This window comes from Micromonospora sp. NPDC050276 (assembly GCF_044459545.1).
Taxonomy (GTDB): Bacteria; Actinomycetota; Actinomycetes; order Mycobacteriales; family Micromonosporaceae; genus Micromonospora.
On sequence record NZ_JBITJA010000019.1, the window covers coordinates 1 to 99,075 of the forward strand.

Annotated in this window: 75 protein-coding genes and 3 pseudogenes; 40 read left to right on the top strand and 38 right to left on the bottom strand. The window is 70.3% G+C overall.

All coding sequences use genetic code 11. The features are described 5' to 3' along the window. The 3 genes from ACIBF8_RS28795 to ACIBF8_RS28805 form a co-directional block, all read left to right on the top strand. Nucleotides 1-1,461 (top strand): thioesterase domain-containing protein (locus ACIBF8_RS28795; RefSeq protein ID WP_396787062.1); only part of this gene is annotated, 1,461 nt, incomplete at its 5' end. Beyond that, on the top strand, nucleotides 1,458-2,720 hold the full coding sequence (locus ACIBF8_RS28800; RefSeq protein WP_396787063.1) for an MFS transporter: 1,263 nt from the start codon (nucleotides 1,458-1,460) through the stop codon (nucleotides 2,718-2,720). The genes ACIBF8_RS28795 and ACIBF8_RS28800, both read left to right, overlap by 4 nt. Then, the gene (locus tag ACIBF8_RS28805; protein WP_396787134.1) at nucleotides 2,720-3,463 is read left to right on the top strand and encodes a thioesterase II family protein; all 744 of its coding nucleotides are present in this window, start codon (nucleotides 2,720-2,722) and stop codon (nucleotides 3,461-3,463) included. The genes ACIBF8_RS28800 and ACIBF8_RS28805 overlap by 1 nt, the downstream gene beginning before the upstream one ends. Before the next feature lie 347 nt (nucleotides 3,464-3,810). Here ACIBF8_RS28805 and ACIBF8_RS28810 read toward each other — a convergent pair whose 3' ends face one another. The 3 genes and pseudogenes from ACIBF8_RS28810 to ACIBF8_RS28820 form a co-directional block, all read right to left on the bottom strand. Then, nucleotides 3,811-5,088, bottom strand: coding sequence for an ABC transporter permease (locus tag ACIBF8_RS28810; protein WP_396787064.1), 1,278 nt, complete (start codon nucleotides 5,086-5,088; stop codon nucleotides 3,811-3,813). Nucleotides 5,089-5,321: 233 nt separating this feature from the next. Next, nucleotides 5,322-5,843, bottom strand: a complete 522-nt coding sequence (locus ACIBF8_RS28815) for a monooxygenase family protein (RefSeq protein WP_396787065.1) — start codon at nucleotides 5,841-5,843, stop codon at nucleotides 5,322-5,324. 192 nt (nucleotides 5,844-6,035) lie between these two features. Further along, nucleotides 6,036-6,491 (bottom strand): annotated as a pseudogene (locus ACIBF8_RS28820) (MFS transporter); the annotation flags it as partial. 41 nt (nucleotides 6,492-6,532) lie between these two features. Between ACIBF8_RS28820 and ACIBF8_RS28825 the strand changes: the two are divergent. The 9 genes and pseudogenes from ACIBF8_RS28825 (at nucleotide 6,533) to ACIBF8_RS28865 (ending at nucleotide 12,303) form a co-directional block, all read left to right on the top strand. Then, nucleotides 6,533-6,910 carry a hypothetical protein gene (locus tag ACIBF8_RS28825; RefSeq protein WP_396787066.1) on the top strand — a complete coding sequence of 126 codons (378 nt, stop codon included), beginning with the start codon at nucleotides 6,533-6,535 and terminating at the stop codon, nucleotides 6,908-6,910. Nucleotides 6,911-7,143: 233 nt separating this feature from the next. Next, nucleotides 7,144-7,436, top strand: a pseudogene (locus ACIBF8_RS28830) (transposase); the annotation flags it as partial. A 275-nt stretch (nucleotides 7,437-7,711) separates the two neighbouring features. Next, nucleotides 7,712-8,281 carry a hypothetical protein gene (locus ACIBF8_RS28835; protein ID WP_396787067.1) on the top strand — a complete coding sequence of 190 codons (570 nt, stop codon included), beginning with the start codon at nucleotides 7,712-7,714 and terminating at the stop codon, nucleotides 8,279-8,281. Between the two features lie 39 nt (nucleotides 8,282-8,320). Then, complete coding sequence (locus ACIBF8_RS28840) at nucleotides 8,321-8,785, top strand: hypothetical protein (protein ID WP_396787068.1); 465 nt, start codon at nucleotides 8,321-8,323, stop codon at nucleotides 8,783-8,785. Between the two features lie 185 nt (nucleotides 8,786-8,970). Further along, nucleotides 8,971-9,582: an ankyrin repeat domain-containing protein gene (locus ACIBF8_RS28845; protein ID WP_396787069.1), complete on the top strand. Its 612-nt coding sequence runs from the start codon at nucleotides 8,971-8,973 to the stop codon at nucleotides 9,580-9,582. Between the two features lie 179 nt (nucleotides 9,583-9,761). Further along, nucleotides 9,762-10,016, top strand: a pseudogene (locus tag ACIBF8_RS28850) (IS1380 family transposase); the annotation flags it as partial. Nucleotides 10,017-10,194: 178 nt separating this feature from the next. Next, complete coding sequence (locus tag ACIBF8_RS28855) at nucleotides 10,195-10,971, top strand: hypothetical protein (RefSeq protein WP_396787070.1); 777 nt, start codon at nucleotides 10,195-10,197, stop codon at nucleotides 10,969-10,971. A 67-nt stretch (nucleotides 10,972-11,038) separates the two neighbouring features. Then, nucleotides 11,039-12,034: a DnaB-like helicase N-terminal domain-containing protein gene (locus tag ACIBF8_RS28860; RefSeq protein WP_396787071.1), complete on the top strand. Its 996-nt coding sequence runs from the start codon at nucleotides 11,039-11,041 to the stop codon at nucleotides 12,032-12,034. Between the two features lie 17 nt (nucleotides 12,035-12,051). After that, the gene (locus tag ACIBF8_RS28865; RefSeq protein ID WP_396787072.1) at nucleotides 12,052-12,303 is read left to right on the top strand and encodes a hypothetical protein; all 252 of its coding nucleotides are present in this window, start codon (nucleotides 12,052-12,054) and stop codon (nucleotides 12,301-12,303) included. A 221-nt stretch (nucleotides 12,304-12,524) separates the two neighbouring features. On the opposite strand, the gene ACIBF8_RS28870 is transcribed toward ACIBF8_RS28865, so the two are convergent. From ACIBF8_RS28870 to ACIBF8_RS28915, 10 genes are all read right to left on the bottom strand, one after another. Next, on the bottom strand, nucleotides 12,525-12,896 hold the full coding sequence (locus ACIBF8_RS28870; protein WP_396787073.1) for a hypothetical protein: 372 nt from the start codon (nucleotides 12,894-12,896) through the stop codon (nucleotides 12,525-12,527). Between the two features lie 191 nt (nucleotides 12,897-13,087). Then, the gene (locus ACIBF8_RS28875) at nucleotides 13,088-13,384 is read right to left on the bottom strand and encodes a hypothetical protein (protein ID WP_396787074.1); all 297 of its coding nucleotides are present in this window, start codon (nucleotides 13,382-13,384) and stop codon (nucleotides 13,088-13,090) included. A gap of 96 nt (nucleotides 13,385-13,480) precedes the next feature. Then, complete coding sequence (locus tag ACIBF8_RS28880; protein WP_396787075.1) at nucleotides 13,481-14,365, bottom strand: pirin family protein; 885 nt, start codon at nucleotides 14,363-14,365, stop codon at nucleotides 13,481-13,483. A gap of 246 nt (nucleotides 14,366-14,611) precedes the next feature. Next, nucleotides 14,612-16,033, bottom strand: coding sequence for an MFS transporter (locus ACIBF8_RS28885; protein ID WP_396787076.1), 1,422 nt, complete (start codon nucleotides 16,031-16,033; stop codon nucleotides 14,612-14,614). Between the two features lie 275 nt (nucleotides 16,034-16,308). Continuing rightward, nucleotides 16,309-17,373: an MBL fold metallo-hydrolase gene (locus ACIBF8_RS28890; RefSeq protein ID WP_396787077.1), complete on the bottom strand. Its 1,065-nt coding sequence runs from the start codon at nucleotides 17,371-17,373 to the stop codon at nucleotides 16,309-16,311. 810 nt (nucleotides 17,374-18,183) lie between these two features. Further along, nucleotides 18,184-19,599 (bottom strand): aldehyde dehydrogenase family protein, encoded by a 1,416-nt coding sequence (locus tag ACIBF8_RS28895; protein WP_396787078.1) that lies wholly within the window; start codon nucleotides 19,597-19,599, stop codon nucleotides 18,184-18,186. Between the two features lie 164 nt (nucleotides 19,600-19,763). Further along, on the bottom strand, nucleotides 19,764-20,597 hold the full coding sequence (locus tag ACIBF8_RS28900) for an MBL fold metallo-hydrolase (protein ID WP_396787079.1): 834 nt from the start codon (nucleotides 20,595-20,597) through the stop codon (nucleotides 19,764-19,766). 10 nt (nucleotides 20,598-20,607) lie between these two features. After that, nucleotides 20,608-20,826, bottom strand: coding sequence for a hypothetical protein (locus ACIBF8_RS28905; protein WP_396787080.1), 219 nt, complete (start codon nucleotides 20,824-20,826; stop codon nucleotides 20,608-20,610). A gap of 14 nt (nucleotides 20,827-20,840) precedes the next feature. After that, on the bottom strand, nucleotides 20,841-21,962 hold the full coding sequence (locus tag ACIBF8_RS28910) for an NAD(P)-dependent alcohol dehydrogenase (protein WP_396787081.1): 1,122 nt from the start codon (nucleotides 21,960-21,962) through the stop codon (nucleotides 20,841-20,843). Nucleotides 21,963-22,535: 573 nt separating this feature from the next. Beyond that, complete coding sequence (locus ACIBF8_RS28915; RefSeq protein ID WP_396787082.1) at nucleotides 22,536-23,066, bottom strand: MarR family winged helix-turn-helix transcriptional regulator; 531 nt, start codon at nucleotides 23,064-23,066, stop codon at nucleotides 22,536-22,538. Between the two features lie 379 nt (nucleotides 23,067-23,445). Here ACIBF8_RS28915 and ACIBF8_RS28920 point away from each other — a divergent pair, with 379 nt between their 5' ends. The 3 genes from ACIBF8_RS28920 (at nucleotide 23,446) to ACIBF8_RS28930 (ending at nucleotide 25,049) form a co-directional block, all read left to right on the top strand. Beyond that, nucleotides 23,446-23,571: a hypothetical protein gene (locus ACIBF8_RS28920; protein ID WP_396787083.1), complete on the top strand. Its 126-nt coding sequence runs from the start codon at nucleotides 23,446-23,448 to the stop codon at nucleotides 23,569-23,571. Nucleotides 23,572-24,204: 633 nt separating this feature from the next. Next, on the top strand, nucleotides 24,205-24,726 hold the full coding sequence (locus ACIBF8_RS28925) for a hypothetical protein (RefSeq protein WP_396787084.1): 522 nt from the start codon (nucleotides 24,205-24,207) through the stop codon (nucleotides 24,724-24,726). A 134-nt stretch (nucleotides 24,727-24,860) separates the two neighbouring features. Next, entirely contained in the window at nucleotides 24,861-25,049 is a 189-nt protein-coding gene (locus ACIBF8_RS28930; protein WP_396787085.1) for a thiazolylpeptide-type bacteriocin, read from the top strand. A 199-nt stretch (nucleotides 25,050-25,248) separates the two neighbouring features. On the opposite strand, the gene ACIBF8_RS28935 is transcribed toward ACIBF8_RS28930, so the two are convergent. The 11 genes from ACIBF8_RS28935 to ACIBF8_RS28985 all read right to left on the bottom strand — a co-directional run bounded on the left by ACIBF8_RS28935 (nucleotide 25,249) and on the right by ACIBF8_RS28985 (nucleotide 43,144). Beyond that, nucleotides 25,249-27,222 (bottom strand): TOMM precursor leader peptide-binding protein, encoded by a 1,974-nt coding sequence (locus ACIBF8_RS28935; RefSeq protein ID WP_396787086.1) that lies wholly within the window; start codon nucleotides 27,220-27,222, stop codon nucleotides 25,249-25,251. Continuing rightward, nucleotides 27,219-27,974: an ABC transporter permease gene (locus ACIBF8_RS28940; RefSeq protein ID WP_396787087.1), complete on the bottom strand. Its 756-nt coding sequence runs from the start codon at nucleotides 27,972-27,974 to the stop codon at nucleotides 27,219-27,221. The genes ACIBF8_RS28935 and ACIBF8_RS28940 overlap by 4 nt, the downstream gene beginning before the upstream one ends. Further along, nucleotides 27,971-28,939, bottom strand: coding sequence for an ABC transporter ATP-binding protein (locus ACIBF8_RS28945; protein WP_396787088.1), 969 nt, complete (start codon nucleotides 28,937-28,939; stop codon nucleotides 27,971-27,973). The genes ACIBF8_RS28940 and ACIBF8_RS28945 overlap by 4 nt, the downstream gene beginning before the upstream one ends. Beyond that, on the bottom strand, nucleotides 28,936-30,171 hold the full coding sequence (locus ACIBF8_RS28950) for a hypothetical protein (protein ID WP_396787089.1): 1,236 nt from the start codon (nucleotides 30,169-30,171) through the stop codon (nucleotides 28,936-28,938). The genes ACIBF8_RS28945 and ACIBF8_RS28950 overlap by 4 nt, the downstream gene beginning before the upstream one ends. After that, nucleotides 30,168-31,226: a thiopeptide-type bacteriocin biosynthesis protein gene (locus ACIBF8_RS28955; RefSeq protein ID WP_396787090.1), complete on the bottom strand. Its 1,059-nt coding sequence runs from the start codon at nucleotides 31,224-31,226 to the stop codon at nucleotides 30,168-30,170. Before ACIBF8_RS28955 ends, ACIBF8_RS28950 begins: the two co-directional genes overlap by 4 nt. After that, the gene (locus ACIBF8_RS28960; RefSeq protein WP_396787091.1) at nucleotides 31,223-34,003 is read right to left on the bottom strand and encodes a lantibiotic dehydratase; all 2,781 of its coding nucleotides are present in this window, start codon (nucleotides 34,001-34,003) and stop codon (nucleotides 31,223-31,225) included. Before ACIBF8_RS28960 ends, ACIBF8_RS28955 begins: the two co-directional genes overlap by 4 nt. A gap of 25 nt (nucleotides 34,004-34,028) precedes the next feature. Then, the gene (locus tag ACIBF8_RS28965; RefSeq protein WP_396787092.1) at nucleotides 34,029-35,609 is read right to left on the bottom strand and encodes a SagB family peptide dehydrogenase; all 1,581 of its coding nucleotides are present in this window, start codon (nucleotides 35,607-35,609) and stop codon (nucleotides 34,029-34,031) included. A gap of 35 nt (nucleotides 35,610-35,644) precedes the next feature. After that, nucleotides 35,645-37,558 carry a TOMM precursor leader peptide-binding protein gene (locus ACIBF8_RS28970; protein WP_396787093.1) on the bottom strand — a complete coding sequence of 638 codons (1,914 nt, stop codon included), beginning with the start codon at nucleotides 37,556-37,558 and terminating at the stop codon, nucleotides 35,645-35,647. Next, a complete protein-coding gene (locus ACIBF8_RS28975) occupies nucleotides 37,548-39,728 on the bottom strand; it encodes a TOMM precursor leader peptide-binding protein (protein ID WP_396787094.1) in 2,181 nt (726 codons plus the stop codon). The genes ACIBF8_RS28970 and ACIBF8_RS28975 overlap by 11 nt, the downstream gene beginning before the upstream one ends. A gap of 64 nt (nucleotides 39,729-39,792) precedes the next feature. Further along, nucleotides 39,793-41,544, bottom strand: a complete 1,752-nt coding sequence (locus ACIBF8_RS28980; RefSeq protein WP_396787095.1) for a BTAD domain-containing putative transcriptional regulator — start codon at nucleotides 41,542-41,544, stop codon at nucleotides 39,793-39,795. 337 nt (nucleotides 41,545-41,881) lie between these two features. Beyond that, on the bottom strand, nucleotides 41,882-43,144 hold the full coding sequence (locus ACIBF8_RS28985) for an amidohydrolase (protein WP_396787096.1): 1,263 nt from the start codon (nucleotides 43,142-43,144) through the stop codon (nucleotides 41,882-41,884). A 326-nt stretch (nucleotides 43,145-43,470) separates the two neighbouring features. Here ACIBF8_RS28985 and ACIBF8_RS28990 point away from each other — a divergent pair, with 326 nt between their 5' ends. Further along, nucleotides 43,471-44,400, top strand: a complete 930-nt coding sequence (locus ACIBF8_RS28990) for a LuxR C-terminal-related transcriptional regulator (RefSeq protein ID WP_396787097.1) — start codon at nucleotides 43,471-43,473, stop codon at nucleotides 44,398-44,400. Nucleotides 44,401-45,078: 678 nt separating this feature from the next. Here ACIBF8_RS28990 and ACIBF8_RS28995 read toward each other — a convergent pair. Then, the gene (locus ACIBF8_RS28995; protein ID WP_396787098.1) at nucleotides 45,079-45,327 is read right to left on the bottom strand and encodes a hypothetical protein; all 249 of its coding nucleotides are present in this window, start codon (nucleotides 45,325-45,327) and stop codon (nucleotides 45,079-45,081) included. Between the two features lie 105 nt (nucleotides 45,328-45,432). Between ACIBF8_RS28995 and ACIBF8_RS29000 the strand changes: the two genes are divergently transcribed. From ACIBF8_RS29000 to ACIBF8_RS29030, 7 genes are all read left to right on the top strand, one after another. Continuing rightward, the gene (locus ACIBF8_RS29000) at nucleotides 45,433-46,596 is read left to right on the top strand and encodes a S8 family peptidase (RefSeq protein ID WP_396787099.1); all 1,164 of its coding nucleotides are present in this window, start codon (nucleotides 45,433-45,435) and stop codon (nucleotides 46,594-46,596) included. A gap of 4 nt (nucleotides 46,597-46,600) precedes the next feature. Continuing rightward, nucleotides 46,601-47,212 (top strand): RNA polymerase sigma factor, encoded by a 612-nt coding sequence (locus tag ACIBF8_RS29005; RefSeq protein ID WP_396787100.1) that lies wholly within the window; start codon nucleotides 46,601-46,603, stop codon nucleotides 47,210-47,212. Beyond that, nucleotides 47,209-47,697 carry a hypothetical protein gene (locus ACIBF8_RS29010; RefSeq protein WP_396787101.1) on the top strand — a complete coding sequence of 163 codons (489 nt, stop codon included), beginning with the start codon at nucleotides 47,209-47,211 and terminating at the stop codon, nucleotides 47,695-47,697. Before ACIBF8_RS29005 ends, ACIBF8_RS29010 begins: the two co-directional genes overlap by 4 nt. Before the next feature lies 1 nt (nucleotide 47,698). Further along, nucleotides 47,699-50,230 (top strand): CHAT domain-containing protein, encoded by a 2,532-nt coding sequence (locus tag ACIBF8_RS29015; RefSeq protein ID WP_396787102.1) that lies wholly within the window; start codon nucleotides 47,699-47,701, stop codon nucleotides 50,228-50,230. A gap of 65 nt (nucleotides 50,231-50,295) precedes the next feature. After that, the gene (locus ACIBF8_RS29020) at nucleotides 50,296-51,249 is read left to right on the top strand and encodes an SH3 domain-containing protein (protein ID WP_396787103.1); all 954 of its coding nucleotides are present in this window, start codon (nucleotides 50,296-50,298) and stop codon (nucleotides 51,247-51,249) included. A 947-nt stretch (nucleotides 51,250-52,196) separates the two neighbouring features. Beyond that, nucleotides 52,197-52,427, top strand: a complete 231-nt coding sequence (locus ACIBF8_RS29025; RefSeq protein WP_396787104.1) for a hypothetical protein — start codon at nucleotides 52,197-52,199, stop codon at nucleotides 52,425-52,427. 95 nt (nucleotides 52,428-52,522) lie between these two features. Continuing rightward, complete coding sequence (locus tag ACIBF8_RS29030; protein WP_396787105.1) at nucleotides 52,523-53,707, top strand: radical SAM protein; 1,185 nt, start codon at nucleotides 52,523-52,525, stop codon at nucleotides 53,705-53,707. A 23-nt stretch (nucleotides 53,708-53,730) separates the two neighbouring features. Here the strand turns inward: ACIBF8_RS29030 and ACIBF8_RS29035 are convergent, their stop codons facing one another. Beyond that, a complete protein-coding gene (locus tag ACIBF8_RS29035) occupies nucleotides 53,731-53,997 on the bottom strand; it encodes a hypothetical protein (protein WP_396787106.1) in 267 nt (88 codons plus the stop codon). 153 nt (nucleotides 53,998-54,150) lie between these two features. On the opposite strand from ACIBF8_RS29035, the gene ACIBF8_RS29040 reads away from it, so the two are divergent. The 5 genes from ACIBF8_RS29040 (at nucleotide 54,151) to ACIBF8_RS29060 (ending at nucleotide 58,570) form a co-directional block, all read left to right on the top strand. After that, entirely contained in the window at nucleotides 54,151-54,714 is a 564-nt protein-coding gene (locus ACIBF8_RS29040; RefSeq protein ID WP_396787107.1) for an RICIN domain-containing protein, read from the top strand. A 200-nt stretch (nucleotides 54,715-54,914) separates the two neighbouring features. Next, complete coding sequence (locus ACIBF8_RS29045; protein ID WP_396787108.1) at nucleotides 54,915-55,184, top strand: hypothetical protein; 270 nt, start codon at nucleotides 54,915-54,917, stop codon at nucleotides 55,182-55,184. Between the two features lie 153 nt (nucleotides 55,185-55,337). Further along, complete coding sequence (locus ACIBF8_RS29050; RefSeq protein ID WP_396787109.1) at nucleotides 55,338-55,511, top strand: hypothetical protein; 174 nt, start codon at nucleotides 55,338-55,340, stop codon at nucleotides 55,509-55,511. 64 nt (nucleotides 55,512-55,575) lie between these two features. Then, nucleotides 55,576-55,962, top strand: a complete 387-nt coding sequence (locus tag ACIBF8_RS29055; protein ID WP_396787135.1) for a transposase family protein — start codon at nucleotides 55,576-55,578, stop codon at nucleotides 55,960-55,962. Nucleotides 55,963-56,392: 430 nt separating this feature from the next. After that, nucleotides 56,393-58,570, top strand: a complete 2,178-nt coding sequence (locus tag ACIBF8_RS29060; RefSeq protein ID WP_396787110.1) for a BTAD domain-containing putative transcriptional regulator — start codon at nucleotides 56,393-56,395, stop codon at nucleotides 58,568-58,570. Here ACIBF8_RS29060 and ACIBF8_RS29065 read toward each other — a convergent pair. The 8 genes from ACIBF8_RS29065 to ACIBF8_RS29100 form a co-directional block, all read right to left on the bottom strand. Beyond that, nucleotides 58,537-59,574 (bottom strand): glycosyltransferase, encoded by a 1,038-nt coding sequence (locus ACIBF8_RS29065; protein ID WP_396787111.1) that lies wholly within the window; start codon nucleotides 59,572-59,574, stop codon nucleotides 58,537-58,539. The two genes, ACIBF8_RS29060 and ACIBF8_RS29065, sit on opposite strands and share 34 nt — an antisense overlap. Continuing rightward, a complete protein-coding gene (locus ACIBF8_RS29070; protein WP_396787112.1) occupies nucleotides 59,571-60,833 on the bottom strand; it encodes an FAD-dependent oxidoreductase in 1,263 nt (420 codons plus the stop codon). Before ACIBF8_RS29070 ends, ACIBF8_RS29065 begins: the two co-directional genes overlap by 4 nt. Further along, nucleotides 60,830-61,669, bottom strand: coding sequence for a hypothetical protein (locus tag ACIBF8_RS29075; RefSeq protein WP_396787113.1), 840 nt, complete (start codon nucleotides 61,667-61,669; stop codon nucleotides 60,830-60,832). The genes ACIBF8_RS29070 and ACIBF8_RS29075 overlap by 4 nt, the downstream gene beginning before the upstream one ends. After that, the gene (locus ACIBF8_RS29080) at nucleotides 61,662-63,749 is read right to left on the bottom strand and encodes an ATP-binding cassette domain-containing protein (RefSeq protein WP_396787114.1); all 2,088 of its coding nucleotides are present in this window, start codon (nucleotides 63,747-63,749) and stop codon (nucleotides 61,662-61,664) included. The genes ACIBF8_RS29075 and ACIBF8_RS29080 overlap by 8 nt, the downstream gene beginning before the upstream one ends. Beyond that, nucleotides 63,746-64,813 carry a hypothetical protein gene (locus ACIBF8_RS29085; protein WP_396787115.1) on the bottom strand — a complete coding sequence of 356 codons (1,068 nt, stop codon included), beginning with the start codon at nucleotides 64,811-64,813 and terminating at the stop codon, nucleotides 63,746-63,748. The genes ACIBF8_RS29080 and ACIBF8_RS29085 overlap by 4 nt, the downstream gene beginning before the upstream one ends. Then, nucleotides 64,806-67,538 (bottom strand): thiopeptide-type bacteriocin biosynthesis protein, encoded by a 2,733-nt coding sequence (locus tag ACIBF8_RS29090; protein ID WP_396787116.1) that lies wholly within the window; start codon nucleotides 67,536-67,538, stop codon nucleotides 64,806-64,808. The genes ACIBF8_RS29085 and ACIBF8_RS29090 overlap by 8 nt, the downstream gene beginning before the upstream one ends. Beyond that, nucleotides 67,535-68,503, bottom strand: a complete 969-nt coding sequence (locus ACIBF8_RS29095; RefSeq protein ID WP_396787117.1) for a hypothetical protein — start codon at nucleotides 68,501-68,503, stop codon at nucleotides 67,535-67,537. Before ACIBF8_RS29095 ends, ACIBF8_RS29090 begins: the two co-directional genes overlap by 4 nt. 70 nt (nucleotides 68,504-68,573) lie before the next feature. Then, on the bottom strand, nucleotides 68,574-68,792 hold the full coding sequence (locus tag ACIBF8_RS29100) for a hypothetical protein (protein WP_396787118.1): 219 nt from the start codon (nucleotides 68,790-68,792) through the stop codon (nucleotides 68,574-68,576). A 242-nt stretch (nucleotides 68,793-69,034) separates the two neighbouring features. Between ACIBF8_RS29100 and ACIBF8_RS29105 the strand changes: the two genes are divergently transcribed. Further along, entirely contained in the window at nucleotides 69,035-69,538 is a 504-nt protein-coding gene (locus tag ACIBF8_RS29105; protein WP_396787119.1) for a hypothetical protein, read from the top strand. A gap of 286 nt (nucleotides 69,539-69,824) precedes the next feature. Here ACIBF8_RS29105 and ACIBF8_RS29110 read toward each other — a convergent pair whose 3' ends face one another. Continuing rightward, nucleotides 69,825-73,157, bottom strand: a complete 3,333-nt coding sequence (locus ACIBF8_RS29110) for a S8 family serine peptidase (protein WP_396787120.1) — start codon at nucleotides 73,155-73,157, stop codon at nucleotides 69,825-69,827. A gap of 1,032 nt (nucleotides 73,158-74,189) precedes the next feature. On the opposite strand from ACIBF8_RS29110, the gene ACIBF8_RS29115 reads away from it, so the two are divergent. The 9 genes from ACIBF8_RS29115 to ACIBF8_RS29155 are packed head-to-tail and all read left to right on the top strand — an operon-like array spanning nucleotide 74,190 to nucleotide 94,377. Beyond that, complete coding sequence (locus ACIBF8_RS29115) at nucleotides 74,190-78,131, top strand: amino acid adenylation domain-containing protein (RefSeq protein ID WP_396787121.1); 3,942 nt, start codon at nucleotides 74,190-74,192, stop codon at nucleotides 78,129-78,131. Continuing rightward, nucleotides 78,128-84,775 (top strand): SDR family NAD(P)-dependent oxidoreductase, encoded by a 6,648-nt coding sequence (locus tag ACIBF8_RS29120; protein ID WP_396787122.1) that lies wholly within the window; start codon nucleotides 78,128-78,130, stop codon nucleotides 84,773-84,775. The genes ACIBF8_RS29115 and ACIBF8_RS29120 overlap by 4 nt, the downstream gene beginning before the upstream one ends. A gap of 33 nt (nucleotides 84,776-84,808) precedes the next feature. After that, nucleotides 84,809-86,356: an ABC transporter substrate-binding protein gene (locus tag ACIBF8_RS29125; RefSeq protein ID WP_396787123.1), complete on the top strand. Its 1,548-nt coding sequence runs from the start codon at nucleotides 84,809-84,811 to the stop codon at nucleotides 86,354-86,356. After that, nucleotides 86,353-87,300 carry an ABC transporter permease gene (locus ACIBF8_RS29130; RefSeq protein ID WP_396787124.1) on the top strand — a complete coding sequence of 316 codons (948 nt, stop codon included), beginning with the start codon at nucleotides 86,353-86,355 and terminating at the stop codon, nucleotides 87,298-87,300. The genes ACIBF8_RS29125 and ACIBF8_RS29130 overlap by 4 nt, the downstream gene beginning before the upstream one ends. Next, nucleotides 87,297-88,094, top strand: coding sequence for an ABC transporter permease (locus ACIBF8_RS29135; RefSeq protein ID WP_396787125.1), 798 nt, complete (start codon nucleotides 87,297-87,299; stop codon nucleotides 88,092-88,094). Before ACIBF8_RS29130 ends, ACIBF8_RS29135 begins: the two co-directional genes overlap by 4 nt. Continuing rightward, nucleotides 88,091-89,554 (top strand): ABC transporter ATP-binding protein, encoded by a 1,464-nt coding sequence (locus tag ACIBF8_RS29140; RefSeq protein ID WP_396787126.1) that lies wholly within the window; start codon nucleotides 88,091-88,093, stop codon nucleotides 89,552-89,554. Before ACIBF8_RS29135 ends, ACIBF8_RS29140 begins: the two co-directional genes overlap by 4 nt. A 16-nt stretch (nucleotides 89,555-89,570) precedes the next feature. Continuing rightward, nucleotides 89,571-90,941 (top strand): class I SAM-dependent methyltransferase, encoded by a 1,371-nt coding sequence (locus ACIBF8_RS29145; RefSeq protein WP_396787136.1) that lies wholly within the window; start codon nucleotides 89,571-89,573, stop codon nucleotides 90,939-90,941. Beyond that, nucleotides 90,938-92,362, top strand: a complete 1,425-nt coding sequence (locus ACIBF8_RS29150; protein WP_396787127.1) for a methyltransferase — start codon at nucleotides 90,938-90,940, stop codon at nucleotides 92,360-92,362. The genes ACIBF8_RS29145 and ACIBF8_RS29150 overlap by 4 nt, the downstream gene beginning before the upstream one ends. Further along, the gene (locus ACIBF8_RS29155) at nucleotides 92,359-94,377 is read left to right on the top strand and encodes a condensation domain-containing protein (RefSeq protein WP_396787128.1); all 2,019 of its coding nucleotides are present in this window, start codon (nucleotides 92,359-92,361) and stop codon (nucleotides 94,375-94,377) included. The genes ACIBF8_RS29150 and ACIBF8_RS29155 overlap by 4 nt, the downstream gene beginning before the upstream one ends. 82 nt (nucleotides 94,378-94,459) lie before the next feature. On the opposite strand, the gene ACIBF8_RS29160 is transcribed toward ACIBF8_RS29155, so the two are convergent. Beyond that, nucleotides 94,460-95,380, bottom strand: coding sequence for an NAD(P)/FAD-dependent oxidoreductase (locus tag ACIBF8_RS29160; protein WP_396787129.1), 921 nt, complete (start codon nucleotides 95,378-95,380; stop codon nucleotides 94,460-94,462). Nucleotides 95,381-95,481: 101 nt separating this feature from the next. On the opposite strand from ACIBF8_RS29160, the gene ACIBF8_RS29165 reads away from it, so the two are divergent. Beyond that, nucleotides 95,482-96,597: a saccharopine dehydrogenase NADP-binding domain-containing protein gene (locus ACIBF8_RS29165; RefSeq protein ID WP_396787130.1), complete on the top strand. Its 1,116-nt coding sequence runs from the start codon at nucleotides 95,482-95,484 to the stop codon at nucleotides 96,595-96,597. Between the two features lie 263 nt (nucleotides 96,598-96,860). On the opposite strand, the gene ACIBF8_RS29170 is transcribed toward ACIBF8_RS29165, so the two are convergent. Both ACIBF8_RS29170 and ACIBF8_RS29175 read right to left on the bottom strand, forming a co-directional pair. Beyond that, nucleotides 96,861-97,073, bottom strand: a complete 213-nt coding sequence (locus tag ACIBF8_RS29170; RefSeq protein WP_396787131.1) for a hypothetical protein — start codon at nucleotides 97,071-97,073, stop codon at nucleotides 96,861-96,863. A gap of 216 nt (nucleotides 97,074-97,289) precedes the next feature. Beyond that, nucleotides 97,290-98,012, bottom strand: a complete 723-nt coding sequence (locus tag ACIBF8_RS29175) for a class I SAM-dependent methyltransferase (RefSeq protein ID WP_396787132.1) — start codon at nucleotides 98,010-98,012, stop codon at nucleotides 97,290-97,292. A 117-nt stretch (nucleotides 98,013-98,129) separates the two neighbouring features. Here ACIBF8_RS29175 and ACIBF8_RS29180 point away from each other — a divergent pair, with 117 nt between their 5' ends. Beyond that, entirely contained in the window at nucleotides 98,130-98,984 is an 855-nt protein-coding gene (locus tag ACIBF8_RS29180) for a class I SAM-dependent methyltransferase (protein ID WP_396787133.1), read from the top strand. Nucleotides 98,985-99,075: the final 91 nt, after the last annotated feature.

Consider the following 99,075-nt stretch of genomic DNA (forward strand, 5'->3'; position numbering starts at 1 on the left):
GAGTTGTATCTCGCCGGAATCCAGTTGGCACGGGGCTACTGGGGTCGGCCGGGGCTGACCGCCGAGCGGTTCGTCGCCGACCCGTACAGCCGGGGCGGCCGCCTCTATCGCACCGGCGACCTCGCGACGTGGCGGCCGAACGGTGTACTGGACTTCCTGGGCCGCACCGACGACCAGGTGAAGTTCCGCGGCTTCCGGATCGAACTGGGGGAGATCGAGACCACGCTGCGCGACTTCGGCGAGGTGCGGCAGGCCGTCGTCGTGGTCCGTGACTCACGGCTCGTCGCCTACGTGGTCGGAGCGGCGGACCCGGCGGCGTTGCGGGCGCACGTGGGATCGACGCTGCCGGAATACATGGTGCCTGCGGCCGTGGTCGTGCTGGACGCGTTGCCGCTGACGGCGAACGGCAAACTCGACCGCCGGGCGCTGCCGGCCCCCGACTTCTCGGTGGCCATGGACCGCCGCGCGGCCTCCACCCGAGAGGAGGAAGTGCTCTGCGAAACGTTCGCCGCGGTGCTCGGGCTCGACGAGGTCGGCGTCGACGACAACTTCTTCGACCTCGGCGGCCACTCCCTGCTCGCCACCCGGGTCGTCCAGCGAGTCCGGGCCAACCTCGGGGTCGAGCCGTCCCTGGCTGACCTGTTCCGCTACCCGACGGCCGCGCTGCTCGCCCCCAGGCTGGGCGCGCACCGCCGGCCCGACCCGTTCCGGCCGGTCCTCCCGCTGCGAAGCGAGGGCACCCTCGCGCCGTTGTTCTGCCTGCCACCGGCGAGTGGTCTGAGCTGGAGCTACGCCGGCCTGGCCGAGCACCTTGACGACCGGCCGATCTATGGGTTGCAGGCCCCGATACTCAACGGCGAGCATCCCGGCGGCAGCATGGATAAGGCGGTCGTCTGGTATCTCGAGCACCTGCGATCGGTGCAGCCCACCGGCCCCTATCATCTGCTCGGCTGGTCGGCCGGGGGCAACATCGCCCACGCGCTCGCGGTCGAGCTGCAACGCCAGGGCGAAAGGGTCGCCCTGCTCGTGCTTCTCGACTCCTACCCCGGTGAGGAGGGCCGCGAGACAGCCGACCCGTCGGAGCAGGATCTGCTGGCGGCGCTGCTGCGAGCGGCGGGGACGAGCCCGAGCGAGGGCACACTGACGGTGCCGGGGGCGGTGCGCGCGCTGCGCGACGCCGAGCTGCCCTGGCCGGTCGGCGAGCAGCACGTTCGTGCCTTCCTGCGCAACACCCGCAGCAATCTGCGGGTGCAGCACAGCATCGTGCCGGGGCTCTTCGACGGTGACATCGTCCACTTCACCGCCCTGCAGGGACGCTTCACCCCTGATCAGGCGGAGAAGAGGTGGCAGGCGCACGCGACCGGCGGCGTTCAGGCGTACCCGGTCGCCTCCGACCATGCGGGCATGTGCACGCGCGGTCCGCTCGGCGAGATCGGTGCCGTCCTTGCCGGTCTACTGTGAAAACCTTCCAGGTCATCTGGCTGGGACGGGTGATCGGCGTCGTCGGAGCCAAGGCGAGCGCGTTCGCCCTCAGCCTGTGGGTCTATCAGCAGACCGGCTCGATCACCCAGTTCTCGCTGAGCCTCTTCGTGAGCTTCGTGCCGGGCCTGCTGCTGTCCCCGGTCGCTGGCGTCCTCATCGACCGCCACAGCCGGCGGACAATCCTGGCCGGCGCCGACACGGCCGCCCTCGCCGCCGGGGTGGCCCTGCTGGCCGCACAGGCCACCGGCCACCTCGCAGTGTGGCAGATCTACGCCGTCGTCTCCGTCCAGTCGGCCTGTGCCACCTTCCAATGGCCGGCGCTCTCCGCCGCCGTCACCGACCTCGTAGCGCCCGACCAGCGCAGCCGAGCGGCCGCCATGACCCAAACCGGGCTGTCGGTCGCCCAGCTACTCAGCCCGACACTGTCCACAGCACTGATGCACATCGGCGGCCTGGCCGCGGTCCTTGTCGCCGACACCACCACGGCGCTGGTCGGACTGCTGACCCTCGCCGTCACCCGCATCCCGAGCACCGTCACCAGAGGTCCCAGGGCACGGCCGGGCTGGCGGGCCGAACTCCGGGTGGGCCGCCGACTGATCGGCGGCGACCGCCGCCTCACCTACTTGCTGCGACTGACAGCGGTCCTCTTCGCGTGCCAATCGGCCGCGCCGGTGATCCTGCTGCCGCTGATCGTGGCGGGAATCCCGATCGAGCGGCAGAGCCTGGCCGTCGCAGCGGTCAGCACGGCGGCCGGGCTCGGGCTGGCCGCGGCCAGCCTGGCGATGGCCATCCTGCCCCAGCCTCGGGTGCCCCTGGTCTGGGTCCGCACGGCTACGGTGGTCAGCGCCGTCGCCGCTTTGGTGGCCGGGTTGGTGCCCGGTACCGCGGTGCTCGCCGCCGCCGCGTTCGTCTTCTCGGCCGGGGTACCCGTGGTCGTCTCCAGCAGTCAGAGCGTCTGGCAGGAGGCCACGGAACCCGGCGCGCAGGGCCGCGTGTTCGCGTTGCGGCGAATGGTCGTTCAGGCCGCGACGATGGCCGGTCTGCCACTGGCGGGGTTGCTGATGGCGTACGTCGGCACACCGCTTGTCACCCACCTGGCCGGTCCCCTCCGGTCGGTCTTTCCCACCGGCTCGGGCCTGCTCTTGTGTGGCGTCGGCGTCACTCTGCTCACGGTTTCCCTGCCCAAGCCCCACCCCTGGCCGGTTCCGGCCGACGAACCGAATGGAATCGCCGCGTGATGGCCCTCGGCCCCTGGTTTCGCCGCTTCCAACCGACAGTGGCCCCGGCCCACCGCCTGGTCTGCTTCCCGCACGCGGGCGGCGCGGCGAGCTTCTTCGTCCCCACCGCCCAGGCCCTCGCCTGCGTCGCCGACGTGCTGGCCGTGCAATACCCCGGTCGGCACGAACGCCTGGCCGAGCCCTGCCTGACCGACGTCGGTGCGCTGGCTGACGCGGTGCACGCCGCGATGATCGGCTGGCCGGAAACTCCGCTTACCCTGTTCGGCCACAGTATGGGAGCGGTCGTCGCCTATGAGGTGGCCCGCCGCCTGCACCGCGCTCAACCCGGCGCCGCACTGCACCTCGTCGTCTCGGGCCGCCGAGCGCCGCACCTGCTCCGTGACGACCCCCGCCTGGATGACGACGAGGGCTTGCTGTCTCATGTGCGAGCGTTGGGAGGCACGGCGGATGACCTGCTCGACGATGCCGACATGCGCGAGTTGATCCTGCCCGCGCTGCGCGCCGACTACCAGGCTGTCAGCGCCTACGAGTGGGTGGCCGACGGGCACCCGCAGCCGTGCTCGATCACCGCGCTGACCGGCGACCAGGACCCGTACGCCAGGTCCTTCGACGTCGCGGCATGGCGGCAGCACTCCAGAGACCCATTCACCCTTGAAGTCCTTCCGGGCGGACACTTCTACCTAGTCGATCAGACCGCTGCGGTGTACCGGATCCTACGAGACCGGCTGACCCGCACTCTGTGAGCCTTCTCATCCGACATAGCGGGCTGCTTCGACGCCGTACAGGGCCACATCGCCTGCACGGTCGCGGTGGCTCGGCGTCGGGATGCTGTGGAACGAGGGAAAGGTCGTTCACAACGACTTCGCCCCGCTAACCGGCCCTGCTGAAGCCTGGCGAACTTCTACAACCGGTACGAGCCCGTTTGGGGAGCAGGTTGGGAGCAGCCGGGTGCCCTGAACGGCCTTGAACTGCACCCAACGGCGTCGAACGTCGCTCAACGGCGCCCACCCCTAGCGGCGGTTCCACGTTTGCACGGGTCCCCAGACTTGGGCATTTCTCGACGCGCCACTCATTGGGACGGGTCTTTGAGTCAGGCTCGGGCCGGGGTTGGCTCGGCTACGACCGGCCGCTCGGCGTCGGGGTGGCGGGAGAAGCCGGGGTTGCGGTCGTAGAGCCAGGTCGTCACCAGTCCCAGGGCCAGGCCCACCGCCGCACCGACGCCGATCCGGGTCCAGGCATGGGTGAGACCGGCCTCGCTCCGGCCGTCGAAGAACAACACGGCCCGTACGCCGTCAAGGATCGGTTGCATCGCGGTGACCGAAGTCAGCGTGCGGAGCCAACCGGGCAGCGCCTCGGCCGGGACCGCCGGACCGGAGGCGAGGGAGAGCGCGACGAAGAAGAACGTGTTGATCAGCGCGCCTGGGCCACCGAAGATCGCGAACACTGACAGCGCTCCGACGCCCACAGCCGCGATGGCCGCGGTGAGAAGTAGCCACATGACGAGCGGCTGGCCCATCGACACGCCGATCACCGAGGTGGCAATCAGTTGCAGCAGCGCGGCGGCGATCGGGGCCACGGCCAGCAGCACCGTGAGCTTCGCGAGCAGCGTGGTTGTTCGCGTGGCCCGGCGGTACGGGCGGCGGCTCGTCATTGGCCCGACCTCGCTGGGCGTGAAGCCGATCGCGGCATCGATCGACGGGTGGATGGCGGACGCACCGATGAAGCCGATGAGGATGGTGACGAGCGCCAGATAGAACGGTGTGAGGCCGGCGCCCGATTTCGGCGGCAGAACGCGATCCGAGGCGGTCCGGACCAGGAAAGGCTCCTGCATCGCAAGCCCGCGGTAGGGATCGGCGGACGGAGGCAGCCGTTCCCCCATGGTCCGTTGGATGGCTGCCAACACCGGGGTGACGTTGCTGTTCACCAGGCCCGCGGCCAGGTTGCCGTCGCCGGCGTTGTTCACGATCGTCACGACTGGCCGCGATGGCGTGGTGCCGGGCGGCGGGGAGACGAGGTTTCTCAGCCCTCGATCGAAGTCCGAGGGGACCACCACGGCACCGTAGATGTCGTCGTCCCGGAATGCGTCGGTCATCTCCGCAGTCGACATGGCGACGATCTGGATCTTCTCCGGGTCCGTACCGGTCCGCACCGCGGCGGCCACCGACTCAGCGGCACCGTCGAGATCGGCGCTGGAGCTAGCCGCGGGTTGCTGTGGCTCGAGTACCAGCGCGACGGGCAGTTGGTGCAGATTTGCCTGGGGATCGGTGATGCCACTGAGGTAACAGGCGGGTAGCGCCAGGCTCAACAGGGCGATCATGATGACCGGTAGGGCCCAGATGCGCGGGCTCCGGAACGCGCGAATTGACATGGCTTGTGCTTCCTAAGGGGCGATCAGCAGGTCTTCGGTGGCAGGTCTGGAGGTCAGCCGCCATCGCTCAGCTCACTCCTCGGCGGGCAGCAATCCCCAAGTGTTCGTTTCGTAGCTGTCCGTCAGGACCTGTGCCCCGGTAGGTGCCGCAGGCGCCCTCGCCGGGTGATTCTGGAAACGGGATGCGGGCAGCTGTCGCTGCGTCGCCGCTGACGTCACCCGCACGGTGAGAGTTAGGGGGCGGACTCGTGGGTGTAAAGCTCGTCTTCGCTGACGACAGGTGCCATGTTGTCCTCGGGACGTCCGACCCGCGCGGCCGAACCGAACAGGGGCCCGCGTGCCGGATGCACGGGGGCGAAGGCGGCGAATCCCTGCTGTTTCGGAATGTCGTCGTAGACCGCCTCCATCCCGCCCCGGAGCAGGTAGGTCTCGTGCCAGAAACCGGTTCCGCCGCTGTCGCGCAGGAAGTTGCGCCACCAAATCCGGTGCGGTTCGGAGCGTGCCCACGACAGAAGTGAGGGCAGATCTTGCCAGTACTGGCGGATGCCGACGTGCATGGGGAAGAGTGACCACAGCAGAGGTTCGTGCTGGAGCAGGCCGTCGGGCTTGTCGGCTGCGGATCGGCCGATCTGCGGGCCGTAACCCATCAGCGTCCGCATGCCGTAGAGCCGATTGACGCGCATGCCCAGATATACGACCACCAGGTCCGGATACGACGATAGGTCGACAGTCTGCCGATTGACGCTGGTATGCACCGCAGGTTCTCCTCGGCTTGGAAGTCGGATCACACCAAGGCTAGGAGGAGGTATTGAACAGCCACTTGACGACGACTGGACGCCGCATGCCCCGGTCGGATGCGCGATCGCACGGGCAGCCGCGCGAGTCCACCATGCCCGATCCGATGACGACGACATCAGCTTCCTCGTCGCACCCGACCATCCACGGCCTCAGCTGTTCGTCCTGCGGGGTTCAGGCTGCCCGAGCCGACTTGAAGCGACTGAAACTCTGCGGGTCGTCGTCTGGTCGACCCGCACGACCCCGCCATCGGTTTCTCGCGCATGGTCCTCGACGACGGTACGGGGGATCTCGGATTGGGCACTCCGGTCCAGGACGTACAGCCTTTGCAGCGCAAAGGCGGCCGTCATGAGCACGGCAGGCACCAGGGCGAAGCCGTAGCGGACCGCGGCCAGCGCCTCGGGTGACTGGGTCACCTGGTCGCCTGCGGCGCTGGCCACGAACCCGCTCATGGCGAGGCAGGCCGAGTAGATATATGGCCCCACCGCCCCGCCGGTGGCCTCGGCGGCGGTCCACACGCCGATGTAACTGCCTGCCCGTGCGCTGCCGCCGGGGCCGGACGCGGCGATGACGTCGGGCACCATCGACAGCGGCATGAGTTGCATCGCGGCGAAAGCGACTGGACGCCCAGCGGAACGAGACCGTCACGGTGACCGCTGGCGTTGAGGTCCGCGATCCCGAGGAATGGCGCAACTGGCTGGTCGGTGACGCCGCGCTGGAAGGCTCCGATGCCCGGCTCTTCTACGGCGCGGCGCTGGAGACCATGGAGGCCCCGGGCGGCCAGGCGATGGCGGCCTACGTGCGGGCACTGGTCGCCGACCGGCAACGCGAACTGCTAGAGGTCTACAACAAGCAGGCGCTCGACCTTCTGGAGCGCACCCGGCGCCAGACCCTCGCACTCGTCGACGACGTGAGTGCTGAGGTCACGAGCGGTGCGCCCACGGAACAGATCCTCGAACGCCTTGCCCGAATCCGCGCCAACATCGTGCGTGATCAATCGGAACCATCCCGAAACGACGTGCGGTAGCCGCGCCACGGTGGGGCTGGGTCGAGTCCTGGGGGCGCCCGGCCTGCTCACAGCAGCAATCCGGAGCCTCCTCCCACGATCTTGAACCGACCTGAACTTATACCCGGGCCGAGTGCCGTCCGCTGAGCCCTGCCTTGTCACCCGTCGGGCGAAAGCGAGGGGTGGTCCTTGTTCCCCGCCCGGCTGGTGACCCTGGTCTCGACAACCACCGTGGCCCTGGTGATCGAGCCGAGATCCGCTCGGAGGCCGCGTTCGCCGCCCTTGCCGGTGCATCACCGCTACCGGCGTCGTCCGGCAACACCACGCGACACCGACTCAACCGTGGCGGCGACCGACGCCTCAACCGAGCCCTTTACACCGTCGCACTGTCCGTATGGGTCACGACTCCCGCACCCGCGACTACGTCGCCCGCCGCACCGCCGAAGGCCGCACCAAACGCGAGGTCATGCGCAACCTCAAGCGCTACATCAGCAGGCAACTCTTCCGAACCCTCAACAGCGCCCAACCAGCTACCAGCACCACTTGACAGTTATAGAAGCATCTCAATGACGGCGCAGCCATGCGTTATTTCGTCGCCTCCCATCCCGAGAAGACCGGCCACGAGGTTCGTTAGGCATGCGTGGCCTGCGGCAATTACCGCTACGTCCAACAAGAGGGACTAGTTCATGTGCACCTAATCGCACTACGGAGAGTCACAGATCCTTGACTCATCGAAATGGGCCTGTCTACGATCTTGAGCTGTCGGTGGAATCCTCCGCAGACCAGAAAATGGGACAGGCCACAAAGGGGAAGTGAGAAGTCGTGACGCGTATCGGCAGATTAGGCGTGGCCGTAGTAACGGCTGCAATGATGCTGTTGGGGCTCAGCAATTCGGCCCATGCGGTTCCGCGATCGCCCGTTGGGGAGATCGCGTCCACAACGGGCGGCCTAGGTGTCATTGGCAAGGCGCCCGACGAGATCGGATCAGGGGCAGCTTCGGGGAGCACCGAGACGGGATTGGCAGCTGCGGTCGCGGCGCCGTTCACCTGTCAAGTCAATAGCCCGAGCTCCAGCGGCTCGTTCCAATGGGACACCGGATCGCCCGCCATGCTGACGGGCATCGTGTGGACCGGCGGTGGGAGCGCATCCTGCACTGTCCCGATGTTGAGCATTACGTACAACGTGTTCGCGGTAGACCCTCAGGGCATCTCCCACCCGATCGCGACCGGCTCCTGCGCGGGATGCCCACTGGTCACAGCGATCCCCACCGGCTACACCTGCTTCCAGGGCACCACGATCGCCACGAACTGCGCCGGCGTGTGGCAGGTTGGCTACCAAGCCGTCCTCACGGCCACGCCTGGCAATACGTTCAGCTCCGGCAGCGGCTCCTGAGTTGCCGCCGGTACGGTGCTGAGGTGTGCAGCCACAGCGGTGGCCGGCGTCGCCCCGCTCTTCGCCCCGACCTCGCAGCCCTGCGCGGCAGCTCCAGCAGCCGCCACGGACACCGCTGCCCACACGCCTGGCGCAGCCCTCGCGGCATGCTACAACTACCCCCCATCCGGCAACGTTCAGCTGGACCTAAAGGCCATCAATGATATTCGCGACTACCACTTCCCGGGTGGGTCCCACGTCGACAATAGCAAGGGCCTCTTCCTGCCGACGGTAACGAACAGAGACCTCGCCAAAATCCTTGACACGGGTCTTCAGGACTCGCGCCCCTGGGCCTTGAACGCTAACAACTACTATGAAAAGACGTTCGCCTACTCGGGCGTTGGCACCAAGTCGGCTCAAGCCGGAGGGGGGCCCTCGAATACGATAACCCTGGTGGTCGCAAAGTTCGGCGATGAAGACACCGGACTGGCCGACGTCATTACCATGTACCCCGCCAACGCTTAAAGGTCGTCGCGCCAATGTTGGGCGTGTCGGTGGGGCCGGCAATAAGCCGGTCCGCACCGACACGCCCGATGCGATTCTGGGGCGCAGTCTCCTCGACAGAACGATGCAGATATACGCACCACTCTTCGACAGGAAAGGCACTTCGGGCGTGACGTTGCGCAGGGGATCTGGCATAATATTGGTTTATGGAGGCGATACAACAGTTGGGGCTAGCTGCGGAAGCCGGAGATGTGGAGCAAGTGGCGCGTCTCCTGCGGGAGGGTGTCCCTGTTGATGCCAGAAACACGATCGATCGGCCCCGCACGGCTCTCGACCGAGCCATCTGGGCAGAACAGGCGGATGTGGTCCGGCTTCTGCTAGCCTCGGGCGCGGACCCTGATCAACCGATCGGTGAATACGGCGAAGACACGCCCGTTCGTTTCGCCGCTCCCCGGGGCATGAAGGATATTCTTCGCCTGCTGCTTGAAGCCGGTGCCGACCCTGATGGTCGTGTATCGCACGAGCGGACCACGCCGTTAGTGCTGGCGGCTAGTCAAGGTCTTGTGGCCATCGCGGCGATGCTGCTGGAGCACGGAGCCAGTAGCGAAGGCATCGAAGGCTCACGAAGCACTCCGTTGCGGTCCGCTGTAGCAGGCGGTTGGCCGGCCGTCGTTCGTCTGCTATTGGACCGGGGGGCAACGCCGACAGCGGAAATTCTGGAACTTGCCGAAAGCAGATCAGCTCGCTACCGGTCCGATGCCGAGCGGCTGGCGGATTTTGCGCAGGTTATCGCCATGCTCAACGCTGCGAGGGCTTGATCTTCGCAGACCAGCGTCCGCCATCACCAGCCTCGGCCCTTCGTTAATGGCTGTCCAAGGAGTGGGCCGGAAACGCAGAAGTGCCTTCTGACCAGGGAAAATAGGGCTTGTCGAGAGTCCTGTTACCCGTCACGGAAGGCACTTGCTGGGTGAAGACTACCCGAACACGTCCGAAGATCATGGTGACCGGGGACGGGCGGGGCGTGGTCGGTCACGCCGGTGCCCGGCTACTCGCCGACCTCGCCGACGCGACCGGTTTGACCAGCGCATTCAGTCAGGCGTTGGCAGGGCAGCGTCAGGGCGGGTACGACCCGGGCCGGCTCGCGGTCGATCTCGCCGTGATGCTCGCCGACGGCGGCCAGGCCATCGCTGACCTGGCAGTACTGCGAAACCAGCAGGCGGCATCACGTCCTCGCCCAGCCTCCAAGACCGCGACACCATCACCCCTGACCAGATCCGCACCCTGTCCAAACGCCACCGCGAGGCACTGATCATCGAAGCCAGCACCCCGGCGATCAAAACCCGGATGACCCGCCACTACCAAGGCCCGCACCGCAAACAGTTCGCCGCAGCCCGCGCCGCCGCACGCGCGCTGCGCACCGGAGGCACCCCATGAACCCCGACCTGCCCATCTCCCGGCTACGCCCCGGCGGACGCGCCGATGCCGTAGCCGCCCGCAGCCAGATGGTTCCCGTCGACGGCCACCCGGTCGGCGCAGGCACCCTGTTGCGTGAATGGCATACCCAGACCCCCACCCAGCGCAAAGCTGCCTGGGTCGAACTCGTCGAATGGGTCGTCTGGCTGCACGACCGCTACGAACTGGCCACCGAGACCCGCGTCCCCTCGTGCTGGCACCTGCACCCCGGCCTGATCGAGGAACTGTTCGCGCTGAAGGTCTGGCGTGAGCAGATCTACGCCGCCGACGCACCCTCCGGGCAGGCCGCCCGTTACTGGCACAACGAGATGCGCCAGGTCGTGCAGGCCGCCGCCACCTTCTACGCCAAGGGATGCCGCGCCGGACACAAAAGCCCCGGCCACCTCGCCGCCGCAGACGAGACCCTGCGCACCAAGTGGTTATCCGGTGACCCGCTTCTCGGCGTACCACCCGGCCTGATGACAGCCACCGACCCCATCGCCGGCAACCCGCGCACCCTGTCCAACCCCGAGATGTACGCCGCGAATGACGCCGGCAAGGCCCGACCAGTCGGAGCGAAGATCAGCGACTTCCAACACTACGAGGGCGTCTGGTGGATGCCCCGCCCCGACGGAGACGGCTGGCAACAGTTCACCGACCCGCTGTTCAGCACCGAACTCGACGCCAGCGCCGAACGCATGGCCATCGCTGACGCCCTGGTCGACGACAGCCATCGCTACCACGACGCGCCGTAGGACGAAGGGAAGAGGACACGATCATGAGCTACCTGACGGTGCGGGCCGAACAAGCCTGGTCGGCGCGATGCTCGCCGACCAACCGCTACCCGCCGAGTTCGATTACCTGCGCCCGGAGTCGTTCGGCCACCGCGTGCTGCGCCAGATCTACACCGCGGTCCTGGACCTGCGCGACTACCATCACGGCGACGAACTCACCTGGCACGTTGCCAACCGCGTTGACCAGCCCGGCGTCGACGCCGACTGGCTGCAAGAACTACGCGGCGCATGCCCCTCCACCACGCATATCGCCTCGTACGCGCGCATGGTCCAGGTCTCCGGGTTCCGACGCACAATCGCCGAGCACGGCGAACGCATCGCCGTCTCCGCCATCACCGGACAACCCACCGAACAAACCCGCACCGAGATGACCGGCATGGCCCAAGCACTCACCCACCAAGCCCAGGCATACCAGGCGTTCACCACCATCGACGAACAACAGGCCCTGCGAGTCTGGCGCACACCGGACGAACTCGATGCTGCGGTCACCACCAGCGAACGCGCCGCCCGCGAAGACCAACTCCTGGCAGACCCCCTCGCTCACCCCGAGCAGGCCCGCACGGTTTCCCAGATCGTTCCACCGGAGACCTTCACCAGCGACCAGCGTCGCGAGGTGTTCATGACCCTCGTCACCCTCGTCACCCTCGCCGCCGAAGGCGAACCCATCGACGAAATCATCCTGCTCTGGGAATTCGAGCGGCTCCGCGCCTCCGCCGACCTCTACGGAACCGACAACTGGGGCAACACCTACCGCGCCGACGCGCACAGCCCCGAACCCAACGCCGCCGACGTCGCCCGACTCGCCACCATGACCGTCATCAACGGCACCGCCATCACCATCGGCCACGAACTCGTCGTCGAAGACGTCCGTAATCAGCTCCAGCTCAGCGCCGCCGCTGCGCTCGGACGCGAGGCCCCCGACGTCAGCCCCACCCCTCAGTCCCAGCCCGCGCCACAGCACGACCCGACCCTCAACCCGCCAAGTGCGGTCCAGCGCGGCCAGCAGCCAACATTCGAGCTGTGAGAAGGGGACCCGCTGCGATGAACACCCCTGACAGCACCATCAACGACACCACCGACGGCTTCATCAGCCACGCGAACATGCGCGAACTGCACGGCCAAGGCCTGGCAACGCCACTGTCGCGACTGATCACCGATCACGTCCGATACGACAACCGATGGTGGATCGCCGACCGCGACGGCTGGCATCTCATCGTCGACGGCGTCCTCAACGGTATGCTCGATACCCAGAGGAAGTGGGTTGATGGCAACGTCTATCTGGGCGGCAGCTAGATCAGCAGGCCGCTGAATTCGCGGACACACGGCGGGGTCGATGGTGCCGGGCGCGCGCCTCCGGCAACGAGGGGGAACCCTCGATTGGCATCGGCGGCAGGGTAAACCGGGCGCCGCCGCAGACCAACTCCAGGTGCGAGCAGACGGCCGCCGCCCACCTGCTTGGCTCCGTCTCGCTGCCTCAGCGCCATCCTGGCGCGTGCCGGAACCAGAAGCGAACCCTAGGAAACGTTGCGTACCCTCGTGCCGTCGAACACTCCAAACTCCGCCTCCAGCTGATCACGAAGCTCATCCGGCAGAGAGACATCGGTCTGCGTCGCGTAGAAGAACACGTGGCGGCGACCTCGGTCCGGATGGTGAAGCACGCCGATCACCAAGGTGACCGACGACGGGCCCGCCCCTGCCCTGATCGCATGCTGATTTCGCAGGATGCCGTACGCGGCTACCCGGGCCATGAACCAGTCGCCAGATGGATCACCGGACGCGTCGTATTCATAGAGGAAAGCGATGCGCGTTCTCGGGTTTCCCGGGTCCTGCGCCAGGAAGCTCCGCCGTGAACGGGCGGATTTCATCTCCAGGAAGGTCTCCCGCATCTTCGCGCCGAGCCGGACCCGGGCGATCGGGGAAACGCGGTCGAGTTCTTCGACGATCCACAGATACTGCTGGGCGTCCCAGCCCGTCGCTCCCTCGGGGTCGGCAACCTGTTCGATCAGCTCCTCGAACAGGGCCGCGTCCCATGCTTCGGCTCCATCGATGCGGTAAGGCGGGAGGGTCGGGAACGAGGTCAGGGAGCCGGGGCACGTAGGTCCGCATCCGCGAGAACGCGGTAGCGGTCCTGCTCGCGCCCGAGGGCGACTTCAACACCGCTTTCAACGGCGCGGCGCACGTAGCTGATCACGCCCCAGGTTGACCTCAGCCAGCGGTGGAGGTTGCGCCAGTCGTTGACGGAGATGTACAGGGTATTCGGCGTGGGCGGAAGCGCGACCTGCGGATCCCTTGGGTGATCAACGATTATCACCGATGCCCAGTTCGATGCGTCCGGCAGAATCCGCTCGAACCCCCGGAGCGACCGCACCGACACTTCGCTACAGTAGCTGCAGCCGCCGGCGACGCCACCGCACCACACGGCCCACCTGGACCTGCTGACCCGCCGCGATGGCGAACCGGCACGTAGCCCTCAGCCGGGTACCTGGGTGCCTCGCGGGACGCCACCTAACCTTCCCGCCCGTAGGTCGCGGTATGCCCGCTCGATTTCGGCGTAGCTGTTTCCGACGAAGGGCCCTCGAGCGACCACCGGCTCGCCGATCGGGCGGCCGGCAAACACCATAACCTTGGCCTGCCCGTCTCCGTCTGGCGTCGCGAACGGCAATGTGCTGGGTACGCTCCTCCCGGGGATTGGATCGAACCAGGCAATCTGCCCGGTACGCACGACTCGCCCCCCAATCGCGACCGGCCCAGCGACCACGTAGGCGAAAATCCGCTCGTCGCTCGGCAGCACCTGGCGGTATCCGGTCCTGGGGTCGAACGTGAGCATTGCGCCGAAGATTGGCCACTGGTTGACCGCCGGACCGGTCACCTCGTTCGTCTGGCCCGAGATCACCTGGACCGTGACGCCTGGCTCGGTGTGCACGGCATGCGTGCCAGCCCGCAGGTCCTGGTACCGCGTGGCGACCAGCTTGCGTTCGGCGGGCAGGTTCACCCACAACTGGATGATGTGTGCGTACTCGCGCCGGACCGCGAGTTCACGGTGGATGATGCCCCGCCCTGCCGTCATCCATTGCACGTCGCCGGGTTCGAGCACGCCTGCGTTACCCAGGTTGTCGCCGTGCTCGAGCAGCCCGTCCAGCACGATGGTGACGGTCTCCACGCCGCGGTGGGGATGCCAGTCGAACCCGGGCGAGCTGAACTTCTCCTCGCCCATGACCAGGAACGGGTCGGTGGAGGACGGATCCCCGAGGGGAATGATCAGCGCTCGCTCGTCGGACTGAGCGTTGGGTCCCATCTCGATGCGGTCGTGGACGCGGTCGGCCCGCCGGACGATCGGTCGGCTGCTGTTGGTCATCGGTGGCTCCGCACTGTTCGGTGAAGACGCGCGGCTCGAGGAATTCCTCCAGCCCGTACGCGCCGCGCTCGCGATCGTTCGTACGGTGGTGTTCTGTTTCGGGTGGTCGCCGGAGCAGCGTGCGGCCTTCCCGCGACGCGGCCGAGCGCACCGTCGAGGCGATCGTCAGCATGGCCCCGGGCACCGACCCATGCCTCGGCGTGACGAGCGTGCTCGACGTACATACGCCGGCGGCCTCACCGTTCTTCACCTGTACTGCCGGCTGCGCGCTGTCGGGCCTGCGCCGCCTGGCCCGGGTAGCAGCGTGGCGACTGCGAGCGCGGCCAGACCCGCGATGCCCAGGACCGCGAAGCCGTACGTGTAGCCCGTTTCGGCAGGCGGTCCGGCGGCGGGGGTGTGCGCACCGATGATCGCCGTCATCAGCGCCACGCCGAGCGATCCGCCGATGGTGCGCACGTTGGCAGTGACGCCGTTGGCCACGCCGGTCTGTTCGGGGCGGACCGCGGCCACGATGACGTTCGTCATCGTGGAGAACCCGATCCCGAGCGAACCCCCCAGCAGCGTGAGAGCGACCGGCACCAGCCAGCGGCTGTCGTGCCCGAAAGCGAGCAGGGCGATCGCGGCGGCGTTCAGCGCCGACGCGGCGACGAGCACCTGCCGGGCGCCGAAGTGGCGGGCGAGCGGCGCCGAGGCGAGCCCGGCGAAGAACATCGTCACCGTCATCGGCAGCAGCATGAGGCCGGCTTGGGTGACGCTGGCCCCGAACCCGTACCCGGCTTCGGGCGGCGTCTGCACGAAGACCGGTAGGAAGGTCATGACAGCGAACAGGGCGATGCCGAACAGCAGCGAGACGAGGTTGGTGGTCCACACCGCGGGCAGGCGCATCATCCGCATGTCGATCAGTGGCCGATCCGAGCGGTTCTCGACAGTGAACCAGGCGATCGCAAGCAGCACCGCCGCCGCGAGCGGCGTCATCACCGCGGGGGAGGCCCAGCCCCAGCGGGTGGCCTGGCTGAGCGGGACCAACAGCGCGACCAGCCAGCCGGCCAGTAGCCCGGTGGCTAGCCAGCTGATGGGGCTGGGGTTGCGCGACGGTGAGGGTGGCACGACGGCGTGCGCCGCCACGGCGGCGGCCACGGTCAGTGCCGCCGGGATCCAGAACAGCGCCCGCAGGCCGAAAGCGTCGGTCAGCGGTCCGGCCAAGACGATGCCTACGCCGCCGCCGACCGCCGCGAGAGCGGCCGCGATGCCGACGGCGTTCGGTGCTTTCTCCTTCGGGATCTCGTCGCGGATGACGCCGAAGGCCAGCGGCAGCACGCCGCCGCCGACGCCCTGCACCACTCGCCCGGCGAGCATGAGTTCGATGCCGGGCGCCAGTGCTGAGAGCACCGAGCCCACGGCCAGGGCGGCGAGGGAGACGACGAGCAGACGGTCCTTGCCGTAGCGGTCGCCGAGCCGACCGACCACCGGCGTGCAGACCGACGCCGAGAGCAGGAACGCGGTCATGACCCACGTGATCAACGTGGGTGTCGTGCCCAGCTCTTCCTGCAGTGCCGGCAGCACCGGGCTGATCAGCGATTGGAGCAGCGCGAACGAGAAGACGGCGAGCAGGACCACCGCCAGGATGACGCGCGGGTTCGGGATCCGGGATGGGAGGTGTGATGGCATGGTGCGGCCAATCGGGGTGAGGGGTGAAACCCGGCGGGGGGGGGGCCCCCCCCCCCCCCCCCCCCCCGGGGGCCCCCCCGGCCCCCCCCCCCCCCGGCCCCCCCCCGGGGGGGGGGGGGGGGGGGCGGGGGGGGGGGGGGGGGGTGGGGGGGGGGGGGCCCGGGGGGGGGGGGGGGCCCCCGGGGGGGGCCCGCCCCCCCCCCCCCCCCCCCCGCCGGGGAGGACCGCGTCGTGCCCTGCACGACGGGCCACGGTCCTTGCGAGGACTGGTCGGATCAGGCGATGTACGCGGGGCCGCCGTTGCCCTCGGCCTGGTAGCCGTGGTGAGTCCGCTCGGTGCGGGTGGTCTCCGCGACCGTCCAGGCGTGGTACTTGGTCCACACCGTGGCGCCGGCCAGGCGCTCAGGCCAGGTCTGGCCGTTGGAGGTGGTTTTGGTGAGGGTCTTCTCGGTGGCGTAGTTAGCGATCGAGTTGATCCAGTTTTCGGCGCCGACCATCTGGTTCTCCCGGCCGAGGCCCACGACGAACCCCTGCAGCGCCTCCGCGTTGCTCATCTCCCACAGTGCCTCCTTGGAGAAGTTCAGCAGGTCGTGCCAGTACTCACGCACGACCTCCACGTCCTCGCGGGTGCCCCAACGGGAGATGTGTCCACCGATCAGCGCCTTGAAGTCGTACGACAGGATGTCGTCGTGGGCCTGGTAGAACCCGCTGATGTTCTCCGACACGTCCGCGTGCGCGAACGTCACCGATCCGGGGCTCACAATGTCGATCTTCGTGAGCACCTTCTGCGCGGGCCCGTAGATGTAGATGTTGCCCGGGCAGTGGTCGGCGCCCTTGTAGGACAGCTCCAGCTTGGTGCCGCCCACCTCGAGGGTCGCGTCCTTGCTGAACGTCTCGGTCGGCAGTGGACGGTACTTGTCGGGGAAACGGGCCAGCAACTCGCGGGTGATGTCATGCGCGATGATCTTCACCTTGGGGCCGAACTGGGACGCCGAGCCGATGTGGTCGGAGTGCCAGTGGCTGTAGATGAGGTGTGTGATGGGCTCCTTGGTCACTGACCGGACCGCCGCCTGCAGGTTCTCGCCGAGTCCCGGCGGGGCGTCGATCACAATCACCCCGTCGCCGGTCACCACGAAGCCGGCATCGTAGCCGGCAGGGCTGGTCACCCAGTAGAAGTTCCCGCCGTCGCCCACGTTCTCGGCGTGCCAGCCCTTCTCGTAGAAGGCCGGGTCGTTGAGGTATTCGGGCATGAACTGGTTCGGCGATGGAGCGTTCCCCTCGACCACGGCCTTCGGGAAGCCCCACTTGCTCGGGTAGAAGTCGCCGTACTTGCTCGCCATGTCTTGCCTTCCTTCTGTCTTCCTGTGCGTGCGGCGTGGCCGCCGCAGAGGGCGCCGCGCGTCGGACGCCGGGTCCGATCACTGCAGCTCGGCTTGCCTGGGACTCGCGGCTTCGACATCCGCGACATCTGCCGGCGTCACCCGTTGACGCAGCGAGAATGTTGCCCAGAACATTGTTTGCCCAACAATACATCTGTCCAGCAACGTGTTCACGGTGAGCTGCGTCTCTGGCGGGGCGGCGGAACCCTGCTGAGCCCGGTCGCGTCCCGTACGCGGCAGCCGCGCGTCGCCGGACGTGCTGAACCTGCCACTGCGCCTACCGGCCGTGCGGCCTGGGCCGCAGCGGGCCGGGACTGTTGCCCGAGGCCCGGTTCGAGCTCGACCTTCGCCCAGGGGGACGTGGAACGGCATCGGAAGGCCGGGGTAGCCGTGGGTGACGTGGGGCAGGGTGGCCAGGCGCCGCGCGCCACTGCCGCACAGGAGCGGGTGAGTGCACGGATCGGAGCGCTGACGGCAACCGGCCGAACGGGGGCAGCTGTCCGCCGCTGGCGGCAGACAGCTGCCCGATGTCGCGGATGCGGAGGAGCTCCGCCGCTCACCGTGGTGGCCAGCAACGCCTCCACGCCGAACGGTACGGCCAGCATGACGGGCCACTGCGAACCGGCAGGAAGGCTGCCCGCCTGTCCTGCCAGCGTCGCCTCCGGTCACACCGAGGCGTACGAGGTGCTGGTCCGGCTGGTAAGGGATTCAGGTCGGCCAGTGGTGAGTCTTCGGCGGTGGATCTGCTGTCCTTCGTGGCGCGGATCCGAGCTAGCTGGTGATTGCACGCGGTTCGAGGTTCGCCTCAAGTCCGTAGACGCCGTGCTCGCGGCCGATGCCGGACTGCTTCATTCCGCCGAACGGCGCCTCCGGGTCACCGAAGACCCGGTTGATGAGGACCGTGCCCGCCTCCACCTGCCGGGCGACGCGCTGCGCCCGCTCCGGGTCGCCGGAGAAGACGTGGGCCTGCAGCCCGTAGGGGGTGTCGTTGGCAATTTTGATCGCCTCCTCGTCGTCCTCGAAGGGAATGACGACGAGAACGGGGCCGAAGATCTCCTCACGGGCGATGCGCATCTGGTTGGTGACGCCGGTGAAGATGGTGGGCTTGACGAACCAGCCCTTATCAAGGCCCTCGGGCCGGCCTTCACCGCCGCTCAGCAGTCGTGCGCCTTCCTCCTGGCCGAGGCGGATGTAACTCTGGACGCGGTCGAACTGCTGTTGGCTGACCACTGGTCCGACGCCCGTCGACGGGTCCTGCGGGTCGCCGACCTTGAACGCGGACATGGCGGACTCGATGGCCTCGTGGACCTCGTCGAGCCTGCTCCGCGGGGCGAGGATCCGGGTGCCGGCGAAGCAGGTCTGGCCGTTGTTCAGGAACCCGGAGGCGAGCGCCGCGGGGACGGCGGAGGAGAGGTCCGCGTCGTCGAGCAGGATCGTCGGACCCTTCCCGCCGAGTTCGAGCGTGAGGCGCTTGAAGGTGTCGGCGGCGTTGCGCATGATCTGCTGGCCGACCGTGGTCGACCCGATGAAGCTGACCTTGGCTACATCGGGGTGTGACGTCAGGACGTTGCCGACCACGTCGCCGCGCCCGGTGACGATGTTGACCACGCCGGCGGGTACGTCCGCCGCGTCGAAGGCCTCGGTCATGATCTGCGTCTGGATCGCGCTGAGTTCGCTGGGCTTGACGACGACGGTGGCCCCGGCGGCGATGGCCTTCGCGACCTTCTGCGCCACGAAAACGACGTTGAGGTTCCACGGGGTGATCACCGCGGCGACGCCGATCGGTTCCATGACGACCGTGGTCGTACCACGGGTCTTGACGAACTCGTACGACTCGACGAGCTGTGCGGCTGCGTCGAACATCCCGGGTGCCAGGGGGAGGAGACTGTCGACAATGCCGCGTACCGCGCCGTACTCCTCGACCATGGCCGCCTTGAGGTCGTCGAGGCGCGCGGTGAACGAGGCGCTCAGGCGGTTCAGGATGGCGACGCGCTCCTCTTTGCTGGTCGTGGAGAAGCTGACGAAGGCGCGCTTGGCGGCCGCGACGGCGGCTCGGGCGTCCGTCTCGTCCGCGAGCCGCACTTCCCCGATCAGCTGTTCGGTCGACGGGTTGTAGAGCGCGGACAGTTCGGTCCCGTGGGGTGTCACGAACTGTCCGTCGAGGTAGATCTGGTCGATCTTTCGCATGGCTGGTACTCCTTCGGCTTTTGCTGGGACGGCATGAAGGGCCTTCTTCAGCACGAGCAGCGCGCGACCGGCACCGCGACGGTCGGCTGGCCGTCGCGGCCTGGGCTGGCCGGGTCCGGCGGGTGCCCGAGTGACCGCCCTCGGGCGCCCGTCGAGGCGAGGTGTCAGACGACGTACCAGGGGCCGCCGGTCCCGCGCCGTTGGTAGCCGTGGTGGGTCCGCTCCGTGCGGGAGGACTCCATGACGGTGTACGCGTGGTACTTGGTGAAGGGGGTGGCTCCGGCGAGCCGCTCCGGCCATGTCTGGCCGTTGGAAGTGACCTTGGAGAGGGTCTTGTCCACGATGTAGTTCACCATCGAGTTGATGAAGTTTTCAGCACCGACGAGCCGGTGCTCACGGCCCATGCCGTGATGGAAGCCTTCCAGCACGTCCCTGGTGCTCATCTCCTTGAGCGCCTCGTCGGCGAACCTACGCACGTCGTGCCAGTATTCGTGCGCCGCCTCCACGTCCTCACGGGTGCCCCATCGGGTGATGTGACCACCGACGAGCGCCTTGAAGTCGTACGAGAGGATGTCGTCGTGGGCCTGGTAGAACCCACTGATGTTCTCCGACGCGTCGGCGTGCATGAACGCCACCGAGCCCGGGCTGACGATGTCAATCTTGGTAAGGACCTTCTGGGCGGGCGCCCAGGCGTAGATGTTGCCCGGGCAGTGGTCCGCGCCCTTGTAGGACAGTTCGAGCCTGGTGCCGTTGACCTCGAGCGTCGCGTCGGTGGCGAACGTCTCGGTGGGCAGCGGCCGGTACGGGTCGGGGAACCGGGCTAGCAGTTCACGAGTGATGTCGTGAGCGATGATTTTGACTTTCGGCCCGAACATGGAGGCGGCGCCGATGTGGTCGGAGTGCCAGTGGCTGTAGATCAGGTGGGTCACCGGCTCGTCGCTGACGGACTCGATCGCCGCGAAGATGTTCTCGCCGAGCGGCGGCGGTGCGTCGATCACGATGGCGCCACTACCGGGTCAGCATGAACGCGGCCTCGTATCCGGAGGGGCTGGTGACCCAGTAGAAGCCGTCGCCCAACTCCTCCTTGTGCCAGCCCTTCTCGTAGAAGGACGGATCGTTGATGTGCTCGGGCATGAACTGCTGGGGGGAGGGTGCGTGCTCGCTGGGCACGGCCTTCGGGAAACCCCACTTCTGGGCGGCGTAGAACTCGCCGTATTTACCTACCATTTCGATGCACCTTCCTACTTGCCGGAGTCCGTGAACCGCAGGACCGGCTTGATGACATCGCCTTGGGCCGCGGAAGCGAACGCCTCGTCGATGTCGTCGAATCCGTAGAACCGAACCAGTCGATCGATGGGGAACCGGCCGGACTGGTACATCTTGATCAACTTCGGAATGAACAGCTGCGGGATGGAATCGCCCTGAACGATCCCGCGGACCGACTTGCCGAGTGCGAGCTTGGCCGCGGGGACCGTCGCGTCCCGGTTGCCGCCCGCGACGAGCCCGACCTGACCCATCGGCGCCAGCGAGGCGACCGCGTGGTCGAGCATGTCGGCGCGACCGGTGGTGTCCAGCACGAAGTCGACGCCGCGCCCGGTGAGACGCATGATCTCCCCGGCCACGTCGACCTGCCGCGCGTCGAGGGTGTGGGTAGCGCCCAACTCCTCGGCAAGGGTGAGTCGCTGTTGGTTCACGTCCACAGCGATCACCGTTCCGGCGCCGGTGGCGACCGCTGCCATCAGCGCGCCGAAGCCGACCGCCCCGGCGCCGAAGACGGCGACGGACGCGCCAGCCGGTACCTGGAACGAGTTCAGCACCGCCCCGGCTCCGGTCTGCAGGCCGCAGCCGAGTGGTCCCAGCAGTTCCAGGGGCGCATCGTCGGGGACCTTCACCGTGTTGCGCGCCGTCGCGAGGGCGTACGTGGCGAATGACGACTGGCCGAAGAAATGCCCGTTCACCTCGGCACTCGTGGTGTCCTCCGCGCCGACCCGGCGCAGTCCGCGGGTGCCGTCCAGGCGCGTCCCGGAGAAGTTCGCGGCCACCGCCCGGTCGCAGTAGGCGGGCTGCCCCCTCAGGCACTGCGCGCAGCGCCCGCACGACTGGTACGAGAGGACCACGTGATCGCCTGGCCGTAGATCGGTGACGCCCGGGCCGACCCGTTCGACGATGCCCGCCCCCTCGTGCCCGAGCACGATTGGCAGCGAAGCCGGGCTGTGTCCGTGCCACGCGTGCGCGTCGGTCTGGCAGATGCCTGTCGCGACGAGCTTCACGAGCACCTCATCAGTCCTCGGCTCGTCGAGCTCGAGTTCCTTCATGACGAACGGCTTCGACGCCTCTTCGGCTACCGCCGCGCGAATCCGCATGATGCCTCCTTTCGAAGACGCGGTCCGGGTCTGGCACCCGTTGGTGATCTTTGGCGCCGGACCGCGAGGCCAGCGACCGTCAGGACGGCGATCGGTTGGCTGACATGAAGTCTAGGAGACAGATGATTTGCCCAACAACATATGTGCGGGCAAACACACCTTGCGGGGGGAGGCTCGGGGCGCGGGCCACGACCAGCGCCGGTCTGAGCGGTCGCTGGCAGCGGATTCGCCGGACGGCTGCTCACCGTGCGGAAGAGCCCCGGTGCGCGGTGAACGCCGAGGTGTGCCCGCCGTGGGGGCGTGAGACGAGGCTGTCGTAATGCCCCCGTTGGGCGCGTATCGCCCTCGGACCGGCTACCCGCTGCCGAGTGCGACGCCGGGCGATCCGAGGGTCATCGAACTGATCGCGGCGGCCCGCAACAGGAGCCGAGCCACGGAGAGTGGACTACGTCGACGAGGGCGTCGGCATCGTGGTCCCGGCGATCCGACCGCACAGGTTTCCGGCGTTCGATCCGACCGCGTCGCAGAGTCGAGGGCGGTCTGGCGGCCGCTGCGGGCCGTTTTGGGTGCCAGTCAGGGGGCGGACTGCTCCATCGGGGGTAGGACGCTGGTCACTGCGGCGCAGGGGTCCGTCCCCGGTGCGGCAGCGTGGATCGCCTCGGCGGCGCGCTCGGCGAACTCGCGGAAGACGCCGCGCTGCTCCTCGGGTAGCCCGCCCAGCACGTGGTCCTCGGCATGGGCGACCCGGTGTTCGGCCTCGGCGAGTGCCTGGCGCCCGCGCTCGGTGGCCACGATCCGCCGGGCCCGCCGGTCGCGTGGATCCAACTGCCGCTCGATGAGGCCGGCGCTCTCCAGGTCGTCGATAACGTACGTCAGGACGCTGCGGTCGATCACCAGGCGGGCCGCCAGAGCGCCCTGCGTCGGCACCTCTTCGTGAACGACCACGGCCAGAATGTGGTAGCCCCGGCTCCCGTGCGGCAGGTCCGTCAACGCCTCCTCTACGTACTCGTGCCAGCGGCGCAGCACCATGCCCAGGGACCAGCCGAAGTTCGAACCGCGCTTGCGGTCGGCCGGCAGCTCGCACGCGTCGCTGGTAGCGGACATGCCTCCGATACTAGCAACCAGTGTGTTGATCAAACACAGTTTGTTCAGGCAGACCATTTGGTGATCGCTCATCCGTTCACTGGCTACCCGCTCCACCGTCCGCGCCGCCGGGAACGCCGTCCCGCCGGCGGTGACCGACGGGCACACCGGAAAGGAGGGCGTGGCTTGAGATCGTCGTCCCGGCCGTCACCCACCCCGGCACCGCGACCGCAGGGGAGGGGTGACGGCCTCATAGATATCCGGGAACTACGTGCCAGGCAGCTTCTTCCGTCTATTCGCCTGCGGTAGCCCGACCGCACAGTTAAGGAGTTCCGGACGGAACGGCCGGACGGACGAAGCAAGGAATCTGGGGGCCACAATGAAAAAGAATGCTCTGTTCGTGAGCATGCTCGCCGCCGTTATCGTGATCCTTTTCCCGGCCGCCGCGAATGCCGACTCCCCGACGAACCCAGACGCTCCCGCTATCCCTGTCGTCGAGAGCAGCAACTCGACGGCCTGGGACTGAGCACAGCGATCAATACTCGCCCTGCCGGCCTTGGCGGTCCGCAGTCGTGGGATCGACCCGCCATGAACGCCAGCGGAAGGCAGATGACCGATGACTGAAGCTGTACCGGTCACCCCCATCGCGGGATTGATCGTCGTCGGGCCGCGTTCAGAACACGTCCAACTGCACGAGCTGTTGACCGAGCGCACCGCGTTATGGCAGCGGACGCGGATCCTGACCGGTTCGGTGAGCGGTAAGCCGTGGACCGCCGGATCGGTCGAGGCCGCAGTGCGTGACGCCGTCCGATGCGTGGACGGGGCGGACGACAGCACGGCGGCGATCGTCGACCCGGAGCATCGGGTCACGACACTCCTCGTACTGCTCGGAGAGGGCCGGACCCGCTGGACCGGAATTCGGAGCTTGACGGATCTCGAATCGATGCCGGCGGCTACCCACGTACCGGGTCACGCCTTGGCGATTCTGGCACCGTGGGCCGGGTTGCTTGCGCCGGAACCGCTCACGACACACGATTCGACCCGATTCTCGGCAGCTGCGGTGCGGACGTCCGACCCCGCCCAGCCCCACTGCGGGCTGGGCTGGGCGACTGGGGCGGACCTGGCACTGCGGCACGCGATACTGGACAGCCTGCGGTCGATGTCGTCGAACGCGGTTCCGACATCTGGCCGCGCGGTAGCCGGCGCCTCGGGGGCGACGGAGTGGACGTGGCTCTTGGACGGCTCGCTCACCCTGCTGACCGCGTACAGCCGGGACCGCCGGCGGCACTCCCTGCCGGACACCGGCTTCGACGTCGTCACCCGCCATATCCCGCAGTTCAGCGGGGCGCTGCGGCTCGCCGCCGTCGTCCGTCGGTCGTCCAGTGCCGTCGTGGCGGCAGCCTGGGGGCGGCAGACCGAGGAGGCGATCGACTACGCCCTCACCGCGGCCCGGACCCGAGATCTCCTGCTCCCCGGTACTCGCCGAGCAGCCGTCCCGAGCCCGCCGGAAACCGCTTCGCTCATTAGCGCCCTGTCCCCGGGCGACGTCCGGCGGCTGCTACACGACATCCACGCCACCGTTTTCGGCACCTCTGGCCGGCGGGTGCTGGGGATCCGGGTCGCAGCCGACGCGCTGCTCGGTCCGCAGGACCTGGCCTGGGGGCCAGTATGGCTCGGCTGAGCCGGTCACCTGTGATGTCAGTGGAGTGACAGCGAGACGTAGGTCGATCGGCTACCGGCACGCGATGGAATGGTCTCAGTCACCAAGGCGGGCCGAACCGGAACGGACGGCCCAGACATCGCTGAGGAGTAGCAATGAACATCGACGACAAGACCAACCTGGCCGACCTGGCGAACGAGATCCTCGAGCTCGAGTCGGAGACCTTCGAGATCTCGGACTACTCGGACGCGAGCGGTGTCCTGCTGGCCGTGGCCGCCTCGTGCAGCACGAGCTCCACCAGTACCTGCTCCAGCACCACCAGCACCACCTCCTGCTCCGCCTGATCGTCCCTCGACCAGCCTGAGGGCCTTGCCCTCTCCCGAAGAGCCCTCTCGGACGAAGACCGTCCGAGAGGGCTCTTCGGCGTGTCAGCACGGTGGCAACAGGCGTGGCAGCAGCAGGACCGGTCGAAACAGGACCGGCACGAACAGTGCGGCGCCCCGCCGGAGATGGACCGGCGGGGTGCACGCGCCCTACGAGTGCTCAGGGGAACGGGTGCGGGACCGTCCGAAGGTCGCGATCGGTCAGGTCGCTGGTGCGCAGGCCGGCCAACCGGGGCGCGGAGCGCAGCCGAGGCATCTGCAGCGCCCGTTGCCTGGTCCAGCCGAAGTCGATCGGCAGCAGGCCGGGAACGATCGTCGACACCGTGTGCAGGCCCATGCGGCGCTGTTCCGGGGTGGTCTGGTCGACCACGATCACGTCGAAGCCGGTGCGTTCCAGTTCGCGCTGGCAGGTACGGAGGTCGAGCAGGAGGTCTCGGGAGCCCGGGTCGCCTGGGGGCCGGATGTCCTGGATCGAGCAGTGGCTGACCGGTTCGAGGTAGCTACGCGCGTGCTCGGTCATCCGTGGCAGGCCGAACAGTTGGGGGTGGTCGCCCAGGTTGGCGCAGAGGTTGTAGTCGTCCGCCATGGCGTCGAGTTCGTGCGAGCGCTCGTCGACCTGCCGGGACAGGTGGGGAATGTAGGTGAGCACCTCCGACAGCGCACCCTCGACGGCTGTCTCCGGGTTGAGGCTGGCGCCAGCGGCGAAGGCGAGGGCGCCGGCACCGCCGTCGCGGCGGACCGCGAGGCCGGTGACGACGGGTACGGCCAGGTCGACCCGGCTGTCGAAGGCGTGGACGTCGTAGCCGCGGAAGGCCGCCCGGTCCACCATGGCGCGGACGGCGGGGCTGCGGCACGAGTCGAGATCGATCTCGGTGACCGCCAGGTTGCCGTACCAGTTGAGCAGGAACGCGTCGCGCTCGATGAGTTCGAGCAGGCCGAAGAGGATCGCCTCCTCCAGGCAACCGCCGATCGCGCAGCCGTTGGAGGATTCGTAGACGAAATTGTCGGCGGCCTGCCCGGAGGCGTAGTACGTGAGGCGGGCCGGCACGAGCACGGGCCGGTCATCACGAAGGGAGTAACCCCACACCCACGGTATCGGTCGGTCCGGGGCGAACGGCGCGACCATGGGATCGGTCCGGTACGTCTGCGCCGAGTACTCCCCGCAGCTGCGCGGGTCGAGCGCGGTGTCCCCCAGGTCGGTGTACGCGGCGACGACCGGATCGGCGCGGCGTCGCTGGTGGGTGCCGGCGTACCGTTCGAGCCCCTCCAGATACGCGAGGTCCTTGCTGGTGCGGAAGGAGTTGGCCTGCCCGCTCCAGCTAAAGTTGACGAGCCCGGCGTACCCGCGGATGAAGACGCTGCCGGTGACCGGCGAGGTGGTGGGCGAGGTGACGTCGAGCCAGCTGCCGGCGCCCAGGCTGCCGCAGACCGGGTTGGCCATCGCCCCGGTGGCCAGCGGGTACGACGTTGTCGAGGTGAGCCGGTAGCTGCCCGGGTCCGGCTTGGGGCGGGACACCAGGTCGAGAGTGGCCGATTGCGGGGTGGTCTCTTCGAGCGGCGCGCAGTTGGGGCAGAGCGGATCGGTTAGCAGCGGGAACGTGAGCACGTGCAGTGTCTGGAGGTCGATCCGGGTGACCTGCGGCAGGCTGAGGTCCGCGGTCGCGTGCCAGCCTCCGGCGGCCCGCCGACCGACGACCCCGGACCGGCCGAGGACGGCCGCCTGGTACACCGACCAGACGGCGTCCACGACGTAGTCCGGGACGACCGGCCAGGTGCCGGCCGGGATGACGGTCTGACCGTGTTCGAGGGCCTCCCGTTCGGATCTGGTCCGCAACCGCTGCCACCGCATTGCGAGGCACTGACCGCAGGCCTGGGCGTCCGAGACGCCGCCCCACGGGCCGACGAGCACGGCCTGGGCGGTGAGATGCACGTCCGCGGCGCCGCGTACGGGCGCGAGCCGGGTGGCGGGCGCACCGAACACGTCGACCGCGCCGATGGTCTGCACCGCCGGTCCGGGGCCGTGCGGGGCGTCCCCGACGTCGCGTCGGAACCGGTCGGAGAGTGCTTGCTGCAGGGTCAGCCGGGCGAACTCCATCGGGACGGGGCGAGTGTCGGCTCGCGTCGTCGTGCTCACGAGTTGTTGCTCCAGCGAAAGGTCCTCACTGCGAGGAAGCCGAAGACGAGGGTGAACCCGGCCAGGGCCGCACTGCTAAGGCCGATGGTCGCGAGGTCGCCGCTGCCGGTGAGGGCGGCCGAGATGCCGTCGTTCATGTAGCGCAGTGGCAGGACTCGGGAGACGTTCTGCAGCCACGCGGGCATGAGATCGATCGGCAGGAACGAGCCCGACAGGAATGCCATCGGCACCATGATCGAGTTGGCGATGGCGGCGACGGCCTCGGGGGTGTTGGCGCGGGATCCGACGACGACGCCCATGGAGAGGAACGCCGTGACGCCGAGCAGCAGCACAGGCAGGGCGAGCGGCCAACTGCCGGCGAGGGTGAGGCCGAACACCGGCAGCAGAGCCACGCCGACGAAGAGCACCGCCTGCACCAGGCCGATCACCAGCGCGCCCGTGTAACGCGAGGCGAGCACCGTGGTCAGTGGTGTGGGCGTCATCCGGATCAGGCGCAGGATGTCGTCGTTGCGCCACTGCATGAGCGTGAACGCGATGCCGAAGAGGGCGGCGTTGCCAACGCCCCAGGAGAGCACGCCGGGTGCGATGTAGTCGATGTAGCTTCGCCCGGAGCCCTCCACCTCCTGCCCCGCGAAGATCAGGCCGAAGACCACCAGGAACAGCAGCGGGAAGGCGAACGTGAAGAACACGGTGGTCTTGTCGCGTACGGATGCCTTGTAGTTGGCCGTGCTCAGCGCGGCGAATGCGGTCATGAGCGCGTCTCCGATCCAGTGAGCTCCAGGTAGACGTCCTCGAGGGTGGCGGTGCGGGTCTGCACCTCGTCGAGGCCGATGAGATCGCCGACGGCCGCCAGGGTGGCACCGGCCGCGGTGGTCTCCAGCACCACGGAGCCCCCCTCGACGCTGACCCGGATGACGCCGGGAAGAGTCCCGGCCTGGTCGGTGGAGAGCTGGCCGACCGGCACCATGACGCGGGTGGGTACGTGCGCCGCGCCGACGAGCCGGTGTGGGGTGTCGAGCGCGATGACGGAGCCGGAGACGACGATGGCGACGCGGTCGCAGAGCGCCTCGGCCTCGTCGAGATGGTGCGTGGTGTAGACGATTGTGCGGCCCTGCGCCTTCAGGTCGCGCAGCACCTGCCACAGGTCACGGCGAGCCTGCGTGTCGAGCGCCGCGGTGGGCTCGTCGAGAAAGACGAGTTCCGGCCCGTGGATGAGGGCGCCGGCGATGGCGAGCCGCTGCCGCTGACCGCCGGAGAGATCCCCGACCCGCTTGTCCGCCTCCCCGGTCAGCCCGACCAGCTTCAGTGCGGGGCCGGCCGCCGTGGCTGGCAGTCCGTACAGGGCGGCCACCGTCGCAAGGTGCTCGCGGGCGGTCAGCCGGGCGAAGAACGCGCTCTTCTGCGTCTGCAACCCGAGGCGGGGCAGCAGTGCCACGTTGCGGGGCCACGGGGGCATCCCGAGCACCTGGATCGTGCCGGCGTCCGCCTGGCGCAGGCCCTCCATGATCTCGATCAAGGTCGTCTTGCCGGCGCCGTTGGGGCCGAGGATGCCGAAAAACTCTCCACGTCGGATGGTCAGCGAGATGCCGTCCACGGCCTGCACGTCGCCGTACCGCTTCCGGACGCCGTCCAACACGACGGCCGACTCGGCGACTGCCTCCACGATGGGTTCCTCACTGCTCAGTGTCGAAAGGTCGATGGCGTGCGTCGTGGTCATTTCCGGACCTCTCCTCTCCGGCCGTCGGCCGGCTTGCGGGTCCCCGTGAACGACGTGCGGGGCACCACGAAGAACATCCCGATCAGTACGGCGAGCCCGGCCGAGATGGCCCCGGCGACGGGCCCGAAGTGGGCGGTGGCAACACGTTCCGCGACCAGCGCGACGATCGTCACGATGCTCGTGACCAGGGCGGCCGCGCCCAGGGCGTACCCGGAGTAGGCGATCCGGGCGGACCGGGGGTATCCCGCCAGGCCCGGTCCGCGGCCGACCAGACCGGCCAGCGCCCGGCCGGCGAAGCGCCGGCTGCCACTGGCGTAGCGCAGCATGCCCAGTGAGTGAGCGAGCATCTTGTAGCCGTCCATCGGTGGCAGCGGCAGCAGAAACAGCGCGGCCTGGGCGAGCCCCAGCAGCAGGAACGCGCCGAGCAGCGCCCGGGCCGGCTCCCGTTCCGGCACCAGCAGCCAGGCCGGCAGCACCGGCAGCAGCAACAGCAGGTTCACCAAAATGCCGGCCGATGCGGTCGTCACCTGCTGGCGGCGGGTCCGCAGGAACAGGTAGTCGTCGATCCGGCAGTACATCACCACCATGGGCAGCTGCCAGCGGATCCCGATCTCACCGACCGTACCGCCGAAGTGGTGCGCCACCACGCCGTGCCCGAGTTCGTGCAGGCCCATGGTGACCCACAGCGCGGTGGCGACGGCCATCAGCGCGAACGGGTTGTCGAGCACCCTGGCGGTGTCGGCGACCAGGGCGGGCCCGTGCCACACCACACCGGCCAGCATCAGCAGGGTCGCCGCGAACGCGGGGACGAGGAACCAGCCGCGGAACGTGAACCCGAAGAGGCGGTGCAGGCTGGCCGTGGTGGCGGTGGCGTCGCTGACCAGCCGTAGCGAGCCGCCGAGGAGCTTGCGCCGGGCCGCCGCCGGCGGGTCGACCGTCGGCACCGGGCCCCCTTCGATGAGGCCCCGGGCGGCCAGCAACCCGAGGAGCTGCTGCCAGGCCGCCGGGCCGAGCGAACGACCGAAGGTCCGGCCGTACGCCTCGGCGATCTCCTCGCGCGACGTCACACCGTCGAGCCGAACGAGGACGAAGTGCTCCCTCAACCCGATCTCGAACGTCTTCCCCGCGACGGGATCCCGGACCAGGTGGACCGACGTACCGTCCCGCAGGTAGCGCCGGCTGATCTGGATGTCGGTGCGCACCGCCGGCCCGGCGGCGACGGCGGTGGTCATGCCCCCTCGCCATGCTCGCGCAGCGCCCGACCCAGCAGGTACGACAGGTACGCCTCGTCGGTGATCGTGACGTGCAGCCGGTTGTTGGTCATGTGCATGTACGGCGACAGCAGCAGCGGCAGCGCGATCTGCGGGTCCGTGGGGATCTCGTCGCGGGTGTCGTCCCAGGACCGGAACACTAGCTGCCCGCGCTCGGCCAGCTCGGCCGCCCGGCGGCGCAGCTCAAGGCAGTGTTCCGCCCAGCCGCGCAGCAGCCCGGGGAGGTCTCGACCCCCGCTGGTCCGCAGTGAGTGCCGGATCTCGGCGAAACGCCGGCCGATCTGAGCACCCATCGCGGCGTACTGCTGCTGGTACTCCTCATCGCCCGCGTAGTTGGTGTCCGAGAACGCGGTGCGCCAGAACTTGTGGTACCGGTTCAGATAGTCGACGAGGTCGTCGGTGTCCGGCAGGAAGCACGCCGACATCACCATCATCAGCTGCGCCGACGTGCCGAGCAGCACGGTGCGCAGGTGCAGGTTCTTCGTGCGGATGGCGTCGACGACCATCTCGCTCGAGTGCGCGAAGTGCCACTCCGCGAGCTCGATCCCGGCCTCGCCGCCGTACTTGCCGTACTCCGGCTCGTACGGCTCGTAGCTGTAGGTGTTGTTTTCGCGCAGGTTCATCCGGCCGTCGCGACGCAGGTAGCTGGATTTCTCGTCGGCGGAGAACTCCATGTCGAACAGGGAGTTGTAGAAGTCCTCCAAGAATCCGGCGTCCACCTGGTACAGCGCCGGCCGGACCCGCAGGTACTCGGTGATGGCCGCCTCGGCTCGCCGCTTCACCTCGGCGGTGGCCGCCACGGTCGCCGGCTTGAGCCGCAGCCGTACGTGCGGTCCCTCAAGCCAGTAGTTGATGAAAAAGTGACCGGCGATCAGCCCGTCGGCCTGGAGTCCGTCGATCAGTGGACGCACGCACTGCACGAGCAGCGGCTGCGGGTTGGCCGCGTAGTAGATGTGGATGGCCTGCCACTCGCCGGTGGTCACGTCCGTCACGGGGTCGATGAGGGTCTGCGTCATGGCTGCCCGTCCTGTCGCATCGCGGGGGGAAGGATCGAAGGGGAACGGAGGGTCTCGACGGCCAGCTCGGCGACGTGCTCGCCGCGGCTCGACCGCACGTGCAGCGCGTCCTCGTCGGGGAGCATCTCGCGGAACACCACCCGCGCTCCCGGGCTCTGCAGCAGTCCGTCGAGGGCGTACAGGGAGAGGTAACTGGCGAAGTCCACGTACTGCGGCTTGCCGCTGCGCGACCGGCCGTCCCCGGAGGTCTCGGTGACCGTGGCGAAGGTGCGCTCCGGCAGGCCGTGCGCTCGCCGCCAGCGCTGCCACGCCAGGAACCAGTCCTCGTCGGCGACCTGCGGCGAGAGCCGGGGCAGGTCCTGGCCGCCGACGGTCCAGGCCCGGCGGCTCAACACCAGGTTGCGATGGCGCACCCGTGGCCGGTACCGCACCCCGTCGCGCGGTTCCCCTTCGGGCACTCCGCCCCACAGGTTGACCGGGGCCAGCGACGACGGCGACAGCAGCAGCAGGGTCCGGGGGATCTCCGGAAGCGCCAGCGGCACCAGGTAGCCGAGGTAGACCGGGATGACCTCGCGGCCCAGCCGGTGTGACCGCAGCACCAGGCGTCCCTCGGCCACGTCGTGCTCCAGGTGGAGATCGTCGAGGTGTAGTTGGTCCTCGGCCGGCACGGAGCTGGTCTCGCCCGGACACACGATCTGGTAGCGGGTCAGCCGCCCGTGCAGGTTGAGGTTGGTGACCACCGCACCACCGGTGATCTCCGCGAGGACCGCCCCGTCCGGTTCGATCTCTCCCGCCTGCCGCAGCAGTTGTTGCGCCAGCCCGTCCGGCTCCAGCTCGTCCCGGGGCGCGTCGAAGCAGTGGGTGAAGCGGCTGAACGGGAAGAACAAGCCGCCGTACGACTGGTTCAGGACCGCGACCGGATCACCGGGCCGGTCCGCCAGCTGGACGAAGTGGCTCTGCGGGGCGAAACGTGTGGTTACCGGGGTCAGGTGTGCGGCGACGGCGTCGACCGTCTCCTCGTCGAGCCGGACCTCCGCCGCGTCCGCGGCCCCGGCCCAGACCGCGCGCATCCGGACGACCAGCTCGCGGCGGGCGTCGTCGAGGGCCGTGATGCCGGGCAATCGCAGCCAGTTCACCTCCGGGACGTACTCGCCGTCCTCGAACGCCTTCGGACGTCCGTTGAACGTCAGGTACTGGTCGAAGAAGTCCTCGTGGAAGTCGTGCACCAACTTCAACAGGTCATCGCAGTGCCCGCCGCGGCCGTACCGGGCCAGGAAGTACCCGGTGAACGTGATCCGCTGGGGCAGGGTCACGTCGAACGCCGGCAGGATCCGTTCCACCGACCGCAGCGAGTCCGCGAGCAGCCCGGACCACGCCTGCCGGTCGAGCACGAGGTCGTCGACGCCGGCCCGGACGTCCTCGTACAGCAGGGTCCGGGGCAGCGTCGCGTCCTCGTCACCGAGGCTCGTTTGCAGCTCGTGCAGACTGGCGCGCAGCCGCCCGAGCAGCTCCCGGCGTTCGGCGTGGCCCGCGAGCGCGTACCGGTCGACATACGAGATCGGCTCGGTCAGCCCGTCGGCCAGCTGATTCGCCCAGGGGCGCTCGATCGCCCGCAGGGCCTCCTGGAAACCGCGCAGCGGGTCACGGCTGTGCACGTCCGTCTGCAGGCACGGGAACTGCAGCATGCCGAGTTGCAGGAGCGCGGCAAGGTACCGGTCGCACTCGTCGGCGGTCGCCCGCTCCGTGGCCGCGAGCCATCCGGTGAGCTGACCGAACGAAACGCCCGGGGTGCGCTTCATCATCCGCAGCATGCGTTCGAGAACGCCCGTACGCTGCAGGAAGTAGAGCCGGTCGGAGGCTGCGTCGAACGTCACCGCGGCGTTGTCGTCACCCGTGGTGACCCAGCGGCGGACGAAACGTACGCGGTCTTCGTCGTTGCGCCATCCGGTGGCTGCCTGGACCGGCAGGTCCGCGCGACGCTGCGGGTCGGCCAGGACGAGTTCGGCGAGCCGACCCAGTACGACCACGTTCAGCCGGGGATGACCGGACCAGTCGTCGGCCACCGCCACGCGGTGCCCGGCGTCGGCGGTCTCCGCGAGCCGTCCCACCCCGACCGCCGTGAACGTGCTGAACGGGCTCGGCTTGCACGCCGTCCGGTACAGATAGGACAGCACCGAGCGAGTGATCCGCCGCTCCTTCTTGCCGGGTCGGTCAGCGCGACCATCGATGAACGCGTCGAGCTGCGAGTCCAGCGACGGCGAGGCGAGCAGCACACCTCGGCGTAGCCGGTCCTCGGCGGCCAGCTGACGCAGCCGCGCCGTCGTGCCGGACGCCTCCGTGCCGACGATCCGCTCACCGTCGGCGCGCAGGTCGTTCAGCCTGCGCCGGGCCGCCAGCCAACTGGTGAGCCGCTCGGCGGTGGCGGCATTCAGTCGGGTCAGCAGGGTGACGGCGGCATCCGCGTCCTGGGGCAGCCGGTTGTTGAACACCTGTCGGCGCAGCCGCAGCAACTGCCGGCGGACGAGGTCGTCGTCGTTGTCGTTGACCATGCCGTGGAGCAGGTCGCTGAGGTGGCTCGCCGTCTCGGCCAGCGACTCCTCCTCGTGCAGCACCTCCTCGGCCCAACGGCGGCTGTCCGGGCAGCGAAGGGCACCGACGGTGACCAGGGGCAGGCCCGCGACCCGGGCCATCAGTCGAGGTTGCAGGGTCCAGCGGGTTGCCGCCGGCCGGCCGGCGGTAGCGGCGGGTTGGAGATCGGGTTCGGTGGTCAGGGTCATCACGGACTCCGTTCGACTCGATTGATCAGGCGATGTCATAGCGAAAGTCCGCGGGACGGGCCCGTTCGTGGCCGAGCAGCATGATCAGCAGGGGCGCCTCGCCGGTGCCGTCGAGGTCGAGCTCCTCGATGAAGGAGATGTTGTCGAAGCCGAGTGCGACGCCGGCGCCGACGTCCAGCGCCGACGCGGCGGTGTAGAAGTTCTGTGCGACGGCACCGATCGTGGCGTTGACCAGGCGGTAGCCGCGATCTCCGACGGCATCGAGCACCGCGGTCGTGCGTACGGTCGGCACGATCACGACGCCGGCCTGCTCAAGGTTGTAGTTGGACAGGAAGTAGTTGCGCTGGAGGAACGGCCCGGGCCTGCCCGCCTTGACCAGGTACAAGGCATGGCCGTCCGGGTCGTACTCGTACGCGCCCGGCGGCACACCGTCGACGTGGTTGACGAAGGCGTAGAGCTTCGCCAGTTGGGCCGCTCCGGCGCCACTCGCCGCGTCGGTGAAGGGCACCCGGGCGCTGGCTGCCAGCCCCGTGCCGAGCTGCGCCGCGGTCAGTGGCACCTTCGCGTCGAAGCGGCCGAAACTGCTGCGCCGACGGCGCAGTGCGGTGCGAACCGGGAGATCGAGCGCGAGCGGAGGCGGCAGCTCGACCCGCGCGCGGCCCGGCTGCGGCGGATGGGCCGCGGCGGCGACCAGCCGCCCGGGTGCGGGCGCCACGGTCGCGCCCTGCACCGTCCCGGCGTGGATCTTGGACATCGTGTCGAAGGTCAGGACGGTCCGCGACCGCTCCTGGTCGCGGTGGCGGACCGACACCCGTCCCGTCGCGCCACCGGTCCGTCGCGCCGAGTCCCAGGCCAGTGGTACGACGGCGAAGATGCCCTCCTCCTCGTTCGCCACGCCCAGCAGTTCGGCGATCCGCGGCTCGTCGAACCAGAGCTCCGGCTCCACGACGCGACCACGGGCACCGGCCCACAGCCGCCAGGTCTGGACGATCGTGCCGATGTCCATCGTGACCGCGTGGAACGAGAAGCTGTTGTACTTGAAGGCGTTCTGCCAGTACTTGACGCTGAGCAGGAGGAACTGGTCGTCGTCCTGGCCCGCGCGGGCACCGAGCGCCTCCCGGACGACCGGCGTCACGTCGCCGGTGAGCAGGCGCTGCATCGCGTGGTGCTTCGTCGAGTAGTGGTAGACACCCGGCGGCATCGGGCCGCTCGGCCCGCAGACCCAGTAGACGCTCACCGGGTAGAGGCCACCGCCCGACGCGGTGCCACGGTTCCAGTTCGCCGTCGTGTACGTCGGCAACGCGCGCAGGTCGGTGTTGGCCTGGACGCCGAGGCGACGGCCGACCAGCCCGTACGAATCGTGCAGCATCGCGGCGAGGAACGGCAGGTCGAACGGGAGTGCCCGGCCCCGTTCCGGGCCGTCGAGCCCGTCCTGGACGGTGGCGTCCCCGGGTGGGCTTCCGTCGTACAGGGGGAAGGTCTCGACGCCGGGGAAGTACTTCCCCTTGCGCGGCTGGTCCGGCCAGTTCGGGACGAAATCCTTCGGCTCCATCAGGACACGACCGCGGTGCATGATGGCGGTCGCGTAGTCATATGCGTAACCCATGTCGGTCCTTGTCTGTCGCGTGGCGGCTCGCGCACTCACGGGAACGGATGCGGGACGAGATGCAGGTCCGCGACCTCCAGGTCGTGATCCCGCAGGCCGGCGGCGGCCAGTGCGGCGCGCATACGCGGCATGTACGGCGCCCGCTGTCGGGCCCAGCCGAAGTCGATCGGCAGGAGCCCCGGTGCCAGGACGCTCACCGTGTGCAGGCCCAGATCCCGCTGCTCGGGCAGCGTCTGGTCGACCGCCACGACGTCGAAACCCTGCGCGGCGACATCGGCCACGCAGCGCCGCAGGTCCACGGCAAGGTCGTCGGAGAGCAACTCGGCGCGGCCAGCGGCCGGGTAGACCTCAGCCATGGCCCGGGACTCCCGAGGGGCCACGAAGAACGCCGCGTGCTCGGCCATTTCGGGCAGGCCGTACACGAGCGGGTGGTCGTGCAGCGCCTGGACGTTGACGAAGTCGGCGACCATCGTCCGGTACCGCGCTTCCTCCCGCTCCGTGCGGCTGCGCAGGTTGACCGAGTCGGTGGCGATCTCGCAGAGGGCCGCCGCCATCGCCGTCTCCGGGTCGAGGCTCGCACCGGCCCCGAAGCAGATGGCGCCCAGGCCACCGCCGATGCGGGTCGCCACCCCGACGACGACCGGGATGCCGAAGCTGATCCGGGCGTCGAAGAACCGCGCCCGGTATCCGCACATCTCCAGTCGGTCGACCATCCACCGGGTCTCGGCGCGGGCACTCGTGCGCGGGTCGATCTCCGGCAGCGTGACCCGGCCGTACCAGGAGAGCAGGAACGCGTCGCGCTCGACGACCTCCATCAGGCCGTGGTAGATCGCCTCCTCGGCGCTGCCGCCCGACGCGCAGCCGTTCGAACTCTCCTGCACGAACCGGTTCTCCAGCCCCGGCGCGTGGTAATAGGCCAGGATCTCCGGCACCAGCACCGGACGGTCGTCACGCAGCGAGTGACCCCAGACCCACGGAATCGGCCGATCCGGCGCGAACGGTGTCACCCGGGGGTTCGCCGCGTAGAACGCATCGGAGTAGAGACCGCAGACCCGCGGGTCGACCGCCGCGTCGCCGAGTTCGTCGTACGACGCCGACACCACGGTCCGTTTGGCCTTGGCGCGCATGCCGGCGATCCGTTCGAGCCCTTCCAGGACGCCGATGCGGGCGCTGCGGGCGTAGCTGTCGGCGTGCCCACCCCAGTACGTCTCCCGCAGGTAGCTGCCCGAGCGCAGCAGGAATCCGCCGCTGACCGCCGAGGTGGACGGCGACACCGGGTCGTAGGCGACCAGGGGACCGACCGGCCCACACAACGGGTTCGCGAACGCCTCCACGGTGAACGGGTAGTCGTCGACGGACCGCAGCCGAAACGAGTCGGGCGCTGACTTGGGGGTGGTCCCGATGGGCGGGCGGGCGGCCTCCGGTGTGTCCGGCACGCTGCGGCCGCAGGACGGGCACTCGGCGTCCGGCACCACCGGGAAGCGGCGCACCGCCAGCACGGCGAGGTCGACCATGTACACCGAGGCGTACCCGTCCCGGGCCGTCGGGCCGGCCGTGCGGTCGACATGCGCGTCGACGAGCGCCGCGATGGCATCGCCGCTGAAGGCCGACCGGAATGGTGACGGCCCGGCCTGCCGGGTCGAGCCGCCCAGTTCCAGCGCGTCGCGCAGGGAGCGCTGCCGAACCGCCTGCCACCGCCGGGCGAGGCACCGGGGGCACGCCGGGTGGGCGGCGTCGCCCCGGAACGGCCCGACGAGGGCGTACGGGCCGTACAGATGCACGGTCACCGACGCCGCTTCCGGGCCGTCCGACACGGCCAGTTCATCCCGTACGCCGAGCGGCACGACCGAGACCGTCAGGTTCCCGCCGAGTCGCCTCCGCAGCCCCTCCTCGAGCTCGGCGCAGTCCCGCGCCCAGTGCTCCGGAGAGCCGACGAGGTCAGGCCGCATGGGGGGAACCGCCGGTCAACACGATCCGCGCCGTGTGGATGCCGCCGACGAGCAGGTCCGGCGGGGTGGTGCGGACCAGCAGCACGTCGCCGCCCGCGTTGCGGACCCCGTCGAGCAGGTCGTCCCACGTGACGTCCGGTACGTCGGCCGGGACGCCGGTCACCGCGAGCACGGCCGGCTCGAAGTCGGCGACGAGATCGTCTCCCGGGTCGACATCGGCGTCGCGCTCCCGGCCCAGCTGCACCCGGCCGAGCAGGTCTCGCACGGCGGTCACCACGGCGGCGTTCCAGGTCAGCTCACTCCCGGTCGCCCAGAGGACGCCGCCGGTGCGGGGGTCGGTGGCGTAGGCGATGGCCACGGGCGAGGTGCCGAACCGTCCGCCGCGCAGGTTGAGCAGGGTGACGTCGACCCCGGCGTTCGCCGCGGACCGCCGCAGGAAGACGACCTCCGGGTTCTCGATGTCGGACAGCCGTGCCGGGGCCACCTCGGCGTGGCCACGGACCGCGTCGATGATCCGGGTGTACGCGACGGCCGACAGCAGGCCCCGCGCGGCGGCCTCGGCGGGGGACGTCCCCGCCCCGGCACCCGCCGAGGTGGCGATGACCGGCCGGTGGGCGTTGTACTCGCCGAACGGCCGGACCGCGGCGGCCGGCACTCCGATCTCCTCCTTCGTGAGCAGCGACGTCGCCGTCACGACCGGTCCGGTCGCAGGTGCCGTGCCACTGCACGTGACGATCTCGGCAACCGTGATCGTGCGGTCCGGCGCGGCTTGTTCGGCGGGCAGGGGGACACCGTGGTCCACGTAGCTGACCGCGGCCGTCCGCAGAGCTGCGAGCCGCGCGCCGGCCAGGGTGTGCAGGTCGAACGTCGCCACCTCCCGGGTACGCCCGGGGCCGGACGAGAACCGCAGGGTGCTCACCTTCAACGGGGTCTGGGTCCACTGCTCGTCGCTGAACTCGGCGAAGACGCCGACGTTGGGCTGGATCAGGACCTCGCGGCTGGTCAGTTCGGCCAGCAGCTCCGACGCCTCGACCTGCGCCTCGACGATCCGGGTCTGCCCGATGGCGAGGTCCGTGGTGACCGGCTCGTGGAGCACCGCGTCGCCGGAGCAGAACCGGCAGGCCGGGTGCGGCAGCAGCGGCTCGGCGACCACGTCGAGCGACTCGAGGTCCTGGATGATGACCCTGCCGGTTGTCTCCGCCGGCAGGGCGCCGGTCAGGCTCCGGAACACCTCGTACCCGAGAAGGTTTCCGATCATCGCGGCGAGCGGCCGGCCCACCGCGGCGTCCCGGCGGGCCGTGGCAAGGGACACCCCCTGCCACAGGTCGGCGGCGGCCGCCGGGTCGCCGTTGGCGGCGAGGCGCAGTGCGGCGCACAGCCAGCAGCCGGTGCTGCCGGCCGTCATGTGCGGGCCGATCACAGCACGCCTGCCGAACGTCCACGCGGTGAGCAGGTGACGCCCGGCCGGCACCCGCTCGCTCAGCAGGTCCAGCGTCTGTCGGGCGCCGGCGGACCCGCCGGTCACGACGACGACGTCGTACGCCGCGAGTTCGTCCCAGGTGTAGCGGGGGCCGGCGGCCGGGACGACCTCGATGTCGACCGGGCAGCCCTCCTCGGTGAGCACCCGCGCCTCGGCCCGCACCTCGGCGAACCGGTTGTCGGGGTGGTCCAGGCCCGGGATGATGCCGATGCCCGCCGACCCGTTGCGCACCAGACTCAGGACGCACCAGCGTGCCACCAGGTCGTCGCCCAAGACCGCCACCCGGGCATCGCGGAAGGTCATGAACCGGGCGTCCGCGCCGTCGGCGTAGTGGTCCACGTACGCGATCTGCGGCGCGAACCGCCCGGCGACTGCCGCCTGTCCCTCGCCGATGGCCCCGGTTGCCAGCGGCACGTCGCGGGCGAAGCCACGCTCGTACAGCGTCCCGACCAGGTTGGCGACCATGGCCCGCTGCTCCGCGCCGAGCGCCGCGCCGAGGTCCGCGACCTGGTGGTCGCCGGTGAGGTAGGGGACGATCAGGGTGGCCAGCCGGTACGCGCTCCGGCCGCTCAGCTGGAAGCCGCCGAGGGAGTTGTGGAACAGGACGCCGTCCGGCGTCTGGGTGTAGAGAACGTCCCGGCGGATGCGCGGCCGGGTCTGGGCGATGTCGTCGAAGGTCGCTGCGGCCATAGCGGAAGCACCTCTGTTTCTTGTAGATGACGGCAGACGCCGCCGGGACGGGGTGGACCGGCAGTCACGCCGCGAGTGCGGTGCTCCGATCGCCGTAGCCATCGACGGCGAAGGCCCGGACCAGTTCGTGCATCGTGTAGGTGCCGGAGCCGCCCTCAAGGGCGCCGGCGTCAGCCAGCAGGTCGAGGATCTGACCGGTGGCGGTAACGGGACGGTCGAGGACGCCGGCGAGGTCGGCGAGGGTCATGGATCCCGGGTACGAACATCGGGCGATCCGGACGAGCGCGTCGCTGAGCCGGGGATCGAGCTCGTCGAGCCAGGCCCCGAAGGTCCCGGTGATCGACATCCGGGGGTCGTCGCTGAGGGACATCCGGGCAAAGCGGTCGCCCCGCAGCCATGTGACACAGTCGGCGATCCGGGTGCGCGGGCGAACCTGCAATCGCGCCGCCATGATCCGCAGGGCCAGCGGAAAGTTCCCGCAGAGCGCCGCCAACTGATGCACCGCGTCGGGTTCGGCTGCGGTCCGGTCCGGTCCGAGCAGGACCGAGAAAAGTTCGAAAGCCTCGTCGTCGGTGAACGGGTCGAGCCGGTGTACCCGGCCGCCGTGCGTCGCCACCAGCCCGGTGAGGCTCATCCGGCTGGTGATGAGCACGGAGTGTCCACCGCCGAGCGACAGGACCCCGCGGATCTGCTCGGCGTCGAGCACGTCGTCCAGGATGAGCAGGACCGGGTCTGCCGCCCCGGCAAACTGGAGCCGCACCAGCTCGGCGGCCAGCTCCACGGGCGTCCGGGCCGTACCGTCGGGGCGGCGCATCCGGAGCGTGGCGTGGCCTGCCACGGATCTGGCCCGGAGTCGGTCCGCGACGTGTAGCGCCAGGGCCGTCTTGCCGATGCCTGGTGCGCCGGTCAGCACGACCGTCCGTGGGCCCGGCCGATCGTCACCGAGCCACCCGGTGAGAAGCGCGACATCCGCCGCCCGCCCAGTGAAGTCGCTCGTCGCCATCGGTGGAGGTGGCTCCTCCGTTCTCGCGGCGCCACCGCTGGTGATCGGGACATCGTTGGTCGCGCCGAGGGCCGTCAACTCGTCGCCGCGCAGAATCGCGGCCTCCAGCCGTTGCAGCGACAGTCCCGGGTCCAGGCCCAACTCGTCGAGGAGGTACTGCTTGACGTTGCGGTACTCGACCAACGCCTCGGTCTGCCGGCCGGTGCGGTACAGCGCCTCGATGAGCTGCTCCGCGAAGCGCTCGTGCCCCGGGTGCGAGCGGGCGGCTCGCCACAGGTCGGGCAGTACGTCCCGGCAGCGGCCGAGCATCAACTTGAGGTCGTGCACCCGTTCGGACGCCCGCAGCCACTCCTCCGTCAGCCGCGGCGCCTCGTCCCGGCACAGCGCGTCGGACGGCACATTGGCCAGCAGCGCGCCGCGCCACAGCCCCAGGCCCTCCGCCAGGATGTGCAGCTCGGACTCGAGATCCGTCTCATTCTCGGCCCGGCCCACCAGTTGGCGGAACCGCAGCAGATCGAGCGTCTCGGCGTCCGCGACGATGCGGTAGCCGCCTGGAACGGACTCGATCACATTGCCGGCGATGCCGTGCTTGGCGAAGAGTCGCCGCAGGCGAAGGACGCAGGTCTGTAGCGCGGCCTTGGCCGACGCCGGCTGTTGCTCGCCCCAGATCGCGCCGAGCAACGAGTTGATCGACACCACCGCGTTGGGGCGAAGCAGCAGGGCCGCCAGCAGAGTGGTCGGCTTGGATGGCGGGAGCACGGCGACGTCACGCCCGTTGGTCAGGTTCAGCGTGCCCAGGATTTGAAAACTCATGCGCCGGAATTGGACTGCGCTCACAGCTTCAACATTCGCGAAATTCGTCATCGCGTCGTCCTGCTCAACAGAGACACACCGTTTCTCCCCCCACTCGACACCGATGACCACTGCGGGATGATTTCGACCGCGCTCCCCTCTTGCGGGAATAGCGCTTTCGCTCTGCGGTGCTGTCAACAAGTTTGTTAGGTAGGCAATAAGAGGGTCAAGGAACGATCGGCGGTAAGAAGCTGCATGGCAGCTTTCCCACGAACGGCGCGGCCGCCTCGTCACAGGATCGCCGCTGGTAGCGGGTGGTCGGCCGCTGGTAGCGGGTGGTCGGCCACGCCATCCGCGGTCACCGCCTCAGGTGGGCGAGCGCGGCGAGCGTCATCGCCGAGATGCCGGTCGGCAGGGCCAGCGCCACGTGCGGGGCGAATGCGGGAGAGTGGTTGGCGGGCACCGGAATTGTCGCCGCCATCGACCATTGGCGAGGGCTCGCCACGCCCAGCAGCCAGTAGACCGTCGGTATGCACGAATGGCCGTGCACATCGCTGCCCTCATCACCGAAGAGCGGGAAATCCTCGGTCGCCATCGCACGTGGCCAGGAGGCGATCCGCGAGGCGCCGAAGGCGGCCTCGTGCGCCGCGCGTACCACGGCGGTGGCCTTGGCATCCGGCAGGTTCACCGGCGAAGAGGACACCGTTCGGATCTCGGGTTCACGGTCCACTCCGGACGCGGAGCACTCGGCCCTGACTATCCGGGTGACCGCGGCGACCACGCGGCCCAGGGTGGCGCTGGCGAACGCGCGAATCGTCAACCCGATGACGGCGTCGGCGGGAATGACGTTGCCCGTCTCGCCGGCTCGCAGCGAGCCGACGGTGAGCACGACCTGCTCAGCCGGGTCCACCTCCCGAGACACGACTGTCTGTAGGCGGAGCACGACGGCTGCGGCGATGACGACGGGGTCGATGGTGAGGTGCGGCGTCGCCGCGTGACCGCCTCGACCGAGGATCGTGATCTCAAGGGAGACGCTGCCGGCCATCACCGGTCCGGCGCCGAACGCCAGCATTCCCGCCGGAAAGGGCGCGCTGTGCTGAGCGAGGACGACGTCGGGTCGGCCGGTCAGGTCGTACAGGCCCGCCGCCAGCATGGCCCGGGCCCCCTCCAGGGTCTCCTCAGCGGGTTGCCCGACGATGGCGAGTGTCCCACCCCATTCCTCACGGTCGGCGGCCAGCACCTGAGCGGCCCCGGCCAGACAGGCGAGGTGCAGATCATGGCCGCAGGCATGCATCACCGGAACCTCCCGGCCGGTAGGACCGGCGGCCACCTCCCCGCTCGCGTACGGCAGGCGGGTCTCCTCCTTGACCGGCAGGGCGTCGAGTTCGGCGCGGAGAAGGACGGTCGGGCCGACGCCGTTACGCAGGACGCCCACCACACCGTGCCCCCCGACCTCGGTGGACACGCGATAGCCGGCAAGGCGTAGCCGCTCGGCGAATCTGCCCGCCGTCCGTGCTTCCGCTCCCGACAGCTCGGGATGGGCATGCAGGTCGATGTAGAAGGCGGCAGCCTCCCGTAGGGCCGTGCTCGGGCCGGACAGGGGCTCAGGGGCTGATTTCATCCAGAAGTCCTTTTGGTACCGGCGATTTCCGTGGAAGGTCGCCGAAAGAAGGTGACCACTTCCTGTCCCGTACGGAAGAATTTTCCCCAAGCGAGTCGCGCCATCGGCGGATGAGCGGAACTGCAGTGGTCGAACGGATCTTGCATTGCCGCACGGCGACTGATAACTTTCGGGCATTTCAGTATGTTGAGCTGTCGGGGTGGTGAAGTGACCCGGTGAAGGCTGAGGACCACCGACAGGGAAGCCGGCCAGAGGGCACAATTACTGCTGAAGCGGCCCATCTCTACCAATGGATTCTGCAACGGGGCCAGGTATCCAGTGGAGAGTTGGAGGACGCAACGGTCGTCCTTGGGCAGTCCCATGAGGAGTTGGCCGAGGCTTTGGCGTCGCTGCTGGCCCTGCGGCTGCTGCGACACGCGCCCGAAGAGCCCGGCGTGCTGGTGGCGAACAGCCCGGATGCGGCCGTCGCGGAGCTCGTGGCCCCCCTGGAGTTCGAGGTACGTCAGCGCCAGCGCCGGATGGAGGCGCTGGAGGCGACCCTGCGGGCCTTCAACCCGATCTACTTCAACACCCGCCAGGTCCGCAATCGGCGTGAAGCCATCGACATCATCGACGAGGTGGACCGGGTACGCGCCACTCTCGCCGGGATCGCCCGACGGTGCTCGGTCGAGGTCTTCAGCGCCCATCCGGGGGTGCTATCGGACGGAGCTATCGAGGAATCCCTGCCAAAGGATCTCGAAATGCTGGCACGGGGGATTCGAATAAGAACAGTCCACCAACATCCGGTGCGTGTCCATCCGCGCATGCGCCCTTTCCTGAACAAGCTCGTCGATGCGGGCTGCGACGTGCGCACCCGAGAAGAGATCACCGACCGGATAATCATCTTCGACCGCGAGATTGCGGTCATTCCGAACATGCTCGCGAACGGTGCGGTCGTCCTACGGGAGCCGTCCGTGGTGGATTACCTCTACCGCTCGTTGGAGCTGGTTTGGGCTTCGGCCCTGCCCTTTGACGACGAGACCACGCCAAACGGCGGCTACGGAGTGGCCGGCGACGACCTCAAACGGGCACTGCTGCACCTGCTGGCGGCCGGCCGGAAAGACGAGTTCATCGCTCGCAAGTTGAGCATCTCGGTGCGCACCTGCCGGCGGCACATCGCGGAGATCATGCATGACCTGGGTGCGGAGAGCCGGTTCCAGGCCGGGGTGCTCGCTCGGCAGCGCGGACTGTTGGACGATCTCACCGAGGCGGGGTGAGGACGGCCGCGTCAGTCAGTCCCAACCCGTGGAGTTCCCGCCGCTGAGGATTCGCATCTCGCTCCCCCTTCCGGTGGCGATCATTGCCGGTGGTATCACCTGGCATACCCAAATTCTGCGGGGGCCGGGCGGCGGCGAACAGCCGCAGGAAGCTGCGTGACATGTTGTTCCGTGTCCGGTTGTCGGTATGCCCCGGAGCTCCGCGCCAACGGCATCACCCGGTCATCGCCCGACACGGCACCGGCACGGATCCTCGCTCGGACGCCGTAAGCCTGGAGCTGGCGCTCCGGCCGGTCAGCCGGCCGGTCAGCCTGACTCTCGCTCGGCCGTGGCCGAGTCGCCGTGGGCCCTGCTACGGCGGCGCCAACCAGCAGTGGAGTCTCGCGGAGCGTCGGTGAGGTGAGGTGAGGTGAGGTGAGGTAGAACCTGCCTCGGGTCTCGCCGTGCTGCTCGAACATGTCCGCCCGGACGAGGGCGCGAAGTGCGGGACGCGGTCTGAACATCGCGAGGGAAGTGCCACATCCAGCCTTGCCGTCATGCGCTGTGCAGGTCCACAACCCGTGCCTCTCGGTGATCAGGCGGCTGCCCGGCCCGGCGACCCGGTCAGGCGGCCGGCTGGGCGAGGATCTCTGGTCGTCGTGGCGTTACCGGGCGAGGCCCGTACCGGTGGCCAGTGGCTCAACGCCCTTCGAGGCTGGGCGGAAGCGCGCGTGCGGCCGGAGTCGTGAGCTCCCGGATCGGCGTATCGGTGAGATGTTGTGCGCGAGATTGCTCATACAGATCAATGAATCGGCGGTTGAAGCTCAGGTGCCGCTCGACGATCGAATTGTAGTGGAACCGCAGTTCGTCGTAGGTCTGAGATACACACGGATGGCTATCATCGATGCGCCGGCCGGGCCATTGGCGGCGGCAGCGGAACGTGCTCAACTGTGCTGGTGACCACCGACCCGCGCCGGGCGCGGGACGGTCCTGAGTGAATCGGCCGTACTACCGGGAGGTCAGGTGTCCCGCCCCCCTTACCGTCCTGACGTCGTGCTCGTGCCGGCGTGGGTGGCGGAGCGTCCAGAGACGGTCGAGCGGCTCAACGGGCTGCTGGCCGAGGCCGGTTTTGGCCGGCCGTTGTCCCCGCCGGCCGCCCCCGCACCGCCCGCCGTCGAACTGGTGGAACTGCCCGTCCAGGGTGACCCGGTGGCCGTGGCCCGGGCCAGCCGCCGGCTGGCCGGCCGATCCGACGCCGACGTGCCGGAGTGCCTGCCCGACTACGAGTGCATGGCCGCCACCGTGGAGGACGACGCCCGGCTGGAGACAAATCTCTACCCGTACTTCCGGGCCAGCGGCTGCAAGAGCGGGCATGGCACCGTTGCCTGGCTTCCGGCGCCCGACTACGTGATGCTGCCGAAGCCCGTACGGCGCCCGGCCAGCCAGTTCCCGGCCGGGCGGCCCGTGGTGGCGCTGCTCGACACCGGGGTGCGGGAGCACGACTGGCTGGTGGAGACCGACGGCGAGCCGTACTGGGAGGAGGCGCAGGGATGGACGCCGCTGCGCGCCATTCCGGAGGTCGCCGGCCAGGAGAGCCACGGCGAGGAGAGAGACGGGCCGGACTTCGGTAGTCATTGGGGGCACGGCACCTTCCTCGCCGGACTGGTCCGCCTTGAGGCGCCCGACGCGCGGATCCTCTCGTTGCGGGTGATGAGCGACGCGGGCCGGGTCAGCGACCTGAACGCGGCACACGCGCTGAACTGGCTGGCGGACCGGGTTTGCGACGGCCACCGGGTCGACGTCGTGCTGACCGCGTTCGGCCGCCCGGGGGTCGGCGAGGAAGAAGAGATGGAGCCGGTCCGGGAGGTGCTCAAACGCCTGGCGGACCGGGGCGTTCCGGTGGTCGCCTCGGCCGGGAACGGCGGTACGGACAGCCCAGTCTATCCGGCTGCCTTCGCGGTCGACCCGACGCTTACGGTGATCAGCGTCGGGGCCTGCGCCTCGCCGACCGCCCGGGCGCCATACAGCAACCACGGGGTGTGGGTGCGCCAGTGGCACGAGGGCACCAATGCGGTGAGCATCATGCCATTGTCCACGGCACCGGTCACCGTGCTGGGCGCGTACGCCTACTGGAGCGGCACGTCGTTCGCGGCGGCCCGGTACGCGGGCCGGCTCGCCCAGGGGCTGGTGCCGGCATCCGTGCGGCTGCCGGACTGACGCCATGTCCAACGTGTCGGAGACCCCGGTGGACCGCGCGGGCGCATCGCTCGACCGCGCGGCACGCCTCGGCGAGCGCCTCGAGCGGGCCAGGGCGGGCGACAGGGACGCCCTCGACGAAGTGGTCCGGGAACTCAACCCGCTGCTGTGGCGCGTCGCCCGGGCACAGGGCCTCGCCGCCGAGGAGGCCGCCGATGTCGTCCAGACGACCTGGCTGGAGCTAGTACGCGGACTGCACACCATACGGTCCTCGAGCGCGCTCACCGCGTGGCTGGTGACCACCACCCGCCGGGAATCCTGGCGGGTACGTGGGCTCGCCCAGCGGCAGACGCCGCATGATGCGGCGACGCTGGAGTCCTCGCCCGACCCGGATCCGGGCCCGGCCGACCTGCTGCTGTCCGAGGAACGTGACCGGGCGCTATGGCAGCACGTCGCTCGGCTGCCGGAGCGGTGCCGGGCGCTGCTGCGGATCGTCGCGCACGTCGACCGCCCCGACTACACGGCGGTGGCCGAGGCGTTGGACATGCCGCGCGGCAGCATCGGGCCGACCCGTGGCCGGTGCCTGGCGAAGCTGCGGGAGATGCTGGCCGCCGACTCGACGTGGAGCCCGACATGACCGTCCCGCACTCCGCCGACCAGCCGCTCGACGACCTAGACCAGGCAATCCTGGACCAGCTGGCCGCGGTACTCACCCGGCTCGACCCGCCGCCCCCCGACCTCGACGACCGGGTACGCCTTGTGCTGGCACTCGACGACGTTGACCGGGACGTCGCCCGGCTGCGCGAAGAGCAACTCGTCGGCGCGGTGCGTGGCACGGAACGGACCCGCACCCTGACGTTTGACGCGGAGAGCCGAACCGTGATGATCACGATCGTAGACCGGCCCGACGGCCTGGTCCGGATCGACGGCTGGCTCGCGCCTGGCGCCGCCGTACGGGTCGAGCTGCGGCACCCCGCGCCCGACCCGTCCCAGACGGTGGAGTCCGACGCGTCCGGCCGGTTCGTGCTGGACGGCGTGCCGCACGGCCTGGCGCAGGTGGTGGTGCACCCGGCGCGGGGTGAGCACGCACCGCAGGTGGTCACGCCGGCCCTCGCCCTGTGACATGGACCCGGCCGCACTCGCTCGCCGAGCCACCCGCTGGCACGCGGCGGGCCTGGCGTCTAGCGACGCCGGCCAGCCGGGGCGGGCCGCCCGGGAACTGCGGACGGGCCTGCGGCTGGCAAGGCGCCACCCCGCCCTGCGCGACATCCACGCCCGCCTGCTGATCAGCCTCGCCTGGGCCGAGTCCGAGCGAGGCCGGGTGGAGCTGGGCTTCCGGCTGCTGGACGAGGCCGAGGCACTCGTGGCTCCGCCGCAGCGGCCGATCCTGCTCGGCCAGCGGGCCCTGCTGCTCAAACGCAGCGGCCGCAACGCGGAGGCGCTGCGCCAGTACGACGAGTCCATTGACCTGTTGAGCAATCTGACATACCCGGCCGATCTGGTTAAGGCGCTCAACAATCGCAGCCTCGTGCACCTGGAGGCGGGCAACGTCCGGCTCGCCCGGGCCGACCTGCGGCGCTGCGCCGAGGTCGCCGCCCGGCACGGGCTCGGCCTGCATGTGGCCATGGCGCGGACGAACCTGGGTTGCCTCGACGTGATCGCCGGTGACCTGCCCGCCGCGCTGCGTGCCTTCGCCCAGTCCGACGCCGACTACCGGGTGCTCGCGCCGGGCCGGCTCGCCAACCTGGCCGTGGAACGGGCCCGCGCTTTGGTCGCGGCCGGGCTGTACCGCGAGGCCGAACGGCAACTCGCCAGCGCGGTGGAGCGGGCGACGCAGCAGCAGCTCAGACACACGTACGCGGATGCTCTCCAGGTTCGCGCGGAGGCGGCCCTGCTTGCCGGCGAGCCGGTCGCCGCCGCGCGGTGGGCTCGACACGCCCGTGCCGCGTTCCTCGGCCGTGCCAACGTCCGCCGTGCGGCCTTGGCTGCCCTGCTCGAGCTGCGCGCCGACCAGGCGGTCGGCGAGGTCGACCAGGCGACGGTGGCCCGGCGCGCCGGGGTGCTGGCCGGCCGGTTGGCCCGGCTCGGGCTGCCCGAGGACGCCCGGGTCGCCGGTATGGTCAGGGCCCGGGCGCTGGTGGCCGCGGGACGACCCCGCCGGGCGGCGGAGCTGATCGGGCGACAGGCCGGACCACGGCGGACCGATCGGCTCGACACGCGCCTGCTCTGGCACATGGCCCGCGCGGAGGTGGCGGCCTCGGCCGGCCGCCCGGCCGAGGCCCGTCGGAGTCTGCTGGCCGGAATGACCGCTCTGCACCGGCACCGCGCCCGGTTCGGCTGCGCCGACCTGCAGACCGGGGCCGCAGTGCACGGCCGCGACCTGGCCCGGGCGGGGCTCGCCGCGGCGCTGGCAGAGGGCTCCGCCAACGCCGTCTACCGGTGGTCCGAGCGGGCCCGGGCCCAGGCGCTGCTGCTGCCGCCGGTGCGGCCACCCGGCGACCCGGTCGCCGCCGAGGCGCTGGAGGAGCTGCGCCAGCTACAGCACCGCGTCCGGCAGACGGAACTCGCGGGCCGCCCGACCCTGGCCTTCCACAGTCGATTGGAGGCGCTCCAGCGGGTGATCCGGGAGCGCGCCTGGGCGACGCCGGGTCCCCGCAACGCGGCGCCGCCGACGCCGGCGCCGCTGACCGCCGTGATGGAGCAGCTGGCCGGCGCGGCGCTCGTGGTGTACGTCGCCGCCGGGGACGTCCTGCGCGCGCTGGTGGTCACTGACCGGGCGACCTCGGTGGTGGTGCTCGGCGACCGCAGCAAGGCCGAGGAGGCGGTACGACGGTTGCGCGCCGACCTGGACGCGCAGGCGGGCCGGGCGATGCCCGCCCGGCTGGCAGCGGTGGTCCGCGCCGCGACGCGCCAGGACGCCGACCGACTGGGCTCAATGGTGCTCGATCCGGTACTTCCGCTGGTCGGCGACCGAGACCTGGTGGTGGTCCCGACTGGGCTGTTGCTGACCACGCCGTGGCACGCCCTGCCAGCGTGCGCGTCCCGGCCGGTCACGGTGGCACCGTCGGTCGCGGTCTGGCTGGCCGCCCGGCGCCGCCTGAACGCCGCCAGGCCCGCCGCCGAGTCGGCGGCGGTGACGGTGGTGGCGGGACCGGGAATCCCCCGGGGTGAGGCGGAGGCCCAGGCCGTGGCGTCGCTGCACCGAGGCGCCGTGGTGCTCACCGGGCCGGAGGCGACCCCGGCGGCGGCACTCGCGGCGATGGCCGGCGCCGGCCTCGCCCATATCGCCGCGCATGGGCAGCACCAAACCGAGAACCCGCTGTTCTCCACGCTGGAGCTGGCCGGCGGCCCGCTGATGGGATACGACGTGCAGGAGCTGCGGACCGCGCCGCATACCGTGGTCTTGTCCTGCTGTGACCTGGGCCTGACCGACGTGCGGCACGGCGACGAGGCGCTCGGCATGCCGACCGCCCTGCTCGCCGCAGGCACCGCCACGGTCGTCGCGAGCGTCAGCCGGGTCGCCGACGAGGCGGCCACGGAGATCATGGTGGCCTATCACCGGGCGGTCGTCGCGGGCCGGCCGCCGGCGGCAGCACTGGCGGAGGCCGTACGCGGCGACCAACCCCCGAGCTTCGTCTGTTTCGGTGCCGGCTGAACTACCAGCACCAGGGTCGTGCCGACAGCAGGTATCCAGGATGGCGCCGGGCCCCCCATCCAGGCATGACTGACCACAATGTGAAGAAGCTCCGACGCCGGGCGGGTCTCGCCGCCGGCCTCACCGTGCTCGCCCTGGCGGCGGGTCTTCTCACGGGGTGCCGCACGAACGGCGGCGCGGCCAGCGGCGGTGCCGAGAACCGCCCCGGCACGGCCGACGGCCTCGCGAAGATCGCCGGAGGCGGCTGTCCGCCGGCCGGCACCCGGAGCGGCGGACTGCTCCCGAAGCTGGACGAGGAAAGCTACACCTCGATCGAAAACCCCTGCCTGCCGTACGGCGACCTGGTAAGCGAGGTGACCCAACGGATCGTGCCTGGGCAGCGGCCCCGGGTCGACCAGTTCCTCGACAACCTTGGCCGCTTTGCCGACCGGCTCGGGCAGGTCAACGACGCCGTCCAATGCGCCTACCAGACGGACCGGCTGGCGGTGCGGATCTACCAGAGCCGGCGCGACTCGTGGGCGGTCGGCGTCGTAGCGGTCCTCCGTGGCCGCCTCGGCGCGGTCGCCGACACCACCGCCTGCTTCCTGATCAAGCAGATCCCGCTCTTGGATCTGGCCACTCAGGGCATCGGACCGGAGCAGGACAACCCGGCGTACTGCTTCGACACCAGCCACCAACAACGCGACGGCGAGGACTACACCATCATGTGGATTGGCTCGTCGGCGTTCACCTGCCGGGGACTCCAGGACGGCCTGGTTCCCGGCGACGGCCGGCTTGTCGCGGTGAAGGCCCGACCCAACGTGTCGCTGCGCGCCGGCCCCTCTACGGGCGACCAGGTGCTGCGGAAGGTGCCCGACGGCACGCTGGGCCGGGTGACCTGCTACCGCACCGGGGAAGCCGTCAAGGACGACGACGTTTGGGCCCGGACGACCGTCCTCGGCGACACCGGCTGGATCGCGGCGGCCTACCTGGACAGCGCTTTGCCGATCCGGGGCACCGGGTTGTGCCCGGACAGCTGAGGCGGCACCGTGCGCGCTGGCGGGCGATCCCACGGGCGGCCGGGTCACCACCGGCCACGTACAAAACGGTGACGGTGAACGTCAGCGCAGCGGTCGTCGCGCCGCACTGCGCATGCGGAGGACGCCGGGTCGACGCCGACCGGTCCGCCCACCCATCGACCAGCAGGCCGCCGCGACCCGGTCGATCCGCGGCCCCGCCCGGCGAGCAGTGGCAGGAAGTCGCCGACGAAATGCCGAGCGGGTCGTCGTCGGGGTGTGGGTGCCAGTAACCGTCGCGGCCGTCGTAACGGGGCGGCGACAACGAACGGGACCGCGCCGTGCGCCAGCACGCGATCCAGAACTCCGGACAGCAGCCCGCGCAGACCGGCGACGCGAGACGTCGGACGCGTACCGTGCAGGCCAGGCAGACCGGGATGGGGCGCGACGACTCGCACTGCCGCGCCAGCGTCGGCGGCCTGCGCACCACCAGCCCGGCCACCATGCACCGCGTCGGCCGGGGGCGGCCAGCCGAAGAACCTGCCCTCCCCGGCGCTGCGACCCACCCCACACTCGCCGCCGAGTTGCCCACCGCAGAACGGTTTCATAGCGAGTGGCTTGCGCCAGGCCGACACGTGGGCTCTCGCTCTCCGAAGCGAAGGGCGGCCTATTGCAGTCCGTCACTCCCCGCTCCACGACGAAGCTACCGCCCAGCAACAGGCGCCGGGAGCGTTGTGGAAGCACGGCCCCACGCGCGACGCCGACAAGTCCGAAAGCCGGGCGGCCTGCGAGACGGTGAAACGCCTGCACCAAACGTCCGCAGACCTCCATCGCGGACATCGCCGCTGACCGGTGCGGCGGCACTCGGTTCGGGGGAGAACCCGACGGATCGGTATCTGCTACCGGCCCTGCCGCCACGTATCCAGAAGACCGGCGGGAAGTCGTTCCGGCCGGAGAAGGGAGCAGGACAGATGTGCGGTATTCAGATCGGTGCTGAAGAGCTGGAGAACATCCTCCTCAACCGAGGGCCGGACGCCTCCGGTGAAGAGGCCGCCGCCTGCGGAGTCCAGATCGGGGCGCCGGAGGTAAGCCGGGTTCTCGCCAACCGCAGCTCGGCACAGCTCGCGGACGCCGCCTGCGGGATCCAAATCGGCGCGCCGGAGAACGCCACGCTGCAGCACAACGCCGGCCCGAACGCCTAGCCGGGTGCATTACCGCGGGGCCCGTTGGCGGCTGCGACCGGCCTACGGGCCCCGCTGACCCGACACACTCAGCATCATTGACGGAAGGAAAAGCCATGATCGGCACCCGCCTGGACGACATCGACGCGCCGCGCCTGATCCGCAGCGAACACGGCTGGTGGTTCATCGGGAACCAGACCTGGACCCTGCTGCGCCCCGAGTGTGTGGGGCCCGACGGCACGGTGGACGACGCCACCACTGGCTTCCTTCGCCGCATTGGGGCGTTCCAGCCGCGTATGCCGGCCTCGTTCTCGCTGACCGTGCTCACCACGACCACCTGCAACCTCGGCTGTGGCTACTGCTTCCAGAACACCGGGCTGGACAACACAGGCGGCGCACGGCCGCCGCGGATCCGGCGGGCCTGGCTGGACACCAGCGTCGTCGAGCGCATCATCACATTTGCCCGCGACCGGATGCGTCGGTGCGAGCTGGATCGCCTCTACCTGCTGCTATTCGGGGGTGAGCCGCTACTCAACCCGCGTGGCTGCCTCACCCTGCTGGACCGAGCCCGCGTGATCGGGCTCGACCAGTGCGCCATGACCACGAACGGCGTTCTGCTGAGCCCGAGGCTGGCCCGCGAGCTGTACGCGGCAGGTCTCAACGGCGTGCAGGTGACGTTCGACGGCAGCCGGGCGGACCATGACCAGATCCGGGTCAAGCGGTCTGGAGCGCCCACCTTCGACACCATCCTGCGTAACGTAGCCCGCGCGACTGAGGTCACCGGGCTGAACTGGAATCTGCGGGTGAACGTGTCGCACCACAACTTCGACCGGATCGCCGACCTCGTTGGGGAACTGGCCGCCGGCCTGAGCCCCGACCGGTGCACAGTGACGTTCGCCTGGGTGGGCGACGCGGGCTTCGGGTACCGCAACACCATGCGGCACATCGATGGTGTGAGCGATGCGTTCGCGAGCTGGAGCATCGCGGCATTGGAAGCGGGCTTCCGGATGGTCCGACCCAGCATGAGAACCACCTGCCACATCTGCTCGGTGCCCGGAGGTCGGTACGGCGCCGTGGTCAACGCCGACGGTCAACTCTTCAGCTGCTGGCAGTCGGCCGGAAAGCCCGGCTTCGAGGTGGGCAGCATCGACGAGGGGTACCTGGACGTGGCCAGCGTCCCGGAACGCTGGGTGCGCTGCGGTTACGAGTACGAACAACCGCAACCGGCGCTGGCCGACACCTTCCAGGACCGGGTGGATGGCCGGTTGCTGGACTACCTCTACACCAGCGGCCGCCTGTAACCCTGTCGATAAGATCACGCCGATCAGCACGTCAGCACCCGACCTGCTTCGACGGCCCGCGCCGGCGATGAGCCGAGCAATGCTGGACCCCGCTTCCGGGCCCGGGCTCCCGCGGCGGCGGCCGCAGCCTGCGCCGGGGTCAGCTCTGCGGCGAACGCGCGCTGCAGGGTGCGCAGCGCGGCGGCGAGGGCGGGTACGTCGTTGACGCCATCGCAGCAGGCGTGCCGATGCCGGACCACGTCGAGATCGCGGCGATCAACGCCCTTGCCCGCACGGAACTGCGCCGCCATGCCGAGTCCCGGCTTCCGCCTACTTGCACGACGGTGCCTTCCACTCGCACACCATCGCGAAGCCGATCCTCGCCCGCGCCTGACGCAAACGTATCTGGTGCCAGCCGACTACCCCTCTATCGATATCTCCAACTCCCATTGAAAGGAACGATCATGAATATCCTCAGCCGGACGTCCATGGTGCTCGTGGTCTGCGTCGGACTCGTCGCCGCCACCGTGGTGGTCGCCTCGCCTGCCAGCGCCGCCACCGAATACTCATTCAGATCACAGAGTTCCGCCACCAGCGAGCACCCCTTCGGCAGCCTGTGTATCGACGTGTCGTACGCCAGCACCGCCAACGGCACCGCCATCAAGCAATGGCCCTGCGACGGCGGCCCGGCCCAGAGATGGACCATGGTCTACGAGGGAAGGTGGGATGGCATCGTCTACTACCAGCTGGTCAGCTCCCTCTGGTCGCCAGACGGCCCCAAGTGCCTCGACCTGCCCTGGGGCAACCCGGCAGCCGGTCAGACGCTGCAACTGTGGGACTGCCTGGGCGTCGCCCGGCAGCTCTGGTCCGTCACGCAGGTACCCGGCGCGAATGGCTACGCGCTGCGTAACCTCCAGACCGGGCAATGCGTCGATGTCCCCTGGGGCGACCCCATCGCGGGCAACGCCGTGTGGCAGTGGACCTGCAACAACACCGCAGCCCAGCAGTGGAACTTGCGTGCCTGGTAGACGGGCGGCCGCCTGATCAACCGCGCGGTTGATCAGGCGGCGGCCTGGCACACCGACCTGGTGTTCTCGCCGCCCTCTGGCCCGCTGGCCAGGCATAGAACAGGTAGAGCAACGCCGCGACCTCGACCGCGCACATACCTTGCTCGAACAGGACCGCCGTGCCAGAGCGAACAATGTCCGGCAGATCTCCACTTCGTGGGGTGGATCTTGACCAGGTTCAGGTGGGCCATGGAGGCTCGGACGAGCAGTGGGGTCTCCGGTTCGCCGTCGGCGAGCCAGCCGATCAGTTCGGAGATCAGAGACGGGACGTCGTCGGCGTCTGGCCCGGCGTAGACGCGTCGGCCGGTGTGCGCCTCGTCGATGTGGATGTCTCCTGGACGGAAGCGGCCCGGCCATTTGCTGAGGTCATGGCGGAGCATCATGAAGTGCAGCGCGTTGAGCAGCAGGTACTGCCAGGTGAACTCGCGTGAGCCGGACGGCGTCCGTGCCCTTGTGAGGCGATGAACCGAGGCCCGCCAGCCCACGCGTCAGGTGTCGTCCTGAAGCAGGTCGTGCAGGTAGCGCTGCGGGTTGGCCAGGAACGATCGGGTCAGTAGTACCGGCTGTGCGTCGTCGTAGTCGACGTGGCTGATGCCGTCGGGTTCGATGTGCAGGATCCGGGCGTGTGGGGCAGCCAGCAGGATGGGGGAGTGGGTGGTCAGGTCGAGGAACGACTCGCCGTGGGATCGTTCGTGCAGGCTGGTGCCGCCGTAGCCGTCGGCGACGCCGAGGCGGTCGATTTCGTGGCCACGTTGTAGAACGACTCGGCCCTACGCCGGTCGCGAGCACGACACCACTGCACTACGCACCTACCCTGAACTCCTGCCCTGCCTACGAGAGGCCGGTGCCGACCTGCGAGCCCTCGGCGATCTGGGCTACGAAGGCGAGTCCAGCACCATCACCGTGGCGTTCAAGAACCCACAGAACAGCCGGCTCGCCGCGATCCAGCAGCAGTCCAACAAGACCCACAACAGCCTGCGAATCATCGGCGAACGCGGAAAATCCCTGCTCAAGACCACATTCAAGGCGCCGCGTAACATCAGTCTCGACCAATGGCGCATCGGCAAGATCGTGGCCGCCGCACTCGTCCTGCTCCACACCGACCAGGACCGCACACATGATCACCACTGGCAATCAGAACGTTGCGCGGAATGGCTCGTTGACGCGACAGCGCAGGCGGTTATCGCATGTGCTTGGCCTGTACGCTGAATATACGCAGGCGGTCGTACTGTCGATGAAACAACGCCGGGCTCGTGGAGGATCCCACGAGGCTGGACTTGGGATGCAGTCCGGATCAAGGCGACATCGAGTCGGCGTTCCAGCGATCCAGATTGATGACGACAAGTGCCGTTAGCGCACACCGCGAGCTGCACGCCGCGTTGTTCGCACTCGTGGCAATTCGGGTGCTCTCAATGGGTGAACCAGCATTCACGCACGACGACGACAGATCGATTTGTTGTACGTCGGACTCGGCAACCAGCGCGGATCGTTCGCGTACGGTCATCACACTGGTAATCAGAACACCCTTTCGCTTTCCGATCGCCGTGGGGGCGGGCACAACCTTGACCGTGACAATCCAACGCAAGAACGGCAGTTCCTGGGTGGTCTGGAGACCCGACGAGCCCGCCCAGGTAACGGCATGACTCTGCGATTCACAGTGCTTGGTCCGGTCGCCGTAACCGCGGAAGGTGAGCCGGTCGGTGTGGCCCGGCCCCGCCGCCGGGCAGTGCTCGCCTACCTCCTGCTGAACGCCAACCGTGTGGTGTCGGTCGACCAGCTGACCACGGCGATCTGGGGAAGCACGCCGCCGGCCACGGCGCGGGCGCAGGTTCAGTCCGAGATCTCGGCGCTTCGCTGGACGTTCCAGCGAACCGGCGACGCGACCCTCCCGCTGCTCAGCAAGCCCGGCGGCTACGTGTTGGACCTCGCCTCGAACGAACTCGACCTAGCGACCTACACCGAGCTTGCCGAGTTGGCGCGAGCCGAGCGCGACCGCGGCCGGCTTCCGTGCGCCCGCAAAGTCATGCGCGACGCGCTGGCACTCTGGGGTGGCCCGGCACTGGCAGGGGCCGTCGCCGCGTTCGTCACCCCGGCCCGTGAACGGCTGGAGGAGACCCGGCTGGCCGACCTGGAATGGCTGATCGACATTGAGCTCCAGCTCGGTTTGCACCGCAACCTCATCTCGGCGTTGACCCAGTACGTCGCCGAATATCCATTTCGGGAACGACTACGCGGCCAGCTCATGGTGGCGCTCTATCGAAGCGACCGGCAACCGGAGGCGCTCGGGGTGGCCCGGCGCGGCCGCCAGTTGCTGGTGGACGAGCACGGGCTCGATCCAGGCCCGCTCCTGCGCGAGTTGGAGCACGCCGTGCTCCGGCAGGATCCGAGCCTCGACGTCGTCGGCGTACCCGGTCCCGACCACCCCACCACCGGCGAGCCGCCGGCCTCTCGCGTCGCCGACCAGCCACGGCCAGCCCAGCTGCCACCCGCGCCGCCACTCTTCGCGGGGCGCCAGGCCGAGCTGGCGAACCTGGTCAGGCGCCTGGGCAGCAACCCGGACCGACCTGTGGACGCCGGGCCGCGGGTCGCGCTGCTGCACGGCATGCCCGGGGTCGGCAAGTCCGCCCTGGCGCTCCAGGTCGCCCATGCCGTCGCCGTCGCCTATCCCGACGGCCAGCTGTACGCCGACTTCGCCGGCAGCGGTCAGCCGCGAGATCCGGACCATGTTCTCGACAAATTCCTTCGCGCGCTGGGCGTCGCCGCCGCGGCAATCCCGGTCGAACTGGCCGAACGGGCCGCGCTCTTGCGCAGCCTCCTTGCGGAGCGGCGCTGCCTGCTGCTGCTCGACGATGCCGGCGAGGCCGACCAGGTGCTGCCGCTGCTGCCGGCCGGGGTTGGCTGCACAGTGCTGGTCACCACCCGCTGGCAGCTCGATCTCCCTGGGGCACACCGGCACCTGGTGGCGCCGGTGTCGCAGGCGCAGGGACTCGACATCCTCGCCGGTTATCTCGGCCCCGATCGGCTCGCGGCGGAACCAGCCGCGGTCCGGGCGCTCGCCATCCTCTGCGATGGCCTGCCGCTGGCCCTGTGGTTCGCCGCCCGCCGGATGTACCGGGGACGGTGGGCCGCCGACCTGGTAGCGCTGCTGCGCGACCCGCAGCACCGGCTCGACGAACTGGGCAGCGACGACGGCTCGATGCGTGACACCCTCGCGCCGTCGTTCCGCAGGCTCAGTGCGGCGGCGAGCCTGGCACTGCGCCGGGTCGCCGTACTCCCGACCGCCACCATCCCAGACTGGGCGCCCACGGTCTGCGCCGGCCTGGCACCCCGCGAGGCGATGCGGGCCTTGGATGAGCTGGTCGGCTCCCACCTGCTGACGCCGGTGCCGCGCCAGAGCTTCGGCCCGCACCGCTACGTGCTCCCCGACCTGGTCCGGACCTACGCGCTCACCACGGCCGCGGACGAACCGCCCCACAGCGTCGTATCCGCCGACCAGGCACTGGCGCGCGCGGTCGACGGCTGGAGTGTCCTGGCGCGGGAGGCCGCACACCGGCTGGCGCCACCGCGCGCGCGGCGGATGGCTACCCGGCAGCCGTCGCCGCGCAGCTGTTCCCGGCCGCTGTTCTCACCGGCGGAGCTGGACCGGCTGCTTGTCGCGCCGCGTGACTGGCTCCACGAGGAGCAGGCGAACTTGGCGACGGTGGTGGCGGTAGCGAACGAGCAGGGCTGGACCAGGCCGGCGGGTGTGATCGTCGGTGCCGTGATCCGGGTCGCCGGACGCACTCACCCCGGTGACGAGCCGAGCACCGCCCGGTAGGCCCGGACAGTGTCCGAGGTGGCCCGGGACAGCAGGTCCGGTTGGGGTCGGTGGGTGCCGCGCAGCGCGGTGATCACGGCCGCCAGCCAGCTCCTGACCTCGGCCGTGGTCATCCGGACCTGGTAGCCGTCGCCGCACTCCGGCGGTTCGAGGCAGACCCCTCCGGCACAGACCGCCTCCGGTAGCCCGCCGACCCGGGTGGCCACCACCGGCACGCCGTGGATCACGGCTTCGCGGGCGACCATCCCGAAACTCTCCTGCCACAGGCTCGGTACGAGCAGCACATCGGTCTCGGCGTAAAGCGCGCAGATGTCGGCGCGGTATTCGACGATCTCCACCCCAGGCAGGTTCGCCGGGTCAATGCCGAGCCGGGCGAGGTGGGCCGCGGTCCACCGCCCCTCGACGAACCGGAATCGGAACGGCAGCTTCCCGACACTGGTGGCCGCCACAAGGTGCATCACGATCCCAAGGCCCTTGGCCGGCTCCGGGTTGATGAACGTCAGCCGGTACGGCCCGGTACGCGCCGGGTCGCGGGGCGGCTCCGTGGGGCACTCGCAGCCACGCAGGCAGGGCTCGATAGCCCGGGCCGGGCGGCCGGTCTGCGACACGAACAGCCGCCGGGCGAACTCGGACGGGACCACCACCTCGTCAACCAGCCGCAGTGTCTCCGGCACGGGCTGGAGGTCTGCGGCCGGATGCTCCAGCACGGTGGGCACGTCGGCCGCCGCCAGCCGCCGCGCCAGCTCGGTCTCCTCGCCCCTATGCCCCCATAGCAGGGCGGCATCGGGCCGGTCCCGGGCCAACAGGGTGTCCAACTGCTCGGCGAGCGACCGCAGCCCGGCCTCGCGGCCGGTGTCGGCCCTACCCGGCTCCATCGGACCATCGAGAACGGTCACCCGCTCGCCGGCGGCCCGCAGCGCCTCGGTGAGCTGGCGCAGGTGGATAGCCTCCCCGGACCGGCCGGCGTGGATCCGGTGAACGCTGGTGACCAGAACATGGCTCATCTGTCGCCCCGTACCGCGCCGGAGCGGTAGGCCGGGAGGGCGAACTCGTCGCGCAGCCGCGTAACAGCGGCCACCCGACGCCGCAGCAGCGCGACGCTGTCCGAGTGGTCCTTGCGGTAGACGAAGGGTGCCAGCCAGACCAACGCCCGGGAGTCGAGCGGGCGCAGGGTCCACGGGACGTCCGCCAGCACCGGGTCGGCCCGCACGGCGCGCGCAAAGGCAGCGACGACCGATGGGGCGAACGGCAGCGCCGCGGTGTGCCATTCCAGCCCTTGCGACAGTTGGCCGACCGCCTCCGGATGGTCCCGGTTGCCGCCGAGGATGCCCAGGTCGTCGTAGTTGTCGCCGAATCGGGCGGCCAGCCGCTGCCCGTGCTGGCGGGCCAGCCGCTGCACATCGGCGGCCTTGGCCCGCAACATCGCGGGAGAACCGGCGGAAATGAACAGTTCAAGGACGAGCCCGTCGTGGGTGACGGTGAAACCCTGGGCGTGGCGGCGGGCCGGCGAGGTGAGGAGGGTGGAGGTCACCAGCTCGTCCAGGAGCAGGTGCCGCCAACAACGCAGCAGCTCCTCGGTCAACTCGGCATTGGCGAGCAGCACTAGCGTGGCCGTCAGCACCGTTGCCACCGGCAGCACGTGGGTCAGCTCCACCACCACCGGTCCGTACCCGGCGGTCTGGAACAGCGACCCCTGTAGATGCGGGCCGGGTGGGTAGGGCAGCGCCCGCCGAACCCGGTCGTCGGCGGCGTCCGGCCAGCCCAGACGCGTGAGTTCACCGTCGCGGCTCAGCACGAGAAAGTCTCGACAGTGGCGTTCCCGCTCACCCAGGCCGGCGAGCAGGCCACGGTCCAGGGCGTTGCCCAGCACGGAGGTGTGCGGGCCGGAGCCCGGCTCGGGCAGATGGAAACGGGCCTCGGCCTGTCGCAACGCCTCGTTGAGCTGCGCGAAGGTCACCCCGGGTTGCACCGTGGCGAGGCCCAGCTCGACATCGAGGTCCAACCGGTCCAACCGGGCCAGGCGGACGATCAGCCCCGGCGCGGAGACTCGGGTGTCGTCGTACCCCCAGTTGCGGCCGCGGGCGTCCACCCGCCAGGCCACGCCGCCGTCGTGCAGCATCCTGACCAGCGCGGTGAGCTGCGCCAACGACTCCGGCTCCACCACCCAGTCCGGAAGGTGTCCACCGGGTACGGTCGAACCGGCGGCGCGGGCCAGCCCGGCACCGGTGTTGGCCAGCCGATCGAGCAACTCAGTCGAGATCATATCCGCTCCAACAGTGCGCGCAGCCGGTCCGGGGCGACCCCGTACTCGTCCCGGAGCGTCCGGGTGACGGACACGTAGGCGGCGAGGAGGTGCTCTGCCGGCGCGCCTCGTTTGAGGTTCCACAGATGGCCGAAACGCGGCGGATCGGTGAGCCAGCGCAACGTCCGTGGGCACCACAGCGCGTTGAACAGGTTCACCACCTGCTGCCCCGCGAGCGTGGTCAGATGGGTGGCGAGCACCTGCTCGGCAACGGTCATGTGCAGGTGAATGTCGCGCCCAGGGGTGGTCGGATTGCCGGCCAGGAAGCTGAGCCCGGCGTGGCTGATCCGGCGTGCCAGGTGCGGGTCGGCCGCCCGGAACAGGGAGGTGTTACCGACCGCCGTCGGCGAATCGGGCAGATCCACTCCGGCGGGATTGCGCAGCTCCCCCAGCCGCGAGTAGAAGTCGGCGTCACCGTGCTCCAGATGCGCGAAGACCGATCCGGTAGCCGGCAGACGTAGCCGGGTGCGCAGGTAGGCATCGGTGTCCACCAGGACCGCGTCAGGGTAGCGGTCCAGCGCGAGCAGCTTCGGCAACGCGAAGCATGCGACCCGGTCGTAGTGCCGGTCGAGATCCCGGTCGTCCAGCGTCTCGGTCCGGTCATAGCAGGCAAGCCAGCCGAGCCGATCGAGCCACTCCATCGTGGGCGGGTCGGCGTAGAGCGTGATCGGGCCGGCGTACCGCTGCCACGAGAGGACGCTGAGCAGCCAGGTCACCCGGGACAGCTGCTGGTACGCCCGGGGCAGCCGGCTGGGCAGCTGCCAGTAGGCGTGCACACCACGCACTCCCTCAGCCACCGACGACCGCCACGCCCGCCGTCGACTCGAGCCGGGATGTGCCGGTGTCGTCACGCACGATCCGCACGTGCCGGCTGCCGAGGTGCTCACCGACCGGGCGATGACTGATTACGATCAGCGTCTCCACCCGCCGCTTCGCCGCGATGAGCAGCCGCAGCTCCAGGTCCCGGTCCAGTGAGTTGGTCGCCTCGTCGAGGATCAGCAGCGACGGTCGGCGCAGCAGCGCCCGGGCCAACGCGAACCGCTGCACCTCCCCCGCGCTGAAGGTTGAGGCGTTGATCCGCATCTGGGTACGCAACCCGAGCCGCAACGGACGCATCACCTCGGTCAGCTCCATCTCGGCGAGCAGGTCGTGGATCTCCTGGTCGGTCACGTCGGCCGCCCCGCTGGACAGGCTGTCCCGGATCGTCGTGTGCAGGAAGTCGGACCGGGGCGGGACGTAACACACCAGCGGACGGAGCCGATCCGGGTCCCAGTCCGCCATCGGCACCCCGTAGACACTCACCTGCCCGGCCGGCACCGGGTCCAAGCCGCTGATGATCTGGGCCATGGTGGACTTACCGACCCCGCTCACACCGCTGACGGTCACCGTCTCGCCCCGCTCCACCCGCAGGTCCAGCCGCAGGTCGAAGCGCTCCCTCGGGCGATGCACGCGAACCCCGTCCAGCACCACCGCCGACGCATCGGGCACCGGCTCGGTGCGGGCGCCCCGTTCCATCACCGGCAACGTGAACAGACTCGTCACGTAACGCAGTTGCCGCTCCAGCGAGGCGGCGTTGGTGAGGCTCTGCGCGATCGCGGTGATCGAGAACAGCACCGTACCCCCCAGGGTGAGGAACCCGAACAGCTCTCCGGTGCTGACCAGACCTGCCGACAGCAGCACCGAACCCACCACGAGGATCACGTACAGGCCGGCGAACCGCAGGGCGTTGCTCGGCCCGTACACCCAGGCCAGCCTGTATTCGAGCCCGCGGACCGACCGTTGCAGCCGGTCCAGCCGCCGGGAATGCTCGGCCTCCAGGTGTGAGACCGCCCCGAGCCCCCGATATGTGGTCAACCCCTCAGAGATGCTGATCAGGAGATCCTGGAGCTCGCCGTCGAGTCGCAGCTGCTCCTCGAAACGGCGGTTGATCGGAATCCGCCCGAGGATCGTGAGGACGATGTGGAGTGCGGCGACACCGGCCACCACGCCGGTCAGCGGCAGCGACATCGTCGCCATGAACGCCAGCAGGATCACCACGGCGACCGCGTCGGTGAACAGCGACAGCGCCAGGCCGGTGCCGGCCTCCCGGACGGCGCGGGCGCTCTGCACCCGGTGCAGTACATCGCCTGAGGTCATCTCGGTCCGCGCCGACGTTCGGGTCAACCGGTCGATCAGCTCGCGGAGCATGGCCCGGTCGAACGACAGTCCGAGAGAGGTCAGCTGCCGATGTCGAACCCAGAACAGCGCGCTGACCGCGACGCTGAACGCCACTAAGGCGGTGACCAGGGTGGCCGTGGCAACCGTGCCGCCGACAGCGACCTCGTTCAGGTACGGCAGCAGAATCATGTTGAGCAGGGTCAGGCCGGTGTAGAGCAGCAGGCTTATTGCGAGGATCGGCACAACCTGCCGGAACCTGATCTGCCCGGAGCGCAGCATCGGCCACAGCCAGGCGGCCCGAGTCTCCCCCCGCGCACGCCGAGGCGCCACAGTCGCCGGCTTCGGCGTGGCCGGCACCAGTACCCAGCCGCTGGCCTGCTCCTGATAGGCGGGCTCGGTCAGCCACCCGTACCCGACCGAGGGGTCATAGATCCGTACGCGCCGCCCTCGCCATCGCTGAACGGTGATGAAGTGGTCGGCGCGCAGGTGGACGATGGCACCCGGGGCGAGTTCGGCAAACGGCAAGTCCCGCCGGCCGCGGTAACGCACGCCCACCACCTCGGCGCAGGTGTCCCGCAGGTCCCGTAGCGACAACGCGCCCCGGTTTGCCAGCGCATCCCGCAACGCCGGCTCGGAGAACTGATGTCCCTGGATGCGCAGGCTGGCGACGAGTGCCCATACACCGCAGTCGTTGTCCTCTATCTGTAGTCCGATCGTCACTGAATGCTCCCAACTGTTCCGCTGGCGGATCCGTCGCCCAGGCTCACGCAGACTCCCCACCACGGCCGCGAAGTGGTCTCGGTCTCTGCCAGCGCCAACGCCACCCCGAGCGTCCCTTCGATCAGCGACAGCTTGAGCGGCGTGTCGAGGATGGCGGTCACCGTCTGGTCATCGGTCTGGTCCAGGTGACGGGCGAGCCGGGCTGCCAACCGCGCCCGGCGGTCCGGGCCGACCAGTTCCCGCCACCCGGGAGCGAGCCTGGTGGCCAGACTCAGCCCGGCCAGGCCGTGGCAGACCGTGACGTCGGAGCCGGGGTTGGCGAGCAGCTCATCCAGCCGCTGGACGGCTGGGCCGGTGATCGTGGCATTGCTGAACCCCGTCAACACCTCCGGGTCGACCTCCGGCCCCAGCGCGGTCAGCATCCCGGGCTGGCCGTAGCACATGGTGACGCCGCCGACGCCCAACCAGCCGCGGTCGAGGACGGCGGGGGTCAACTGCTCCAGATGCCGGACCAGCGCGTCGACCGCCGCGGTCATCCGCCGGTCCTGGCCATAGCGGCGGCCCAACATCCGCAGCAGCAGAATGCCGCCGCTGCGGCCGTGATAGAGACCGTGCGACTCCTGCTCCATGCTGGACAGTGCGACCTGGATCAGGGACCGCGCCAAGCTGGCGCGAGCCGTCTCGTCAGCAAGGTCCCACAGCATCATCCCGACCCCTCCGGCACCGTTGATCAAATCAACGTCCCCGTCATCGAGGTAGTGCCGGTAGAAGACATCGCCCACCTCCACCGCATCCGCCCGGGTCCGGGTCAACCGCTCGGTGTGTCCGGGGCCGGACGAAAAACACTCACCCACCAGCCGGTGGCGCAACCAGTTGACCCGGAAATCGGGCACCTGCCCGCCCCGCACGGCCAGCTCGGTCAGGGACGCCGCCAGGGCCCGCTGACCCAGCCGGGACGCGAGCAGGGCGAGGGCGGCGACCGCCTCCGGACTCGCGTGCCCCCGCTGCCGCAGCTCAGCGACAAGGCGGCGCAGCAGTCGCCGGGCGGCATCGGCCTCAGCCATCGACTGCTCTGCTTCGGATCGCCCGCGCCTGCCGACCCTTCAACAACCGTGCCGCCGCCAGCACGAGTTCTGCCTCGCGGCTTGCCGCCTGTCCCAGCGGCAGCCCACGGTTGACGCTCATGTGGATGAGGCTGCTCAGCGCCGTGGCGTAGGCGTCCCTGTCCAGGACATCCAGGTAGTCCAAGGCGGGTTCCGGCTCGGCGAGCGCGGCATCGAGGGCCTGCTCCAGGTCCGGCCGAGCAGCCCGGAAGGTTGCCATCCACTCCCGCTGAGCCCGCGAGCTGGGGAGCCGGGGGTCCAGCCCGCGCAGGTCGCAGAGCAGGGTCAAGGCCCGCTCCTCGCCCGCGAGCTGCTGACACCAGGCGGCAATCCGGGTAACCGCCAAGGTGTACCGGCCGGCCTGGTCCGGGCCAGTCGCCAGCCGCTGCGCCCACCAGGCTGAGTCGGCGCAGAACAGCCGTACGGCATCGACCCGGCTCGCTGCGCCGCCGTACCGGTAGTCCTCCGGTATCCAGCTCCGGAGGTCGACATCGCAGGGCTGCTGCGGCACCATCGCGGCCAGGTGGGCGCGCAGGTCGGCCAGGAGCGTCTCGGTGTCGACGCTGTGGTGCACCCGCAACCGCAGATGCGGCCGCTCGTCGTGGTAGCGGATGTAGAACAGACGCGCCCGGCGCATCAACGTCATTGCCTCGGGGCCTGCCAGCCAGAGCTCCACCACCCGCTCCGGGCCGTAGACGAACCAACTGGTCCACGTCGGGTCCGCAGCCGGCTGCCGGTCCACCAGCCGGGTCCGCGACATCGGCCGGACCGGTTGCGGATCAGGACGCGACCACGGCACCCACACGTCATGGATGTGCCCGCCCAGCTCCGACTCGATCAGCGTCGCCACCGGCAGGGCCTCGTGCAGCATCAGCCGGCCCTCGCGACGCAGCCGCCGGGTGAACCACCACCGCTGAGTGGCGTCGGTGAGATCCAACCGCATGGTCGAATCCGGTCCCTCGCTCACCTCCAGCTGCGGCCCGAGCCCCACTTCCGTGAGCACGTCGCACAACTGCGCCGGGTCCTCAGCCAGCCCCACGAGATCGGTGCGGTGCTGCATGTCCAAGACGACGCTGCGCCGGGCCACCAGGCAACGGCCGGCGGTGATGCGAGGGGTCATCCCGCCCGGCGGCGCCCACAGGCTCGGATCGGCGGCCAGCGCGGGGCCGTGGGCCTCGTCCAGCAGTAACCCCAGCAGCTGCACTGCCCACGGGTTGGACCTGTTGCTCAACGTCAACGGGCTGTCCCACCGCAGCTGCACGTAGCGTCCGTCGGAGCGGTGAACCAACTGGAGCCGCCCCGCCATCATGGTCACGGCCAGATCCGCTGGTCGCAGGTCGCCGGTACGGTACGGCAGGTTCAGGCTGAGCCGGGGCAGCCCGCTCTCCGGCCGGCGGACCAGCGGCGCCCGCCGGTCTGGCGGGACCCAGCCGATCTCCACCGGAAGCCAGCCGGGGACCGCCGCACCGAGGTCGGGCTCCGGAATCCCCAGCTGCTCACTGAGCCGGGCGCCGGGCCCAGCCCAAAAGCCCGGCAGGACCAGTTTGAGCCAGGCGTCCGCTCCGGCCACCGGCTCGGCCAACAGCGCGCCGTTGGCCATCCCGAACTGCGGTTGGGTAACCACGGTGCCGTCCTCGGGCGGTGGCGGGCGCTGAGCCCGCCACTGGTCCAGCGTGAGCGTTTCCTGCCACCACCGCACCGCGCCGCTGTCGCGACGGACCTGCGGCACGAACAGCCGTCGTGCCGGGTCCAGGCGGTCGGCGTTCTCGACATCGGCCTCCTGCCGCCGCCAACTGCCCAGCGGGTGGTCCACCGGAGCGGTCAGCAGCCACACCAGTGGTACTGCCCCGCCGCTGTAGCCGCCGGCAACATGGGCACGTACTCCGTCGAGCCGTCCTGGTCGCCACGGCGCCCCCAGGAGCTGAGCGGCCCCGTCCAGCAGCGCGGCCGCTCCCGCGCCGGGCAGTCGGGCCCGGACCTCGCTGAACGCGTCCACGAACTGGTCGTCCCGGAACGGCCGCTCCGCGGTCAGCGCCGCCTTGACCGCTTCGGTCGCCGCAGCCGGCCCGGCCGGGTCGACCAAAACCGGCGGCATATGCTCCGGCAGCAGCAACCTCCGGCGTACGCCGAGGTCGAACTGGGTCTCGCCGTCGAGCATGGCGGCCCATTCCCCGGCTGACCGGGGTGCGGCGGCGAGCTGTGCGGCGAGACGATCCGCGAGCTGGCGCATGCCCGGGGTGTCTGACATCGAGGTGACCCCGCCCTTGTCCGGGTGCAGGTACGACCACCGGCCGTGCTCCACGGCGAGGGAGGGATTGACGAACCACTCGCCGGTCTGCCGCGGCAGGTTGAGGCGGCGCAGCCGCACGTCGGTCCCGAGTTCGAGCCGGGTGGCCGGTGCGCCATCATCCTCGTCGTCGACCTCGGCGAGCAGGCTGAAGCTGAACACGCCGAACGGGGTCGGGCGGTATGTGGCCCGGTTGCCGTAGACCGCCAGCCGGGTCGCCGGATCCTGCCAGTCCCGGTCCTCCTCCGCCGCGCGCTGGAAAACGGTCGCGTAGTCGATGGCCAACTCCAGTAGCTGCCGCGCCAAGCCCTCGGGCGCAGCGGCGTCTGGCACCGCCGGCAGCACCGGAACTCGAAGCAGGCACCAGCCCGGCGTCGACAGTGGCGGTGGTGAGGTCATCGAGGCATTCCTTCCGGGGCCGGTGAGACTGGCTTCGCGTTGACCAATCTGGACGGTCGCATCGCCGCGTGCGGCCGCATCGTCGCGATGTCTATGCGCGCCTGCTCCAACTGCTGCCGGACCTCCGGGTCCATCGAGTCACAGCCCTCCGCCAGCGCGAGCGCTGCATCCAGACCGGTGTGGTAACTGGCGCTCAACATCAGCAGGAATTCCTGCCGCAACGCCGGCGAGAACAGCGCGAGTTTCCCTGCTCGGGCCAAGGCGTCGAAGCTGTGCAGCATCCCGGTCAGGCCACGTCGGGCGAGGGTGTTCCGGGCGACCGCGTCGGCGTAGGTGGCCTGCCACGCACCCGGCAGCGGGCCCGGGACGAGCAGCGCCAGCAGCCGTTCGGCGAGCCCGATCGCCACCCCGGGCATGTTCGCCAGAAACAGATCCGGATCAGCGTAGATCCCGACCGGTCGACCGGCCGGGACGTCGGTCATGTCGACCACGTCCGCCGGCGACACGCGGACGCCGCTGGCCCGCAGGGTGTGGCTGGCGGTGGCGAGCAACCCCGGCCCCTCCCACGGGTGCGCCACCTCCAGTCGGCCCCGGTCGACGAGGACGGTGGTACGGCGGCCCGCCACGGGCTCGCACCCCATCGCCATGACGGCAGCCCGATGAGACCCCGAGCCGAACCGCCAGCACCCGTCAAGCACCAGCTCGCCATCCGTGCCGGTGCGCAGTCGGCCGACCGGGGCGACCACGCCGTACAGTTCGTTGTCGCCGATGTACCACCTCGACAGCAGTTCTGTCGACGCAAAGGTAGACAGGTAGTGCGCGGTACCGTTGGCGATCATGCAGAGCCACGCGTGGCTTGCGTCCTTGTGGGCGGCGGTCCGAACGAGGTCCAGGCCGGCGACCAGGCTCTGGACCTCATCCGGACCGTCTCGCAGCCACAGCAACGGAGTGCTGAGCTGTTTCACCGGTCGTAACCAACCTCACGGAACGTTGTGCACCAAACTTACGGAACGTTGTAGACCGAACTCGCGGAACTCAGTAGCTGCCACCGGGAGGCGGCGGGCCACAGTCGATCGATCCGCAGGCGACCCGGGTGACCACCGTGATCGTGCGAATGACGCACGCGACGGTGGTGCCGCCCGCGGTCTTGTCCCAGGTGTCGACGTCAACCCCGGCCAGGTCGAGGTCGTCGAGGTCGAGGAAATTCTCGACCTGGTCAGCCACGGTGAAACCCGCGGCGTTGTTGTCGGCCATACCAGTCCCTTCTCGGATCCGTTGTAGGGCTCGTTGCCACGCGGAGGTTCCGCGCCCACGCCCTGATTGACGGCCAGTATGTTCAAAGGATTTATGCGTCGGCTATGCGTCGGCTATCCGGCTCAGCCGCCTCGCCCTCATCCACGCGCGGTGCCTGGTCAGGACGACCCCAGCACGGCCCGTCGGCGGGACTTGTGCCGGTCGGCCGGCGACGGTGCCTCAGGGCCAGCCTGTTGGGCCTGGTGAGCGAGGCCGTCCGCGCCGGGCCGCCGGGCAGTTCGTGGAAGGGCTGCTGTCGGGTGTGGAACGCAAGACCTGCTGGTCACTGGCGGAACGGGCGGACCACCGGTGAGCTGGCCTTCTACCTGTGCTGGTCACCCCAGCCGGTGCCGCTGCACACCCTCGTGACCGTCGCCGGCTCCCGCTGGAGCATCGAAGAGTTGTTCCAGACCGGCAAAGGCCAGGTCGGCCTGGACCACTACCAAATCCGCGGCTGGACCGGCTGGCACCGCTTCATCACCCTGGCCATGCTCGCCCTGGCCCTCCTGACCATCCTGGCCGCCCAGCAACCCGACACCGATCTGGAAATCACCGCGCTGACCGTCGCCGAGATCCGCCGACTCCTCAACGCCTTCGTCCTCGTCACATCACTCCCGCCAGAGCACACCCTGCACTGGTCGATCCGGCGACGAACATCCCAAGCCCGAGCCCGCCGATCCCACTACCAGCGCAGACAAGCCACGTGACGTTGGAGTATTAGTGTCCATTCCCGGTGATTATCGGATCACCCGCTGGTCGGGCCATGCCCATTGCCATCCCGGGCCGTCGAGCTCTCAAGCGAGACCGTGCGCTCGACCAGGATTACCGCGCTCCTTCGCCGAACTGGACGATCATGAAGTACTACGCGGGTCAGTTGCTTGTTCGGTTCGTGGGGCGGACGGACTCGCCGGTGGCGCCGTGGATCCGTGAGCGGCCGCGCTGGCACTGGTGACCCGGACGCGGCGCTGCTGGGCGCCGCGTCCGGACCGCTTCTCAGTAGCGGTAGGCGCGGATGATCGTCTGCTTGACCGTGTTGCCGCTGGTGTCCGTCGCGGCGGAGCGCAGCGAGACGAAGCCGGCGCCGCGCGGGTTCTGTACCCAGGCGACCGCCTTCTCGCCGGTGCGCAGCACGGGCAGCTTCCGCCAGGTCTTGCCGTCGTCGAAGGACGCCTCGACGGTCAAGGCCCGGGTCCGGCCCGGCGCTGCCCCGACCTGACGGTCGAGCGAGACCGGGATGGCGAAGAGCCGGCCGGCCGGGGCGCGGTTGTCGATATCGAGCTGCGGGGTGTACCGGATCGCCGTCATCGGCAGCTTGACCAGTTTTCCGTCGCGCACGTGCGCGGAGGTGAAGGTCCACTCCGCGTCGACCACCGTCGACAGGGTGAACGCCGGATCGCTGCGGAAGGTCGCGGCCAGCCGGTAGTCACCCTTCGCCGCCGGCACGTCCCACGTCCAGGGCGCCTGGTTCGCATCGCCGATCTTGACCCCGTTGCGGTAGAGGTTCACCTGCACGCTCCCGCCGACGACGTGCCGGAAGCCCATGTGTCCAGCGCCGTCGCCGTGCAGCGGCCCCGGCCCGCCGATCGTGTCGCCCCAGTATCGGGTGGCGTACTGTTGGCCGAAGTTCGGCTCCGGGAAGACCGGCCCGGCCACCGCGTTGGCCCACTTCACCGTGTACGTGCGCCCGGGCTTGAAGCTGGTCCACGGCGACTGGTAGTACGTGTACCCCTGCTGAGCCGACGTCGACTGCCACACCGCCTTCTTGTCCTGGTTGTAGTACTCGATGATCGTGCTCGGCACGTCGTAGGTGAAGCTCGGCGGGATCACGCGGTCGTCGCGGTAGACCGGTGAGTTGCCGGGCGCGTGCGCGACCGCGGTGCGTGCCACCGGCACGCCGGCCACGTCCGCGCTGATCTGGGAGCGGACCGTGGCGAAGTCGCCCGCGCGCAGCTTGCGGGTCAACCCGGTCATCATCTTCTCCGGTTCGTACAGGTAGACCCGGTAGACGTACGGGCTGTTGTGCAGGCTGCCGTCCGCGGCCACCTGCCCCCACATACCGTGGACGTACGAGACGAAGCCGGGCGTCTTGCCGGCGCCGATCTGCGCGCTCCGCACGTACTCGAAGGGAATGTTCATCAGCACGCCGTAGGGGTCGTTGCTGCCCCAGATCTGCGGCTGCTCGGTCCGGATCGTCCAGCCGGTCTCCTGGAAGACCGCGGTGGCCTTCGGGTTCGGCACCGACACCGAGATCGGCTTCGCCAGCCGGGCGTCCATGGTGAGGGCCTGGTCCCGGGTCAGGTCGAGGCTCGGACGCACCAGCGAGGTGAGGTAGGGCGCGTTCGGGTCGTAGCTCTCCATGTAGGTCTGGACCAGGTAGCGGCCCGCGCGGATCCGGTAGGTGCTGGTCTCGGGGTCGCCGAGCACCAGGAGGGTCTGCCGGTCCAGGTCGGTCAGGACGGTCACCCAGCCCTGCTCGGTGGTCGGCGCTCCGCCGTCCGGCCCGACGAGCTTGAGGGTCAGCTGGCGGCGGGCGACGTCGAGCGCCACCGGGGTCTGCACCTGCACGCCGCCACCGGTCGCGGTGACCTCACCGCCGAAGTAGTGGTCGGGCAGGGCGGCGCTGGCCTGCACGTTGACGGTCACGGTGGCGGTGCCGCCGGCCGGCACCGTCACCGAGGAGGCGCTGAGGCTGAACAGACCGGCTGGCGCCGGGGCGCCGTCGGCGGCCCTGGCATTCAGGGAGACGGCGAGGGTGCGGGCCGTGGACCCACTGTTCGTGTACGTGACCGTGCTCTTCTGCGCGGCGGCGCTCCGCTCGAAGGCGACGCTGACCGGGCTCGCCGTGACGTTCTGCTGGATCGCCCGGGCGACGTCGAGGAAGCCGGCGCCCTGCTCGTAGACGCCGATGGTGGCGCTGGGCCGTGCGGCCGACATCAGCGTGGACTTGATCCGCTCGGGGCTCCAGTCCGGGTGCTGCTGGGCCAGGATGGCCGCGGCGCCGGCGACGTGCGGCGTCGCCATCGACGTGCCGTTCATGCTGGTGTACTGCGGGTTGTCGTCGACCGGCCACAGGTCGGAGGCCGAGCTGCGGGCGGCGACGATGCCGACGCCGGGAGCGGTGATGTCCGGCTTGATGCCGGCGTCGCCCGTACGCGGGCCCCGGCTGGAGAATTCGGCCAGCTCGCCGGTCTTGGTGACCGCGCCGACGGTCAGCGCCTCGGCCACACTGCCGGGGGAGTCCACGGTGGACTCGCCGCCCTCGCCGTCGTTGCCGGCGGCGACGACGAAGAGCACGCCGTAGCGGCGGGTGAGGTCGGTCAGGGCCGCCTCGATCGGGTCCGTCGCGGGAGTGTCGTCGCCGCCGAGGCTCATATTGGCGACCTTGACGCCCTGCTGCGCGGCCCAGGTCATGCCGGCCAGAATCGCCGACTCCGGGCAGCCTTCCAGGGTGCAGACCTTGGCGCTGTAGAGGGTCGCGCCGGGCGCCATGCCCTTGTAGCGGCCCTGCGACGCGGCGGCGGTCCCGGCGATGGTGGAGGCGACGTGGGTACCGTGGCCGACCCGGTCGAGGGTGTCCGGTTCGGCGGTGAAGTTCTCCGCGGCGGCGACGCGGCCGGCGAGGTCGGGGTGGGCCTGGTCGACGCCGGTGTCGATCACGCCGACCTTGACCCCGGCGCCCGTCCATCCGGCTTGCCATGCCTGCGGCGCGCCGGTCAGCGGGACGCTGACGTCAAGGGTCGGCTTGCGCAGACCGTCGAGCCAGATCTTGTCGAGCCCGGCCCGCAGCCGCCGCTCCGTGCCGCTCGCGGCGGAGGTGACAGCGGTCCAGAAGGAGACGGCGTCGGCGCGGCTCTCCGCGACGGCGATCACTCCGGCGAGCTGGCGGGTGGTCCGGGCGCCCGCGAGAGCGGCGGGGGCGGCGCCGCCGTGCTGAACGATGAGCGGCAGGGTGTCCCGGGTGTCGTCGTAGCCGAACTCGAGAAGCGTCGAGACGTCGAAGAGTCGCTCGTCGAGCATGCCCCGGTTGAGCAGCCCGGCGGCGTCGGCGGGGATGACCCGTACGTCCTCACCGGCGCTGTGGGTGATGAACGGGACGCGTTCTCGTCCCTTCCCGGGCACGACGTCGACGACCGTCCGGCCCTCCACACTGCTGACGTGGACGGTGTCGCCGGTGAGCAGCGTGACCGCGCGGGGCTTGGCCGCCGCCTGTGTCGTCGCGGGTGTCGCCGCCCGGGGCTGCGCCGAGGCCGGTAAGGCGCCCGGGGCGACCGCCGAGGCGCCCAGCACCAACAGTGCCAGCGCCGATATCTTGCGAACTGACCGCATCATGCTCCCTAGATGAACGTGAGAGGTATCCGAGTGCACCGAAGGTGACCGGAAGTGTGGGAGTTTATTGCGAATGATCTGAATCACTCGCTCAGGCGCTCACCACGCTCGCCTGGTCTTATCTGATCGAACCAGGTCGACTTCACAGGATTCACGCGCAACTGCTGGCCAGTCGCGTGACAGCCCGTTACGGATCCGGCTCCGGGTTGGAGTGGAGCGTGCGGCGTTAGTCCTACGAGGACCGAGTTGGACGATCAGGAACAGTGCCCTCGCCGGACGACGTCGAGACGACCGCCGCGCCGGTAGGGCCCGCTCGGCCAGTTCGGCGAGAGGCCTCTCGGGGGCGTGGTGACGTGCCAACGGCGGTCGGCGTGAACGTTGCGCAGCACGGTGCCGTCAGTGCCCAGCACCTGGTAGGGCACCGGCAGATGAACGAGTCGGGGCCGACCGGGCTCGGCGGAACGCCGCCTTTTGTTAGGTGTGACCGCCAACCTGCGCACCGAAGATCGAGAATGGGATCGACGTCAGCCCCACGCCCCGCGTCCATCGGCGTCGAGGTGGCCGCCAATGTTCACTGGCACCTTGCTGAGGCGATCGGGCAGGAGCGGGCCGCGCGACGACGCGGGACGGGGGTGCCGTCCGCGTCGCCGCCGACGGGTCTATGGCCTCACTGCCGGGGGCGGCCGCGGCGAGCACCGCCGTCCCCAGGTCGGGGCCCGCACCCACGTCGAGCCGGGCAGCGTCGGTGGCAGTGCCGAGCCGCGGGTCGCTCACCGGCGTGTGCAGGACCTGCCAAGCCGGCTCCCTGAGCAGGTCAAGGCGCTCCCCGGGGGTCTGGTGATCATCGGCCATTCCACCACCCTACTGGAAATCGTAACCGTTACCGCCTGGGGGTTCGGCTGGTCACCTGCGCCGCGGCGACCTCGCCACCATGATTGATATGGAATTCATTTTCAACTAAGGTCTTCGGTGCGCAACCCGTCGTCCTCCCGGCGGAGCGCTCCACACTGCCGTCGCAGCTACGGAGACCGGATGAGCCTGCCCCTGAAGCCCGAAGCAGCCCTTGACGACGTACTCGACTGCCTGGCCGAGGTGCTCGGCACGGACCTAGAGCTGATCGACGCCGAAACACCGCTGACGGCCCTGGGACTGGAGTCGTTCACCGCCGTACGGCTTCGCCGCAGGATCCGGGAGCGCATCGGACGCGACCTTCCGCTGACGGCGTTTCTCGACAACGCAACCGCACTGAACCTCGCCCGGCACCTGTCAGATCCCACTGGGCAACTGCCCAGCGCACCGGCCAGCCGGCAGTCGAACGACCCGTCGAACTTTCCGTTGACCCCGATTCAGGAGTCCTACCTTGTCGGGCGGGAGCCCGGCCTGGTTCTCGGCGGGGTGGCGACCTACTACTACTACGAGTACGACCGGGCAAGCGACGACGCCACTGCGGACCTCCAGCGGCTCGAAGCCGCCTGGAACCGGCTGGTCGACCACCACCCGATGTTGCGGATGGTGGTCGACCAGCGTGGCCGCGGGCAGATCCTGTCCTCAGTCGATCCGTACCGCATCGGCGTCACCGACCTACGCGACGCATCCCCCACACACATGGCCGAGACGCTGGCCAAGCTCCGACACGACCGCTCCCATCAGGTACGCGCCGCCGGCCAGTGGCCGTTGTTCGACCTGCACGCGGCATTCCTGCCCGACGGTCGCACGCGCCTCTACGTGGGAATCGACGTGTTGGCCACCGACATGACCGGCTGGATGCTGCTGATGCGTCAATGGGGACAACTCGCCGCCGACCCCACCGCGTCCCTGCCCGAACCTCCCGCCGACTTCACCGACCTGCTGCGCGCCCGAGCTGCCGACCCGCAATGGACCCGCCGACGTGAACGCGACCAGGCCTATTGGGCGGTCCGCGCCGCCGACCTGCCCGCCGCGCCGCGCCTGCCGGTGACCCGGGCCGCCGACTCCACCGAGCCTCCCCGCTTCGTCCGGCACGCCGGCCGGCTCGACGCCGAAACCTGGCGGGCGCTACGCACCCGATGCGGCGAGCACGGGGTGACGCCAACGGCGACCCTGCTGGCAGCCTTCGCAGTGATCCTCGGGCGGTGGGGCGCCGGCGACCAGGTGTGCCTGAACACCACACTCTTCGACCGACCGGAGAGCCCTGAGGGAATCGACCTGGTGGTGGGCGACTTCACCACCACCGCCCTGGTGGGTACCCCGAGATTCGACCCGGCCTCGTGGAGCGGGTTCGCCGGATACGCGACGGATCTCAACCGCCGGTTCTGGGAGGACCTGGACCACCGGTCGGTCTCGGGGGTGGAGGTTCTGCGGCAGCTCGGTCGCGCCTCCGGTGCGCCGCACTACCCGGTGGTGTTCACGAGTGGCGTGGGACTCGCCGGCGACGCCGCTCCAGCCCCGGCGAGCTGGCTGGGCGAGGAGGTCTTCGGCGTCTCGCAAACCCCTCAGGTACTGCTGGACCACATCGTGTGGGACGAGGGTGGTTCGCTGCGGATCGCATGGGACGCGGTCGTCGACGCCTTTCCCGAGGGCTACCTGCGCGGCCTGCTCGACGCGTACCTCCGGCTGCTGCACCGCCTCACCGAGGCCGCCGCCTGGAAGGACCCGAGCCTTGCCTGGGACCCCTTCGTCCTCGCGGCGGAGCCGCTGCACGTCGAGCCGTTCCCCGATGCCGGTCCGCAGCTGCACGACCCGGTGGCCAGCGCCGCCCGCCGCATGCCCGAGCACCCGGCCCTGTACGCGGGCGGCGCGGCGACCTCGCACGGGCGGCTGGCCGAGAATGTCGCGGCGACCGCCACCGCTCTCGTCGCGGCCGGTGTCCGAGCCGGCGATCTGGTCGCGGTAGCCTGCGAGAAGGGGCCGGCCCAGATCGCCGCGGTCCTGGCCGTCAACGCCGTCGGCGCGGGCTACCTGCCCGTCGAGCCGTCCTGGCCGGATGCCCGCGTGGCCACGATCTGCGTCCGTGCCCGGGTGCGGCACGCCCTGGTCGGCCGCGGCGTACGGACCGGGTGGCCCGAGGACGTCACGCCGCACCGCCTGACCGCGGCCGGACGGCCCAGCACCCGGTCGGCAGAGACAGCCCCGCCGCCATCGCGACCCGATCCGGACGCCACCGCCTACGTCATCTTCACCTCCGGATCCACCGGGCAGCCGAAAGGCGTCGAGATCCAGCACCGGGCCGCTCGCACCACCATCGACGACATCGTCGACCGCTTCGGCATCAACTCCGGTGACCGGGTGCTGGCCCTGTCCGCGCTCAGCTTCGACCTCTCCGTCTTCGACATCTACGGCGTTCTCGGCGCCGGCGGCGCGCTGGTCCTGCCCGACCCGGCTCGACAGCGCGATCCGCAACATTGGCTGGAACTCGCCGAACGGCACCACGTCACGGTCTGGAACACGGCCCCCGCGCTGTTGGAAATGCTCGTCGAGTACGCCGAAATCGATCCGAAGGCGGCCAGTGAAGCCCTGCGCACCCTACGGCTGGTGATGCTGTCCGGAGACTGGATCCCGCTGACCCTCCCCGACCGGTTACGTCGGCTCGCACCGCAAGCACAGGTGATGAGTCTGGGTGGCGCGACCGAGGCGTCCATCTGGTCGATCACCTACCCCGTGGCGGACGTCGACCCGCAGTGGCGCAGCATTCCCTACGGCCGGGCCCTGCGGGCCCAGTCCTTCCACATCCTTGACCCCGATGGTGGCCCGCGCCCGGTGGGCGAGCCGGGCGAGTTGTTCATCGGCGGTGACGGGCTCGCCCGGGGATACATCGGTGATCCGGAGCAGACGGCGCACCGCTTCGCCCGACACCCGGTGCTGAGCGAGCGGCTGTACCGCACCGGAGACCTGGGACGCTGGCGGCCCGACGGGAACATCGAGTTCCTCGGACGCGTCGACCGGCAGGTGAAGATCCGCGGACACCGGATCGAGCTCGGCGAGATCGAGGCCACACTGAGCCGGCACCCAGGCCTGCGGCAGTGCGTCGTGGCCGCGGTGCCCGGTCCGGACGAGCGGCCCCGCCTCGCCGCGTATGTGGTGCCCAAGGCGGGACATGCCGCACCGCCGCCCGCCGAACTGGCCGAAACACTGCGCGAACGGCTGCCCGACTACATGGTCCCGAGCAGGTTCCTCGTGCTGGCGTCGCTGCCGGTCACCCCGAACGGCAAGATCGACCACGCGGCGCTGCCGAACCCGTACCGGGCCGAGGACGACAGCTCGCAAGTCCCACAGCCGCTACAGCTACCGGCCACCCCGCCGACCGCGCCCGCTCCGACCGGCCCAGACTGGGTCGGCCCCGCGGTCGCCGAGGCGGCGGCACTCGGCCTCGACGTCGCGCTCGTCGTACGCCCGGGACGGCTATCACCGGCGCAGGCCCTTGCCGCGTCCGCACGCTGGCTCGAACGGGTCCACACTGGTGGCGGCGCCAACACCGCCACCCTGGTCGAGCGAATTCCCGCCGATGGTCTCGTCGAGCTCGCACACCGGCACACTGATCCGCAGCCGGCAGCTGACGCATCCCCGGTCCCGCGACCAGCCACGGTTGCGCAACCGGCAGCCGCAGCACCCAAGCACCCCGGTCCGGAGCCCGCAGGTCACCAGGTCACCGGCAGCATGCATCCGGCGGATCCTGCCATCACCGACGCCGTCATCGCGATCCTCACCGATCTAACGGGAGAACCGCTGCGGCCGGACAGCACGTTCGCCGCAGTGGGCGCGACCTCGCTCACGCTCGTGCTCACCTACCGCAGGCTGCACGAGAGCATTGCCCCGCGACTCGCACTCGCGGACATGTTCGGCCACGCCACGATCGCCTCCCTCGCCGCCCACATCACCGCCCTGGCTGTCACGCAAGGCACTCGGATACATGAGCCGGCGACCACTTCGGCCCCACCATCGGCCCGACGCTCCTCCCGGCTGGCCGCCCGTACGCGAGCGCAGGAGATTGATCGGTGAGCGGGGCGGACACTCCGACGGAACCGTTGATCGCCGTCACCGCTCTGGACTGTCGCTTCCCCGGCGCGCCCGACACCCACGCGTTCTGGGACCTGCTGGTGTCCGAACGTCACGGCCTCACTTGGCACACCCTTGAGGACCTCGCTGAGCGAGGGGTACCACTCGGGTTGCGCGAGCATCCCGCGTACGTCCCGGTCGGCGGCGTCATCGACGGCCAGGACCAGTTCGATCCGGCACCGTTCGGCTTCACCGACGCCGAGGCCGCGCTCATGGATCCGCAGCAGCGGCTGTTCCTGGAAGCGTGCTGGCGAGCCCTGGAAGCCGCCGGACACGCCAACGGGATCGGGGCCGGAGCCGTCGGGGTGTTCGCCGGCGCGGCCCACAGCGACTACCTGATGCGTAACCTGGCCCACCGCTACACGTCGTCCGCCACTGACCCGGTCGGCAGCCTCCAAACGGCGATGGCGACCGTCGGGGACTACCTGCCCCTTCAGGTCGCCCACCGCCTCGGGCTTACCGGGCCGGCGATCGCCGTCAACACCACCTGCTCCACCTCCCTGGTCGCCGTGCACCTGGCCGCCCAGTCGCTGCTGGCCGGCGAGTGTGACACCGCGCTGGCCGGAGGCGCGTCGCTGATCGTGCCCCAGGGCCTCGGATACCTCTACGTCCCGGACGGGATCTTCTCCATCGACGGGCGGGTACGCACGTTCTCTGCCGACGGCACCGGGATCGTCCACTCCCAGGGGGTCGGTGTCGCGGTCCTGCGCCGGCTCGCCGACGCGCTCGCCGACGGTGATCCGGTGCTGGCGGTGCTGCACGGCTCGGCGGTCAACAACGACGGCGCCGACAAGACCGGCTTCACCGCACCATCCCCACGCGGCCAGGCACGCGTGATCGCCGAGGCGCAGGCCGTGGCCGGCGTGGACGCCCGCCAGATCAGCTACATCGAGACGCACGGCACCGCCACCCACCTCGGCGACGTCGTCGAGGTCGGCGCGCTTCGCCGGGTATTCGGCTCCACGGGTCCGGCCTGGTGCGCCCTCGGCTCAGTGAAGAGCAATATCGGACACGCCAACTCGGCCGCCGGCATCGCCGGGTTCGCCAAGACTGTGCTCGCTCTGCACCACGGGATCCTTCCGGCCTCGCTGGACGCCGAGCCGCTCAACCCGGAGCTGCACCTGGACGGCTCGCCGTTCACCATCGCGCAGCGGACCACGGACTGGTCCGGGCCGCGGTACGCGGGCGTCAGCTCGTTCGGCATCGGCGGTACGAACTGTCACATTGTGTTGGGCAGCGCGCCGACCCCGCCCTCTCCCGAGCCCGATCCGCGTCCGCAGTTGGTGCTTCTCTCCGCCACCAGTGACAGCGCTCTGGCCACTACCGTCGCGGCGACCATCGGCGCACTGGAGACCACGGCGGCACCGCCCGCCGACGTCGCGTATACCCTGCATGAGGGACGGCCGGCTCGACCTCATCGTGCCGCGGCGGTCATCACTGGCGAATGCGCCGCGGACCGGGCCGCCCTACACACCGCGGCGCGCCGCGACGTTAGCACCATCGCCCTCCGGGTCGTGTTCGCGTTCCCCGGCGGCGGCACCCAGTACCCGGGCATGGGCTGCGAGCTCATGGCCGACGAGCCGGAGTTCGCCGACACCGTACGGGAGTGCGCGGCGCTGTTCGACGAGCCGGGCCGGCCCTGGCTGGTCGAGCTGATTCAGGCCGACCGCGCCGACCCGGCCGCGCGGCGGCTCGCCCGCGACCCGGCGTATGGCCTGCCATTGCTGTTCACCGTGTCTCTCGCCACCGCCCGGGTTCTCATTCGCTGGGGGGTACGGCCGGACGTGGTGGTTGGCCACAGCCTTGGTGAGTACGTCGCGGCGGTGGTGGCCGGCGCGCTGCCGGTAGCGGACGCGGCGGCCCTGGTGCGGGTGCGGTCTCGGGGTATGTCACGGACGGCCGGGCAGGGCGCGATGCTGGTGGTGCCATTGGCCGAACCCGCGGTCATGGCGCTGCTGGACGACCACACCGAGCTGGACTTGGCCGCCGTCAACGCACCCGACTCCTGCGTGGTGTCCGGGCCCGAGCCCGCGGTGGCCGCGCTGGAGGCACGGCTGGCTGCGGACGGCCTGGAACCTACCCGGCTGCGGCTGGACGCCGCCGCCCACTCCCGACTCGTCGACCCCGTCCTCCCCGAACTGCGGGCCGCCGCCTCGAGGGTGGACGCGCGGCCACCGCTCGTGCCGCTGGCCACCACCCTCACCGGCGGATTCCTGACGTCCGCACCCGACGCCGAACACTGGGTACCGCACCTGCGTTCGATGGTGCGCTTCTCCGACGCGCTGACGACGGCCGTCGGTAATCAGCCGGCCGTCGTCGTGCAGGTCGGACCCGGGGGCGGCCTGCTGCAACTCGCCCGTCGGCATCGGACGGCGAACCTCGCGGCGGCCATCGCCACGTTTCCGGAGCCCGACGAGCCCGGCGGCGAGCGGGCGGCACTGCTGACTGCCGCCGGCGAACTCTGGACCCGGGGTGTGGGGATCACGGCCGAGGCCCTGCACCGATCCGGCCGGCGGCGGGTGACGCTGCCCGGCCATCCGTTCGATCGGCGCCGGCTGTGGATCGACCCGCCCGAACCGGAGGCCGGGCCCGCGGCGGACACGCCGGATGAGGACGAACCCTTCCAACTGCCGGTCTGGCAGCGCGTACCGGCGCCGGAGGAAGCACCGGCCGTCACCGGTCGCTGGCTGCTGGACGGCCCCGAAAACGAGCCCTTGGTCGAGGCGGTACGGGCACACCTGTCCGCCGCCGGCGTCCGGGTGACCGCCCGGGCCGAGGTCACCGCCGATCCGACGATCCCGTGCGCCGGCGTGGTCGTCTTTGACCTAGCCCCGGACGGCGACGACCCCGCCGAGCGGGTAGCCGAGACGGTGTTGCGTCACGCCGAACTGGCCCGCCTCACGGCCACCTGGGCCCACGACGCTTGCCTGCTGCACGTCACCCGGGCTGCCCAGCAGGTGGAAAGCGCGGATCAGCCGAGCCCAGCCGCCGCCGCCGGCACCGCCATACCTCGGGTCCTGGCGCAGGAGTCTCCCGGCCTGCGGTGGCGCACTGTCGATCTGCCGACGGCCGGGTCGCCGGCCGAGTTGGCCCGTCGGGTCGTCGAAGAGGCGGCGGACCTGATGGCCGGCGGTCGAACCGGGGCAGAGGTGGCACTGCGTGGCAAACAGCGCTGGCTGCGCACCCTGAACCCGTGGCGACCCCGCACGAACGGATCGGAGGACCGGGCGGACGCGGGCACGGCCCTGCTCATCGGTGGGCTGGGCGACGTCGGTCTGACCATGGTCGAGCACCTGGCCGAGCGGGGTTGGCGGGTCGTCGTCACCGGCCGCCACGGCCTCGTACCGGACCCGCCGCCGGGCAGCCCGGCGGCCGAGCGGGTCGCGGCGATCCGACGGCTGACCGACCGGGGTCTGCCGGTGGAGGTACGGGCCGTCGACGCCGGTGATCCGACGGCCACAGCGGCCCTGCTGCGCGACGTCGTCGACCGGTTCGGCCGCGTGGACCTCGTGGTACACGGCGCGGGCGTGGTCGCCTCGACGGCGGTTGTCCCGCTGCGGGCCGTCGACCCGGAGGTGGCATATGGCCACGCGCGGGCCAAGGTCTCGGCCGCCGTGGCCGTGCGGCAGGCGCTGGCGGACCTGCCGGAGGGCACCCGCCCGGCCACCGTGCTGCTGATGTCGTCGGCGACGACCCTGGTCGGCGGCCTGGGCCTGGCCCCGTACGCCGCCGCGAACCGCTACCTCGACGCGCTGGCAGAGCGGTTGGGCGCGGACGGCGCTACGGTCTGGCTCAGCGTGGCCTGGGACGGGTGGCGGGTCGGTCCGGGCGGCGCTGACCGGGCCGTTGCGTCTCGTCACTCGATCGGGCGGCGGGACGGCATGCGGTCGCTGGACCGGCTGCTCGCCGTGGCTGAGCGCGGGCGGGCCCCCGCGCTGGTCGCGGTTTCACCCGCCGATTTGCGTCCCCGCCTGGCCGGTGGGATGACCGTGGTCCAGCGGCCCGCCGCGCCCGTCGGCAGGGACGTCCCCGCGGATGGCGGTGCTCCTCGTGGGGACGCGGAGGCGACCCTCGGCAGAGTTTGGTCAGAGCTGCTCGGGTTCGAGGTGTCCGACCGGGATGCCGACTTCTTCGCCCTCGGTGGGCACTCGCTGCTCGCCACCCGCATGTTGGCCCGGCTCCGCGACGAGCACAACGTTCAGCTACGCCTGCAGGACCTGTTGGCTCGACCGACCATCGCGTCGCTGGCACCGCTTTTGGCAGTGCCCGACCGGCTGGACCCGTCGAGCGACGCAGGCCCGTCCGCGGAGGCCAACCCGCGCGTGGGAATGGCACCTCTTGACGACGCCGGGCCGGACGAGGACGGGCCACGGGAGTTTCCGCTGACCCGCGTACAGCACGCGTACTGGGTCGGTGGCTCCGGCGGCTACCGACTGGGTGACGTGCCCTGTTCGTTCCACCTGGAACACGACTGCCCAGGCCTGGACGTGGCCCGGTACGAGGACGCCTGGAACGTGGTGATCGCCCGGCATCCGATGCTCCGCGCGATCATCACCCCGGAGGGCCGCAACCGGATCCTCGACCGAGTGCCTCGCTACCGCATCCGGGTGCGGGACCTGTCCACGCTCGACGACACCACTCGACAGGAAAGGCTCACCCGCATCAGGGCGGACATGGTCGGGCGGGAACCACGCCCGGGCCGCTGGCCGCTGGTCGACATCCGCGCCGCCCGGCTCCCGGGCGGCACCGTGCGCCTCTTCGTCAACGTCGACGTGCTCGTCTGTGACACCGCCAGCTTCCTCCTCTGGAATCGCGAGCTCCGCGCCCTGTACGAGAACCCTGCAGCCCGGCTGCCCCGCGTGGGTACGACCTTCGCGGCGTGCGTCGCTGCACTGGAGCGGCGCGCACGGGGTCCGGAAGGGGACCGGGCGGCGGAGTACTGGCGCAGTCGGCTTGACCGCCTGCCCGGGGCGCCCGCGCTGCCGGTCCGTCCGGTGCCACCGGGGACCCGGCCTCGGTTCGCCCGACGTACCGCCCGGCTGGAGCCGCCGCAGTGGCAGGCGCTCCGGGCGGAAGCCGCCCGGCGGGGCCTCACCCCGACCGCGGTCCTGCTCGCGGCGTACGCGGATGCGCTGGCCGCCTGGTCCGGGCAGGGACGGTTCGCCATCACCTTGACTCTGTTCGACCGGCCGCAGGTGCACCCGGACGTCAACCTGGTCGTCGGGGACTTCACGTCCCTCCTGCTGCACGAGGTCGACCGGTCCCGTCCCGGGACGTTCGCCGCGGACGCGGCCGAGGCGCAGCGGACTCTCTTTCGCGACCTGGACCACCGCGAGTTCTCCGCGCTGGAACTGCTGGCCGAGAAGTCCGCGCGCAGCGGCCGGACCGAGTCGGTACCGGTGGTGTTCACCAGCGCGCTGGGGCTGACCGACCCGCTCGGCGCAGAGCACGACCTGGACTGGATGGGCACACCCGTGTACGGCGCGAGCAGCACGCCGCAGACCTGGCTCGACCACCAGGTGATCGAGCAGCACGGCGCCCTGCTCCTGCAGTGGGACGTGCTGGAGGACGCCCTGCCCGCCGACGAGGCGGACCAGGCGTTCAGCGCGTACGTCGAGCGGGTGCGGCGGCTGGCCGGCACGGCCGATTGGGAGGCGCGACGACCCGCACGATCGACCGTGGCCGGGCAACCGGCCGAAGCCCCGACGAGCGGCGGTGAGACGGCGCTGCTGCTGCGCGCCGGCGCTGCCAAGCCGCCACTGTTCCTGATCCACCCGTCCGGCGGAGACGTGCTCTGTTACAGCGAACTCGTCCGGCTGCTCACCGACGACCGACCGGTGGTCGGCCTGACCGACCCGGCCCTCACCGGCGGCGTTGAGCCGGCGGACATTCCGGCGCTGGCCGAGCACTACCTGGATGCGGTGCGCGCGTACCAGCCGCACGGCCCGTACCTGCTCGGCGGCTGGTCGATGGGCGGCACCCTGGCCCACGAGATGGCCTGTGTGCTGGAACGGCGCGGGGAAAGTACCGCCCTACTTTTCATGGTCGACTCCAACACGCCGGACCGGATCAAGGTGTTGCAAGGCCCGGGCGTTCCGGGTGCGGTCGCCGCGCTGCGCTACTTGCACTCGCTCGAGGCGTTCCTCGACCTGGACCTCGGACTCGGCCCAGCCGACGAGGCCGAGCTGCTTGGCCGCACCGGCGACGAAATCCGCGCCTACGTCACTGAACGGCTGCGCCACGCCGGCCTGCTCAACGCACGGGACACCGCCGACCTCCGGCTGCGAGTCTTCGAACGTCACCTGCGGACGCTCGGCGAACACCGTGCGGGCCACCTGACCAATCCGGACACCCGACTGCTCCTCATCCGGGCCGCGCTGCGGTCACCGCGCAACAGCGGCGTCGGCATGGGTGTCGACGACGCGCCCGACCTACCGGACCTTGGTTGGCGCGGTCATGCGCTCGGTCCGGTGGACGAGGTCGTTGTCGAAGGGCACCACTACTCGCTGCTCACCGGGGACGCCGCCAAGGCGATCGCCGGCCACCTGGACCAGGCGCTCGCGGCACTGCCGAACACGTTCCGATAACCGCCCCACTCCACCTAGCCGATGGAAGAACCGATGCACATCTCTGTCCAGCCCCGCCTATCCCGGCGCCGGCTGCTGCCCGTCGCCATCGCCACCGCCCTGCTCCTGGCCGGGTGCGGCGCCGACACCACGACCGGCGGTTCCGCCGGTGCGCCGGTCGACGGCGGCACCCTGCGCTACGTCGTACCGGGCTCGCCGGCCACCGCCAGCAACGACCCACACGGCGGACTCGGCAACGAGTCGGACCTCATGCGCTTCGCGCTGACCTACGACGTGCTCACCGTTCCCGGCGTCGACGGGGCCCCGCAGCCGCGCCTGGCCCGTGCCTGGGAGCCGAACCAGACGCTGGACCGGTGGACGATACGACTGCGCGACGACGCCAAATTCACCGACGGTCGGCCGGTACGGGCCCGGGACGTGCTGTATTCGCTCACCCGGATCGCCACCAAGGCCGCCGAGAACTACGGCCGGCTGGCCGACTTCGACATGTCCGCCGCCACCGCGCCCGACGACCACACGGTGATCCTGGTGACCCGGTCCCCGATGGCCGAAGCTCCGAAGGCACTGGAATCGATCAGCTTCGTGGTGCCCGACGGCAGCAACGACTTCTCCACCCCGGTGCCCGGCTCGGGGCCGTTCCGGCTAACCACGACCGACGCTCAGACCGCGGTACTCACCCGCAACAACGAGTGGTGGGGTGAACGGCCGCACCTGGACCGGATCGAGATCCGGGCGGTGGCCGACCCGCAGGCCCGGGCCGCCGCCGTCACCTCCGGTCAGGCCGACGTCGCCGGCAGTGTCAGCCCGGCAGCCGTCAAGGCCGCCGAGGCCAGCGGCGGGGTCCAGGTCGTACGTCGCAAGGGCGTCACCGAGTACCCGGTCATCATGCGCCTGGACAGCGCACCGTTCAACGACCCGAGGGTACGTGAGGCGTTCCGACTCGCCGCCGACCGGCAGGCACTCGTCGACACGGTATTCCTCGGTTACGGCCAGATCGCCAACGACCTGCCCACCCCGTACGACCCGTCCTACCCGAAGGGCCTCACCCAGCGCACCCGGGACCTGGATCGAGCCAGAGACCTGCTCAAGCAGGCCGGACACGCCGACGGATTGACGCTCACCCTGCACACCACCACGTCGTACCCCGGCATGGACACCGCGGCCACTCTGTACGCCAAGCAACTCGCCGACATCGGCGTGCGAGTCGAGGTGAAGCTCGAGCCGGCCGACACCTATTGGACCCGGATCTACGCCAAGGAGGACTTCTACGTCGGCTACTACGGCGGCATCTCCTTCCCTGACCTGGTGCGCGTCGGGCTGCTGGCCGCCGCCCCGACCAACGAGACCGCCTGGCGCAGCGCCCCGTTCGACGCCGAGTTCAACGCAGCCATGGGCATCCTCGACCCGGCCGAGCGCAACGCCCGGCTCGCCGGCATCCAGCAGACCCTGTGGCGCGACGGCGGGTACGTGGTGTGGGGTGTCGGAGACGGGCTGGACCTCACCGCGCCCGGTGTGCACGACCTGCCCGACGGTCCGGGCTTCCAGCGGATGTTCGTCGAACGTGCCTGGAAGGCGAAGTGATCGCACGCCGACTCGCCCGCACGGCGCTGCTGGTACTGGCGGCCACCGCGGTGGTCTTCGCCGCCACCGAGGCGCTGCCGGGAGACGCGGGGACCCTCCGGGACGCCGGGCGGGCGTCACCGGAGCAGGTCGCACGGGCACGCGACCAACTGGGTCTGGACGAGCCGGTGGTCCTGCGGTACCTGCGGTGGCTGGGCGGGCTGCTCCGGGGAGACCTTGGCCGGTCGCTGAGCAGCGGCCGGCCGGTGAGCGACCTGCTCGGCCAGCGCCTGCCCACCACCATCAGCCTGGTCGCCGCCGCGCTCGCGGTGACCGTGCTGCTCACCGTGGCCGGTCTGGTCGTCACGCATTTGCGTGAGGGCCGGGGCGGGGCGCTCGCCGCCGGGTTCGCCGCGGTGCCGCAGGCCGTCTACGCGGCGACTCTCGGCGCACTGCTGTCCGGGATGTTGGGATGGCTGCCAGCCGTGTCGCTGCTGCCACCGGGTGGCCACGCGTGGCAGGAGCCGAGGATGCTCGTACTGCCGGCACTGACCCTCGCGCTGCCGTCGGCCGCGTTCGCCTGCACGCTGCTGCGCGGCGTGCTCACCGACACCCTGCGCCGGGCGCACGTCGTCGACGCGTACCGGCGCGGTCTGCCACCGGTCCTGGTGCTGCGCCGGCACGTGCTGCCGTTCCTAGCCGTACCCGCGATCCAGGTGCTGGCCCTGACCGCCGGCTGGCTGGCAGCCGGAACCGCCTTGGTGGAGACGGTGTACGGTCTGTCCGGCCTCGGCGGGCTGCTCGTGTCGGCGGTGGCGGTACGGGACGCGCCGGTGGTGCAGGGCGCCGCCCTCGTGCCCGTCGTGACCGTGCTGATCGGGATGCTGCTCGCCGACCTCGCCGCCGCGACCGTGCACCGGAGCGCCACCTGGAAGCCGACTCGGGTGACGGGCGGTACGCCGTGACGCGCACCCGCTGGGGCACCGCAACGCTGGTCGCTGCGCTGACGGTGCTCACGCTGGCCTTGCTCGGCCGGCACCTCGCCCCGCACGACCCGGAACAGCCGGTGGCCCTGCCCTGGTCGACGCCGTCGGCGCGGCTGCCGCTCGGCACCGACGCGCTGGGCCGCGACGTGCTCTCCCGAGTGGCTGCCGGCGGCGTGAACCTGCTCGAGATCACTCTCACCGCCACCGCGGCGGCACTGCTGACCGGCGTGTCGCTCGGGCTGCTCGCGGGGTGGTGGCCGACCCGGGCGGGCCGTGTCGTGCAGTGGCTCGGGGACCTGTTACTGGCCGTACCCGCCCTGATCCTCGCCCTGGTGCTGGCGGTGGCCCTGCCCGGTGCGACAGCGGTCGTGGTCGCCTCCGTACTCAGCGGCGCCCCGCTCACCGCCCGGGTAGTGGCGGCGCAGTGCGGCACCATCCGGGACAGCGGCTACGTGCACGCCGCCGTCGAACGCGGTGAACGCGGGCCGGTCATCCTGGTGCGGGAACTCCTGCCGGCGTTGAGTGGCCTGGTGGCGGCCGACGCCGGACTGCGGCTGATCACCGCCCTGCAACTGGCCACCACGCTCGCGGTCCTCGGGTTCGGTCCGCAGCCTCCGGATGCCGACTGGGCGCTGATGCTGAGCGAGAACCTGCCCGGCGCTGCGCTCAACCCCGCCGCGCTGCTGGCGCCCGCCGCGCCGTTAGCGCTGTGCGCGCTGCTCTTCGCTGCCGCGGCACGGGCCGCCGGCCGCCGGCTGGCAGGCGTGGCATGAGTGGGGGACTGCTGGTGGCGAGCGGGCTAACGGTGCGTCGTGTTGCCGATGGCCGGTCCGTGCTGCCGGCCACGGACTTCCGGCTGGAGCCCGGTGAGGTGCTTGCAATCACCGGAGCGTCCGGTACGGGCAAGAGCACTCTTCTGCACGCCCTGCTGGACACCCTGCCCACCGGCCTGTACCGCGCCGCGGGGACGGTGCGGTGGCGTGGCCAGCCGGTCCCGCAGGGCCGGCCGGCTCGTCGTTGGCGGCGGGAACGCTGCCGGTACGTGGGCCAGGACGCCACCTTGGCGCTCAATCCGCTCTGGTCGGTCGAGCGTCTGGTCGGCGAGCAGTTGACCGGCTCCCGGGCGGACCGCGGGCGGCGTGTCCGCGACCTGTTCGAACTGCTCGACCTGCCCACCGAACTCGCCACCCGCCGGGGCGGCGAGCTCTCCGGCGGCCAGGCCCAACGGGTCGCCCTGGCCCGGGCCTTGGCGACTCAGCCGGACCTACTGCTGCTCGACGAACCCACCTCGGCGCTCGACGAGGGCACACGGCGACGGGTCGTCGAGGCGGTACGAGCTCGGCAGGACAGATGCACCCTGCTGGTGACCCATGACCCGTACCTGGTCGCCGCCCTCGCCGACCGGGTGGTGGACCTGACCCCGCCCGTCGCCGCGACTGCGCCTGTGGTCAGTGGCGCGGACGCCGAGAACCCGGTCGCGGACGGGCCCAGCAGGGGTGATCGGGCCGTCCGGTTGGCCGTACGCGGCCTGCGGGTCAGCCGGCCGGATGGAGTGCCGCTGGTGGAGAACGTGCGGCTGGACCTGACGCCTGGGTCCTGGATCGCGATCGTCGGCCCGTCGGGCAGCGGTAAGACCAGCCTGCTGCACGCAATCGTGGGTCGGCGTGCGGCCGGGCAGGGCGAGCTGGTCCTGGGAGGGCGTCCGCTGCCGGCGGACGTCCGGCAACGCGACCGCGACCAGCGACGCGCCGTCCAACTCGTCGGTCAGCACCCGGCCGGAGAACTCAACCCCGCGCACCGCGTCGGCGACGCCGTGACCCGTCCGCTGGCGGTGCTGCACAACCTGGGTCGCCGCGACCGGACCGCGGCGGCGCTGCGACTCCTCGACGCGGTTGGACTCGCGGCCGGGCTCGCGCGCCGACGCCCAGGCGCTCTGTCCGGCGGTCAACGGCAACGGGTCGCGCTGGCCCGGGCCCTGGCCGCGGGACCCGACGTGCTGCTGCTCGACGAGCCGACCTCGGCGCTCGACGAGGCATCCGCCGGCACGGTGCTCGACCTGCTCGAACGGCTGCGGGCGGACGGCCTGGCCATCCTCTCGGTCACCCATGATCCCGCCGTGTCGGCTCGGGCAGACCAGGTGCTGTACCTGCGTGATCACCAACTCGTGGCCGATGCCGGCAACGGTGCACTCGCTGACACCGACAATCGAATGGAGGAATCCGGTGCCCGCTGAAGCGACCGCCGATCCGATGGTGGCCTACATCGCCGAGCACCCGTGGGTCGCCGGCGCACACGCCGACCCGGACGGCTCCATCGTTGTGTGGCCGGACCCCGGCGCCACCGAGTCCGGCCCGCGCCCCGGGCCGCTGGTGCGGGAGCATCTCGACCACTGGGCCGAGGTCTACGACTGGGTGTATCAGGAGGCCGTCGGGCGGCACTCGGACGACCTGGACCTGTCCGGCTGGCGTGCCTCGGACACCGGTCTGCCGCTGCCCGTCGAGCACATGCGTGACTGGTTGACCTGCACCATCGACCTGGTTCTCGCCCAGCGGCCGGTGCGCGTACTGGAGATCGGCTGCGGCACTGGCCTGCTCGCGCACCGCCTGCACCCGCACCTGGATGGCTACGTGGGCACGGACGTGGCGTCTGCGGCGGTACAGCGTCTCGGGCGCGCGAACCTGCCCCGTACCGCCTTCGTCCAGGCCGCCGCGCACGAGACTGTGGCCGCCAGGGTGCGGGCGGCTATGGACGGCGTCTTCGGCGGGGGCGTCGCCCCGGACTGCGTACTGCTGAACTCCGTCACCCAGTGCTTCCCCGGGCTCGACTATCTCGCCGAGGTGCTGCGTCAGGCACTGGACACGGTGGCCGACGGCGGCACGGTGATCGTCGGCGACATCCGGCACAGTGATCTCCTGACCGCGCACTTCACCTGGTTGGAGCAGGTCCGCGACCCGGGGCGCGGCGGGACCGACCTCGAGGCACGGGTACGGGCGGCGATCTCGGCGGACGAGGAGCTGTCCTTCGCCCCCCGCGCCGTCGCCGCCATGCTCATGGCGCAGGACCGGCCGGTACGGGTAAGCCTGCATGCGCGCCCGATGGAGGACGACACGGAGCTGACCCGGTACCGCTACGACCTGATCCTGCACGTCGGTCCCGGGTCCTCGGAGGAGGCCGCGCCAGTCCGGACAATCCTCTGGCCGGGGCAACTCGGTCCAGACGTGGCCGCAACGCTACGGGGTGCAGTAGCCGATCCACCAGTCGTCGTCTCCGGCATTCCCAACGCGCTGCTGGACGACGCCGCGACGGCGATCACGCCGTACGCCCTACGCCAAGCCCTACGCGGGCTGAACGCCGCGGTGCTGCTGGACCCGCACAACCCACGACTGCTGGCCGTCGCCGCACCCGCCGCCTGCGGGCTCCTGACCCTTGAGGCACTGGTCGGCAACGGGCACGCGAGCGGGTCCGAGGCGCACGAGCCCCTTGCCGGCTTCGTACGCCGCCGACTGCCCGAGGTGCTGCGTGACCACCTGCGGCGACAGGTGCCGGGCATCAGACCGCCCAGGATCGTGGTGGCCCACGCCGACGCCGACGCCGACTCCGGCGAGAGGGGAACGCGGTGAACGGTCCGCCGATCGACGCCCTGTCGGACCTACCCGGGGTGGGCGCCTGGCAGTGGGTTCCCGGCCCCGGTCGCGCCACGTTGCTGGTCGCCGCACCCACGCCCAGCATTGCTGAGCGGACGAATCCGCGCGCCGATCAGCCGTTCGCCGACGAGGTGAGGTCGGCGTCGGCGGCCGGGGACGCCGCCGTGGCCGGCGCCAAGCTGTCCGACTTCCCCCAGCTGACCCGCTTGTTGGACGACGTCGCCCTGCTCACGATGGCCCGAGTGCTGCACCGGGCGCGGCTCTTCCACGACGGGGCAAGGCATGACACGGGACAGGTGCTGGACGCGTTGGGCACCGCGCCGCGACACGCCTGGATCGTGCGCCGGTGGCTGAATACGCTGGTGGCCGAGGACCGGCTTCAGTACGACCCGCGGACCGGCCGGTACCACGATCTCGTCGCGCCGGACCGCGTCCGGTATGCCCGAGCCCGGCGGGAGCTGGACGAGGCGCGTCGGGGCTTGGGCTATCCGCCGTCGATGACCCGGTTCTTCCTGGCCACGGCGGAACGGCTGCCGGCCCTGCTGCGGGACGAGGCCGGGGTCCAGGAGCTGCTGTTCCCCGACGGCTGCACCGACACCGCCGAGGGCAACTACCGGGACAACCTGCCCAGCCGTTGGGCCAACCACGCGGCGGCGGCGATGATCGCCAGCGGCACCCGGGGGAAGCGTGGCCCGCTGCGGATCCTGGAGGTCGGTGCCGGCGTCGGGGCGACCACCCGGGCCGTCCTCGACGCGCTCGTCGACACCGAGGTGGATTACCTGTTCACCGACGTGTCGCGCTTCTTTCTCGCCTCTGCGCGGACGCTTCTGGACGACCGGCCGGGTCTGCGCGTCGCCCTGTTCGACGTCAACCTGCCGCCGGCCGGCCCGAATTTCACGCCCGGATCCCGAGACGTCATCCTGGCCGCGAACGTCCTGCACAACGCCCGCCATATCGGCCGGGCGCTTGCCGCGCTGCGGGAGCTGCTCGGCCCCGGCGGACTGCTGGTGCTCGTCGAGTCCTGCCGCGAGCACTACCAAGCGCTCACCTCCATGTACCTGCTCATGTCACCGTCCGCCGACGAGGAGCGCTGGTTCACCGACCTGCGGGCCGGACAGGACCGCGTCTTCCTCACGGCCGCGGAGTGGGCCGACCAGCTGGACGCCGCCGGCTTCGACCCACTGCCCGTCCTGCCCGCCAAGGGCCACCAGCTGGCCGACGCGGGGCAGCGGGTGATCGTCGGCCGGGTCCGCTCGGACACCCGGCGCCCGGACCCCGCGCTCGTCGCGGCGACCCTCGCGGCGAGGTTGCCGCCGGCCGATCGTCCCGAACGGGTCCACGCCGTGGACCGCATCATTTCCGCCTCGTTCATCGCCACGATGGGAGAACCTCGTTGACTGACCCCTCCGGCACCAAGGTGCCGACTGAACTCATCGATGCCGTCCGCGGCGTCTGGGCCGATGTCCTGGACCTCGACGTAACCGCCGTACCGGCCGACGCCAGCTTCCTCAGCCTCGGCGGCGACTCCGTCCTGACCGTACGGATGGCAGCGCTGGTGCGGCAACGGCTCGGTGCGGCGCTGGCCCTGGCCGACGTTCGCGTCGAGCACAGCGCGGCCCGGCTGGCCACCCTCATCCAGGAGCGCGGCACCGCCACAGGCGGCCTGCGGCCCCTGCCGCTGGAGCTGAAGCGCCGGGACGACCCCGAAGCCCCGTTCCCGCTCCTTCCACTCCAGCAGGGCTACTTCGTCGGCCAGCAGGACGGATGGGAGCTGTCCTACCGGTCGGCCCACCACTACGTCGACATCGGACTGGAGGACATCGAGACCGACGAAATCGCCGAGGCGTTGCAGGACGCGTTGGAACGGCTCGCCGAGCACCAGTCGGTGCTGCGCGCGCGGATCCTGCCCGACGGGCGGCAGAGGATCCTGCCTCTGGACGACCCGGAGGCTCTACCGGTGCTGCGGGTGACGGACCTCAGCGCGGCCGAGGCGGACGAGGTCGCCGAGACGTTGGCCGCCATTCGCCGAGAGATGAGCACCGACGGCCCGGAACCGACCCGGGCGTGTGGTCTGGACATGCGGCTGACCCTGCTGCCCGGGGCCAGGGCACGGCTGCACTCCTCGACCAGCCTGATGATTATCGACGGCTGGTCGTCGGGGGTGTTCTACCGGGATCTGTTCGCTCTGGTCACCGACCAGAACGCGATGCTCGCACCGCTGGATGTCGATTTCGGCGACTACGCCGTGACCCTGAACGGGCTGTCCGGGACCGACCAGTGGCGGGCCGACCGCGACTGGTGGTGGGACCGCCTCGACGACCTTCCGCTGCCCCCGGCCCTGCCGCTGATCACCGACCCGGCGGACGTCCGACCGGTTCTGATGGGCGCACGGCAGGCGGTTCTGGACGCGGACCGGTGGGCCACGCTGCGGGGACACTGCGCGCGGCACGGCGTCACGCCGTCCGCAGCCATGTTCGCCGTGTTCTCCACGGCCCTGGCTCGGGCCTGCGGGCATCGACGGTTTCTGCTCAACACCCTGCAACTGAACCGCCTTCCGCTGCACCCGGACGTGCCCCGGCTGGTCGGTGCCTTCTCCTCGACCATGCTGGTGCCGGTGGAACTGCCCGGGTCGGCGACCTTCTCCGACCTCGCGGTCCGCGCCCAGCGCGACATCGGAGAGGCCATGGCGCACAACCTGGTGACCGGGGTGGAGGTCTCCCGCGAACTCGGGCGCCGCCGCGACACCCGACGGCCGGTGGCCCCGGTGGTCTTCCAAAGCACGTTGGGCGTCGACGCCGCGCTCGGCAGCGAGGTACCCCGTACCGCCGGACCGTTGGGCACCATCGACCTGTCCAGCCACTACCAGCAACTGCGGACCCCGCAGGTGGCGCTCGAGGTCCGGCTGTTCGAGCTGCGCGACGAGCTCGTGGTGGTCTTCTCCCTGGTAGAGGAACTCTTCGAAGCCTCGGACGTGGACCGGATGTTCGGGGACGTGATGGGAATGATCGAATCGCTGGTCGACGAGGGCGACTGGTCCAGGCCGCTCGCGCTGCCCGAGCACCTGGACGCGCCCGAGCAGGCGGGGTCGCGCATGCGCCTGTCCGTGCCGGCCCCGGCGGGTGCGACGATCGACGAGCCCGGGCCGCCGCGTGACGACCTCGAACGGAGCATCGCCCGCCACTGGGCGGCGCTGCTCGGCTGCCCAGTGGCAGATCGGGCCGCGAACTTCTTCGGTCTCGGTGGAGATTCACTGCTCGCGGTACGGATGCTTGGCGCCCTCGCCCGAGAAGAGGTCGGACGAGTGACACCCCGTCGTTTCCTCGAACATCCCACGGTGGCGGGGCTCGCCACAGCCGTACGCGAGGCGGGCGGGTCCACCGCTGGCGACATCGGTGTCCCCGGCGAGAGGTGAACGGGCCGTGGCGAGGTGTGCGCCCCGCCACGGCCTGCCCGGCCTGCGGTGTGTCGCCAGGGACCCGGCCCGCTGGCCCGGCTCAGCCGGTCAGCCCGGCGTCCTCCCGGAACAGCTCCTGGTCCAGCCACACGGCGGCACGCGCGCCGTCGGCCGCGCCGGTGACGACGAACGTCAGCGCGTCCGGCAGCGCGGCCAGGCGGGCGGTGTCCCCGGCCGCGTACACGCCGGGCACGGAGGTCCGTTGGAATTCATCGACGCGCACGCAACCGTCCGGCAGCAACTCACAGCCGAGCTGCTCGGCCAAAGCGGAGTGCTGGCGGGTAGGTGCCCGGTGATACACGGCCTGCCGTTCAAGCACCGTGCCGTCGGCGAAGACCAACCGCACGTGACCCTCCTCTCCCTCGATCCGGGTGACGGGCTCCTCACGCACGGGAATGCCAGCGGCGGCCAGCCGGCCCGCGGCCGGTTCGGGAACAGGATGCCCGTTCGTGCAGACGACGACATCGTCACTGAACCGGTCGGCGACGTACAGGGCCTGCATGACCTGCGGCAGTTCGTGCCCGACGACGGCGAGCGCCATGCCCCGCGTCTCCCAGCCGTGGCAGAACGGGCAGTGGAAGACACCCCGCCCGAACCGTTCCGCGAGTCCGTCAACAGCGTCGGTGAGGTCGACCTGCCCCGTTGCCAGCACCAGCTTGCGGGCCCGGCGGGCTTCGCCGTCGGCCAGCGTCACGGCGAACCCGTCTTCGGTACGCGTGACGCTGTCGACTCGGCCCTCCCGCCATTCCACGCTCGGGTACGCCGACAGCTCCTCGCGGCCCACCTTACGCAGCTCGGCCGGGGAGAAGCCGTCCCGGCTGAGGAACATGTGCATTTCGGCGGCTGGCGCGTTGCGCGGGCTGCCGCTGTCCACCACCAGCACCCGCCGGCGCTGTCGGCCCGACACCAGGGCGGCGTTGAGCCCAGCCGGCCCTCCGCCCACCACGATCACGTCGTACACGGGATCCTCCTCGCCGGCAACGCCGGCACTCATCATCCAAACGAAAATGACAATAGTTATCAACTGGCGAGGTGGCCAGCATCCAGAGACGGAGCCACACGATGAGCGACACCACGACGATCGGCATCCTCGGAGGCTACGGAGCCGTTGGCAGCGCGGTGGCGCGCCGCCTTCACCAGAGCACGGCCGCGTCACTCCTCGTTGCCGGACGCGACCTCGGGCGGGCCGAGAACCTTGTTCGCTCGCTGGGCACGGGCAGCGCCCTCGCTGAGCCCGTGGCGGTCGACCTCGCCGACCCGTCCGCGCTCGACCGGTTCGCGGCCCGGTGCGACCTTCTCGTCAACTGCGCCGGCCCGTCGTACCGGATCCTCGACACGGTCGCCCGCGCGGCGCTGCGCAACGGCACCGACTACGTCGACGCCGCCGGTGACGATCCGACGTTCCTGCACCTAAGCAGCGGCGGCGGTGTCCACGAATGGCGGGCAGCCGGGCGGATCGCCCTACTGTCCGCCGGGGCACTCCCGGGCCTGTCCGGACTCCTGCCGCGTCACCTGGCCAACATCGTCGGGCAGGCCACCCGGTTGGATGCCTATCTCGGCGGGGTGGCGCCGCTGACCCCGGCCGCGGCCGGGGACGTGCTGCTCAGTCGCGGCCCCGAGCACGGCACGCCCGGAGCCAGCTGGCGAGACAGCACCGTCCGGGAACGGAGCATTGCACCCCGACGCCACCTGTCGCTTGCCGCTTTCCCCCGACCGGTGGACGCCTTTCCCTTCCTGTCCACCGAGGCGCTCCGGCTCGCTCGCGCACTTCAGATCGGCCAGGTGAACTGGTACACCGCGTTCGGAGGCGACCGCCTCCCTGAGCAGCTGGCCCTGTCCTGGGCACTGCAAGCCACGGACACCGCCGACCTGGTCAATGCGGCGGCCGAGGACGTTCAGCGACACGGCACGTGGTACGGCCAGGAGTTCCACCTCTGGGACGCGGACGATGCCGAGGCGCCAGCGGCCGTCCTGTCGCTGACCTGCGACGACTCCTACGAACTCAGCGGATTCATGGCCGCCGCGACGACGAACGCGGTACTCGCGGGCGAGATACCCGCAGGAGTGCACTTCGCAGCCGACGTGCTCAAGCCCACCAAGATCTTCCAGGCCCTCTCTGCAGACCGGGCAGCGAAGATCAGCCTTCACGAACCGGTCGCTCAGCCCCAGCAATCGTGATTGTCCCTGCTAATCACCACCGTGAAGCCGTCGCCGAACCACCGCACGGCACTGCTGTCCCGGCTGGCCTAACCCGTACGACCGTCCTGTCCGGAGCGGCGCAGGGCACGGCCGCCACTGCGGGTTGAGCCGGTGGTCTTCGATCTTGCCGCTGGTCTGGCATGCCGCCGGCCGCCGGGAGCGGTGCACCGGCGACTTGTGGCGTGCACCGCTACCCGGCTACCAGGCGCCTGCCCGTCGCGCCCCTTCATCGCCGGCAGCGCTCAGGACACTCCTTCGGTTTGGGCGCGCCGACAGACGGAGGGGGCAAGCAGGCGTAGGCCGTTGAGGCCGACGATGACGGTGGAACCTTCGTGCCCGGCCACGCCCAGGGGGAGGGGGAGGTGACCGAACAGGTCCCGGCAGACCAACACGGTGATGAAGGTGCCGGCGATGGCCAGGTTCGCCTTGACGATTCTGCGGGCGCGTCGGGACAAGGCGATCGATGCGGGCAGGGCGGACAGCTCGCTGCGGACGAGGACCGCGTCGGCGTTGTGCAGTGCCAGGTCGGTGGCCTTGGAAATGCCTCGGGCGTGACGGATGGGCCATATCGTTGTTGCGCACTCTTCATCCGGGCCATTGGGGTGCGCATGCCACCGCTTGCGCCGGCTTCCGCCGCACAGGCGGGTTGGTAGGCGCGCCCGACGCCGCCGTCAGAGTCGGCGCACTGCCCGGACGACGTCCAGTGGTCCGACCTCGCCGACAAGGCCCGCCTCGTCCAGGTCAGCGAGCAGGGCCTCGGCTGAGATGACGTGCCAGCGGTAGTCGGTGTGGTCCTCGCGCAGCGCGGTGCCGTCGTCGTCCAGGACCCGGTAGCGCATCCGCCAGGTCACCGCGTCCGAGCCGGACGGTTCGGCGGAGCCGCCGCCTTCGTAGGTGTGGCGGCCGACGCGCACGGTGCCGAAGACCGAGAACGGGAGCGTTGACGGCTCCGTCGGCGGTTGCAGGTTCAGCACCAGCGGTGCGCCGGGGACGAGACGTTCGGCAACCCGGAGCAGGAACGCCCGCCGTGCGTGCGGGTCGAGGTGGCCGATCATGTTGATCGCCAGGACGGCGCCGAGGCGGGTGGGCAGGTCGACGCCGAGTGCGTCGCCGGCTACCACGGTTACCCGTTGCCGCAGGTCGGGGTGCGCGGCGATGCGGGAGAGCAGCACCGCCCGCAGTACTGGCGACGGTTCCACCGCTACCACATCGCCGTGTGGGACGGCCGTGGCGAGGACCTCGGTGCCCAGGCCGCTGCCGGCGCCGACGTCGAGCAGGGTGGCGTCGCTGTCGGCGCCGCGAAGCGCGTCGGTCACTGGTGTCCGCAGGGCTTGCCAGGCCGGCTCACTGAGCAGGTGGAGGTATTCCCCGGAGATCTGGTACTCGTCCCTCATGCCGCCACCGTAGTGGAAACCGTTCCCGTTATCACCTAGGCTCGGGATCTCGGCGCCCGCCGCACTCGGAGGCTGCTCTTTCGGTCTCCGGTCGGCCCTACCAGACGGAAGGAGCCGATGTCGATGACGGAAGGCGCGCGGTCGAACGCGGCCGTCGAAGTGTTCGAGCAGGCCGCATCGACCTACGACCGCACCGGTGTCTCCTTCTTCGGTCCGTTCGGCGCCGAACTCGTCAGGCGCGCCGGCATCCGACCGGGCGAGCGTGTACTCGACGTCGGTTGCGGTCGCGGAGCGGTCCTGTTCCCGGCGGCGGATGCCACCGGCCCCACCGGGCGTGTCACGGGCATCGACCTCGCGCCTGCCATGGTCAGGCTCACCGCCGAGGACGCCAGACGCGTCGGCCTGACCCACGTCGACGTGCGGGTCGACGACGCCCAGCAACCCAACTTCCCACCTAGAAGCTTCGACGCGATCCTGGCCGGTCTGGTCGTCTTCCTGCTGCCCGAGCCGCAGCAGGCACTGCGAACCTACGCGCGGCTGTTGCGGCCCTCGGGCAGGTTGGCGGTCAGTACCTTCGCAGCCCAGGATCCGGCTTTCGTCGCCGCGATGGAGGCGTTGGCTGCGCACCTGCCGGAGGACCAGCCGCGACCGACACCTGCGGCCGATCCATTCGCCGACCAACGGGCGATAACCGCGACCATGGCCGAAGCGGGACTCGTCGTCACCGCTATCCGGGAACACCGGGTCGAGAGCCGGTTCCGCGACGTCGGCCACTGGATGGAATGGATGTCGTCGCACGGCGGGCGGGCACTGCTGCGACACATTCCGCCTGAGCGTCACGACGCCGCGACCGCCGACGCCGACCGGGCGCTCGAATCCGCGCGCGTGCCCGACGGTGGCCTGTCGCTCACCACCGCGATCCGGATCACCGTTGCGGTGCCGCGTGCCGGCGCCGCCGCGTTCGCGCGCTAGGCCGTGTTTCGTAGGGCGCGAAGCCATTGGTTGATGGCGGCGATGGTGAGGGTGGCTTCGTAGCGAACGGCGAGTTTGTCGTAGCGGGTGG

What these genes read in the sequence shown, in the direction of transcription:
- ACIBF8_RS29010 (WP_396787101.1), top strand. Translation starts at nt 47,209, where the DNA reads ATGACCGTCCCGCACTCCGCCGACCAGCCGCTCGACGACCTAGACCAG.
- ACIBF8_RS29025 (WP_396787104.1), top strand. Translation starts at nt 52,197, where the DNA reads ATGTGCGGTATTCAGATCGGTGCTGAAGAGCTGGAGAACATCCTCCTC.
- ACIBF8_RS28960 (WP_396787091.1), bottom strand. Translation starts at nt 34,003, where the DNA reads ATGACCCTGACCACCGAACCCGATCTCCAACCCGCCGCTACCGCCGGC.
- ACIBF8_RS29060 (WP_396787110.1), top strand. Translation starts at nt 56,393, where the DNA reads ATGACTCTGCGATTCACAGTGCTTGGTCCGGTCGCCGTAACCGCGGAA.
- ACIBF8_RS28885 (WP_396787076.1), bottom strand. Translation starts at nt 16,033, where the DNA reads ATGCCATCACACCTCCCATCCCGGATCCCGAACCCGCGCGTCATCCTG.
- ACIBF8_RS29070 (WP_396787112.1), bottom strand. Translation starts at nt 60,833, where the DNA reads ATGATCTCGACTGAGTTGCTCGATCGGCTGGCCAACACCGGTGCCGGG.
- ACIBF8_RS29180 (WP_396787133.1), top strand. Translation starts at nt 98,130, where the DNA reads ATGTCGATGACGGAAGGCGCGCGGTCGAACGCGGCCGTCGAAGTGTTC.
- ACIBF8_RS28975 (WP_396787094.1), bottom strand. Translation starts at nt 39,728, where the DNA reads ATGGCCGCAGCGACCTTCGACGACATCGCCCAGACCCGGCCGCGCATC.
- ACIBF8_RS29125 (WP_396787123.1), top strand. Translation starts at nt 84,809, where the DNA reads ATGCACATCTCTGTCCAGCCCCGCCTATCCCGGCGCCGGCTGCTGCCC.
- ACIBF8_RS28810 (WP_396787064.1), bottom strand. Translation starts at nt 5,088, where the DNA reads ATGTCAATTCGCGCGTTCCGGAGCCCGCGCATCTGGGCCCTACCGGTC.
- ACIBF8_RS28910 (WP_396787081.1), bottom strand. Translation starts at nt 21,962, where the DNA reads ATGCGGATTCGCGCGGCGGTAGCCGAAGAGGCGTCGAAGCCGTTCGTC.
- ACIBF8_RS28895 (WP_396787078.1), bottom strand. Translation starts at nt 19,599, where the DNA reads ATGCGAAAGATCGACCAGATCTACCTCGACGGACAGTTCGTGACACCC.
- ACIBF8_RS29145 (WP_396787136.1), top strand. Translation starts at nt 89,571, where the DNA reads ATGGTGGCCTACATCGCCGAGCACCCGTGGGTCGCCGGCGCACACGCC.
- ACIBF8_RS28855 (WP_396787070.1), top strand. Translation starts at nt 10,195, where the DNA reads ATGAACCCCGACCTGCCCATCTCCCGGCTACGCCCCGGCGGACGCGCC.
- ACIBF8_RS28925 (WP_396787084.1), top strand. Translation starts at nt 24,205, where the DNA reads ATGTCGTCGAACGCGGTTCCGACATCTGGCCGCGCGGTAGCCGGCGCC.
- ACIBF8_RS28870 (WP_396787073.1), bottom strand. Translation starts at nt 12,896, where the DNA reads ATGCGGGAGACCTTCCTGGAGATGAAATCCGCCCGTTCACGGCGGAGC.
- ACIBF8_RS28905 (WP_396787080.1), bottom strand. Translation starts at nt 20,826, where the DNA reads ATGGTAGGTAAATACGGCGAGTTCTACGCCGCCCAGAAGTGGGGTTTC.
- ACIBF8_RS28985 (WP_396787096.1), bottom strand. Translation starts at nt 43,144, where the DNA reads ATGAAATCAGCCCCTGAGCCCCTGTCCGGCCCGAGCACGGCCCTACGG.
- ACIBF8_RS29115 (WP_396787121.1), top strand. Translation starts at nt 74,190, where the DNA reads ATGAGCCTGCCCCTGAAGCCCGAAGCAGCCCTTGACGACGTACTCGAC.
- ACIBF8_RS28860 (WP_396787071.1), top strand. Translation starts at nt 11,039, where the DNA reads ATGCTCGCCGACCAACCGCTACCCGCCGAGTTCGATTACCTGCGCCCG.
- ACIBF8_RS28955 (WP_396787090.1), bottom strand. Translation starts at nt 31,226, where the DNA reads ATGACGCAGACCCTCATCGACCCCGTGACGGACGTGACCACCGGCGAG.
- ACIBF8_RS29030 (WP_396787105.1), top strand. Translation starts at nt 52,523, where the DNA reads ATGATCGGCACCCGCCTGGACGACATCGACGCGCCGCGCCTGATCCGC.
- ACIBF8_RS29065 (WP_396787111.1), bottom strand. Translation starts at nt 59,574, where the DNA reads ATGAGCCATGTTCTGGTCACCAGCGTTCACCGGATCCACGCCGGCCGG.
- ACIBF8_RS28950 (WP_396787089.1), bottom strand. Translation starts at nt 30,171, where the DNA reads ATGACCACCGCCGTCGCCGCCGGGCCGGCGGTGCGCACCGACATCCAG.
- ACIBF8_RS29110 (WP_396787120.1), bottom strand. Translation starts at nt 73,157, where the DNA reads ATGCGGTCAGTTCGCAAGATATCGGCGCTGGCACTGTTGGTGCTGGGC.
- ACIBF8_RS28880 (WP_396787075.1), bottom strand. Translation starts at nt 14,365, where the DNA reads ATGACCAACAGCAGCCGACCGATCGTCCGGCGGGCCGACCGCGTCCAC.
- ACIBF8_RS29140 (WP_396787126.1), top strand. Translation starts at nt 88,091, where the DNA reads ATGAGTGGGGGACTGCTGGTGGCGAGCGGGCTAACGGTGCGTCGTGTT.
- ACIBF8_RS28865 (WP_396787072.1), top strand. Translation starts at nt 12,052, where the DNA reads ATGAACACCCCTGACAGCACCATCAACGACACCACCGACGGCTTCATC.
- ACIBF8_RS28930 (WP_396787085.1), top strand. Translation starts at nt 24,861, where the DNA reads ATGAACATCGACGACAAGACCAACCTGGCCGACCTGGCGAACGAGATC.
- ACIBF8_RS28980 (WP_396787095.1), bottom strand. Translation starts at nt 41,544, where the DNA reads ATGAGTTTTCAAATCCTGGGCACGCTGAACCTGACCAACGGGCGTGAC.
- ACIBF8_RS29005 (WP_396787100.1), top strand. Translation starts at nt 46,601, where the DNA reads ATGTCCAACGTGTCGGAGACCCCGGTGGACCGCGCGGGCGCATCGCTC.
- ACIBF8_RS28945 (WP_396787088.1), bottom strand. Translation starts at nt 28,939, where the DNA reads ATGACCACGACGCACGCCATCGACCTTTCGACACTGAGCAGTGAGGAA.
- ACIBF8_RS28890 (WP_396787077.1), bottom strand. Translation starts at nt 17,373, where the DNA reads ATGGCGAGCAAGTACGGCGACTTCTACCCGAGCAAGTGGGGCTTCCCG.
- ACIBF8_RS29015 (WP_396787102.1), top strand. Translation starts at nt 47,699, where the DNA reads ATGGACCCGGCCGCACTCGCTCGCCGAGCCACCCGCTGGCACGCGGCG.
- ACIBF8_RS29085 (WP_396787115.1), bottom strand. Translation starts at nt 64,813, where the DNA reads ATGGCTGAGGCCGATGCCGCCCGGCGACTGCTGCGCCGCCTTGTCGCT.
- ACIBF8_RS29035 (WP_396787106.1), bottom strand. Translation starts at nt 53,997, where the DNA reads ATGGCGGCGCAGTTCCGTGCGGGCAAGGGCGTTGATCGCCGCGATCTC.
- ACIBF8_RS28965 (WP_396787092.1), bottom strand. Translation starts at nt 35,609, where the DNA reads ATGGGTTACGCATATGACTACGCGACCGCCATCATGCACCGCGGTCGT.
- ACIBF8_RS28805 (WP_396787134.1), top strand. Translation starts at nt 2,720, where the DNA reads ATGGCCCTCGGCCCCTGGTTTCGCCGCTTCCAACCGACAGTGGCCCCG.
- ACIBF8_RS29040 (WP_396787107.1), top strand. Translation starts at nt 54,151, where the DNA reads ATGAATATCCTCAGCCGGACGTCCATGGTGCTCGTGGTCTGCGTCGGA.
- ACIBF8_RS29090 (WP_396787116.1), bottom strand. Translation starts at nt 67,538, where the DNA reads ATGACCTCACCACCGCCACTGTCGACGCCGGGCTGGTGCCTGCTTCGA.
- ACIBF8_RS28970 (WP_396787093.1), bottom strand. Translation starts at nt 37,558, where the DNA reads ATGCGGCCTGACCTCGTCGGCTCTCCGGAGCACTGGGCGCGGGACTGC.
- ACIBF8_RS29100 (WP_396787118.1), bottom strand. Translation starts at nt 68,792, where the DNA reads ATGGCCGACAACAACGCCGCGGGTTTCACCGTGGCTGACCAGGTCGAG.
- ACIBF8_RS29020 (WP_396787103.1), top strand. Translation starts at nt 50,296, where the DNA reads ATGACTGACCACAATGTGAAGAAGCTCCGACGCCGGGCGGGTCTCGCC.
- ACIBF8_RS28845 (WP_396787069.1), top strand. Translation starts at nt 8,971, where the DNA reads ATGGAGGCGATACAACAGTTGGGGCTAGCTGCGGAAGCCGGAGATGTG.
- ACIBF8_RS28940 (WP_396787087.1), bottom strand. Translation starts at nt 27,974, where the DNA reads ATGACCGCATTCGCCGCGCTGAGCACGGCCAACTACAAGGCATCCGTA.
- ACIBF8_RS29175 (WP_396787132.1), bottom strand. Translation starts at nt 98,012, where the DNA reads ATGAGGGACGAGTACCAGATCTCCGGGGAATACCTCCACCTGCTCAGT.
- ACIBF8_RS28915 (WP_396787082.1), bottom strand. Translation starts at nt 23,066, where the DNA reads ATGTCCGCTACCAGCGACGCGTGCGAGCTGCCGGCCGACCGCAAGCGC.
- ACIBF8_RS29165 (WP_396787130.1), top strand. Translation starts at nt 95,482, where the DNA reads ATGAGCGACACCACGACGATCGGCATCCTCGGAGGCTACGGAGCCGTT.